Annotated in this window: 96 protein-coding genes, 2 tRNA genes and 1 pseudogene (1 of these 99 running past the window's edge); 51 read left to right on the top strand and 48 right to left on the bottom strand. The window is 38.6% G+C overall.

The window, feature by feature from the left end; all coding sequences use genetic code 11:
* On the bottom strand, positions 1–722 hold the 5' portion of the coding sequence (locus OOZ15_RS02695; protein ID WP_265954175.1) for a nucleoside permease. It extends 511 nt beyond the left edge of the window; the window shows 722 of its 1,233 coding nt (coding positions 1–722); its start codon is at positions 720–722; its stop codon lies off the left edge, out of view.
* Between the two features lie 42 nt (positions 723–764).
* Positions 765–1,769, bottom strand: coding sequence for a sugar phosphate isomerase/epimerase family protein (locus OOZ15_RS02690; RefSeq protein ID WP_265954174.1), 1,005 nt, complete (start codon positions 1,767–1,769; stop codon positions 765–767).
* A gap of 143 nt (positions 1,770–1,912) precedes the next feature.
* Here OOZ15_RS02690 and OOZ15_RS02685 point away from each other — a divergent pair, with 143 nt between their 5' ends.
* The 7 genes from OOZ15_RS02685 (at position 1,913) to OOZ15_RS02655 (ending at position 11,220) form a co-directional block, all read left to right on the top strand.
* Positions 1,913–3,628 (top strand): GMC oxidoreductase, encoded by a 1,716-nt coding sequence (locus OOZ15_RS02685; protein ID WP_265954173.1) that lies wholly within the window; start codon positions 1,913–1,915, stop codon positions 3,626–3,628.
* Between the two features lie 10 nt (positions 3,629–3,638).
* Entirely contained in the window at positions 3,639–4,286 is a 648-nt protein-coding gene (locus OOZ15_RS02680) for a gluconate 2-dehydrogenase subunit 3 family protein (RefSeq protein WP_265954172.1), read from the top strand.
* 245 nt (positions 4,287–4,531) lie between these two features.
* On the top strand, positions 4,532–5,392 hold the full coding sequence (locus OOZ15_RS02675) for a UbiA family prenyltransferase (RefSeq protein WP_265954171.1): 861 nt from the start codon (positions 4,532–4,534) through the stop codon (positions 5,390–5,392).
* Positions 5,393–5,583: 191 nt separating this feature from the next.
* On the top strand, positions 5,584–8,868 hold the full coding sequence (locus OOZ15_RS02670) for a leucine--tRNA ligase (protein ID WP_265954170.1): 3,285 nt from the start codon (positions 5,584–5,586) through the stop codon (positions 8,866–8,868).
* The gene (locus tag OOZ15_RS02665) at positions 8,868–9,149 is read left to right on the top strand and encodes a SemiSWEET family sugar transporter (protein ID WP_265954169.1); all 282 of its coding nucleotides are present in this window, start codon (positions 8,868–8,870) and stop codon (positions 9,147–9,149) included. Before OOZ15_RS02670 ends, OOZ15_RS02665 begins: the two co-directional genes overlap by 1 nt.
* 172 nt (positions 9,150–9,321) lie before the next feature.
* Entirely contained in the window at positions 9,322–10,422 is a 1,101-nt protein-coding gene (gene ald, locus OOZ15_RS02660) for an alanine dehydrogenase (protein ID WP_265954168.1), read from the top strand.
* Positions 10,423–10,527: 105 nt separating this feature from the next.
* Positions 10,528–11,220 (top strand): zinc metallopeptidase, encoded by a 693-nt coding sequence (locus tag OOZ15_RS02655; protein WP_265954167.1) that lies wholly within the window; start codon positions 10,528–10,530, stop codon positions 11,218–11,220.
* Between the two features lie 406 nt (positions 11,221–11,626).
* Here the strand turns inward: OOZ15_RS02655 and OOZ15_RS02650 are convergent, their stop codons facing one another.
* From OOZ15_RS02650 to OOZ15_RS02600, 11 genes and pseudogenes are all read right to left on the bottom strand, one after another.
* On the bottom strand, positions 11,627–12,145 hold the full coding sequence (locus tag OOZ15_RS02650) for a ferritin (protein WP_265954166.1): 519 nt from the start codon (positions 12,143–12,145) through the stop codon (positions 11,627–11,629).
* Between the two features lie 728 nt (positions 12,146–12,873).
* Positions 12,874–13,344 carry an Lrp/AsnC ligand binding domain-containing protein gene (locus OOZ15_RS02645; protein WP_265954165.1) on the bottom strand — a complete coding sequence of 157 codons (471 nt, stop codon included), beginning with the start codon at positions 13,342–13,344 and terminating at the stop codon, positions 12,874–12,876.
* A gap of 112 nt (positions 13,345–13,456) precedes the next feature.
* Positions 13,457–13,789: a helix-turn-helix domain-containing protein gene (locus OOZ15_RS02640; RefSeq protein ID WP_265954164.1), complete on the bottom strand. Its 333-nt coding sequence runs from the start codon at positions 13,787–13,789 to the stop codon at positions 13,457–13,459.
* A 10-nt stretch (positions 13,790–13,799) separates the two neighbouring features.
* Positions 13,800–14,131 (bottom strand): annotated as a pseudogene (locus tag OOZ15_RS02635) (type II toxin-antitoxin system RelE/ParE family toxin).
* 184 nt (positions 14,132–14,315) lie between these two features.
* The gene (locus tag OOZ15_RS02630) at positions 14,316–14,999 is read right to left on the bottom strand and encodes an HNH endonuclease (protein ID WP_265954163.1); all 684 of its coding nucleotides are present in this window, start codon (positions 14,997–14,999) and stop codon (positions 14,316–14,318) included.
* Positions 15,000–15,091: 92 nt separating this feature from the next.
* On the bottom strand, positions 15,092–15,604 hold the full coding sequence (locus OOZ15_RS02625) for a hypothetical protein (RefSeq protein WP_265954162.1): 513 nt from the start codon (positions 15,602–15,604) through the stop codon (positions 15,092–15,094).
* A 952-nt stretch (positions 15,605–16,556) separates the two neighbouring features.
* The gene (locus OOZ15_RS02620; protein WP_265954161.1) at positions 16,557–17,282 is read right to left on the bottom strand and encodes a transposase; all 726 of its coding nucleotides are present in this window, start codon (positions 17,280–17,282) and stop codon (positions 16,557–16,559) included.
* A 16-nt stretch (positions 17,283–17,298) separates the two neighbouring features.
* Complete coding sequence (locus OOZ15_RS02615; protein ID WP_265954160.1) at positions 17,299–17,661, bottom strand: hypothetical protein; 363 nt, start codon at positions 17,659–17,661, stop codon at positions 17,299–17,301.
* Between the two features lie 132 nt (positions 17,662–17,793).
* The gene (locus tag OOZ15_RS02610) at positions 17,794–18,456 is read right to left on the bottom strand and encodes a CPBP family intramembrane glutamic endopeptidase (protein WP_265954159.1); all 663 of its coding nucleotides are present in this window, start codon (positions 18,454–18,456) and stop codon (positions 17,794–17,796) included.
* Positions 18,457–18,581: 125 nt separating this feature from the next.
* The gene (locus OOZ15_RS02605; protein WP_265954158.1) at positions 18,582–19,418 is read right to left on the bottom strand and encodes a LytR/AlgR family response regulator transcription factor; all 837 of its coding nucleotides are present in this window, start codon (positions 19,416–19,418) and stop codon (positions 18,582–18,584) included.
* A 345-nt stretch (positions 19,419–19,763) separates the two neighbouring features.
* A complete protein-coding gene (locus OOZ15_RS02600) occupies positions 19,764–21,134 on the bottom strand; it encodes a saccharopine dehydrogenase family protein (protein WP_265954157.1) in 1,371 nt (456 codons plus the stop codon).
* A 68-nt stretch (positions 21,135–21,202) separates the two neighbouring features.
* Here OOZ15_RS02600 and OOZ15_RS02595 point away from each other — a divergent pair, with 68 nt between their 5' ends.
* Together OOZ15_RS02595 and pckA are read left to right on the top strand one after the other, a co-directional pair.
* Entirely contained in the window at positions 21,203–21,592 is a 390-nt protein-coding gene (locus tag OOZ15_RS02595) for a DUF423 domain-containing protein (RefSeq protein WP_265954156.1), read from the top strand.
* A gap of 124 nt (positions 21,593–21,716) precedes the next feature.
* A complete protein-coding gene (gene pckA, locus OOZ15_RS02590; RefSeq protein WP_265954155.1) occupies positions 21,717–23,324 on the top strand; it encodes a phosphoenolpyruvate carboxykinase (ATP) in 1,608 nt (535 codons plus the stop codon).
* A 259-nt stretch (positions 23,325–23,583) separates the two neighbouring features.
* On the opposite strand, the gene OOZ15_RS02585 is transcribed toward pckA, so the two are convergent.
* Genes OOZ15_RS02585 through OOZ15_RS02575 form a run of 3 tightly spaced genes read right to left on the bottom strand, consistent with a single transcriptional unit; the run spans position 23,584 to position 26,681 of the window.
* The gene (locus tag OOZ15_RS02585; protein ID WP_265954154.1) at positions 23,584–24,330 is read right to left on the bottom strand and encodes a uroporphyrinogen-III synthase; all 747 of its coding nucleotides are present in this window, start codon (positions 24,328–24,330) and stop codon (positions 23,584–23,586) included.
* Positions 24,331–24,339: 9 nt separating this feature from the next.
* Positions 24,340–25,002, bottom strand: coding sequence for a DUF4271 domain-containing protein (locus OOZ15_RS02580; RefSeq protein ID WP_265954153.1), 663 nt, complete (start codon positions 25,000–25,002; stop codon positions 24,340–24,342).
* A gap of 2 nt (positions 25,003–25,004) precedes the next feature.
* Positions 25,005–26,681 (bottom strand): ArnT family glycosyltransferase, encoded by a 1,677-nt coding sequence (locus OOZ15_RS02575; RefSeq protein WP_265954152.1) that lies wholly within the window; start codon positions 26,679–26,681, stop codon positions 25,005–25,007.
* Between the two features lie 133 nt (positions 26,682–26,814).
* Here OOZ15_RS02575 and OOZ15_RS02570 point away from each other — a divergent pair, with 133 nt between their 5' ends.
* The 3 genes from OOZ15_RS02570 to OOZ15_RS02560 are packed head-to-tail and all read left to right on the top strand — an operon-like array spanning position 26,815 to position 29,342.
* On the top strand, positions 26,815–27,552 hold the full coding sequence (locus OOZ15_RS02570) for a polyprenol monophosphomannose synthase (RefSeq protein WP_265954151.1): 738 nt from the start codon (positions 26,815–26,817) through the stop codon (positions 27,550–27,552).
* A 1-nt stretch (position 27,553) separates the two neighbouring features.
* Positions 27,554–28,891, top strand: coding sequence for a dihydroorotase (locus OOZ15_RS02565; protein WP_265954150.1), 1,338 nt, complete (start codon positions 27,554–27,556; stop codon positions 28,889–28,891).
* The gene (locus tag OOZ15_RS02560; protein ID WP_265954149.1) at positions 28,878–29,342 is read left to right on the top strand and encodes a DUF4296 domain-containing protein; all 465 of its coding nucleotides are present in this window, start codon (positions 28,878–28,880) and stop codon (positions 29,340–29,342) included. The genes OOZ15_RS02565 and OOZ15_RS02560 overlap by 14 nt, the downstream gene beginning before the upstream one ends.
* On the opposite strand, the gene OOZ15_RS02555 is transcribed toward OOZ15_RS02560, so the two are convergent.
* A complete protein-coding gene (locus tag OOZ15_RS02555; protein ID WP_265954148.1) occupies positions 29,329–30,336 on the bottom strand; it encodes an NAD-dependent epimerase/dehydratase family protein in 1,008 nt (335 codons plus the stop codon). The genes OOZ15_RS02560 and OOZ15_RS02555 overlap by 14 nt on opposite strands.
* A 117-nt stretch (positions 30,337–30,453) precedes the next feature.
* Between OOZ15_RS02555 and tyrS the strand changes: the two genes are divergently transcribed.
* Entirely contained in the window at positions 30,454–31,767 is a 1,314-nt protein-coding gene (tyrS, locus tag OOZ15_RS02550) for a tyrosine--tRNA ligase (protein ID WP_265954147.1), read from the top strand.
* Between the two features lie 77 nt (positions 31,768–31,844).
* On the opposite strand, the gene OOZ15_RS02545 is transcribed toward tyrS, so the two are convergent.
* A complete protein-coding gene (locus tag OOZ15_RS02545; RefSeq protein ID WP_265954146.1) occupies positions 31,845–32,735 on the bottom strand; it encodes a LysR family transcriptional regulator in 891 nt (296 codons plus the stop codon).
* A gap of 80 nt (positions 32,736–32,815) precedes the next feature.
* On the opposite strand from OOZ15_RS02545, the gene OOZ15_RS02540 reads away from it, so the two are divergent.
* The gene (locus OOZ15_RS02540; protein ID WP_265954145.1) at positions 32,816–33,436 is read left to right on the top strand and encodes an NAD(P)H-dependent oxidoreductase; all 621 of its coding nucleotides are present in this window, start codon (positions 32,816–32,818) and stop codon (positions 33,434–33,436) included.
* A gap of 81 nt (positions 33,437–33,517) precedes the next feature.
* Here OOZ15_RS02540 and OOZ15_RS02535 read toward each other — a convergent pair whose 3' ends face one another.
* The 10 genes from OOZ15_RS02535 to hemW form a co-directional block, all read right to left on the bottom strand.
* Positions 33,518–35,290 carry a MutS-related protein gene (locus OOZ15_RS02535; protein WP_265954144.1) on the bottom strand — a complete coding sequence of 591 codons (1,773 nt, stop codon included), beginning with the start codon at positions 35,288–35,290 and terminating at the stop codon, positions 33,518–33,520.
* A gap of 459 nt (positions 35,291–35,749) precedes the next feature.
* On the bottom strand, positions 35,750–35,944 hold the full coding sequence (gene rpsU, locus OOZ15_RS02530) for a 30S ribosomal protein S21 (RefSeq protein WP_265954143.1): 195 nt from the start codon (positions 35,942–35,944) through the stop codon (positions 35,750–35,752).
* Positions 35,945–36,471: 527 nt separating this feature from the next.
* Positions 36,472–37,722 (bottom strand): NAD(P)/FAD-dependent oxidoreductase, encoded by a 1,251-nt coding sequence (locus OOZ15_RS02525; RefSeq protein WP_265954534.1) that lies wholly within the window; start codon positions 37,720–37,722, stop codon positions 36,472–36,474.
* A gap of 238 nt (positions 37,723–37,960) precedes the next feature.
* A complete protein-coding gene (locus tag OOZ15_RS02520) occupies positions 37,961–39,706 on the bottom strand; it encodes a DUF885 domain-containing protein (RefSeq protein ID WP_265954142.1) in 1,746 nt (581 codons plus the stop codon).
* Positions 39,703–40,068 (bottom strand): MmcQ/YjbR family DNA-binding protein, encoded by a 366-nt coding sequence (locus tag OOZ15_RS02515; RefSeq protein WP_265954141.1) that lies wholly within the window; start codon positions 40,066–40,068, stop codon positions 39,703–39,705. The genes OOZ15_RS02520 and OOZ15_RS02515 overlap by 4 nt, the downstream gene beginning before the upstream one ends.
* Positions 40,065–40,709, bottom strand: coding sequence for a DUF4230 domain-containing protein (locus OOZ15_RS02510; RefSeq protein ID WP_265954140.1), 645 nt, complete (start codon positions 40,707–40,709; stop codon positions 40,065–40,067). The genes OOZ15_RS02515 and OOZ15_RS02510 overlap by 4 nt, the downstream gene beginning before the upstream one ends.
* Positions 40,702–41,061, bottom strand: coding sequence for a DUF4260 domain-containing protein (locus OOZ15_RS02505; RefSeq protein ID WP_265954139.1), 360 nt, complete (start codon positions 41,059–41,061; stop codon positions 40,702–40,704). Before OOZ15_RS02505 ends, OOZ15_RS02510 begins: the two co-directional genes overlap by 8 nt.
* Positions 41,062–41,216: 155 nt before the next feature.
* Positions 41,217–41,966 (bottom strand): cyclase family protein, encoded by a 750-nt coding sequence (locus OOZ15_RS02500; protein WP_265954138.1) that lies wholly within the window; start codon positions 41,964–41,966, stop codon positions 41,217–41,219.
* An 88-nt stretch (positions 41,967–42,054) separates the two neighbouring features.
* Positions 42,055–42,432, bottom strand: a complete 378-nt coding sequence (locus tag OOZ15_RS02495) for a GxxExxY protein (RefSeq protein ID WP_265954137.1) — start codon at positions 42,430–42,432, stop codon at positions 42,055–42,057.
* Between the two features lie 83 nt (positions 42,433–42,515).
* On the bottom strand, positions 42,516–43,646 hold the full coding sequence (hemW, locus tag OOZ15_RS02490; RefSeq protein WP_265954136.1) for a radical SAM family heme chaperone HemW: 1,131 nt from the start codon (positions 43,644–43,646) through the stop codon (positions 42,516–42,518).
* A 233-nt stretch (positions 43,647–43,879) separates the two neighbouring features.
* Between hemW and OOZ15_RS02485 the strand changes: the two genes are divergently transcribed.
* The 8 genes from OOZ15_RS02485 (at position 43,880) to OOZ15_RS02450 (ending at position 56,293) form a co-directional block, all read left to right on the top strand.
* Entirely contained in the window at positions 43,880–44,551 is a 672-nt protein-coding gene (locus tag OOZ15_RS02485) for a 30S ribosomal protein S16 (protein ID WP_265954135.1), read from the top strand.
* A 9-nt stretch (positions 44,552–44,560) separates the two neighbouring features.
* Positions 44,561–45,085: a ribosome maturation factor RimM gene (gene rimM / locus OOZ15_RS02480; RefSeq protein WP_265954134.1), complete on the top strand. Its 525-nt coding sequence runs from the start codon at positions 44,561–44,563 to the stop codon at positions 45,083–45,085.
* A 46-nt stretch (positions 45,086–45,131) separates the two neighbouring features.
* A complete protein-coding gene (locus OOZ15_RS02475; RefSeq protein ID WP_265954133.1) occupies positions 45,132–45,854 on the top strand; it encodes a tRNA1(Val) (adenine(37)-N6)-methyltransferase in 723 nt (240 codons plus the stop codon).
* An 886-nt stretch (positions 45,855–46,740) separates the two neighbouring features.
* Complete coding sequence (locus OOZ15_RS02470) at positions 46,741–49,689, top strand: SusC/RagA family TonB-linked outer membrane protein (protein WP_265954132.1); 2,949 nt, start codon at positions 46,741–46,743, stop codon at positions 49,687–49,689.
* Positions 49,690–49,702: 13 nt separating this feature from the next.
* Positions 49,703–51,331, top strand: coding sequence for a RagB/SusD family nutrient uptake outer membrane protein (locus OOZ15_RS02465; protein ID WP_265954131.1), 1,629 nt, complete (start codon positions 49,703–49,705; stop codon positions 51,329–51,331).
* Positions 51,332–51,446: 115 nt separating this feature from the next.
* Positions 51,447–53,735 (top strand): GH92 family glycosyl hydrolase, encoded by a 2,289-nt coding sequence (locus OOZ15_RS02460; protein WP_265954130.1) that lies wholly within the window; start codon positions 51,447–51,449, stop codon positions 53,733–53,735.
* An 83-nt stretch (positions 53,736–53,818) separates the two neighbouring features.
* Positions 53,819–55,561: a GMC family oxidoreductase gene (locus tag OOZ15_RS02455; protein ID WP_265954129.1), complete on the top strand. Its 1,743-nt coding sequence runs from the start codon at positions 53,819–53,821 to the stop codon at positions 55,559–55,561.
* Between the two features lie 12 nt (positions 55,562–55,573).
* Positions 55,574–56,293 carry a gluconate 2-dehydrogenase subunit 3 family protein gene (locus OOZ15_RS02450; protein WP_265954128.1) on the top strand — a complete coding sequence of 240 codons (720 nt, stop codon included), beginning with the start codon at positions 55,574–55,576 and terminating at the stop codon, positions 56,291–56,293.
* 280 nt (positions 56,294–56,573) lie between these two features.
* Here the strand turns inward: OOZ15_RS02450 and OOZ15_RS02445 are convergent, their stop codons facing one another.
* Positions 56,574–57,026, bottom strand: a complete 453-nt coding sequence (locus OOZ15_RS02445) for a lipocalin family protein (RefSeq protein ID WP_265954127.1) — start codon at positions 57,024–57,026, stop codon at positions 56,574–56,576.
* A gap of 363 nt (positions 57,027–57,389) precedes the next feature.
* Between OOZ15_RS02445 and OOZ15_RS02440 the strand changes: the two genes are divergently transcribed.
* The 3 genes from OOZ15_RS02440 (at position 57,390) to OOZ15_RS02430 (ending at position 60,963) form a co-directional block, all read left to right on the top strand.
* The gene (locus OOZ15_RS02440; RefSeq protein ID WP_265954126.1) at positions 57,390–58,568 is read left to right on the top strand and encodes an acyl-CoA dehydrogenase family protein; all 1,179 of its coding nucleotides are present in this window, start codon (positions 57,390–57,392) and stop codon (positions 58,566–58,568) included.
* Between the two features lie 689 nt (positions 58,569–59,257).
* Positions 59,258–60,520 (top strand): Y-family DNA polymerase, encoded by a 1,263-nt coding sequence (locus OOZ15_RS02435; protein WP_265954125.1) that lies wholly within the window; start codon positions 59,258–59,260, stop codon positions 60,518–60,520.
* A gap of 5 nt (positions 60,521–60,525) precedes the next feature.
* Positions 60,526–60,963 carry a LexA family protein gene (locus tag OOZ15_RS02430; RefSeq protein ID WP_323053763.1) on the top strand — a complete coding sequence of 146 codons (438 nt, stop codon included), beginning with the start codon at positions 60,526–60,528 and terminating at the stop codon, positions 60,961–60,963.
* Positions 60,964–61,074: 111 nt separating this feature from the next.
* Here the strand turns inward: OOZ15_RS02430 and OOZ15_RS02425 are convergent, their stop codons facing one another.
* A complete protein-coding gene (locus OOZ15_RS02425; protein ID WP_265954124.1) occupies positions 61,075–61,587 on the bottom strand; it encodes a DUF456 domain-containing protein in 513 nt (170 codons plus the stop codon).
* 267 nt (positions 61,588–61,854) lie between these two features.
* Here OOZ15_RS02425 and OOZ15_RS02420 point away from each other — a divergent pair, with 267 nt between their 5' ends.
* The 13 genes from OOZ15_RS02420 to odhB all read left to right on the top strand — a co-directional run bounded on the left by OOZ15_RS02420 (position 61,855) and on the right by odhB (position 80,100).
* Positions 61,855–62,217, top strand: coding sequence for a BlaI/MecI/CopY family transcriptional regulator (locus OOZ15_RS02420; protein WP_265954123.1), 363 nt, complete (start codon positions 61,855–61,857; stop codon positions 62,215–62,217).
* 69 nt (positions 62,218–62,286) lie between these two features.
* The gene (locus OOZ15_RS02415; RefSeq protein WP_265954122.1) at positions 62,287–63,990 is read left to right on the top strand and encodes a TonB family protein; all 1,704 of its coding nucleotides are present in this window, start codon (positions 62,287–62,289) and stop codon (positions 63,988–63,990) included.
* Positions 63,991–64,018: 28 nt separating this feature from the next.
* The gene (locus OOZ15_RS02410) at positions 64,019–65,164 is read left to right on the top strand and encodes a tetratricopeptide repeat protein (RefSeq protein ID WP_265954121.1); all 1,146 of its coding nucleotides are present in this window, start codon (positions 64,019–64,021) and stop codon (positions 65,162–65,164) included.
* A gap of 232 nt (positions 65,165–65,396) precedes the next feature.
* The gene (locus OOZ15_RS02405; RefSeq protein ID WP_265954120.1) at positions 65,397–66,677 is read left to right on the top strand and encodes a TlpA family protein disulfide reductase; all 1,281 of its coding nucleotides are present in this window, start codon (positions 65,397–65,399) and stop codon (positions 66,675–66,677) included.
* A gap of 187 nt (positions 66,678–66,864) precedes the next feature.
* Positions 66,865–67,335 (top strand): hypothetical protein, encoded by a 471-nt coding sequence (locus tag OOZ15_RS02400; protein WP_265954119.1) that lies wholly within the window; start codon positions 66,865–66,867, stop codon positions 67,333–67,335.
* A gap of 690 nt (positions 67,336–68,025) precedes the next feature.
* On the top strand, positions 68,026–70,194 hold the full coding sequence (locus OOZ15_RS02395) for a cation:proton antiporter (RefSeq protein WP_265954118.1): 2,169 nt from the start codon (positions 68,026–68,028) through the stop codon (positions 70,192–70,194).
* A 294-nt stretch (positions 70,195–70,488) separates the two neighbouring features.
* Positions 70,489–71,877: a TlpA family protein disulfide reductase gene (locus OOZ15_RS02390; protein ID WP_265954117.1), complete on the top strand. Its 1,389-nt coding sequence runs from the start codon at positions 70,489–70,491 to the stop codon at positions 71,875–71,877.
* Between the two features lie 49 nt (positions 71,878–71,926).
* A complete protein-coding gene (locus OOZ15_RS02385) occupies positions 71,927–73,021 on the top strand; it encodes a TlpA disulfide reductase family protein (protein ID WP_265954116.1) in 1,095 nt (364 codons plus the stop codon).
* Between the two features lie 484 nt (positions 73,022–73,505).
* On the top strand, positions 73,506–73,982 hold the full coding sequence (locus OOZ15_RS02380) for a hypothetical protein (RefSeq protein WP_265954115.1): 477 nt from the start codon (positions 73,506–73,508) through the stop codon (positions 73,980–73,982).
* 403 nt (positions 73,983–74,385) lie between these two features.
* The gene (gene ruvC / locus OOZ15_RS02375; protein WP_265954114.1) at positions 74,386–74,943 is read left to right on the top strand and encodes a crossover junction endodeoxyribonuclease RuvC; all 558 of its coding nucleotides are present in this window, start codon (positions 74,386–74,388) and stop codon (positions 74,941–74,943) included.
* A gap of 99 nt (positions 74,944–75,042) precedes the next feature.
* On the top strand, positions 75,043–75,393 hold the full coding sequence (locus tag OOZ15_RS02370; protein WP_265954113.1) for a hypothetical protein: 351 nt from the start codon (positions 75,043–75,045) through the stop codon (positions 75,391–75,393).
* Between the two features lie 606 nt (positions 75,394–75,999).
* Complete coding sequence (locus OOZ15_RS02365) at positions 76,000–78,813, top strand: 2-oxoglutarate dehydrogenase E1 component (RefSeq protein WP_265954112.1); 2,814 nt, start codon at positions 76,000–76,002, stop codon at positions 78,811–78,813.
* A gap of 66 nt (positions 78,814–78,879) precedes the next feature.
* On the top strand, positions 78,880–80,100 hold the full coding sequence (gene odhB / locus OOZ15_RS02360; protein WP_265954111.1) for a 2-oxoglutarate dehydrogenase complex dihydrolipoyllysine-residue succinyltransferase: 1,221 nt from the start codon (positions 78,880–78,882) through the stop codon (positions 80,098–80,100).
* A 593-nt stretch (positions 80,101–80,693) separates the two neighbouring features.
* On the opposite strand, the gene OOZ15_RS02355 is transcribed toward odhB, so the two are convergent.
* Entirely contained in the window at positions 80,694–81,137 is a 444-nt protein-coding gene (locus tag OOZ15_RS02355) for a retropepsin-like aspartic protease family protein (RefSeq protein WP_265954110.1), read from the bottom strand.
* Positions 81,138–81,189: 52 nt separating this feature from the next.
* Between OOZ15_RS02355 and OOZ15_RS02350 the strand changes: the two genes are divergently transcribed.
* From OOZ15_RS02350 to OOZ15_RS02310, 9 genes are all read left to right on the top strand, one after another.
* The gene (locus OOZ15_RS02350) at positions 81,190–81,957 is read left to right on the top strand and encodes a TatD family hydrolase (RefSeq protein ID WP_265954109.1); all 768 of its coding nucleotides are present in this window, start codon (positions 81,190–81,192) and stop codon (positions 81,955–81,957) included.
* A gap of 234 nt (positions 81,958–82,191) precedes the next feature.
* Positions 82,192–83,331, top strand: a complete 1,140-nt coding sequence (locus OOZ15_RS02345; protein ID WP_265954108.1) for a 1-acyl-sn-glycerol-3-phosphate acyltransferase — start codon at positions 82,192–82,194, stop codon at positions 83,329–83,331.
* Positions 83,332–83,365: 34 nt separating this feature from the next.
* Entirely contained in the window at positions 83,366–84,340 is a 975-nt protein-coding gene (locus OOZ15_RS02340; protein ID WP_416337308.1) for an asparaginase, read from the top strand.
* Between the two features lie 70 nt (positions 84,341–84,410).
* Positions 84,411–84,498 (top strand) — tRNA-Ser (locus OOZ15_RS02335).
* Between the two features lie 76 nt (positions 84,499–84,574).
* Positions 84,575–85,381, top strand: coding sequence for a MotA/TolQ/ExbB proton channel family protein (locus OOZ15_RS02330; RefSeq protein WP_265954106.1), 807 nt, complete (start codon positions 84,575–84,577; stop codon positions 85,379–85,381).
* Between the two features lie 32 nt (positions 85,382–85,413).
* The gene (locus tag OOZ15_RS02325; protein WP_265954105.1) at positions 85,414–85,842 is read left to right on the top strand and encodes a hypothetical protein; all 429 of its coding nucleotides are present in this window, start codon (positions 85,414–85,416) and stop codon (positions 85,840–85,842) included.
* A gap of 2 nt (positions 85,843–85,844) precedes the next feature.
* On the top strand, positions 85,845–86,465 hold the full coding sequence (locus tag OOZ15_RS02320) for an ExbD/TolR family protein (RefSeq protein WP_265954104.1): 621 nt from the start codon (positions 85,845–85,847) through the stop codon (positions 86,463–86,465).
* A gap of 7 nt (positions 86,466–86,472) precedes the next feature.
* Positions 86,473–86,955: an ExbD/TolR family protein gene (locus OOZ15_RS02315; RefSeq protein WP_265954103.1), complete on the top strand. Its 483-nt coding sequence runs from the start codon at positions 86,473–86,475 to the stop codon at positions 86,953–86,955.
* Positions 86,956–87,093: 138 nt separating this feature from the next.
* A complete protein-coding gene (locus OOZ15_RS02310) occupies positions 87,094–87,789 on the top strand; it encodes a porin family protein (RefSeq protein ID WP_265954102.1) in 696 nt (231 codons plus the stop codon).
* Here the strand turns inward: OOZ15_RS02310 and OOZ15_RS02305 are convergent.
* The 15 genes from OOZ15_RS02305 to OOZ15_RS02235 form a co-directional block, all read right to left on the bottom strand.
* Complete coding sequence (locus OOZ15_RS02305; RefSeq protein WP_265954101.1) at positions 87,784–88,398, bottom strand: hypothetical protein; 615 nt, start codon at positions 88,396–88,398, stop codon at positions 87,784–87,786. The genes OOZ15_RS02310 and OOZ15_RS02305 overlap by 6 nt on opposite strands.
* Positions 88,399–88,601: 203 nt before the next feature.
* Positions 88,602–90,065 (bottom strand): RNA polymerase factor sigma-54, encoded by a 1,464-nt coding sequence (gene rpoN, locus OOZ15_RS02300; RefSeq protein WP_265954100.1) that lies wholly within the window; start codon positions 90,063–90,065, stop codon positions 88,602–88,604.
* 126 nt (positions 90,066–90,191) lie between these two features.
* The gene (asnS, locus tag OOZ15_RS02295) at positions 90,192–91,625 is read right to left on the bottom strand and encodes an asparagine--tRNA ligase (RefSeq protein ID WP_265954099.1); all 1,434 of its coding nucleotides are present in this window, start codon (positions 91,623–91,625) and stop codon (positions 90,192–90,194) included.
* Positions 91,626–92,112: 487 nt separating this feature from the next.
* Positions 92,113–94,506, bottom strand: a complete 2,394-nt coding sequence (locus OOZ15_RS02290; RefSeq protein WP_265954098.1) for an efflux RND transporter permease subunit — start codon at positions 94,504–94,506, stop codon at positions 92,113–92,115.
* A 45-nt stretch (positions 94,507–94,551) separates the two neighbouring features.
* Positions 94,552–97,068 (bottom strand): DUF5686 and carboxypeptidase-like regulatory domain-containing protein, encoded by a 2,517-nt coding sequence (locus OOZ15_RS02285; RefSeq protein ID WP_265954097.1) that lies wholly within the window; start codon positions 97,066–97,068, stop codon positions 94,552–94,554.
* 231 nt (positions 97,069–97,299) lie between these two features.
* On the bottom strand, positions 97,300–97,854 hold the full coding sequence (gene frr, locus OOZ15_RS02280) for a ribosome recycling factor (protein WP_265954096.1): 555 nt from the start codon (positions 97,852–97,854) through the stop codon (positions 97,300–97,302).
* Positions 97,855–97,899: 45 nt separating this feature from the next.
* A complete protein-coding gene (pyrH, locus tag OOZ15_RS02275; protein ID WP_265954095.1) occupies positions 97,900–98,607 on the bottom strand; it encodes a UMP kinase in 708 nt (235 codons plus the stop codon).
* A gap of 162 nt (positions 98,608–98,769) precedes the next feature.
* Positions 98,770–99,588 (bottom strand): translation elongation factor Ts, encoded by an 819-nt coding sequence (gene tsf, locus OOZ15_RS02270; protein ID WP_265954094.1) that lies wholly within the window; start codon positions 99,586–99,588, stop codon positions 98,770–98,772.
* Between the two features lie 92 nt (positions 99,589–99,680).
* A complete protein-coding gene (rpsB, locus tag OOZ15_RS02265) occupies positions 99,681–100,505 on the bottom strand; it encodes a 30S ribosomal protein S2 (protein ID WP_265954093.1) in 825 nt (274 codons plus the stop codon).
* Positions 100,506–100,801: 296 nt separating this feature from the next.
* Positions 100,802–101,188 (bottom strand): 30S ribosomal protein S9, encoded by a 387-nt coding sequence (gene rpsI / locus OOZ15_RS02260; RefSeq protein WP_265954092.1) that lies wholly within the window; start codon positions 101,186–101,188, stop codon positions 100,802–100,804.
* On the bottom strand, positions 101,189–101,644 hold the full coding sequence (gene rplM / locus OOZ15_RS02255; RefSeq protein ID WP_265954091.1) for a 50S ribosomal protein L13: 456 nt from the start codon (positions 101,642–101,644) through the stop codon (positions 101,189–101,191). It abuts the gene before it with no gap.
* A gap of 173 nt (positions 101,645–101,817) precedes the next feature.
* Positions 101,818–104,643, bottom strand: coding sequence for a DNA polymerase I (gene polA / locus OOZ15_RS02250; RefSeq protein WP_265954090.1), 2,826 nt, complete (start codon positions 104,641–104,643; stop codon positions 101,818–101,820).
* A gap of 276 nt (positions 104,644–104,919) precedes the next feature.
* On the bottom strand, positions 104,920–106,011 hold the full coding sequence (locus tag OOZ15_RS02245) for a trypsin-like peptidase domain-containing protein (RefSeq protein WP_265954089.1): 1,092 nt from the start codon (positions 106,009–106,011) through the stop codon (positions 104,920–104,922).
* A 27-nt stretch (positions 106,012–106,038) separates the two neighbouring features.
* Positions 106,039–107,208, bottom strand: a complete 1,170-nt coding sequence (locus OOZ15_RS02240; protein WP_265954088.1) for a type III secretion system chaperone family protein — start codon at positions 107,206–107,208, stop codon at positions 106,039–106,041.
* A gap of 109 nt (positions 107,209–107,317) precedes the next feature.
* The gene (locus OOZ15_RS02235; protein ID WP_265954087.1) at positions 107,318–108,313 is read right to left on the bottom strand and encodes an isoaspartyl peptidase/L-asparaginase family protein; all 996 of its coding nucleotides are present in this window, start codon (positions 108,311–108,313) and stop codon (positions 107,318–107,320) included.
* Between the two features lie 44 nt (positions 108,314–108,357).
* Here OOZ15_RS02235 and OOZ15_RS02230 point away from each other — a divergent pair, with 44 nt between their 5' ends.
* From OOZ15_RS02230 to OOZ15_RS02220, 3 genes are all read left to right on the top strand, one after another.
* Entirely contained in the window at positions 108,358–109,080 is a 723-nt protein-coding gene (locus OOZ15_RS02230) for a copper homeostasis protein CutC (protein ID WP_265954086.1), read from the top strand.
* A gap of 78 nt (positions 109,081–109,158) precedes the next feature.
* On the top strand, positions 109,159–110,406 hold the full coding sequence (locus OOZ15_RS02225) for a metallophosphoesterase (protein ID WP_265954085.1): 1,248 nt from the start codon (positions 109,159–109,161) through the stop codon (positions 110,404–110,406).
* Positions 110,407–110,504: 98 nt separating this feature from the next.
* The gene (locus OOZ15_RS02220) at positions 110,505–110,801 is read left to right on the top strand and encodes a thioredoxin family protein (protein ID WP_265954084.1); all 297 of its coding nucleotides are present in this window, start codon (positions 110,505–110,507) and stop codon (positions 110,799–110,801) included.
* Here OOZ15_RS02220 and OOZ15_RS02215 read toward each other — a convergent pair.
* Both OOZ15_RS02215 and OOZ15_RS02210 read right to left on the bottom strand, forming a co-directional pair.
* On the bottom strand, positions 110,798–111,442 hold the full coding sequence (locus tag OOZ15_RS02215) for a polysaccharide deacetylase family protein (protein ID WP_265954083.1): 645 nt from the start codon (positions 111,440–111,442) through the stop codon (positions 110,798–110,800). The two genes, OOZ15_RS02220 and OOZ15_RS02215, sit on opposite strands and share 4 nt — an antisense overlap.
* Before the next feature lie 137 nt (positions 111,443–111,579).
* Positions 111,580–114,906: a glycosyltransferase family 117 protein gene (locus OOZ15_RS02210; RefSeq protein ID WP_265954082.1), complete on the bottom strand. Its 3,327-nt coding sequence runs from the start codon at positions 114,904–114,906 to the stop codon at positions 111,580–111,582.
* Between the two features lie 185 nt (positions 114,907–115,091).
* Between OOZ15_RS02210 and OOZ15_RS02205 the strand changes: the two genes are divergently transcribed.
* Positions 115,092–115,163: transfer RNA gene (locus OOZ15_RS02205), tRNA-Gln, on the top strand.
* Positions 115,164–115,343: the final 180 nt, after the last annotated feature.

Raw genomic sequence — 115,343 nt, 5'->3', positions numbered from 1 at the left:
AAATTGGTGTTTTGATAATAGAATGCCAAGGGGATGCATATTAATACTGAAGAAATAAAGAAGACCAAAAAGTTTTTGTTCTTCAATAGTTTTAAGGCTTCCAATCCAAGAATTTCAGATATTGATGGTTTTTCACCTGATGCTTTTGCCTTAGGAGGTGTTTTAGGAAGTGTAAAACTAAACAATCCTAAAATAGCAGAAGCTACTCCGGCCATTAAAAATGTGTTTCTTAACAGCCCGTCTTTAATACCTTGTTCACTATCCCATGCTAGATAGCTTATTAGGAGTCCTGCAACAATCCACCCGATGGTTCCAAATACCCGTATAAGAGGGAATTGTTTTCCAGGGTCTTTCAATTGATTAAAAGAAACTGAATTCACTAATGCAAGTGTTGGCATATAAAGGATCATATACCCCAAAACATACGGATAAAAAGAAGCAAAGTCAGTACTTTGATACATAAAGTACATTAATACGGCACCAATGAGGTGTAAAACACCCAAGATACGTTCAGCATTAAAATACCTATCGGCAATAAGTCCAATAATAAAAGGAGCGATGATAGCTCCCCATGATTGTGTTGAAAAGGCCATTGCTGTTTCACCTCCCGTAGCGTTTAAAATCTTAGGTAGAAAGGTAGATAGAGTAACGAACCAACCTCCCCAGATGAAGAATTCTAAAAACATCATAAAGGAAAGTTGAAATTGAATTTTTCTGTTCATGTTAGCTTGCTTTAAATAGTTATGGTTAATAGTTAGTATTCGTTATCGTTGTAATTTTTTTGCCACGTCTAGTAAAAGTGCTTTAGTGGCGAGGATCCCTTTTTCTTCGGAGAGTACGTCGCCTTCATATTCCACTCCAACATATCCGGTATAACCGGCATCTTTTACAATTTTCATCATTTTCAGAAAATCAATGGTGGTTTCATTCCCATTTTCGTCAAAGTTAAAAGATTTGGCACTAACTCCTTTCGCAAATGGCATCATTTCTTCAACACCTTTATACATATCGTATTCTTCGATACAAGGAGTCTCCCACATTTCGTTACCTTCCCTGCGGAGGCAAAAATTGCCAAAATCGGGTAAAGTACCACAATTTTCTTTGTTTACTTCTTTCATGACCTCTGCCAAAAGAGCGGCATTGGAAGAGAGATAACCGTGGTTCTCTACAATAACATTGACGTTGCGTTCTGCAGCATAATCTGATAATCTGGAAAGGGATTCCACAGAACTTCTTTTCCACTCATCAGCGTCTAAGGTGCCGAACAAGTTGAGGCGAATGGAATGACAACCTAATGTAGAAGTCGCATCGATCCATGTTTTGTGATTTTCGATACTTTTTTCGCGTATAGCTTTGTCAGCTGTAGATAAGATGCCTGTTTCGTCATGAAAATCGGTCATCATAATCTGGTTTTCCATGCCGAGGTCATCACTTCTCATCTTCAGTTCTTTCATAAGTTGCTGAATAGATTCAGGAGTGTTGCCTTTTTCTTCAAACCATTTATTGTAGAGTTGATTTACATATTCCAAACCGGTAAAACCCCATTTTTTTGCTTTTTTTGCAAAATCCAACGGATTGAAACCTTCTTCCCAAATCATTTTGTGAATGGACCACTGAGCTAGTGAAAGTTTAAAAAAGGGTTCAAAAGCAATAGCTTCTTCAAGGGCCTCTTTTCGTTTTTGACTTTTATCCTTACAAGCGTATATGCCTAAAAAAGAGATCGCTAAGCTCGCTTGACTTGTGTTTTTTATAAAATTGCGCCTCTTCATATTGTCAGTAAATTTTAATGAATATTATGAATTCAATAATGTTAATATATTTCTAATGCTTAATTGATAATTAAAATATTCGTCTAATGTAAAAAATTAATTTTTATATTTGAAAAACTACTATATAAACAAGCTGAAAAATAATGAGTACATTTTATTACAATTCTCCTCAAGAAGAGTACGATGCCATTGTTGTAGGTACCGGGGTTTCCGGGGGCTGGGCAGCAAAGGAACTTTGTGAAAACGGACTGAAGACTCTTGTTTTGGAAAGAGGACGCATGGTAAAACATGTGGAAGATTATCCAACGGCAAACTTGGATCCATGGGATATGCCTAACGGAGGCGCGGCTTCCAGGGAAGTAAAAGAAAGAAAATATAAACAAGCCAGAACCGGTTATACCGTTAGAGGTGATAGTGAGCATTTCTTTGTAGATGACATTAAACACCCTTATAATGAAGACAGACGTTTTGATTGGATGCGTGGTTATCATGTAGGAGGGCGTTCCCTGATGTGGGGAAGGCAAAGCTACAGAATGGGGGATGTCGATTTTGAAGCCAACCTTAAAGATGGTATTGCTGTTGATTGGCCTATTCGTTATGATGAAATCAAGCCTTGGTATGATAAGGTAGAAACTTTTATCGGTGTTAGCGGCGTGAATTTAGGTTTGCCCGTATTGCCTGATGGGAAATTTTTACCTCCTATGGATCTAAATTGTGTAGAAGATCATTTTAAAAGTACAATAGAAGGAAAATTTGACGACCGAACCATAACTATAGGTCGTGTAGCTCATATTACTCAAGGAACTAAAGAAGGACAAGGAAGAGGACCATGTCAATACCGAAACAGGTGTATTCGAGGTTGTCCTTTTGGAGCTTATTTTAGCAGTAACTCCTCTACATTACCTACCGCTGAAGCTACAGGGAATATGACCCTAAGGCCAAATTCGATTGTACACGAAGTGATATATGATGCAGAATCTGGGAAAGCTACCGGAGTTCGTGTGATCGATGCAGAAACTAAAGAAACGATAGAGTTCAAGGCAAAAGTGATTTTCCTTTGTGCTTCTGCAATTGCATCGGCTTCAATTTTATTACAATCAAAATCTGAACGCTTCCCTGACGGAATGGGGAATGATAGTGGTGAACTAGGGCATAACCTGATGGATCACCACTTTAGAGTTGGTGCCAGCGGGAAATTTGACGGTTTCCACGACAAATATTATAAAGGAAGAAGACCAAACGGTGTTTATATTCCTCGTTTTAGAAACCTTGGAGGCGATACCGACCAAAAAGACTTTATCAGAGGATATGGATATCAGGGTGGTGCCAGCAGAGGTGACTGGTCAGAATCTATTCGCGAACTGTCCTATGGGAAAGAACTAAAAGAAGCCATCCTTAAACCGGGCGACTGGTCTATGGGAATGACTGCCTTCGGAGAAACTTTGCCGGATCACAGTAACCGCATGTATCTTGATTATGATAAGAAAGATGAGTGGGGATTACCTACGGTAACTTTTGATGCCGATTTTGGTGAAAACGAAATGGCAATGCGTAAAGACATGAAAGAGCAAGCTGCTGAAATGCTTGAGGCTGCCGGATTTAAAGATATTTCTACCTATGATAGTATCGGAGGTATGGGACTTGGAATTCACGAAATGGGAACTGCACGTATGGGTAGGGATCCCAAAACTTCGGTATTGAACAAGTATAACCAAATCCACACTGTACCGAATGTGTATGTTACCGATGGAGCGTTTATGACTTCATCTGCATGTCATAATCCATCTTTAGGTTATATGGCGTTTACTGCCAGAGCAGCCAATCATGCAGCAGAGGAACTTAAAAAAATGAACCTGTAAAAAAACAGATATGATGAACAGAAGAAAAGCACTTAGAAATATTGGTTTAACTACCGGATTTGTAGTGGCAACACCTACGCTGGTGAGCATGTTGCAAAGCTGTACTGCCGATAAGGCTACTTGGGTTCCTGAGTTTTTTACAGCCGAAGAAGGAATCGCACTGACAAATATTGTGGATGTGATTATTCCGAAAACAGACACCCCGTCTGCTTCAGAAGTCAATGTGCCACAATTCTTGGATAAATATGTCAAAGAAGTGGAAAGCGATGAAACCCAAGCGGAGTATCGCAAAAAAATGGCGGGCTTGGTAAAACAGTTGAAAGCTGATTATAACGAAAATCTGGCCGAGATCACTCCTGAAGAATATGAGGATATCGTAGTCAAGAATTTGAAAGCTGAACGCAAAGAAGGAACGAATCGAGTGATTATCGAGGGCAAGGAAGTGGATATGGATATGGGGAGCGAATCAGGTGCCGCTGAAAATAACCAAGCCCTTGCTTATAGTATGGTCAACGACCTTCGATGGTCAACAATAAACGCTTATAAAAACAGCCAGAAAATAGGAGAAGAAGTATTGGCTTACGATCCTGTTCCCGGTGTTTATACAGGTTGTATGCCTGTTGAAGAAGCTACTCAAGGCAAAGCATGGTCTTTATAGCATAAAAAGGATTTACTTAGATTTTGCGTTTTTGGAAACCTCTTCTTTTAATCGCTTGACTGAAAGATTAACTCATATTTGAGTTTAAAATTTCGGTGAGGTTTGATAAAGATGAAGAGGTTTTCTTTTTTCTTCACCATACAAGTTTTCAAGAACCGATACACACGATTAAATATGTCAACCCCAACAAATGAATTCATTTATTGTTGCTTTCTTCCGTTGGAAAAAAAGGCCAGAAAAAAGCAATGAAGCATTATTTAAAAATTTCACGCCCCGGTTTATGGTTTCCCACTATATGGATTTATCTGATTCCCTTTACTTTTGAAACAGGATTTTGGAAGGATCCCATTTTTTGGATTGGTTTTTTGTTTGTTACCTTCCCACTTAATTTTCTGGTATATGGTTTAAATGATTACAATGATTATAAAGCTGATATGGAAAATGACAGAAAAGGAAATTATTTGTTTGGCGCAAAGTCTTCAAAAGAGCAATTAGCCAAACTCCCTATAAAAATATCATGGGTAATGGCTCCTTTCATACTATTTTTCTCCTTTTATTCAGGCATAATAATGCTTCTCTTGCTGGCATTTATGATAATAGTTAACATTCTGTATAATTTTAAACCTTTTAGAATTAAAGAACGACCTCCTTTTGAGATTTTCATTCAAGTGGGATATGTGTTTACTGCTTTTTTTAGTGTTGTGCTCAATGATTTAGAGATGTTACCCTGGGAAACAGTTATATATTTGTCATTATTTGCTTTTCAGGCTCATATTGCAGGAGAAATTATGGATATCGATCCCGATAAAAAAGCAGGTAAAAAAACAACTGCTGTAATTATAGGTCGCAAAAAAGCGAAATTGCTAATGCTTGTTTTGCTGATTACGGAAATGTATATCCTATTTTTCTGGTTCGATGATTACTTTTTAGCAGGGTTTTTGGCTGTTTTTTCTGCTTGGCTTTTTTTGGACATCTTTATATTTTTTAAAAATAAACCGTATAGTTTATCTCAAATGAAACTATTTGGTTACGCTATGAATTTTTCGGCCTTAGCCTCCATGATATGGATATTGTATTCAGGGAAGTTACTGCATCCTGTTTTTTAAGAAAGCCTTCATCTCGTTCAAATTATCTTTTCACTTTCAGTCAATAACCGTATTTTTGCGGTTTGATATAGCTGTTTTAACAAATTATCTCGGGATAATCCCATGAGATATTATCAAAAACCTAAAGAATATTTCGGCGTAAGCGTCAGATGATATCAAATCTCACTTAGTGAGTAATTAAATAATGAAGAATGAAGTACAATTTCAATGAAATTGAAGCCAAGTGGCAAAAATTTTGGGCAGAAAACCAAACTTTTAAAGCAGATAACACATCCGATAAACCTAAATATTATGTGCTCGACATGTTTCCTTATCCATCAGGAGCAGGACTGCATGTAGGTCATCCGTTAGGATATATCGCCAGTGATATCTATGCGCGCTACAAACGCCATAAAGGCTTTAACGTACTTCATCCTATGGGGTATGATAGCTTTGGTTTGCCGGCAGAGCAGTATGCTATTCAAACCGGACAACATCCGGATAAAACTACCAAAGAGAACATTGCCCGTTATCGGGAACAGCTTGACAAAATCGGTTTTTCATTTGATTGGAGCCGTGAGGTGCGCACTTCCAATCCGGAGTACTACAAATGGACACAGTGGATTTTTATTCAACTGTTCAATTCATGGTATAACAAAGACACCGACAAAGCAGAAAACATATCAACTTTGGTGTCGAAATTTAAAACTGAAGGAAACACAACGGTAAATGCCGTATGTGACGATGATGTTGTAGCTTTTTCAGCAATTGAGTGGAATGCCTTTTCAGAAGAAGAACAACAAAAAATACTTTTACAATACAGACTCACCTATTTGGCGGAAACCGAAGTAAACTGGTGTCCGCAATTGGGAACCGTTTTGGCAAACGACGAGATTGTCAATGGCGTTTCAGAACGCGGGGGCTACCCGGTGGTGAGAAAGAAAATGAAGCAATGGAGCATGCGTATTTCAGCTTATGCAGAGCGTTTACTTCAGGGCTTGGAAAAAATAGATTGGCCCGAACCCCTAAAAGAAATCCAACGGAATTGGATTGGGAAATCGGTGGGGGCGACTGTAAGGTTCAAGGTTCAAGGTTTAAAGTCTAAGGAAGAAAACGATTCAACGTTGAACGTTAAACCTGAAACCTTGAACAGTAAAAACTTTATAGAAGTTTTTACAACAAGACCCGACACTATCTTCGGAGTGTCATTTATGACCTTGGCTCCGGAACACGAGTTGGTGGAAAAGATCACCACTCCGGAACAAAAATCTGAGGTGGAGGCCTATGTTGAAGCCACTTCAAAACGAAGTGAACGCGAGCGTATGGCTGATGTAAAGACCATTAGCGGAGTGTTTACGGGGGCTTATGCCGAGCATCCGTTTACCAAAGAACCTATCCCGATCTGGATTGGCGATTATGTTCTGACAGGCTACGGAACAGGAGCCGTGATGGCAGTACCTTGTGGCGACCAACGGGATTTTGATTTTGCCAAGCATTTCAATATTCCAATACCCAATATATTTGAAAGTACAACCACTCCTCCTTTGGAAGGGCTGGGGGAGGATTCTGCTTTTGCCGAAAAAGAAGGTTTTGTCCTTAAAAATTCCGATTTTTTAAATGGTTTAAACTACAAACAAGCTACCAAAAAAGTCATCGACGAATTGGAAAAAATCGGACAAGGGAACGGGAAAATCAACTATCGTTTGCGTGATGCTGTATTCTCCAGACAGCGGTATTGGGGAGAGCCTTTTCCGGTGTACTACGTAAACGGATTGCCGCAAATGATCGACACAGAACATTTGCCGATACGATTGCCGGAAGTAGAAAAATACCTGCCTACCGAAACCGGAGAGCCGCCTCTTGGAAATGCTACCGAATGGGCTTGGGATACAGTTAATAACAAAATAGTTTCAAACAGCCTTTGTCATGCTGAGCCTGTCGAAGCATCTCACAAAGGGATTTATCCGCTGGAATTGAACACCATGCCCGGTTGGGCGGGAAGTTCGTGGTATTTCAACCGCTATATGGATGCCGGGAATACTTCGGAATTTGCTTCGCAAAAGGCCTTGAACTACTGGAAAGATGTCGATTTGTACATAGGCGGTAGCGAACACGCCACAGGTCACTTGTTGTATGCCCGTTTCTGGCAAAAATTCCTGTTTGACCAGGGATTACTTCCTGTGGATGAGTTTGCTAAAAAATTGATCAACCAAGGGATGATTTTGGGGGAGAGTGCTTTTATCCATAGGGTACTTTGTAAGTATTCTCAACATAATAAATTAGAGCGTAAGGTAAATGAAGCACCAATACCTTGTTTGGTTTCGTCCAATTTAGTTAAGGAAATTAATAAGTTAATTAATTCTTTATCTAATGACAATAAGCTATCTCAAGAGATTAAGCAGAATATAGCGGTGGGAAGTGGATACGTATCCGGATTGGTTTATGTTCATGATTATTTAAAAAATGATGACAACCAGTTTGAGAATGATTTTACGATATTAAAATCAATCCTGTCCGAAGATGATATTGAAATCATTAATATCAATTATAAGATATATGAAAGAGTTAAAGAAAGATTATTAAAATCAAATCAAGGGTTAGCTTTAATAATAAATAGTATCGGTTTTTATAATATTCATGTAGATGTTTCTTTAGTGGATATTTCAAATAATTTGGATATTGAAAAATTCAGAAAACACCCATTATATGAAGAATATAGTGATGCTGAGTTTGTTTTAGACAACGGAGAAATAAGCTCTGTCTCCTCCCCTTCGGGGAGGCTGGGAGGGGCTTACATCGTAGGTCGCGAAGTCGAAAAAATGTCCAAGTCCAAATACAACGTGGTCAATCCCGATGATATCTGTACCGATTATGGAGCGGATACCTTGCGTATGTACGAAATGTTCCTCGGTCCGCTCGAACAGGCAAAACCGTGGAATACCGCCGGAATTACCGGGGTGCATAACTTCTTGAAGAAATTGTGGAAATTGTATGTTGATGACAACGGGCTTAAGGTAACCGACGCCGAACCTTCCAAAGACAATTTGAAGTCGCTTCACAAAACCATCAAAAAAGCAGAAGAGGATATCGAGAATTTCTCTTTCAACACCACGGTTTCCACCTTTATGATCTGCGTGAACGAATTGACCGCTCAAAAATGTATCAGCAGAGCCATTTTAGAGCCTTTGGCGGTCTTGATTTCGCCTTATGCGCCACATATTGCTGAAGAACTTTGGCATCAGTTAGGGAATAAAGAATCGATAGCTACAGCTCTCTTTCCGGTATTTGATGAAAAACATTTGGTAGAAAGCACTAAAACCTACCCGATTTCCTTTAACGGGAAAATGCGTTTTAAACTCGATTTGCCGTTGGATATGAGCAAAGATGAAATTGAAAAAGTAGTCATGGCCCATGAAAAAACACAACAACAGTTGGATGGGCGCACTCCTAAAAAAATCATTGTCGTTCCCGGTAAGATCGTAAACATTGTAGGATAATGATGGAAATAGACCTTATTGAAATATTGGGTTTGATAGCTGCTTTTTTAACTACATCGGCATTTGTGCCTCAGGTTTATAAAGCCTGGAAATGGAAAAATGTAGAGGGCTTGTCGTTGGGCATGTACCTGGCATTTCTTACCGGAGTGCTCTTGTGGCTCGTCTACGGATTTTTGATTCAAAGCTTGGCAATCATAGTAGCCAACATAGTGACGGCGATTTTGGTAATGACAGTCTTGATTTTGATTGTAAAACACAAAAAAACAAATGATACCCCTTAAAAAACATCTTTAATATTTAAAATTAATTAATATTTTACACAATACCCCTTAATTTTAAAGGGTATATATTATAAATATCATACAATTTATCGACATACCCCTGTTTTTTGTCAACTTTTCTTGAATTTTTCAAAACATAGTCAGATATTGCATCAAACAGAAAAAATAAGAGATGCGAATCGGGGTGCCAAAAGAGATCAAAAACAATGAAAATCGTGTAGGGATGGCTCCTGCAGGGGTTTTCGAACTGACAAAGAACAAACATACAGTGTATGTGCAATCAACCGCGGGCGAAGGCAGCGGTTTTTTTGATGTTGATTATATCAATGTAGGGGCCACCATAGTAGATACTATCGGGGAAGTCTATGCTAAAAGTGATATGATCGTAAAGGTTAAAGAGCCTATTCAGCAAGAATATGAACTTGTCAGGGAAGGACAGGTGGTTTTTACCTATTTTCATTTTGCTTCCAGTGAAGCACTTACCATGGCAATGGTCAATAGCAAAGCGATTTGTATTGCTTATGAAACCGTTGAGGATGAAGACGGGACATTGCCTTTGCTTACCCCCATGTCTGAAGTAGCTGGAAGAATGGCTATTCAGCAGGGAGCAAAATATTTGGAAAAACCGATCAAAGGAAGAGGGGTTTTGCTCGGAGGCGTTCCCGGTGTACCTCCCGGAAAAGTGTTAATTCTCGGAGCGGGAACTGTTGGCATACAAGCAGCAAAAATGGCTGCCGGACTTGGAGCTCATGTGACGATTTTGGATATTAACATGAAGCGCTTGCGCCATGTAAACGATATCATGCCCAGTCATGTAGTTACTGAATTTTCGAATGAGTATAACATCAGAAAACATATAAAAACACACGACCTTATCGTTGGAGGCGTATTGATCCCAGGTGCCAAAGCGCCGAGTTTGATTACTCGCGATATGTTGAAAGACATGCATCCGGGGACCGTTATTGTCGACGTTGCCGTAGACCAAGGAGGTTGTATTGAAACCACATGCGCTACCACACATGAAGACCCAACTTACATTATTGATGATGTGGTGCATTATTGTGTGGCGAATATGCCCGGTGCGGTGCCCTATACATCTACCGTGGCACTGACAAACGTGACACTTCCCTATGTCTTGAAGTTGGCCAACATGGGATGGGAAAAAGCCTGTGAGACTGACAAAACATTAGGAAAAGGACTTAATATTATCAATGGAGACATTGTATATGAAGGTATAGCTGAAGCATTCGGTTGGGAAGTCAGTTATTCATAATCTAAATTGAAAGTGTGCCATTTAGGCAAAAAGTTAAAACCTCGTCAAATTGGCGAGGTTTTTGCGTTTTATGTTGTAAATTTAAGTAGTAAAAAAAACAAAAAAATGGGAATAGGATATTGGATTATTATAGGTGGAATCGGACTTATAAGTATGTTAGTGAGTTCGAAGCTGAAAAGTAAATTCAAGCATTATTCAAAAGTTCATTTAAGAAACGGAATGAGCGGTGCAGAGATTGCGCGTAAAATGCTTCAGGATAACGGGATCAATGATGTAGAGGTGATTTCTACGCCCGGGATGCTGACCGATCATTACAATCCTGCAAAAAAAACGGTAAACCTGAGTGAAGGAGTTTATAATCAGCGTAATGCGGCTGCGGCAGCTGTGGCTGCTCACGAATGTGGACATGCCGTTCAACATGCAAAAGGTTATGAATGGTTGCAAATGCGTTCAAAGCTGGTTCCGGTAGTGAGCGTAGCATCAGGAATGTCTGTTTGGGTGATTTTTGGGGGTTTGGTTTTAGGGGCTGCTTCCGGATTGGGGTATACCGTTGCCGTTATCGGATTGATCATGTTTGCGATGGGAACCTTGTTCAGTTTTGTAACACTTCCCGTAGAATACGATGCGAGTAACAGGGCTTTAGCTTGGTTGAAAAACAGAAATATGTTGTCTCAGGAAGAATATTCCGGAGCCGAAGATTCTTTAAAATGGGCTGCCAGAACCTATGTGGTAGCTGCTATAGGCTCGTTGGCAACATTACTGTATTTTGCCTTGCGGGTTTTTGGCGGAAGGAATTAAGAAATAGGTTAATAGTGCCCAAAACGTTTTTATTAAATTTTTAAATATACTGAATTTGCTGAGGTTTTGATAGAATTTCAATGTTTGTGGTTTGGTTCTGGCCTACGATAAAAATATTGAAAATCAAGGAAGCAGTGGGGGTTAAAGATAAAAATCTGTTTGAGTTCCGCCCTAAGGCGGAATGAGTTATTTTTATCTGTGGCTGGGGATTCCGTAGTATTTTCTTATGTTTTTATCGTCAGCCTAGATTTTTTTGGTTCGTTTTTTCATCAATGGAAAAAATGAACAGATAAAATTTATTTAGGAAGGAATTAAGAAATAAAATTCGTTTAAACGAGTTCATAAAAAATCCTGCTTTACAACAAAGCAGGATTTTTTATTTTTCTTCTGATTGGATTGATTATTACTATTCTTTGATACTCGGAATACGCTCGTCAATGAGTTTGATGGAGATTCCGTTGTTACCCATCAAATCAAAAAGGTCTAAGGCTTTTCTGATCACCTGTTCCTCTTCCATTTGTTCTTCCACAAACCATTGTATAAAGTGTTCCGTGGCAAAGTCGTTTACCTTTCGACATTTGATCACGATGTTGTGAATGGACTTGGTAATGGCAATTTCTTGTTCCAAAGCACTTTCGAAGATTTCTTCCAGAGAGTTGTAGTCATGTGGAATATTCTTCACTTCAGGAGAATAAGCGGTACCACCATTGTCGTTGATGAATTTAAAAATTTTCATCATATGCTCTCGTTCCTCTTCAGCTTGTTTGTAGAAAAAATGAGCGCTATTGTCCAAGGCGTTATGATCACACCAAGAAGCCATAGCGAGATATATGGAAGATGAATGTGCCTCTTTCGCAATTTGCTTGTTCAACAGGTCCATTACATCAACATTGATACTTAATCGTTCTCTAACTAAATCTTTCATATGTTTTTTACTTTTCTTTCTTTAGGGCCAAATAATATTCGGCGTTTCTATCAAAGATAAGGAAAATAAAACCTAAATCCTTAACATACAGTAATTTGTATTCGGTCTTAGACTAAATATAAATAAAGGGAAAGTTGTTGTTGTTCTAAGCTGAGACTAAGGTACTTGCTGAAGACTTTTCGAAGATACCGTGGATGAATACTTTTAGGTCGATAACCTCTTTGGTATCCAAAATGAAAATGTGTTCCCTGTTACAAAGCACAAGGATCTCTGTTCCGCTGTGGTTCAGGTCTGAGTAGAAATGAGCGTCCAAATTAATCGCGCTTACTTTTTGTCGAAAAGCAAGTAGCTGGCAGAATGACATTCTGATTATTCGCCCTTGTATTTCCACAAAAAAACAACGCCCCTTTTCAGGTTGATACGCTGTGTAATATTTGGATTTGAACAAAACTCTTTCCATTTCAGGGCGCAAAGTAATTATTATTTAGAATAAATACAAATAGAAATTTTATTTTTAACAAAAGATGTAAGAAGCTCGGATAAATTCCACAAAATATTCAAGTGAATTTATCTTGGCTCATTTCGATATAGAGGATTAGTGAATCAAAGACCTAAAAAGATTGTTTACTGTCAGTTCGAGCGCAGTCGAGAACTAAGCAACTATTGAAAGTCAATAGGTTTCGACTGCGCTCAACCTGACAAATCCAGCATTGATACCTTTTTAGACCTCATATCTGTATTTGTCTATCGATCTGTTGATTCAGTGAGATAAAGGTTTCTGAGCGCGAAACCCCTTCAATAGATTGAATTTTATGGTTGAGTACATTCATCAAATGTTCGTTGTCACGGCATAATATTTTGATGAGTATCGACCAGTTCCCGGTGGTGTAATGACATTCCAACACTTCTGGAATTTTCTTGAGTTGCTTTACCGCCTCCGGATTCCGCATGGCCTTGTCCAAATAAATCCCGATAAAAGCCATGGTGGTGTAGCCCAATAACCTCGGATTGATAACAAACTTAGAGCCTGAGATAAGTCCGGAACTCTCCATTTTCCTCAATCGCTGGTGAATGGCCGCACCGGAAATCCCTATTTTCCGCGCAATTTCGAGTATGGGTTTCCGCGCATCCTCCATCAAATGCCTTAGAATCTCCTTATCGATACCATCAATCTCTATTTTTTTATCAGATATTTTCACGTTTTAAGTTCTAATTTAGAAGTTAAAGGTAGCTAAATTATATCAAAACATCTGATTTTGACTTGTTTTAGTTAAAGAATGTAAGTTTTACTCAGCGATGATAGTAGTGCTTTTATGCTATATTAAATTCCGATTCGTTCATTTCAATGCTGAATTTCACATTCGCTTTCAAGGCCCGAAATACTTTCAATATTGTTTCGATAGTTACATTTTTAGTATTTCGTTCCAGTTTTGAAATCTGTGATTTTTGAACGCCAATCAATTCACCAAGCTGCTCTTGAGTCAGTTTACGTTCTTTTCGAACAGATTTAATCATATCGCCAAGGACTTCCATCTGAAGGTCAAATTCGTATTTGTCACGTTCCGGAGTTCCAGTTTTTCCGATGTCCTTATCCTTCATTTGGTCAAGTGTCATCATTCTCATTTTTTTCTTTTTTCTTTCCATGATCTTGCGTTTATAAGTCAAAATATTCAGCTCTGATTTTCAATGCTTTCTCAATTTCTGCTTTTGGCACTTTACTTACTTTTTAACGATTCCGTGTGTTGATAGCACAAGCGTTTCAGATTTGTCAGTTTTGTCCCAAAAGGCAAATAGGCGGTATTGAATTCCCTGATAAAGTGTTCTGAATTCCCAAATTTCATCAGTTAGTTTTTTAAACAATTTCGGGTCGTTTTTAAGTTTGGCTTTATCCAAGTTGTAGTAGATTTTCTTTTTTGTTTTGTCGTCGAGCTTTGACATAAAGTCAATTGCTTGTTCAAGAAAAACTACTTCAAATTTTGGTTTTATTCAGCTTATTTGTCGATTTACTTTAGCAAAGATAACAAAGAAGTTGAATTATATGGAAACTTTTTGTGGTTTTACATATCATTGCCTAGTTGCCACACTCCCGAAACTAGGTATTTGTACTGTAATAAAAGATTAGAAAAGTTAAGAAACCACGTGAGGTGACTCGCTCGACAGCGAAGCACAGTTATTTTATTTTTCTAAGTTTAGTTATTTTATCTGTTAAACCTTTCCAGTCGTTAATAATTGGGGGGCGGTTAAAAGGGTCTTCGATTCCTAATTGTTCAATAGTACATCCGTCCTTTCCGTAATTGCAAGTAGCACAAGACGATACCAGGTTTGTCAAGTCAGTTCGTCCACCTTGCTTCCATGGCTTTACATGATCAGCTACTGGCCATGTTAAATGAATAATGCCATGTTTGGTTAAGTTTGTGTTGCCTTTTTTGAAAACGTCAGAGTCAAGCTTTTTTATAAATAGTCGGATGAAGTCCTGCGATATTAATTTATTGCCGCAATAACGACATCTGTAACCGTCTCTTTCGAAAACTTCATTTTGAACTTTTTTAGGTGATCGAATTGGGTCTCGTAACTCTTCGTCGATGTTTGCTGGAGGGGGTGCTTTCAGGACAAGTTTTCGGTGTCTGCCGGACATTTGCCCATGTTCTATATACCATTGGGTAATTTCATCACTTCTTATTTGTGTTATTCTATTAATGCAGGAATTCCTGTTACCTGCAATAAAATCGTTTGCGGCAGATTCGAAAATATCAATCTGTTCTGCCATCCAATTAGGGGTCGGCAATGGAGAATGAACATCCCAATTATTTGGATTTGTTCCTAACTCACTGCAAATATTTTTACCTCTACACATTTAATTTTAAATAGTCTGCAACTGTTGCTTGTTTTATACACTTTTTATTTTTCCATATTTACACTCAATTGGATTCAGCTTTAATAGTGAGCCTAAACTGATTCGTTTCTGTTTTTTTTTAGCTTGTTTAAAATATGAGTTTGTAATACGTAAAATGTCCATTGCTCCAGTTTGGTTGGGTCAACTGTACTTTTGTCTTTATGATGTAAAAGGCAGAAAACATAATAATCAGATTGCCTTTTGGTTTCAGTTGAATATTCATTTGTTTCGGCGTTCCACCCTTTTGTTGGCGCTATGTTAAATGAGATTTGGGATAAATTATTTTGTTTCCAACTTTGGAGATATGCAGCAGATTTAATTTCAATCTTAATTCCGTTTTTGGTTTCTAAATCATAAGCGTCCCATTCAGTTCTTGTAGATTTTTTTATCCCTAAATCCTGACGAACAATATATTCAGCAAGAACTCCTCTCAAAGTGTTATTCAAAAGGTCAGATTGGGACCATGACCAAAAGTCAGTTAGGTTGAAGTTCAATTCATGACTTTGAAACGAAAACGATTCGTTTCCCCTTTTTGCTTCAATATTTATTGCTTTTAAATTTGCCATTGAGTTTCTCCATTGTGCCAAACCCGTTATGACACACAAAAAAATATATTATTAAACCTATGGGATAAAACAGCATAACTGTTTACCCCTTTCAAATATAACCTTTTTCCTTTAGGCGTTTTCAAACTGTTTTACCCCAGAAGAAGCCCTGTTTAGGTAAAAACATATCCGGTTTAGGCTCAGTCATATTCTTTTTAGCGAAAAAGGTGAAGCTTTTGGGCTTTTTTCACGAAGTTTTTATAAGAAAACTGTGGCCACGGATACAGAAATACCTTTTAAAAAACTACTATTCGTGTATCCGTGGCAAAATGAATTTTCAGTTTGTTGTAAGCTTACCCCGCCACATTATCCGGGTTATAGCCCTGATAAGCAACTTCCTTTTCAATGAATTTGATGCCTTGTTTTTCCAATTCCTTGAGTACGGGTGTATTTTTCTTGTTTTGGTTGAGGAATGTAAGTTTTAGGGCAATTTTGCCCCAGCTACTGCACACACGATATCGCGGAAATGTTTTTCGTGCTAAGAATTATTTATGCACGGATTGCAACCTTAAATCCGCAAGTCTATGATTAGGTAGGTCAATTTGGGCCATCAAAAGAGTTTGTTTCATGTTTTTTTGATGAGATGCCTTGTTTTTCATCTGATGGTCGGCGGACTGTTCGGCTTTTGTCAAGCCTTGGGCATATGATTCCGGCCCGATTGTGTTCAGGAGCTCATTTTTCCACTAAGTTTTTTGAGGCTTCTTTTCTATAATAGCGGGCAGCTATGTTTTAAAATGGATGTTGCCATAGACCCTAAGTTTGTATTGCCCCGAGCTCCTGACCCATTTTGCGGGGACGGTGATGAACCGGAAAATGAACTTTTTGATCCTGAACTTCAGGTTTAAATGTTTGAACTTTTTGGAGAATAATGTGATTATATAATGATACAGGTTCCTGCACATTGCCGTGAATATCAGGAACACGGTATTTTGCTCCAACTTTGAGAAGGGGGGGGGCTGTCCCAGCCAAAATCATTTTTCAGGACATCAAATTCCCTTTCGATCGCCCCTCTTTGATTATAAAACCGTGCCACTTCATTTTTGTCCTTCTCGTAGTCGTTTGTCAGGACGGCGGAATACAAACAAGCTTCATTTGTGAATATGTTAACCTGTTTGTCGTCCCTTTCGACCTTAGTGACCACCAGGCGGTATGTCTTTAACCTGTCAAGCTGTTTGGCCCTCTTCAATGTCCTGATGAACGGGGTGAACTCAATTTCCCCCCTAAACCCTGTTTCGTTGCCCAAGTCCACTTCTTCCCAATTGTCGATATTGGCAATTGTTTTTGCCAAAGCCCCGCTCATGCAGGCCCTAAGGTAAAATTTATCGGCATTCCGGCTCACAAGGTCCACGACCTCAAGTTGGTAAGAAGCCCCATCGGCCCTAAAAGAACCGATCTTGATATTTTGCTCCTTGAGCAATGTGAACATCCTGCCCAAGGTCTCATGTTGCAGCGTTTTTGCATCGCTGTTCCCATTCCGGTTTTCAACAAAGACAACTTGGTTGCCTATGATACCGACCCCGGGGCAATACCCATTCCTTTTTTTATAGCTTTTAGTACTGTCCGACTTATTGGTAAAGATCAAGGTATTGTCATAATCCAATGTATGCTTTTGGGCTTTGGGCAGCCCTATCGCTTTCAATATGTGGATGTTTAATTCATTTAGCGGTTTGTTCAGGCTCAATTGATGGGTACCGGTGCCCCTTGACGGTTAAAATGTCTTTTGGCAGGGACAGCCCCTTAAAACGCCCCAAAACCCTGTCCGGGCTGGGAACCCTCAATAACCGGTTGCCTTTTAAATGGTGGTGGAAATTACCGCCCAGGTCTTCGATACAACTCCCCCCGCAGAAATAGACCGACCAGAAAGAAAACAAGATGTCTTTCCAGTTATAACGGGATTGCTTTGCCAAGCCCGGCAGGTGATCCTGTAAAATATCGCCCAGTTTTAGCCGTTCAAATTCATCAAGGACAAAATTTAAGCCTCCGAAAGGGCTTATGTGAGAAGAATTTAATATTTTCATGGTCAGTGTTTATCGCAACACCAATTTAGGTGAAAATACTGACAACCGCAAACTGTTTGTTTTCAAATATTTGCGGTTGATTTTTCTTGTAGACTTGCGGATTTAAGGAATATTTCCGCGCTATCGGGATCGTTACGCCAAACCAAAGTAAATGCAAATTAAAGCAATGGTGTCAAAAAAACCGTGTACAGCAATAACAAACCACAAATCGTATTTACGCAAGTAGAATATAAGGGCTAAGAGCGCTCCAACAAACCCTGCAACAAGTTGCCCTGTCATTCCTTGATAACTATGCATAAAGCCAAAAAAGCAAGCAAGTAGAACTATATTAAGCACAATACTGACTTTGCTTTCTCCAAAGAATTTTACAAATTGTCGCATAAAATAACCGCGAAAGATAATTTCTTCTCCAAATCCCGCAGTAGCCCACACCACCAATAAAGCAATTAAACAAGCTTGAAGATTTCCTTCTAGTTGATCAAAGCTTGAATAATCTATGGGAACGCCTGTGACTTTTGTAATTCCAGGAACCAATGCAAAAACATAAAATACAAAGAGTCCTAATGCAACTAATGGAGCAAGTACGATGATGTTTTTGAATGTGAATTTTTCACGTTGAAATCCAAGTGCTGAAAATGGTTTTCCTTTATATTCTATATAATTCGCTATAATGATTAATATAGAAATTATGATGTTTTCTATGTAACTTATACGGATTGGTCCAAACCATAAAAAGCAGATGATTGCAATGGTAATTAATGGAATTACTATTTGTCGTAAAGTGATTTTGTTCATTGTTCTTTGATTTTAATTTCTAAGCGAAAGAATGAACAAAATCTCTGAAAGTCCCTTTAAATACTTATGTTTTTACTGAATGGTCTCGAATTTATAACTGAATAGTCGGTAGTTTTTGGTATCTTTTATTGAAACCAATCCATAAATGCTTTTCGCTTGTAACGACTGATATTGATTTCAGCAATCGCATCGTTTTCAATGGAAGTTTTTAACCGAATTTGCAACTTGCCATTTTCAATCTTTTCAATTTGGTCTACAGCATCTTTGTGAATGATAATTTGCCGATTGGCTCTAAAAAACAATTGATCGTTTATTTTTTCTTCGAGCTCATTCAATGTAAAATCGGTGTTAATTGTTGTGCCATCATTTTGAACCGTATATACAATTTTGTTTTCGCTGTAAAAGCACGCAATATTTTCATAGGTAAGTTTCGTCATTTTCGCGCCACTTTTAATAGTAATTTCAGCATCTTTTATAGATAAATTATATAAATTGTGTATGTCTTGCGCATACAATAAACCTACGAGAATAAAGCTCAATAATAAGGTAATGAGCAAACCAATTAATAAATAATAGAATTCTGTCTGTCCACCCGCTACTATATTTAAAATAATATTTACAGGAATATACATAATTGTTATATATCCTAGAGTAGAAGCCATAAACCATGTGATAGTGACAATTTCTACCTTTTTAGAGAAATGCTTTTTCTTGTAAAATTTAAAATTAAGATCCGCTATGATTCCAATGAGAATACATAAAGTAATAGATGCCAGAAAACCTTCTATGGGGAATCTATACGATTCACTATCTGGAAAACTATCGTGCGTTGCCAAGTGATTTACCACTAAAGAGAAAATCGTCAATACAATTGCTTTCTGAAACCAACGCCATGCAGAACTACTGATAAATGTATGCCATACAGTTTTTACTGTATTCTTTGTTGGTTGTGTAGTACTCATAAATTAGAAGCTCATTTTTAGTCAACCTATTTCAGGACGATGTTTTTTTTGCCATTGTAGCTAACTTGTTTATATACCCAATATAATACCGCATATCCCATCCAGCTCGGATGGATATGGACAAGGGTATTTATTACTCCTTCCAAATATAATCCTTTTTCCCTTTAGGTATAATCAAACTGTTTTTAGCCCTAAAGATGTTGTCCCTTTTAGCAAAAAAGATGATGCTATTGAGCTTTTTCACGAAGTTTTATATGAAAACTGTGGCCACGGATACAGAAATATCTTTTAAAAAACTACTATTCGTGTATCCGTGGCAAAATGAATTTTCAGTTTGTTGTAAGCTTACCCCGCCACATTATCCGGGTTATAGCCCTGATAAGCAACTTCTTTTTCAATGAATTTGATGCCTTGTTTTTCCAATTCCTTGAGTACGGGTTCGTAGATATCCTTTAAAATAGGAATCACAACCCCGGTAGCGGTGATTTCCTTGTTCAGGATTTTTAAAGCAGCAATTCCCAAGGGCAAACCAACGGTTTTGGACATGGCGGTATAGGTTTTGTCTTGTCCGAGGGCAACCATACTCGAATCGATCTGCCTTTCTTCTCCGTTTAAAATGTAACCGAACTTGTGGTACATCACAATCATGTCTTTTTCGTCTTCTTTGAGTAGCCACTGGTCTTCCAGTATTTTTTGCAGGGCTTGTGCCGGGGTGGCGTTTTTGATGCCCAATTTTTTATAAAGATTAAACAAATCGAGTTCAGTCAGTTTTTCCCACATGATATCGTCTTGATCGATCTTTAAATAATGCCGCAGTTTCAATTCGACCGAATCTGTTGGGGAATAGGGAAGGAAAGCGTTTACAAAATCGCGATAACTCATGTTTTCAGAATCTTCCAACACATAGGTGTCGTCTGTCATTCCCAGTTGCACAAACATATTCCAGGCTTTGGAAAAACCAAGACGCCTGATGGTGCCGCGATAGAGGGTAAGGACATCATCCAGGCCATAAGCACTTCGGTATTTTAACGAATCCCGGTTGGCATAGGCTTCAAACTTTCCGTAGCCTTCTATTTCGAGAAATTCTGTCCGTCTGAACAATTTGTGATAAGGAATGTATTTGTACTTCCCTTCCTGAATAAATTTGGCAGTTCCGCCTTGTCCGGCCACGACCACATTCCTCGGATTCCACGTAAATTTATAATTCCAAAGATTAGTGTCGTTTTCCGGGGCGACGAGACCACCACAAAAGGATTCAAACAGGACCATTTTTCCGCCTTGTTCCCGTATCTGGTCAATGACTTTCATGGCACTCATATGATCTACACCCGGGTCAACTCCTATTTCGTTCAGAAAAATGAGGTTCTTCTTTTTTACTTCATCGTTCAAGGCTTCCATTTGCGGACTCACATATGAAGCAGTGACCATATTTTTGTCAAATTTCAAACAGTCTTTGGCTACTTCAATATGAAATCTTGCGGGAAGCATGGAAATAACGAGGTCGGCTTTTTTTATGGCGTTTTGCCTTTCTTCCTCATTAAAAATATCTAATTTTATTGCGGTGCTTTGTGGATGATCCTTCAGAAGTTTTTGGGCATGGCTGGGGTCGATATCCCCAACGGTGATATGCAATTTTTCGACTTCGGTTTTTTCCATCAGGAATTGTAATAAATGTGAAGTGGATTTTCCAGCTCCGATAATTAGAATATTTCTCATAAAGTATTAAAATTTAACACTAAAGTATTAAAATGTTATAAAACCAACAATTTTAAATCAAATTTATTATGAACAAAATAGTATTGACAGCTGGAGCAATTTTAGGATTTTTGGCTGTGGTGTTAGGAGCCTTTGGGGCACACGCACTAAAAAATTCCATAGATGCCGAAGCGATAAAGACTTTTGAAACGGGAGTGAAGTATCAAATGTATCACGCTTTGTTGCTCTTGTTTGTCGGAAGCACTTCTTTATTGAACAACACCACCAAAACTACCTTGCTTTATTTAATCGTCATCGGGGTCATTCTTTTTTCCGGATCGATCTACGGATTGGCGACCAATTCCTTGAGTTCGTTCGATTTTAAAAAGATTGGATTTGTAACTCCTATTGGCGGGACATTGCTTATCATTTCCTGGGGAATACTGATTTTCCAATTCATCACAATGAAACAATCATAAATTGATAATCAGTAGTTTGTCTAAGGATTGAGTCATAAATCGTAAAAAATGTCAACTCAAACGTTGTAGTTATATATTTTTTATACATTTGCACTAGCTGCTAACATCAATAACTTATAAAATAATGATAAGCAAAGCATTTGCTACGAAAACGATTTCGTTAAAAAAATATGGAATCACTAATGCGAAGGTTAATTATCAATTAAGTCCGGAAGATTTACATGAAATTACATTAAAAAATGAGACGGGGGCGGAAGCTTCATCAGGAACTTTGGCCGTCAATACAGGTGAATTTACCGGGCGATCTCCCAAAGATAGATTTATCGTAAAAGATGAAATCACCAAAGACAAAGTTTGGTGGGGAGACATCAATATTCCTTTTGATGCCGATAAGTTTGACACTTTGTATAAAAAGGTAACAGATTATCTTTCAGGAAAAGAACTGTATGTACGCGATTGTTATGCGTGTGCAGATAAACAATATCAATTAAACATTCGTGCAATTAATGAGTACGCGTGGAGTAATTTGTTTGTTTACAATATGTTTTTGCGCCCCGGAGAGGATGCTCTGGAAGATTTTAAGGAGGACTGGACGATCATTAATGCTCCCGGATTTAAAGCGAATCCGAAAGAAGACGGAACAAGGCAACATAATTTTGCCATTCTGAATTTTAAAAGAAAGATTGTCCTCATTGGTGGAACCGGTTATACCGGGGAGATCAAAAAAGGAATTTTCTCGGCATTAAATTTCTTACTCCCCGTTTATGGTGACACATTGCCGATGCACTGTAGTGCCAATGTTGGGAAGAAAGGAGACACATCGATATTCTTCGGTTTGTCGGGTACCGGAAAAACAACACTTTCTGCCGATCCCGATCGAAAACTGATCGGTGATGACGAACACGGATGGACGGCTGAAAACACGGTTTTCAATTTTGAAGGCGGGTGTTATGCCAAGGTGATTGACTTATCGGCCGAAAAAGAACCGGAGATTTACGGGGCAATAAAAAAAGGAGCCTTGTTGGAAAATGTAGTGATGGACAAAAAGGGTGTGGTCGATTTCTCCGATACTTCTATTACGCAAAATACGCGGGTAAGTTACCCGATTTATCATATAAAGCACATTCAGCAACCTTCGATAGGATATATGCCTAAAAACATATTTTTCCTCACCGCTGATGCATTTGGGGTGTTACCTCCTATCGCCAAATTGACTCCCGGACAGGCCGCCTATCATTTTATTTCAGGCTATACGGCCAAAGTCGCAGGGACCGAGGAAGGTGTAGACGAACCGGTGCCTTCATTTTCAGCTTGTTTTGGAGCGCCTTTTATGCCCTTACATCCAACGTCCTATGCAGAAATGCTTAGTAAAAAAATGAAAGAAGCCAATGTTAATGTTTGGCTGGTAAATACTGGTTGGACAGGTGGCCCCTACGGAATAGGGAAACGAATGGAGTTGAAATATACCCGGGCTATAATTAAAGCTGCTATGAACGGTGACTTAGAAGACGTGAATCATAAGACGTATCATGTTCATTCCGTGTTTGGGGTGGCACAACCCCGAACTTGTCCCAATGTACCGGATGAAGTGTTGTATCCGAGATTAACTTGGAATGATGATAAAGCGTATTATAAAAAAGCACATCAATTGGCTAACGCATTTAAAGAAAACTTTAAAAAGTTTGAAGCCAACGCCAATAAAGAAACGAAGGACGGAGGTCCTTTGGTATAATCAACTGCTTCGGGGTAAGCCATGAGGTAGTCAAATGAGAAAAACATAGCTCATTTCGATATCTGAGCATGAGAAATAAAACCCACTTAGTGGGATTAATTTTCAGGGAGTGAAATTCTCCCGAGCTTGCCAAATAGTTAGTAGAAAAGCCTCTTGAGAAAGAGGCTTTTCATTTTTTCTACACCCTAAAAAAGACAGGAGTTATAATATTTTTGAGAAAATCAGTTGTCTTAGGAATAAGACCACCCACTTAGTGGGTTTATTTCTTGTTGACCTGGGCGATATATTTTTCCAGCGCCATGGTCATGGAAGGCGTTTCCGGTGTCGGAGCTTCGATATCGATTCGTAACCCGGCTTCTGTAGCAGCTTTTACCGTGGTGTTCCCAAATACGGCAATTCGCGTGTTGTTTTGCTCAAAATCAGGGAAGTTCTTCATCAAAGACTCGATTCCTGATGGACTGAAAAACACTAAAATATCATAGTAGACATCTCTTAAATCAGAGAGGTCACTGATAACAGTTTTATACAGAATAGCCCTTTTCCAGTCGATCTTCAATTCGTTTAAAATTTCAGGAACCAAAGGTTTTAACACATTAGAAGATGGTAATAGAAATTTTTCATCTTTGTACTTCTTAATGATAGGTGCTAATTCGTGGAAGGTTCGTTTCCCTACGTAAATTTTACGTTTTCTATACACTACATATTTCTGCAAATAATAAGCTACAGCCTCAGATTGGCAAAAATATTTCATAGAATCAGGAACTTTGAAACGCATTTCTTCAGCGATCCTAAAAAAGTGATCAACAGAGTTCCTACTGGTGAGAATGATTGCAGTAAACTGCGTTAAGTCAATCTTTTGCTGTCTTACATCTCTTGCATTAACTCCTTCGACATGAATAAATGGCCTAAAATCCACTTTAATCTTTTGCTTTTCCACCAACCTCAAATATGGAGAATTTTCCACTTTGGGTTCAGGCTGTGAAACCAGAATTGTCTTGACTTTCATAAATATCCGTTAGTTTGAAGCCTTATCAATAAAATAAAATTTTATTAGTATCAAATAAGGGGCTATTTCTAGCGCGCAAAGATACAAAATAAAATAAAATAAATATTTTCCTATTTCTTTTTGATGATTTCTTAATGTTAGGATAATAGTTATGATATTAATGGAGAGAAAGACAAATAATATTACATATAATACAATTTTAGGAGCTAAATCGCTGTAAATGAATAAAGTAATAAGCGGTAAAAGTATCAACGAAGAAAAATTTCTGTAAGTTACCTTGTGAAAATGAAAACTTTCTGCAAAGGTATTGATGTCAAAAATAGTAGCAATCATCTTTTCCAAATAAAATTTAAACAGAATAAACAGCAGTAAAAATGGAAGGATGATATAGACAGGTATTTTTGATGAAAGGTCAAAAAATTCGATAGTGATCCATACCACCAACGAAAAAGTAATCAGTTGAGGGATAAACAAAAAGATATTAAAATTACTTGTTGTCAGTTTGTTTTCCCTGTTGAATATGTTGAAGTAGTTGTGGTTAACAAACAACATGGTAAACGATTGAAACTTATGCTCGTCGATCAGTTTTGCAACGGTCAGACTCAGCAAAGCTGCAAAAAGCAATATGGTTTCCGTAGTGTGGCTGTCGATATGTCTTAAAACCTCGTTCAAAATTATTCGATATTAATCTTTTCTCCCTGAAAACCGGCACCCAGGCCTTGTTCGGTAATTCCTACCCGGAAAAATACCGTTTCAGGCATGGCCACCGTATCCGGTATTTTGGCGTTGACGATCAAAGTGTCTTTAGAGCGAATTTGAGTTTCATCAGTGTTGATGATCAACGGAAAACTTTTTTCGATCCTGTTGTGGAAGTTGTATGAAACTCCCTCAAAAGGCAAGTCTTTTACAGCAATATTTTCATTGTAAGGATTGTACACGGCAATTTGAAATGATTGTGGAATTGCTCCTTTAAATTCTTCGGAATCGATAAAACATTTCATTTTTCGATAGCTTACATAATCATCGATGAATTTACCTTTTATGGTATGATGCCTGAATTCCCTCGTATATTTTATAACCGAATCAAATTCGACTCTTTTAGTTCCTGTTAAAAAAGCTACTTTTTGATGCCTCACTTTATACTCAGAACTGTCGAAGTCGTATTGACTCTGCCTGGCATTAACATCAGCAGAAGAAAAAACGGTAGCCCCCGTATAAAAAGCATACATGGAAGCATCTCGGTATGAATTGTGAAAAACAGCGGGGATATCCCCTATCTGATTTTTTAAATTGGCGGTCCATTCTTTGTTTCCGTAGGCTTCATAATTGATGGGTGAAATAGGTTGATATATGAGAGCAATCCTTAAATAAAGGATCAAAACCACAGCAAAGGCACTTAATCCGAACAGCCATTTTCTGTACTTAGTGTGATTGAATGCATAGCGCAAGGAGAAAAGGATAAGCGGAATGACGATCAATATTACCCATTGGGCTTGTGTTCTTCTCGAAAAGCTGGAGAATAGGAAAAATATAAAAACGCCGTATCCTAAAAATTTTAGTGCCCTATCAAATTTATCTTTAGATTTTGTTTTGTAAAAAGCCCAATACATCAATGGGAATGCAATTCCGGCAACGGCAATACAGTTGAGCAAATAATGTGTTGTAAAATCAATTTTGTATGCGCTGTTGGCACGTTCTACCAAATGATATTGAATCGGAGCAAAATCTACTTCGTAGAGCCAATATAAATGTGGCACATATAAAATCAGCGAGATAATTGTAGCCAACCAAAATTTAGAACTCTTCAGAAGGGATAAATTGGAAAGCAATACAAACCCGATGAGCAAGATACCGTGATATTTACAATACATCACAGCGGCCATGCTAAAACCTAAAACGAGAGTGGAAATAAGATCGTTTTTGGTTAAAAAACGCTTGTATGCCCACAAGAACATTAAACTGAAAAATAAAAGTGGTGTATCGGGCAGGATCATAAATCCGTAAGCCACAAAGAGTCCGATACTGCTCGTAAAAACCACAAACAACCAAGTGTATTTGTGTTTTTTTTCATCGTCGATCAATAGCCAGAGCAGTAAAACATTACCGGCATAAAGAAAAGGAGCTGCCAGTCGAACACCGAGTTCCCCATTGGAAAAAAAGCTTCCTATTTTTACCATAAGGGCCACCATTGGGGGGTGGTCAAAATATCCCCAACTTAGGTTCTGGGAAAAATACCAGTAATAAGATTCATCAAAAATGAGTTCTGTGAAAGCACTTTGAATAAGATTGATAATGGTAATGACAATTAAAAAGCCGAATATAATTTTGTTTGAAAGTGCTTTGTCGATCATAGTTAATTACTGAATATTTGGTAAAAATACATAAATATTACCATGCAAAATTCCTTAAAATCAGCTTAAAAAACCAAAAGATATCGTAATACTTTTTATTAAATGCTATTTTTGTGGCATCAAGTGAGACAGAATGCATTCAGATAGTTTAGTTATTATACCCACATACAACGAGATAGAAAATGTGGAAGATATAATCATAGCTGTATTTCAACTTAAAAAGCCTTTTCATGTACTTATCGTAGATGATAATTCGCCGGATGGAACAGCTCAAAAAGTAAGGGAGCTGCAAAAGGAGCATCCGGAACAGTTGCACCTGGAGGTGCGAAAAGAAAAATCGGGCTTGGGGACAGCTTATATTCACGGGTTTAAGTGGGCTATAAAACACGACTACGAATACATTTTTGAGATGGATGCCGACTTCTCCCACAACCCTCGGGATCTGGTACGTTTGTATAATGTTTGTGTCAATCAGCAGGCAGATGTAACCATAGGCTCCCGTTATGTAAAAGGGGTAAATGTGGTCAATTGGCCTTTACAAAGGGTGTTGTTGTCATACGGGGCTTCGATCTATGTAAAATTGATCACCGGAATGAAAATAGACGATCCTACAGCCGGTTTTGTGTGTTACCGAAGAAAGGTGTTAGAAAGCATTAATCTCGATAATATCAAGTTTGTGGGTTATGCTTTCCAGATCGAAATGAAGTTTAAAGCACATCTGAGAAAATTCAAAATACTGGAAGTCCCTATTATTTTTCAAGATCGAACCAAGGGAAAGTCTAAAATGAACGGAAAGATCATTAACGAGGCTGTCTTTGGGGTACTGTCGCTAAAGTGGAAGAGTTTGTTTAACAAAGCTGAACTGTTATAAAATGAAAAAAACCCTTATAAAAAATGCTACCATCGTCAACGAATCTCAAATTTTTGAAGGGGATGTGTTGATCGCGGGCGAATTGATAGAAAAGATCGGAAAGGATCTTAGTGATGCCAATGCCGAATTGATTGATGCCCAAGGCAAATTATTGATGCCGGGAATCATTGACGATCAAGTGCATTTTAGGGAACCCGGACTCACACACAAGGGAAATATTGCTTCGGAAAGCCGGGCGGCCATTGCCGGAGGGGTGACTACTTTTATCGAGCAACCCAATACCAATCCGCAGACGGTGACGATTGAAAAATTGGAAGAGAAAATGGAGATCGGGAGGCAAACATCTTTTGCAAACTACTCTTTTATGTTTGGGGGCACCAATGATAATCTGGAGACTGTAAAACGGCTGGATAAAAATGCATGTGCTGGGGTGAAGTTATTTTTGGGATCTTCCACCGGAAATATGTTGGTAGATGATGAGGAAGTTATCGAAAAGATCTTTTCGAGTACAGATATGGTGATTTCTGCACATTGTGAAGACGAAACGACCATCAAAAACAATCTGGAGAAATACAAAGCCACTTATGGGGATAACATTCCGATTAAATTCCATCCAGAAATTCGAAGCGCCGAGGCTTGTTATATTTCATCTTCAAGAGCCATTGCTTTGGCTAAAAAAACAAACGCACGCCTGCATGTTTTTCATGTGTCAACCGCCAAGGAAACCGAGCTTTTCAGAAATGATATTCCAATAGAACAAAAAAGAATTACTGCCGAGGTATGTACACATCATTTGTGGTTCAGTGATGCTGATTATGATGAAAAACAGACTCTGATTAAATGGAATCCGGCTGTAAAAACAGCTACAGATAGGGACGCACTGTGGGAGGCATTACTCGACGATAGAATAGATGTGTTGGCAACAGACCATGCGCCACATACTTTAGCCGAAAAACAAAACGTTTATACCAAAGCACCATCAGGCGGACCTTTGGCACAACATACCCTGGCTGCTTTGATGGAAAAACAGAAAGCTGGAAAGATATCGCTGGAAAAATTGATTGAAAAAATGTGTCATAATCCGGCGAAGCTTTTTAATATTGAAAAAAGAGGTTTTGCAAGGGAAGGTTATTATGCCGATTTGGTTTTGGTGGATACCGACCATGATTGGACCGTTAAAAAAGAGAACATTTTGTATAAATGTGGTTGGTCCCCGTTTGAAGGTACTTCTTTTTCAACCAAAGTAACACATACCTTTGTGAACGGAAATCTGGCTTATAACAACGGAGGCTTTTCTGAAGAAAGAAATGTAAAAAGGCTTACTTTTGAGAGAGATTAAAAAATTAGTGGAGATGAAAAAGGCGATTTTAGTTTTATGGGTGTTTGTGTTGCTGGTAGCATGCGGAGAAGATATGGTGGAAAAACCGGATAATTTAATCTCCAAAGAAGTGATGAAAGACATTTATTATGATATCGCTATTCTGAATGCAGCAAAATCAACGGGACGCAATAAGTTGGAGGAAAAGAATATCAATCCGGATGAATATATCTACGAAAAATACAATATAGACAGTGTACAATTGTCAAAAAACAGTATTTATTACACTTCAAAACCAACAGTACAACTCGAAATTTTTACTGAAGTTGAAGAACGCCTCAATGCATTGAAGGATACTTTGGACGCAAAATTAGAATCGGAATCGAATCGGGAAAATAATGCCAAAACAAAGAAAAAAACGCCCACTAAAAAAGACACTGTTCCTTCAAAACAACCTCCTAAGAAGCAATAAACCGCTTTGAGATTCTCCCAATGGTTTGTTCGATGGGAGTAAAATCAATCGCTAATGCTTTTTTAATCTTTTCGTTTTTATAAACGGTTTTTGAAGATAGCGATTTTGCAGTTTTTCGGGTAAGCTTTCTTTTTCTTCCCGGAACCGGAAAGAGGGATAAAAACCAATCGATACGCCACAACAAGTTGATTTGCCAAGGTTTTAGTTCCTTTTTTGGTGGTGTTTTCTGAAGTGCTTTAGCAATGTGCTCTACAATGGTTTTATAACTGATGTTGCTTCCTACAGTGACAAACCTTTTGTTTTTGATTTCTGAATCCATGCTTTTTACCAAGGCTTGTACTACATCTTTAACATCGACAAAACCACTTGATCCGGAGGTGTAATAAGACAACCCCTCATTTACTTTTTTGAAAATTTGGCTACTCGGACTGTCCCAAAAGCCTTCTCCCAAAACTACCCCGGGATTTAGGATAATGGCCGGAACACCCTCTTGTGTGCCTCGCCATACTTCCATCTCCGCACCGTATTTTGTGATGGCATAAATGCTGTTATCTGTTTCGGGATCCCAATGTGTTTCTTCGTCAACAGTTTTTTCACCGGTTTTGTCGCCCAAAGTGGCAATGGAACTCAGGTAGCAGAGTTTTTCGATCTTGTGGGCAATACAGAGGTTGACAATGTTAGCAGTTCCTTCGATGTTGATATTGCGAAGCGATTTGTAATCAAAGGGGTCAAAAGAGATAAATCCGGCACAATGAAATACTTTGGAAATATCTTCAAAAGCTTTTTCCAGTGAAGTGACATTGGTGATATCAGCTTCCATCCATTCAATTTGATTAAAAAGCGTATCGCCATTTTCTTCAGCAGAAAAAAAACGCTTTACGTCAGCTATTTTATTCGCATTGCGATAGATCGCCCGAATGGTTTTTTCTTTCTGGGAAAGTTGTAAAAGTAAATGCGCCCCGATAAGTCCTGTTCCGCCGGTAACTAAAATCATGGAACTAAAATACAACTCTTCCGTGGAAATCTAATGGTTTTCATTTCAATCAAAAAAGTTTATATGAGTTCTAAATCAATTATTCTATCTTTGCGGCGATCAAAAAAAGCGAAAAGAATGACCGTAAATTTGGTAGAAGAATTACGTTGGAGAGGCATGGTACACGACATGATGCCCGGTACAGAAGAACAGCTTAACAAGGAAATGACAACGGCCTATATCGGTTTTGATCCTACGTCGGATTCGTTGCATATCGGTAGTTTGGTGCCTATCATTTTATTGGTTCATCTCTATAAAGCCGGTCACAGACCTATTGCCCTTGTGGGCGGTGCTACGGGAATGATCGGGGATCCTTCAGGAAAATCAGATGAGCGCAATCTGTTGGATGAAGCAGCATTGGCAAAAAATGTGGCAGGGATCAAAGGTGTGCTTTCCAGATATCTCGATTTTGATTCTGATGCTGAAAATGCTCCTATGCTGGTCAATAATTATGACTGGATGAAGGACTTTACGTTTATCGAATTTGCCAGGGACGTAGGAAAACGTATCACGGTCAACTATATGATGGCGAAGGATTCTGTAAAGAAACGTTTCAGTGCCGATTCTGGTGTGGGAATGTCTTTTACGGAATTCACCTACCAATTGATCCAGGGCTACGATTTTTATCATTTGCACAAAGAATACGGTTGTATGTTGCAAATGGGCGGAAGTGATCAATGGGGGAATATCACAACGGGAACAGAATTGGTGAGACGGATGAACACCGGAAGAGACGGTGAAGAACCCGCAAAGGCTTACGCACTTACGTGTCCGTTGATCACCAAAGCAGATGGTTCTAAATTCGGAAAGTCTGAAGGTGGAAATATTTGGCTGGATGCTGAGAAAACCTCGCCCTATAGATTTTACCAGTTTTGGTTGAACACCTCGGATGAGGACGCTGAAAAATATATTAAGATCTTTACGTTTTTAGACAAAGCCACCGTGGAGAAATTGATTGAAGAGCACAAAGAAGCACCACATATGCGTTTGTTGCAAAAGCGTTTGGCCGAAGAAGTAACAGTTTTTGTACATTCACGGGAAGACTATGAAAATGCCGTAAAAGCATCTAATATTCTGTTTGGCGGATCTGCAGATGATCTAAAACAACTCAATGAAAAAACCTTTTTGGAAGTTTTTGAAGGCGTTCCGCAAGCTGAGGTAGAGCGAAGCGAGATCGAAAACGGAATGGATGCCATCGCTGCTTTGGCTGCCAAGACCAATTTCCTGAAATCAAACGGAGAAGCCCGAAGGGCACTGAAAGAGAATTCCATTTCGGTGAACAAGGAAAAGATAAAAGAAGATTATAAGATCAGTACTTCAGATTTGATCAATGATAAGTTTGTGTTGTTACAACGCGGAAAGAAAAAATATTTTGTGATTAGAGTGGTTTAATCCTGCTAGGAGATTTTTATTCGTTTGAACACTCAGTCCCGATAACTACAGAGATGTCCTGAGGCAGTTGATTTTTTTTACGGTGTTAGCATTGATTTTTTCATTTCTTCCATAAATAGATTTATTTCTTTCAAGTTGCTATTCTTAAGCTTATAGGAATAAAATAATTTTTGCTCTACTTTTTTAGAAAATTTAATTGGTGCCTTAATCGAATTATTTTTTAATTCTTTTTCACACAAATGTTTAGGAACTATACTGAACCCACAATTGTTTTTTAAAGCTTCTATTGTATCTATATATGATGGTAAAATATATCTTGGGATTATTTTGAAATTTGTGTTGAAATTTGTTTCCCAAAACTTTTTTATATCCCCTTGGTCGTTGTTGTAAGCAAACCAAGTTTGCCTTTGCAACCATTTTTTAAGCTGATCCTCATTTTGTTTTATGTTTTTAGGGATATCAATATTATTGGAACTAATCAATACCAATTCTTCATCCTTTATATATTGAAATTGATGATCGTAAGTGGAGTGTTTTTTTATTCCGACTGATAATTGAATTTTATCCATTTCAAGAGCCTCAATTAAATCTTTTTCATTTCCAAAATGCGTTACGATATACATGTCAAAAGAATAAATTTTATGTATTAATTCGGCCTTGAAAAAATCCGAAGTACAGCCAATTGTAATTGCAGAACGCTTTTTTTTGGTCCTTTGACTTGAATAGTACTCTACCTTTTTTAATTCTTGTAATGGGTTGTTAATTTGTGTGTATAAAAATTTCCCGTATTCAGTAGGTGTTAATTTTCGAGTAGTCCTTTCAAATAGTTTTTTGCCAATGTGACTCTCGAGGGCAGATAAATGTTTGCTAACTCCCGGTTGAGTCATATTTAGTTTTTTTGATGCTTCTGTGATGTTGTTGCATTCATAAATAGCGCTAAAAGTTCTCAACCATTCCAAATTAATCATAACATATGTTATTAATTTACAAACAAAAATAATTAAAATTATTAATAGGTCGGACTTATATTTGTTGAAAAATATAAATTATGACAAAAACATTAGTAATAAACTATACGCCTCGAAATGGCTCTTATACAAAAGTCTTATTTGATGAATTTGTAGAATTAGCAAAGGGAAAAACGGAAATTAAACATCTGGATTTGGTAGAAACCCCACCTGATTTATTATTATCTCAAAATTTAAATTTAATAATGGAATGGAATATGGGGAAAAGGGATTTTTCAAAAACAGAGCAATTGATTCTATCTAATCATCATCAACTTATTGAAGATGTTCTTGAAACCGATAATATTGTTTTGGCTTTTCCGATTTATAATTTTACAATGCCGGCAACGGTTAAGGCTTGGGTAGATGCTGTTGTTGTTAGTGATAAAACATTTTCATTTAACCCGGAAACTGGTTTTAGTGGTCTTTGTAATGATAAAAAAGCTTTATCAATTATAGTCAGTGGTTTTGATTATAATAACTCAGGCGGTATTAATGAATATGCCTCATCAACTATAAAACAAAATTATGATTTTATGGGAATAGCTTCAGAACAAATTTCAGCTTTTGGTGTTGATCAAAATAGAGACCAATTACATTTAATATTAGACAATGCAAAATTGAAAATTAAAAAGTTAGTTGATAGATGGTACCCAAATTAATGCCGCCTAGGCATAATAATACATCGACCCCCGATGCGTCGGGGCAATATAACGACAGTTTTATAGTTTACAGCCACTTTTCTATTCCACAATCCCCATATTTTTCAATAGAAAAGAAGCATTCATGTTTTGGCAAACTCCTTCTTTGAATTTGTAGTCGAAGGAGAGCTCTTTTCCGTTGATAAAGGCTTCAAAGAAATAATTTTCAACCTTATCGTTTTCTTTGGCGACTTCACACAGGCTGAGGTCGTGGGTGGCTATAATTCCGGTGGATTTGGAAGCGGAGAGTTTCTCGATGAATTTTCGCGAACCAATGGCTTTGTCTTTGCTGTTGGTTCCTTTGAGGATCTCGTCCAAAACCACAAAATAGGTGTCGGTTTTAATTTTTTCTACGATCAGTTTTAAACGTTTTAATTCCGCGTAAAAATAGGAAGCATCATCGGTGAGCGAATCAGCCGTTCGCATGCTTGTGATCAGTTTTATGGGGGTGTATTTGCTTTCCGAAGCACAAACGGGCAAACCGCAATTGGCCATCATAATATGGAGGGAAACCGTTCGTAAAAAAGTACTTTTCCCCGCCATATTGGCTCCGGTGATCACATAAAAGGATTCTTTCTCGATATGAAAATCGTTGTGGATTAATTTTTCTTCATCGATAAGCGGATGTCCCAATTGTGTTGCTTGGATAACGGTTGAGGATTTTTCGATCTCCGGAAAAGCATATGAAGGGTGATTGAAAGCGAAATTCCCAAGCGAATTGTAAGCGTCAAAAAAAGCAATGACGGCAAACCATTTTTCTACTTCATTTTGGTGGATTTCGATCCATTTTTCAATAAGGCGAACATTGATCATGTCAATCAGTAGAAAAGCATTTGCCGGAATTGAAAACAGCAGATTGTTGCGCTGCTCCAAAGTATCGAGAGCCTTTGAAAAGCGTTTGAGGATTTTGGAAGTTGGCGATCCGTTTCTGAGGATGGTTTTTTGTTTCTCTTTTAGCAATTCTGATTGAAATTCGGCTTTTTCAATCTTTTCGATGAGTTGATAATATTGCTGAAAAGTATCCTGAACCTTGCTTGTATTTTCGGCAAGAACATTTACTTTTTTTACATAGCGTCCGCTAATCCCCAAGCCGATAAAAAACCAATAAACAACAAGTGAACTCGGAATCAGGTCCAACAGCACAGCGGTGAAAATCAGCATCGAACAAGCTGAAAAAACATAGGGCAACCAGCTTATTTTTTTGCCAATAAAGGGTTTGTAATGCCAAAGCCACGCGGAAACTTCCCTGATTGATGTTCCAACTTTTACCAAAGAAGCTGTGGCACTAAAATCCTGCCGCCAATCTGCTAAAGAGGTGAGTTCTTGGACGGCTTTTTGTTTTTCGGGGATGTTTTCCGTAGTATTTTCAGTAAGCAATCCGGCCAAAAGCTCTTTTCCGGCCTGCGTGGCCGTTCGGTTACAGTATTGAAAAAAACTGCCTTTGCCAAAGAGGTCGATGTCGTGACTGAAATCGTGCGCGTAGTTTGTAAATTCCTTTCCGTCGTCCAGCGTATGAAAATCCCGTTTTAGGACTTTTAATTCTGTTTGGTTTAGGTCAATGAGTTGAAGGATTTTGTTCTTTTTATATTTGACATCAGTATATTTTGAAATCAGATAAATAAATAGCGAAATTCCGATGATGACTAAGGGAACTAATACGGTTACATTTCCCCAGAACCAATAGACGCCAAAGCAGACAGATAAAAAAACAAGCAGCCTAAAAACACTCAATATGCCGAGTTGTTTTTTGACTGCTTTTAATTCTTGACTGAAAAGAGTCGTCCTTCCAGTATAATATGTCTTCGGATTTTTCATTAACGCTTTCTTGAAGCGGTAAAACTAAAGAAATATTCTTAGATATTCGCTTTAGCCCGAATAAGACAAATATTGATTTTTAGTTATATATATTTATCTGTTTAGTTGATTTAAAACCGAACTTTTAATAAGAACCTGGTAATTTTGCTATGCGTATAAGTGATTCAACAAAATAAACAGATGGATATTAGGTTTTTAATACCTAAAGATTGAAAAGAACCATTAAGTTGCTTAATGAAATATCTTAATTCCCTTAACTCCTTAATGGTTTACATTTTTTTACAATACTTGATATAAAAGATTGAAAAGTAAAATAGTATAAATCGAGAAATTCAGTTCAAGATAGAGTTATAATGTATGTTCCTGTAAATATTTATAGACTAACATTATGATGTGAGATTGCAAACCCCGTAGGGGTGACATATTAATCCCCGGAAAAGGGCTTACCCTCAAGATAATTTATTCTTCCAGACTTCTTAGGTATTTTTCTTTATAAGCTGCTTTTTGTTTTGTTTGGCGTCTTTCTTCTGAAGGTTTTGTGTATTGCTGTCTTTCCCTAAGTTCTTGTAATACTTTGGTTTTTTTGTACTTTCTTTTGAACCGTTTAAGGGCTCTTTCAATACTTTCTCCTTCTTTAACTATCGTTTTTAACATATATTGATTTTAAAATTATACTTGTACATAATATAATAAAAATCTTTGAAATCTATAATGGAGGAAGGATTTTCAGCTTAAAACCAATAATGTCCAAAATATTTTTTTGACGTAGGACTTAAGACTTATGATCTTCAACATCTAACACGTTGATATAATAATAAATAGAAATCGTACGTCATACGTCTTGAAGTCATATGTCAGCGGTCTAAAAATTAAACCCATGCCATCTTGATATGCTGGAAGTATTTATAAAATATGGGGTTGAGTGGTTTTTTCCAAAAGCGTTTAGGACGTTATTGGTGTAAAACCCCTACTGCAGTTTGCGTGGGCACATTGTAAGGTTGCAAAGCCTTCCTGCAGGCTGCAGGAACATTTTGTAGAAGAATAATACCTCCCTGCAAGCTGCACGAACTTTTTGTAAGCAAACAATGACATCTTGTATTGTGGTCATGCAGCAGTACTTTATCACAAAACCCAAATGAAAGGCCACATCGTCAAAACAATTGACGCTCTGAGGGGTTGACTCAAAACTTCCTGTCCGGATGAAACGGACTAATATCCATAGAGGTCTTTTTACCATCAATAACTTCTGAAACCAGTTTTCCGGTGGCGGGACCGAGGCTCCACCCCATCATGGCATGTCCGGTGGCAAAAGTCACATTTTTACAGTGTTTTGATTTTCCGATATAGGGCAATCCGTCCGGAGAAACAGGACGTAAACCACTTTTGGCATTTTGTTTTTCTTCTTCCGTGATTTCTATTTCGGGATAATAGGCTTTGGCTGCCCGGGCTATGGCTTCAACCCTTTCTTTACGGATGATCGTATTGATACCCGAAAATTCCATAGTTCCGGCAAAACGGGTGAATCCGTTCATCGGGGTCATGGCAGCCTTAGCTTCCATCAAGATAGCGGGAAGTGTAATCCCTGTTGGCCTTTCAATATTGATGCGATATCCCTTTCCGGCTTGTACAGGCAAGTTAATCCCTATTTTTTTTGCCACTTTTTGGCTCCATGAACCTGCGGCGATAACCACTTCATCGGGAGTGTATGTAGCCTTATTGGTTTTTATTTGGCTTACTTTTCCACGATTCAGTTTGATATCTTCTACTTCTTCCCCGGTGTTGATGACAACGCCTTGGCTTTTTAGATAGGTAACCATTTTAGGCATAAATTCGGTCGGGGTGCTGTGGCCATCACATTCATAATAAATGGCACCTTTGGCGTCGATAGTGACATTGGGCTCGAGTTTTTTGAGTTCGTTTTGATCGACATATCTTGCTTCTAAACCTTCATACTGTGCTTTTTTGGCAACTTCCATTTCGTGGGCTCCGGCTTTGTCGGTTTTGTGAAGCATGAGTAATCCTTTGCGTTCATAATGAAAGGAACCAAGTTCACCTGATGCCAGAAGATCTTCATATAACCCACGACTTAAAATATTGATGTCTTTGATCACCGGAATGGCTTTGGCTACTTTTTCCTTGGTGGATGATTTGTAAAAACTCCAGGCCCATTTAAAAAAATCAACATCCCATCGGAGTTTCATATAAAAAGGGCTGGACGAATTGAACATCCATTTGATTCCTTTGGCAATCATGCCGGGTGCTGCCAAGGGAATAATATGACTAGGTGTAATAAATCCCGCATTTACAAACGAAGCCCCTTCTTTGATATCAAATTTATCAAGAACAGTAACCTGATGCCCTTCTTTCTGTAAAAAATATGCTGATGAAAGCCCTGCAATGCCTCCTCCTATGATAACAACTTTCACACGAATAAATTTAAATTAAACACTTGGTTTTAGCCAATTACCTTGACCATACTGAGGTTATCTAAAAAGCTACAAATTCAGATGTCATGCTGAGTATAATGTCACCCTGAGCCTGTCGAAGGGCTGTCGAAGCATAATCCCATAAAAACCAACATGTCTTCGACAAGCCTGCCTGTCGGCAGACAGGCTCAGACTGACAAATTAAGTTCACTCCAGACTTTTTAGACAACCTCTTTTCCATATTTTATTCCGAACTATTCTCCTTTTTCTCGATATACTGATTGACCCTGCGTTCCAAAATAGGCAAGGTGACAGTACCTTGTCCCAAGATGACCTCATGAAATTCCCGGATATCGAATTCGGTTCCCAATGCTGCCTTTGCTTTTTTGCGTAGCTCACGGATTTTTAGTTCTCCTATTTTATAAGAAATGGCTTGTCCGGGCCATGCGATATATCGGTCGGTTTCGGTATTGATCTCGTGTTCAGACAATGCGGTGTTTTGCTTCATAAAATCGACTGCTTGTTTTCGTGTCCATCCCTTGGCATGTATTCCGGTATCAACAACTAAACGGCAGGCACGCCACATCTCATAAGTGAGTTTCCCGAATTCTTCATAAGGTGTGGTGTAGATGCCCATTTCATCAGCGAGAAATTCTGAATATAAGCCCCATCCTTCACCATAGGCAGAGAGGTATAATTGTTGCCGGAATTTTGGGATGCTGTCTCCCAATTCGCTGTTTAAAGAACCTTGCAGATGATGTCCCGGAACCGCTTCATGTGCGGTTAAAGCCGGAAGGGCATACAAAGGCCTACTGTCCAATTTATAGGTATTCACCAGATAATGCCCTGCTTGTCTGCTGTTTCGGCTTCCCGAATATCTTCCGGCGGTATATTTGGGAGCGATAGCATCCGGAACTTTAATCACTCCATAAGGTTTCCGTGGCAGGGTGATAAAATATTTTGGGAGTTCGTTGTCTATCTTTTTGGCAATATTCCTGGCTTCTTTCAGCAACTCTTCTCCTGTGGTGGCATAAAACTGTTTGTCTGTTCTCAGGAATTTCAAAAAATCTTCAAAACTACCTTCATAATCTATTTCTTCAATAATGGTCTCCATCTGACTTTTGATGCGTTTCACTTCTTTCAAGCCCAATTGATGAATGTCTTCAGCAGTATAATCTTTTGTTGTGGTGTAAAAATTGATCCTGTTTTGGTAAAATTCCCTTCCGCCGGGTGTTTCAGATACGCCAATGGCCTCACGGGTATTGGGAATGTATTCCTCCTCAAAAAAGGTTTTAATCTTTTTAAAAGCCGGTACAACACTATCTTTTATTGCTTTTATGGCTGCTTTGAGTATAGAATCTTTTTGTGTTTCCGTCAGTGATTCCGGGAGTTTCTTTAAAGGGGAGTAGAAATGACTTTCTGTTGGGTCGTCCACAATATGGTCGTTGTAAGTGGATTCATAGCCGTTAAAGATTATTTTTGGTTGTGAGATTCCTTTGTCAATTCCTTCGCGGATAAGCACTAAATTTTGAGACACAAAATGCGGAATGTCATTTAACATGTTCAGGTATTTTTTTGCATCTTCATGATCAAAAAAGGGTTTTATCCTGTAGTTTAAATTAAGATGAAAGCCTTGATCGGCCTGAATCGGATTGAGATACATTTCATAGGTATATTCATCAATTCTGTTTTGAAGTTTGAATTTTAAAAGTTCCAAAGAGATCTTTTCGGTTTCAGATAAATTGAGAGGATCGATCTTGTCTAATTTGTTCAATTGCTCTTCAGCAAAATCAGCATCTTTTTTATACAATTCCTTTTCAAATCTACCTAACGGATGCTTGTCCCCATCATAAAGCTCAAAATCTTCAACGGTTTGAATCACGTCTTCCAATTGGCTAGATGACAAGTTTTTTTCTGAACACGATATAAAAAGGAACAGGATTATATAGAGGGGAAAAACGAATGAGGAGAGAAGGTTATTTTTGTTCATGATAAGATTGAATTTTGTTTGCTCTTCGGAAGCCCTTTTACAACAAGTTCATAAGAATGGTCGATCAATTCTTTTAAAAATTCGGGAGAGATTTCCGAAGGGTTTATCGAGACGGTATTCCAGTGTTTTTTGTTCATATGATATCCGGGCTTGATGGATTGAAATTCTGCTCTGAGTTCAACCGCCCAATCGGGATCACATTTTAGGTTGATGCTTTTCTCTCCGGCTTCCCATTTGTCGAGTCCGCAGAGCGCGAACATTTTTCCAGCTACTTTAAAAACCAGGGTATGTGGCCCAAAAGGAAATTCCTCAGTAACAGCCTTTTTAGAAATGCAATATGTTCGCAATGCTTCTATATTCATTTTGCTTTTTCAGTTTCTTCGATTGAAAATGTTATTTCGTTTTTTTGATTTATTTCCAAGGCTGTGTAATCGAGTTTCCAGCCAATTGCCTCTACCATGTTTTCGATCATATGAACAGCGTCCAAAGCTTCTTTTTTAGCAGATTCCAAGAGTCCGCTATCGGGTATTTTTTTCAGGATATGTTCTTTAGCTTCGTTGTTAATGGCCGAAAGGTCTTCCGTTTTAAACCAATTGAAAAGGCCTTCTTTGATGTCGTAATATTTTACCTCAGGTTCGATACTCAACACCTCAGGCTGTGGAAAAGCGGTAAGGAAAACCTTTTTGGCATTGGAATCAGCACGCATTTCAATTTTTTTAAGGTCAAAACCGATATTTACCTTGGCGTTGATGATCAGTAGCGCTTTCTTTTTACTGCTGATAAGCTTCAGGAAGTGCTCCTTTACATTTTCATATTGATAAATCTCGGCGAATTCGCCTTCCACCGTAATAAGTTTATATACATTCCTGATCTTTTCCAGAAGAATTACCGATTGCTTTTCTGTGCTTTCGGTTGATTTCCTTTTTCTGAAAAAGGAGAAGAGCCAATACATTCCCATGGCTCCCAGTAGTAATCCGATTAGAATTTGAACAAGATCATTCATCGTTTTTTCCTATTTTGTCTATGTGTGTGTTTGAAAAACTGTCGCTGTATTTAAGTCCGTAGCCCAGGACCCTGTCGAACGAGGCATGGGCAAAAAGCAAGATTCCCGTAAATTGAAGATACTCATTTTCGAGTCCAATACCAATAAAGTAAATAAGGAGCGCAATCCCTTTATGATGAAAAAGGTTGTAAGTAAATGCTCCGATTTTTGTGTTGAAGATATAGCCCAACATGCCAATATCCGGAGCAAGGAACAAGCCGATGAACCACCACCAACTGAGCGAAAGCTTACTGAACATAAAAACAGCTAATGCGAGCATTAAAAGTTCTTCAATTTTTAAAACGTATTTCATTTCTTAAAATTTCAAATTCCAAGCACCAAATTCCAAAGCTTTTGACTTCCGTCTTCAGACCTCTTATAACTCACCCACACCACAACTCCGTAACTTCATAACAAGATAGCTCCGTAACATTAGTCATTTGTCCCCGGTCATCGGTCACCCGTCTTTCAACTTAAAACTTCATACAACACAGGTTTGCTTGGGGAAGCATCATTTTCAAAAGGAGCTATTTGCAGGTTCAGTAAATAAGTACCGTCTTCAACCTGATCGGGAACAAAAATAAATTCTGTTATGGTGGCTTCTTTTCTGATTTTGCCATTCACATCCCAAAAAGTTTTATGAGCCAACAATTTCCCTTCGTCTTTTTCCTTATCTACTGAGGGAAGGTCGATCAACAAATGTTCGATTCCTTTTTCACGTATAAAAATAGCAGTTTCTTCCAAAAGATAAGGCGGATTCGTATGTGAATATTGTTTTGACAATTTGTTTTCCGTATTCGGAAGTGTCCTGATAACCAAAGCTTCGGGATGTTGGTCTTTTAAGGCTGTTTCCAATTGTTTTTTACTGATGACAAGATCGTCTCCCATTTTTTCAGGAGTAACTGAAATCAATTCCGCCAGAAAAAAGAATTGTTTCAGGGTCTTGTTGATGCTATGAAACACTTTGGTGATATGTCCCACACATTCGGTATGAGTGCCATGTGCATGCGGATTGAAAAAAATGTTGTTGAAATTGGTTGAAGCCCCTGCAGAAACACTGCCCGTAAAACCCCCGTCAACTACAGGTTCTATCTTTGGTGGGTCGAGATACCAAGCATTTGGATTGTCCTTATCACCGCGTAGCGGAATTGAAATATCGATAGGCTTCGATAAATCGACATTGTGTTTTTTTGAGTTGATCTGTATGGTTGAAAGCATATATTTTTAGCCGATTTTTATTTAACCGCAAGGCACGCAAGGGTTTTCCTGCCTTTGCAGGCAGGTAAGCGCAAAGGTTGCAAAGGGCTTATAAATTGTTAGCGACTCTTTTAATTCCATTTTTAATTAAGGCTACATTAAAGTTAATCAACAATCCCAACTTACAATCTGTTAATTTTAAATATGTTAAAACTTGTGCAAGATGGACATCGTTTAGCGCTTCAACTGCTTTTATTTCAAGAATGAGCTTGTTCTCAACCAAAATATCAAGTCTGTAACCTACTTCTAATTTTACATCTTCATAAACCAAGGGCAATGGTTTTTGCTTTTCAACCTTTAATCCTGCTTTCTTTAACTCGTAAAATAAACATTCTTCGTAAGCACTTTCTAAAAGTCCGGGGCCTAAAGTTTTATGCACTTTCAAAGCACAGTCAAATACTATTTTAGACAATTCATTTTCTGTCATAACAAAGTGTAGGCTTTATCTTTAGTTCACAATTCCTTGCGCCCATTGCGTATAACCATAGCGCTCTTAGCGGTTAAATTTTTTCACTCTAAATTTAAAATAAAAAGATCAGAAGCAATACCGTCTGTCAGAAATTTTCCTTTGGGCGTGGTTTTAAGGGTTTTGGTTGAAATGCTCAGGAAGTCTTGGTCGATGAACTTTTGGGCTGAGGTCAATAACTTATCGGTGTATGCACAGCCAAAATCACTTTCAATTTTGTCAAGGGATACTCCCCAAATGGTACGTAGTCCGGTCATGATATATTCGTTATAGCGATCTTTTGCAGATAAGGTTTCTGTTTCCCGGGGAAGGCTTTCTTGTTCGATAGATTTCATATAGCGGGTATTGTTGGCAATATTCCAGCTTCGTGTTTTTCCGTCATAACTATGAGCAGAAGGTCCTATGCCGAGGTATTTTTTCCCTAACCAATAGGCGGAATTGTTCCTGCTGAAAAAACCTTCTTTTCCAAAATTGGAAAGTTCGTAATGGATAAAGTCATTTTTCCCCAGTTCGCTCACCAATATATTGAAGTGTTCCTGAGCCAGCGCATCATCCACCGGATCAACAACTCCTTTTTCAATGAATTTTGCCAAGGCGGTTTTGGGTTCTACGGTAAGGGCGTAGCTTGAAATATGCGGAATATTGAAAGCCAAAGCAGTCTCGATATTTTTAAACCAACGTTTTGAACTCATATGTTGTATTCCGTAGATAAGGTCTATGGAAATATTGTCAAAATGACGGGTTGCCTCTTCAAGACAGTGAAGCGCCTCTTTTGCGTTGTGTGCCCTGTTCATTAGCTGGAGGTCTTCTTCAAAAAAGGATTGAATGCCAATGCTCAAGCGGTTTACAGGGGTTTGGGAAATTTTGAGAACTTGCTCTTTGTCCAAATCATCAGGATTGGCTTCGAGGGTGATTTCCGGAGCATCGACGACCTCAAAATTATCATAAACACTATCGATAAGGAATTGCAATTCGTTTACCGATAACAAGCTCGGCGTACCACCGCCAAAATAGATGGTTTCCACAGTTTCGTCCACTTCGTTTTTACGAAGGACGATTTCTTTTGCCAAGGCATTAACGAGTTCCGTTTTCTTTTTCAGGGAAGTGGAAAAATGAAAATCGCAGTAGTGACAAGCTTGTTTGCAAAAGGGAATATGGATGTAAATTCCGGCCATGGAGCAAAAGTACAGCTTTGAAATCGAATTTTAAGTCCGTGGAAAAATCAAATAAACGATAAGTCTTTAAAAGTTAGTTTTTTGTAATAAAAATTGATGGTTTTTTGTTAGGTAACATAAAGAAATAACGTATATTTGCACCCGCCTACCGACAGGCAGGCTCGCTTAAGCCTAAAGGCGAGCGAATTTTAGAATTAATAACAGGGGTCGAGTACCCCGCTAATTAATGGATTATGCCAGTAAAAATCAGATTACAAAGACACGGTAAAAAAGGAAAACCTTTTTATTGGGTAGTAGCGGCTGACGCTCGCGCAAAAAGAGATGGTAAGTTTCTTGAAAAATTGGGGATTTATAACCCAAACACCAACCCCGCTCAAATCGAGTTGGACATTGATAGTTCTGTAAAATGGCTTCAAAATGGTGCACAACCAACTGATACAGCCAGAAGAATTTTGTCATACAAAGGGGTTTTGTTGAAACACCACCTATTGGGAGGTGTTGCTAAAGGCGCTTTGACTGAAGAAGAAGCTCAGAAGAAATTTGAAGCTTGGGTTGAAGAAAAAGAAGGTAAGGTAGACGCTAAGAAAGAAGACGTAGCAAAAGCCGAAGCTGAAGCTAAAGCAAAAGCGTTGGAAGCTGAAAAAGAAATCAACGAAAAACGTAAAGCCGAAGTTGCAGAAGCAGAAGCTCCTGCTGAAGAAGAAGTAGCTGAAGAAGCTGCTCCGGAGGCCGAAGCTGAAGCAAAAACTGAAGAACCTGCTGCTGAAGCGGAAACCAAAGAAGAAGAAAAAGTAGAAGCTAAGGAAGAGGAAAAGGCTGAAGCGAAAGCTGAAGAGCCTGCCGCTGAAGACAAGAAAGAAAACAAAGCGGAAGCTAAGGAAGAAGAAAAGAAAGCAGACGCTTAATATATTTTCATGAGAAAAGAAGATTGCTTCTATCTCGGTAAGATTGTTAAAAAGTACGGCTTTAAGGGTGAGGTATTAGCAAAGTTGGATACCGATGAACCCGAACTCTACAAAAATTTGGAATCAGTATTTATTGCTTTAGGCAATGATCTGGTTCCTTTTTTTATTGAAAAATCTTCGTTGCACAAGTCACAACTCCTCCGGATGCGATTGGAAGATGTGAATACAGAAGCCGAAGCAGAATCTATTTTGAGGAGCGAGCTCTACCTTCCTCTGGAATTTTTACCCAAACTGAGTGGTGACCAATTTTATTTCCATGAGATCATTGGTTTTAAGATGAAAGATGTGGCCTATGGCGATGTTGGGGTGATCACTGCGGTAAACGACAGTACCGCACAAGCCTTGTTTGAAGTAGACCACGACGGAAAACAGGTGTTGATTCCCTTAAACGATGAATTCATCGAAAAAGTGGATCGTGACAAAAAAGAGATCGTGATGAAAACCCCGGAAGGTTTGATCGAACTTTACCTTTAAAAACACCTTCAACCACTACATTTCTTCAGAAAAAACAGGAATAGCAATGTCCAATAAACCGTTCCGATTCAAACAATTCACCATTCATCAAGATCGTTGTGCGATGAAGGTGGGGACAGATGGCGTACTTTTGGGTGCTTGGGTTTCATTGGAAAATCGTCCTTTTTCTATTTTGGACATAGGTGCCGGCACTGGATTGATTGCCTTGATGATGGCACAGCGAAGCGATGCAGAGTTGATCGATGCCATTGAGGTGGACGATGATGCTTACGAACAATGTGTGGAGAATTTTGAAGCTTCAGATTGGGGTGACCGTCTGTTTTGCTACCATGCCGGCTTTGATGAATTCACCGATGAGATCGACGACACCTACGACCTTATCATTTCCAATCCTCCATTCCATTCTGAAGTAATGTCTTCGGGGAATGAACAAAGGGATGTAGCCCGTTCCAATTTTTCACTACCGTTTGAAGAATTGCTTGAAGGCGTGGCAAAATTACTTTCCACAAATGGAACCTTCAATGTGGTTATTCCGTATAAAGAAGAGGAGCGATTTTTGGAAATAGCCTCAAAAAATAAACTTTTCCCCAACCGGATTACCCATGTGAAAGGAAATCCTGCTTCAGAAATAAAAAGAAGTCTTATCGCATTTTCATTCAGAAAAACAGCTACCGAATATTCAGAATTGATTATTGAAAACCAAAGGCATCAATATACCGAAGATTATATAAAACTTACCAAGGATTTTTATCTGAAGATGTCCCACTAAGGGGGTATTTCCCGCTATTTTGTATTGAAGTAATTTCTTAAGTGCTTTATGGGCTTGCCCCGAGACAGTTGATTGGAGCACTGCCTTATGCGTAAAGACTAATGGGACTTCAAAAGCCCCTTTTGTTTTCAAAAAAACCGGGAAACGTATAGCACTCTTATTTTCACAACTGCGCCAGATCTTTTAAAGGCTTTAAAACAAGAGGTTTTCGGGAAACAACTGCACTTACTTCAATTCCCTGATAAATTTACTTTCAACAGAAAGATCGGCATGGTAAAGGACGGGTCAGAATCATATATATAACATAATTATAGTGTATTTATAGCGTATATATAGCGTGTTTATGACGTATATATAGCGTATTTAATATACAAGAAGCACATACTATAGCTTCATACCCGTCAAAGAAGTGGTTTTTCATAATATAATAAAGGAATCCCAATCGGGTTTGTGCCAATACCTGTCGTCGATACCTGTGCCGACTGTAGCATCGGCAAGAACCTGATGAAGTACCGGGAGTAAATATTTGTACATTAAAACCTGATTTCCGGTACTTTTTCTTTCAGGAAAAAATATCAAAATGCGCAATGGGTGACTTTTATTATAATTCTATTCTTTTGTGGCAAAATCAGAATATGTTAAAACTTGCCCTTTTATTTTGAGGAATTATATTTTTTTGTAATATAGCAATGAATATATTAAAATGTTTATATAATTATTGATGTAGTAGTCTTGTCTGACTACTTTTTTTCGAGATCTTAGCTAAATCGTTTTAGCAATTAACTTTTAAAATAAAAACACAGTTTTGAAAAGAGAAGCTCGTAAAGCTAACATCAATTTAATAAAACGTTTTAGTAATAATTAACGTTTTTAACTAGCTACACTTATGAAAACAAATCTATTCAAACGGTTTGTGTTACCCATTGCATTCTTATGTTTTGGCTATACACAAGCACAACAGACAGTCTCAGGGACTGTATCAGACGAAAATGGTCCACTACCGGGCGCAAATGTGTTGGTAAAAGGAACCACCAACGGAACTCAAACAGATTTTGATGGAAATTATCAATTGACCGATGTGTCAGATGATGCGGTCTTGGTTGTTACCTATATTGGGTTTGCGGCTCAAGAGATTTCTGTAAATGGACGATCAACAGTTAATGTTGTTCTCCAAGAAGACGCACAAGCCCTTGACGAGGTGGTTGTGGTAGGGTATGGTACTCAGAAGAAGAAAGAGATTACTTCTGCCGTTGCCTCAGTAAAAGCTGAAGACTTTAACCAGGGAGGGGTGCGATCCCCAATGGATCTTGTACAAGGTAAAGTTGCCGGATTGAACATTACCCGTACACAAGGGAATAACCCGAATTCCGGGGCGTCATTACAGCTTCGTGGAGTTTCATCAGTTTCCGGAGATATTTCTCCATTAATAGTTATTGATGGTATTCCCGGAGGAAATCTGGATCTGTTACAACAGGACGATATAGAGTCTATCGACGTTTTAAAAGATGGTTCCGCAGCTGCAATTTATGGTACCAGAGGTAATGCCGGGGTAATCCTTATTACAACTAAAAAAGGAAGAAGCGGAGTAACCAAGACAGAATACAACACCTACATTCAAAGGGAGTTTGTAGATAAAAAACCAAATTACCTGTCAGCTTCAGAGTTTAGGGATTTAATCGCTCAGGGGGTTATATCTGAAGATCAGGATTTCGGATATACTACCGATTTATATGATGAATTATTAAATAAGAGTAACCTGAGTCAGTATCATAATTTCTCCATATCGGGAGGAAGTGATAAAACGAATTACAGAGCATCTGCATATTATAATGATGCAGAAGGTTTGCCGAAAGAGAACGGACGTGAACAATTTGGAGGGCGTTTTAGCATCAATCATAAAGGTTTGCAGGATTTGTTAACTGTACAATCTAATATTGCTGCCAACTTTAACAAGGCTAATTTTTTAGGTGGAGGCACAGGAGATTTTGAGCAAGCAATTCAACGTAACCCTACAGCACCTTTATACAATCCTGATGGAAGTTTTTATGAAACTCAGGCCTATAACAACTACAATCCTTTATCCCGATTGGCTAATCGTATTAATGAAAGAAATCAGGAGACTTTTTCCGGGGATTTGCGGTTGAGCTTACAATTGGCTGAAGGATTAACAGCCAGCGTTTTTGGTTCGTACGTAAGAAATACCTATAACGACAGGCAGTATAGATCCATGAATGATTGGGATCAAAGACCTACTTCACAGTATCAAGGTACGGCCTATGCCAGAAAGTTAAACAATCTGGATTGGTCCAAAACATTGGAGGCTACCCTCGAGTATAAAACCACCATTGCTAAGGATCATAATATAGGAGTTATAGGAGGTTATAGTCATCAGTATAGTACCAGAGAGGAGTTTTGGGTAGATAACAGTGGTTTTACCACCGATGGATTCCTGGACTGGAATTTAGGTGCAGGTTCTGCTATACAAAACACACAACTTCCAAGACCGGGACTTGATAGTTTTAAAGAAGATAATACGCTTATTGGTGTTTTCGGGAGGCTTAATTATGCGTATAAGGAAAAATACTTCGCTCAATTTATCATCCGTAGGGAGGGTTCTTCAAGATTTGGTGATAACCACAAATGGGGGAATTTCCCTGCAGCATCTGTAGGTTGGACTATTAGTGAAGAAAGCTTTATGCAAGGGATTGATGCAATTAATCAGTTGAAAATAAGATTTGGTTATGGGGTAACCGGTAATCAGGGAATAGGTAATTATCAATCCTTAGTTACGCTGGGAACAGGAGGTGTATATCCACAGGACGGGGTGTATTATCAAACCTATGGAGCGGCAAGAAACCCGAACCCAGACCTAAAATGGGAGGAAAAACATGAGATGAATTTAGGGATCGACTTTGGATTTCTTAACAATCGTTTAAGCGGGGCGATAGATCTATACAAAAGAAACACAAAAGATTTATTGTTTAACTATAAGGCACAACAGCCTCCATTTGTTAGAGATTTGATTTTCACAAATGTGGGAGAATTGGAAAATAAAGGTATTGAAGTCTTGATTTCAGGCCTTCCTGTTCAAGGTGAGGACTTTCAGTGGAATGTTGATTTTACGGGAAGTTATCAGGATAATAAATTGAAAGTGCTTTCCAATGAAAATTTCCAAGCCAACTGGCTTAATTTTGGAGGTTTGCCTTCTCCGGGGAACCTTGGAGATGCTATTCGTTTGGAAGAAGGCGGTGCTGTAGGGAATTTCTACGGAAAACGATTTGCCGGACTTACCGATGACGGAAAATGGTTGTTTTACAAGGAAGACGGAACAACCGGTTTAGCCAGTGAAATGAATGAAAACGACCTCACTGTTATTGGTAATGGGGTGCCAAAATATCAAGCCTCATTAAGCAATAGCCTTAAGTATAAGAATTTTGATCTGACCATATTCTTTAGAGGGAAATTTGGGTTTGATATCCTGAATACCAAGGACATGTATTTCGGAAACAAGAAATGGTTGCCAAATAACTTGTTGAAGAGTGCGATTACCAAACATAATGATATAGATGACGATCCTCAATATTCTGATTATTATATTGAGAAGGGAGATTTTGTAAAATTGGACAATATTACCTTGGGTTATAATGTTCCGTTAGATTCAAAATACATCCAGTCATTACGAATGTATATATCCGGACGTAACCTGGCTACTTTTACAGGATATAGCGGAATTGATCCGGAACTTCAAGATACTGGTTTTACAACAGGTATAGACGGCAGGGATTTTTATCCAAGGACTAAATCTTGGACTTTCGGACTAAATTTTGGATTCTAAAAACAAGAAAATCATGAAACAATATATAAAACATATTAAAAATGTTTTCATCTTGGGAGCTGCCCTCGTTGCAGGGAGTTGTTCCGATCTGGATGAAAATGTATATAGCGAACTGAATTCTGATAACTTTTATAAAAATAAAACAGAAGTTTTACAGGGAGCTTTAAGACCCTTTACCCATATGCAGGCATGGTTGGCTCCAACCGGGCAGAGTGCGTATTATTATCACAGTGAATTATCATCAGACCAATTGGCATGGCCCCAAAAAGGACGTCATGGTTATGATGGAGGTGATCACTTTAGACAACATTACCATACCTGGACCAGTAATGAGGGAAGAATGCGAAGTGCATGGGTGCTCATGTGGTCTGGTGTAGGATATATAAATGCGGCTATTGAAGATATTTCTGCTATTTCTAATCCCGAAGCTATTGACATGACTGCAGCTGAAATAGAATCAATTTTGGCAGAACTATATGTGCTTAGGGCCTATCACTATATGAAAATTATGGATCTGTGGGGGAATGTACCCATAGTGACTAAAGTGGGTGAACCATTAAACCCTCCTACGGCACCGAGAAGTGAAGTTTTTGAGTTTGTAAAGACTGAACTGGAGACCTATGTTCCGCAATTGCCTAAATATTCTACTGAGCTTATAGGTCGTACTACCCAAACAGCAGGTTATGCCATGCTTTCAGAATTGTATTTAAACGCTGAAGAATGGAGCGGGACTCCAATGTGGGATGAGTGTATAGCAGCCAGTGACAAGATTATAAACGGAGATGCCGGAGGTATTGGAGGTGCGCCTCAATTAGCCGATGATCTTCTTGAGAACTATAGTAATACCAACAGAACCGCTTCTGAAAGCCTGTATCAAATTGCCTACAGTAGAAAAGGTGGTTTCAGCTTTGGTTGGGGAGGTTTCTTCTTAGGATATGGAAATATCTCCGAGGCACTGAATATTGGATTTAGCGGCTGGAATGCTTTTGTAGTGGTGCCTTCGGCTTTTGATGCTTATGATGAAACTGATCTTAGAAAAGAAGAATGGTTTTTATTCGGCCCTCAATATAAATACGGTACAACCGAGCCTGTATTGGGTACAGAAGAGTATAGCGGTGAACCTTTGGTATATGTAAACAGTATCCGAAGGGAAAGCGAAGGCGATACTTCCAGCGAAGGAAGCATGGCAGAAGGTGAAGAAAATAGCGGCGCACGCTTTAACAAATATCAAGCAGGAACACTGGATGATGAAAACTATTGGGAAAACCACTATATCATTTACCGTCTTACCGAGATCTACTTCAATAAAGCAGAAGCTTTGATGAGAAAGAATGGAGGTACTGCTACTCAGGAAGCGGTGGATTTGATCAATGCGTCTAAGAGAAGAGCTTTTAGTGATGCGGATTGGCCAAATCACCAATATACAACAGCAACCCTTACCATGGATGAATTGTTAGCCGAAAGAGGTAGGGAATTTATCTTTGAAGGAAAGCGCCGTACAGATCTGATTCGATTTGGGAAGTATACCACAGGATCATGGTGGGATCATGAACCAACAGGAGATCCTAATAAAAAGCTATTTGCAATTCCGGCAGACCAAATGGCGAATAACCCGAATCTGGAACAAAACCCAGGATACTAAATATGTTGTTCTTTATTAGTTAGTTTGGATCCTCCCGCTCTTTTTTTGGTGCGGGAGGATTATTTTAAAAAAGCATATATTATTGTGCTCAAAAACAGTTTTTATGATCAAAACAATGCGATTAACAAGTTACGCTGCACTCCTTTTATTGTTTGTTTGCCGTTTATCCTTCGGTCAACAACAAATTGGAGCCGTTGAAAATCCGATCGATTATGTAAATCCGTTGATGGGAACAGACTCCAAACCGAGTTTGTCCAACGGAAATGTTTATCCTGCCATAGCTATGCCTTGGGGGATGAACTTTTGGACACCTCAAACCGGAAAAATGGGCAGCGGTTGGGCCTATGAATACGATGCCGATAAAATAAGAGGCTTTAAACAGACACACCAACCTTCACCATGGATGAACGATTACGGACAATTTGCCATTATGCCCGTTACCGGAAAACTGCGTTTTAATGAAGATGAACGTGCCAGTTGGGTTTCTCATAAATCGGAAGTTGTAAAACCTCATTATTACAGTGTGTATCTGGCAGATCACAATGTAACTACCGAGATTACTCCCACGGAAAGAGCAGCACGTTTTAGATTTACCTTTCCGGAAACGGATAGTGCTTATGTAGTGATTGATGCTTTAGATAAAGGGTCATACATAAAAATTCTTCCGAAGGAAAACAAAATCATAGGCTACACCACCAAAAATAGTGGCGGGGTTCCGGAGAACTTTAAAAATTACTTTGTTATCGAGTTCGATAAAGCCTTTGCCAATACACATACTTTTAACGGAAATCAATTGAATGAAGCTTCGGAAGTACAGGCCGATCATGTAGGGGCTGTTGTTGGTTTTGAAACTGAAAAAGGAGAGGTGGTAAACGCAAAAGTGGCTTCTTCCTTTATTAGCCATGAACAAGCGACGTTAAACCTTAATGAAATTGGAACAAAAGATTTTGATGGATTAAAAACCGAGGGACGAAATATATGGAATAAAGAACTGAATAGAATTAAAGTCGATGGAGGTTCAATAGACCAGTTTCGCACTTTTTATTCATGCTTGTACCGCTCTCTGTTGTTCCCAAGGAAGTTTTTTGAATATGATAAAGATGGAAATGTAGTACATTACAGTCCGTACAACGGAAAAGTACTTCCCGGATATATGTTTACCGATACCGGTTTTTGGGATACCTTCCGTTCCTTATTCCCATTTCTGAATATGATGTATCCGGAGTTAAACGAACAAATGCAGGAAGGTTTGGCCAATGCCTACAAAGAAAGTGGATGGCTACCGGAATGGGCAAGCCCCGGACTTAGAAATATCATGGTGGGGAACAACTCTGCTTCTGTGGTTGCAGACGCTTACCTTAAAATCCAAGATGCCGATTATGATATAGAAACCTTGTACGAAGCGGTAATTCACGGAGCTAATAATGAAGGCCCGATGACTGCCGTTGGCCGTGCCGGGGTGGAATATTACAACGACCTTGGATATGTTCCTTATGATGTCGGGATCAATGAAAATGCGGCGCGAACATTAGAATATGCCTACGACGATTTTGCGATCTATCAATTGGCAAAAAAACTGGGTAGACCAAAAAAAGAAATTGAGCTTTACAAAAAGCGAAGCTTAAATTATAAAAATTTATACGATAAGGAGACCAAACTTATGCGTGGAAAAAATAAGGATGGTGAATTTATGGCACCTTTCAATCCGTTTAAATGGGGCGATGCTTTCACCGAAGGAAATAGCTGGCATTATACCTGGTCAGTTTTCCACGATGTTCAAGGCTTGATGGATCTTATGGGTGGTAAGGATGCGTTTGCAACACAATTGGATGAGGTGTTCTCGCTCTCCCCTGTTTTTGATGAAAGTTATTATGGAGGGGTTATTCATGAAATTCGTGAAATGCAGATTGCCAATATGGGGCAGTATGCTCACGGGAATCAACCTATTCAGCATATGATCTATTTATACAATTTTGCATCACAACCATGGAAAGCACAGTATTGGGTCCGTGAAACAATGGATAGAATGTATCAACCCACCCCGGATGGCTATTGTGGCGATGAAGACAACGGACAAACCTCTGCCTGGTATGTGTTTTCGGCTATGGGCTTCTACCCTGTTTGTCCTGCTACAGATGAATACGTGATCGGAACGCCTTTGTTCAAAAAGATGACCTTGTCACTTCAAAATGGAAATGAAGTCACGATTAATGCACCAAAGAATGATCATGAAAACAAATACATTCAGAACATGACTTTCAACGGTAAAGAATACTCGAAAAACTATGTAAGCCATAAAGCTCTAATGAAGGGGGCAACGATAAATTTTGAAATGGGAAGTACTCCGAATAAAAATAGGGGAATTGCCAAAGAAGATGTACCTTATTCACTATCAAATGAATAATAAAAATTAATGTTATATTTTTATCACAACACGTGAAGCAAATGAGTTCAACAAATAAAACAATTAACTAAATAAAAACACGAATGTCTTTTCAAATTAAAAAAACTTCTAAAGTCTACGATGTACTGATAGTAGGATCGGGAGCAGGGGGAGGAATGGCGACAAAAGTGCTTTCTGAAGCTGGTTTCAATATTGCAGTTTTAGAAGCCGGACCAAATTTTGATCCTGCCAACCCCGAACAACAAACACAATTTAAGTGGCCTTATGAATCGCCTCGAAGAGGTGCGGGTACAACAAGAGCCTTTGGTGATTACGATATGGCCTACGGTGGATGGGAGCTTGAAGGAGAACCCTATACACACAAAAACGGAACGAAATTCGACTGGTTTCGCTCCAGAATGCTGGGAGGAAGAACAAACCACTGGGGGCGTATTTCGCTTCGTTTCGGACCTTTGGATTTTAAAAGAAAAGATTTTGACGGCAAAGGTGATAACTGGCCTATCGGTTATGAGGATGTAAAACCATACTATGATAAAGTAGATAAATTAATAGGAGTCTTCGGGACCAAAGAAAACCTCCCGAACGAACCTGATGGTTATTTTTTACCACCTCCAAAACCGCGTTTGCACGAGTTGTATTTAAAAGAAGCCGGAAAAAAAGCGGGTGTGCCTGTCATTCCTTCCCGACTTTCAATTCTTACAAAACGGGTAGATAACAGACGAGGGGCTTGTTTCTATTGCAGCCAATGTTCGCGCTCGTGTAGTATCTACGGAGATTTTTCGTCTTCTTCGGTCTTGGTAAAACCTGCACTGGAATATGACAATGTCGATCTGTATGTTAATGCTATGGTACGTGAGGTACTTACAGATGATGATGGAAAAGCAATCGGGGTTTCTTATATCAACAAAAGAGACATGCAAGAATATACGGTAAAAGCTAAAGTGGTCATTTTGGCGGCCAGTGCTTGTGGTTCTGCCCGTATATTGCTGAATTCAAAATCGTCCAGATTCCCTAACGGAATTGCCAATTCGAGTGGGGTTGTAGGGAAATACCTTCACGATTCGACAGGAGCTTCGAGGTCAGCTATTATTCCGAAATTGATGGATAGAAAACGATACAACGAAGACGGTGTTGGTGGAATGCACCTATATGTGCCATGGTGGCTGAATGACAAAAAAGACCTCGGTTTCTCCAGAGGATATCACATCGAGTTTTGGGGCGGTATGGGAATGCCATCCTACGGAACCGGAATGGGTATAGAAAATCTCAACGGGAAATTTCCCGGAAAAGGAGAGAAAAAGAAGAAGGCCGGAGGCTATGGCGTCGGACTGAAAAAAGATGTCTATAAATACTACGGAGCCATGGTTGGTATGGCTGGTAGAGGGGAAAGTATTCCGCAGAAAGATAATTACTGTGAGATCGATCCGAATGTAGTGGATAAATACGGAATTCCGGTATTGCGTTTTAATTATAATTGGACAGACGACGAACGCAAGCAAGCCAAACACATGCACGATACTTTTGAAGAACTCTACCACAATATGGGAGCAATTCCGTTAGGGGATAGACCCGGAAAAGAAAATGACTACGGTTTAGAAGCTCCGGGAAGGATCATTCACGAAGTAGGAACCACCCGAATGGGAGATGATGCTAAAACTTCGGTGGTGAATAAATACAATCAAACACATGATGTTCCTAACTTGTTTGTGATGGACGGAGGACCATTTGTATCGCAAGCCGATAAAAACCCGACTTGGACCATCCTCGCATTGGCGTGGAGAGCATCAGAGTATTTGACAGAAGAAATGAAAAAAATGAATATTTAAAACATAAAGGTCATGGATAGAAGAAAAAGTTTAAAGGCCATGGTGGCCGGGACAGTAACATCCGGATTTATGTTTTCGGGATGTTTAACCGATACTGAAGAAAAAACCGGTGCCGCAACCGATGTGGCACAAAATGAAGGCGATAACAACTATGACACCACACGTACGGTTGAAGAGTTGGAATATGAAAAGAAACTCCGGGAACAAGATGATTATTTCAATGAACACGAAATGGCGACCATTATCGTGTTGGCAGACATTATTATTCCTGCTGAAGGAGAATACAGTGCTGCGAGTGAAGTTGGAGTACCCGAATTCATCGAATATATCGTCAAGGATATGCCGCATTACCAATTGCCCTTACGAGGCGGATTGATGTGGTTGGACCATGAGAGTAACAAACGTTATGACAAGGTGTTTAAAGATGCTTCAGAAGAAGAACAAATAGCAATTATTGAAGATATTGCTTATCCGGAGGATGTAAAACCGGAGTTCGTTCAAGGGGAACGCTTCTTTTCTACCCTGCGTAACTTGGTAGCTACCGGATATTTTACCAGTAAAGAGGGAATTGAATATCTGGGCTATGTTGGGAATACCCCAAATGTATGGGATGGTGTCCCTGATGAGGTCTTAGCACAATATAATATGAAGTACGATCAGCGTACATTAGATGTTTGTATCAAACCCGAAGAGCGAAATGAAATCGCTAATTGGGATAATTACGAGGTTTAAACGAGTTCTTATTGTAATGTGAGTTAGGGATGAAAATCACGTCAGTTCGAGTTTTTTTTGCGATAGCAAAAAAGTATCGAGAACAAGTGATTTTTGGTTAAAACCTTAATTTCGATCACGGTTTATAAAATTATATAGAGACGGCTGTTGGAAAGATTTTCAATGGCTGTTTTTTATTAGTCTCAGTTATGGGTTTAAAACCTTCCCCCTGATAATTACTGGGAAGGGGAAAAAAAACATTTGTGAATTCGTGGCAACCAGACTTTTAGTCCAGAGGAGTTTAGTTCTTAACAAAAACACGCTTACTTATATGCCTGTAGACATCATCAACATCTTTGCGTTCATAGTCGTTGTGGGTTGTAAGTTCGTCGTCGGTAATGGTGAAAGTTAAGATTACGGTATTTTCACCTTCGGGCGCACCACTGTATGTTAATGTGATTTTATCATTTTCAACAGAATAAGTCCCTTTACGGCTGATTTTTTCCGCAACATCATTTTCAGTTCGTTCTCCTTGGACAAAAGTGCCGTTTTTTTTGAAAATGATGTAAAAAGTACGCCCCTCGTTATATGAAAAATGATCCCCATCATTTAGTTTTCCGTTCTCATACGTTTTCTCGGTATAAGAAACAGCCTGCCACTTACCGATAAGTGGCGAATTGCTGTACTCTTGATCCGATAAATCAATATGGAGCGTAGATGCAATTTTTGATATAAAGGAAGTAAGCTTTTTCATAAGGAAAGTGTAATAGCATACACACTACAATCTTACTCAAAAAATAGACGGGAAACAATTATTTTGTTGATTACTATGAAATCAACTACCTCTAAAAGGAGTTTAGTATAAATGAAATAAAAAGAAATGGAGTGAATTTTAGTATATAACAATTAGTCTTTGCTTTGTTATATTTTTATATTTGATGATTATAAAATTTTAAACGTGTGAAATGCCCATTAACGAATTTATCAAATCAACCGAAACCGAAATTTCACGAACACCGATTTGAATAACATAAGTGAAGTGAGTAAATGATAAGTTGGGTATTCCACCTGCCGGCATAGGCAGGTCTGACCTTTGAAAAACAATAAATATTAGCAGATGAAACCAGACCTTTTTGAAGCTCCGGATTATTATAACATCGATGATCTTCTTTCCGACGAACATAAATTAGTGCGCGATGCTGCACGCAGTTGGGTAAAACGGGAAGTGTCTCCCATTATTGAAGATTATGCCCAAAAGGCTGCTTTTCCGAAGCAATTGATAAACGGTTTGGCCGAAATAGGGGCTTTTGGACCTTATATCCCTGAGGAATATGGAGGAGCAGGGCTGGATCAGATCAGTTACGGCTTGATTATGCAGGAAATCGAAAGAGGGGATAGTGGAGTACGTTCTACAGCTTCGGTACAATCCTCTTTGGTGATGTTTCCAATATGGAGATACGGAACAGAAGAACAACGGAAAAAATTTCTTCCAAAACTGGCTTCCGGGGAATTTATGGGTTGTTTTGGACTCACAGAACCCAACCATGGCTCCAATCCGGGTGGAATGGAAACCAAATTTAAAGATGCAGGTGATCATTATTTGTTGAATGGAGCTAAATTGTGGATTTCCAATGCGCCTTTTGCCGATGTTGCCATAGTCTGGGCAAAAAACGAGGAAGGTAGGATACACGGACTTATCGCAGAACGGGGTATGGAAGGTTTTTCGACACCGGAAACCCATAACAAATGGTCGTTAAGGGCATCGGCGACGGGAGAATTGATTTTTGATAATGTAAAAGTGCCTAAAGAGAACCTCCTGCCCGGGAAAAGTGGACTCGGCGCACCTTTAGGCTGTTTGGATTCGGCCAGATATGGAATCGCCTGGGGGGCTATTGGAGCTGCGATGGATTGTTATGACACCGCCTTGCGATATGCCAAAGAGCGAATACAATTTGACAAACCGATAGCCGCCACACAACTTCAGCAAAAAAAACTGGCGGAAATGATAACTGAAATCACCAAGGCCCAATTACTCGCCTTGCGTTTGGGGCAGTTGAAAAACGAAGGCAAGGCCACCACAGCCCAAATATCCATGGCAAAACGAAACAATGTCGATATGGCTTTGAAGATTGCCAGAGAAGCACGCCAGATATTGGGAGCGATGGGAATTACCGGAGAATACAGCATTATGCGTCATATGATGAATTTGGAAAGTGTGATTACCTACGAAGGCACCCACGACATTCATTTATTGATCACCGGAGCCGACATTACCGGAGAACAGGCGTTTAAATGATTTTTTAGTACAAAGTATTAAGTATAGCGTATTAGGAAGTGAGGTTTGTCATTTCTTTTCATAACGTGACTTTCTCACGTTTTCAACTTCTTTTGTAATATCTTCAAGACTGATTTCCTCAGTAGATTTTGATCTTAATTTAGTAAGAAGTGTGGAAAAGTCCATTTTTCTTTTTTGTAAAACTAAGCATAATTTTTTAGGATAGTAATTAATCGGCTCCCTTCTTCAGACGAAGAGGGGTGGCTCAGCTCAGGAACTGAGGTGAGACGGGGTGTTTTGATAGCCCGAGCTTTTGGCTTTATCAGCAAATGTTTGTTTTTCACACCTGTGGCTTGGGATTTCAAAACCCTCCGTCTTATCCGCTTAGGGCGGATAATCCACCTCCCTTCGTCTGAAGGGAGGAGCTTGCTTTTTACTCCTTATACTAATATCAATCAGGATTATACATTTAAATTCTGTTGAGACATAGCGAACCTTGCGTATTCCTTTGCGCTCCTAGCGGTTAAGTTTTACCGTTCTTATAAGGTAATCTGCCTAAGCTTGCCCGCATGCCACCTGGCCCTATATTCCTGCGCGGCAAGCCGGCCCCTTCGTTAAAAATGCCCACTGGGCATTTTCTTTACACTCGGTCCTGCTAAAAAGGTACACTGTACCTTTTCTTAACGCTCGGTCCTACCTATCTTTGCAATATGTATGCCTTAGTTGATTGTAATAATTTTTATGCATCTTGTGAGCGGGTTTTTCAGCCTCAGCTCAATAATTGTCCTATTGCCATACTTTCCAACAACGACGGTTGCGTGATTTCCCGTAGTGACGAAGCAAAACGTCTGGGGCTACCCATGGGAGCACCGACGTTTAAATACAAGGAGTTTTTCAAAAAGAATAAAATTCATGTCTTCTCTTCAAACTATCCTTTGTATGGTGATATGAGTACGCGGGTCATGAATATTCTGAAGCAATTCACGCCTTTGGTTGAGCATTACAGTATCGATGAGGCCTTTCTAAAGTTTGAAATGTACAATCCGGATAACTTTGATGATTTAGGAAAAGCAATTAAAAACAGGGTGTTGCAATGGACAGGGATGCCCATCAGTATAGGGATAGCTTCGACAAAAGCTTTGACCAAAGTAGCCAATAAAATTGCCAAGAAATATAAAGACAGAACAGACGGTGTGTATGTGATCGATTCCGAAGAAAAACGGATCAAAGCCTTGCGGTGGACAAAGATTGAGTCGGTTTGGGGGATAGGAAGAGGCAATACCAAACGCTTGGAAGTACGCGGCGTTAAAACAGCGCTGGATTTTGTGATGTTGGATGACGGCTGGGTGCGTTCCCATCTTGGCGTTCCCGGATTGCGGTTGAAAAAAGACCTGGAAGGTCAACCCACTTTGGACTTGGAGAACGATGTGACCGCTCCTAAAAAGGCCATTGCCACCACACGTAGTTTTGAATATACCTTTTCCGATCTGGGGAATTTAAAAGAACGAGTTTCCACTTTTGCGGGAAGTTGTGCCGAAAAACTAAGAAAACAACACAGCAGTTGCAATTTCATGTACGTTTTTTTGCGTAGCGACAGGCATAAAAAAGATGAAAATCAACATAGGGTGGGGTTGTTGGTCACTTTGCCCTACCCCACGGATTCTACATTGACCTTGGTAAATTATGCCGTAAAAGCAGTAGGGAATATCTATCGAACCGGGATAAAATACAAAAGAGCTGGGGTGGTGGTTTCAGGTTTGGTGCCCACCAATGCAAAACAATTGGATCTGTTTCAGGAGGAAAACCCCAAACACAAACAGTTGATGAAAACCATCGATTGGGTGAATGAAAAATATGGGGATTATAAAATAAAAATTGCTAATCAGGATCTGGAACACACTTGGAGGATGAGACAAGAGTATCTCTCGCCGCGATATACTACCAATATCAATGAGATTCTAAAGGTTAAATGAGTTCAATGGATAAAAAAGGGAACAAACTACATTTTATCAAAGCTGATTTTGAGCTTCCGTTGGAATTGGACATGGCAGAAGGCGGAATAGCAGCAGGATTCCCTTCCCCTGCGGAAGATTTTAAAGAAACCCGTATCGACCTGAACAAGGAGTTGATCAAAAATAAAGAGGCTACTTTTTATGCGAGGGTGAGCGGACAATCGATGGAAGACGCGGGTTTGGATGATGGTGACCTGCTTGTTATTGATAAAAGTCTGGAACCGGAAAATGGAAAGATTGCTGTCTGTTTTATTGACGGAGAGTTTACCGTAAAACGCTTAAAAGTGGATAAAAAAGGACTTTTTCTGATGCCCGAAAACAAAAAATACAACCCCATAAAAGTATCAGAAGAAAACAAACTTATTGTGTGGGGAATTGTTACCTATGTGATTAAAAAGATGTAGGTATTGTGTAGGAATTGTCAGGTCGAGCGCAGTCGAGACCTCATCATCCAAAGTCACCAAAGTCCAAAACCTCTCGACTGCGCTCGAGGTGACATATGTTGTTTTCTGAATTCAATTAAAATCAAACAACACCCCTTTATATTCCCAAATCTTTTTAAAGAAAAAGCCCGCATAAATAATAGCGATAAGAAACTTCATAAAAGTTCCGGTTAAAAAACCAAGAAACGAACCAAAGGCAGCTTTGGTAGCCGTTTTGTTATCAGCTTTATTCAGTAATTCACCAATAAGTGCGCCGGCAAAAGGCCAGATGATAATGCCAAAAGGGCCCAGAACCGGGAAAAAGATGGCGATCAATAATCCTACTGTAGTTCCGATCATACCATATTTGGTGCCTCCAAACTTTTTTGTTCCCACGACCGGAATGATATAATCCAACACTAAAATGAGTATAGCTACGGCCAGGGTGATGCCTAAAAATGTCCAATTTTGGGGTACGGCTTTTGTAAGATGAATAAAAAGCAGTCCCAACCAACTCATTGGTGGTCCGGGGAGTATGGGCAAAAAACTTCCTAAAATGCCTAAGATGATAAAGACCAGACCTAAAAAGACTAAAAGTATATCCATAGTTTAATTTTTCTATAGGACTAAAGTAGTGAAAGTTTGTTACAAAATATTTTTAACTAAAAAATTAGTTTAAACTAAAAATTTAGTTATATTTGTGTCTGAAAAAGAAATAGTAACCATAAAAATAAGGAAACTGTCTAAAAAGCCTTGAGTGAACTTGGTTTGTCAGTCTGAGCTTGTCGAAGACATATTGGTCTTCAAGAAATTATGCTTCGACAGGCTCAGCATGACATCTAAATTTGCAGCTTTTTAGACAGCCTCATACACATGAAACAACTCACAAAAGCAGAAGAAGAAGTAATGCAGATCCTATGGCAATTGGAGCGAGCCAATGTGGCGGCTATCATTGAGCAATTGCCTGAGCCCAAACCGGCCTACAATACGGTGTCGACCATTGTACGGATTCTGGAAACCAAGGGTTTTGTAGATCATCAGCGGGAAGGAAAAGGACATTTGTATTTTCCATTAGTCAAAAAATCAGAATACAGCAACCAGTCCATTAACAAGTTGGTGGACGGCTATTTTCAAGGTTCATTTAAGAGTATGGTGTCCTTTTTTGTAAAGAAAAACGATATCAGCCTAAAAGAAATGGAAGCGATAATGAAAGAAATAGATAATAATAAAAAGTAAACCCAATCCTAATAATGTAACCAAACTCCCCTCCTTTGGAGGGGTTGGGGGAGGATAAAACTGGAATTTATGCTAAATTATATCATACAAACCCTAGCGTTTCAACTGCTGTTTCTGGTGATCTATGATTTCTTTTTAAAGAAAGAAACCTTTTTCAACTGGAACAGGGCCTACCTGTTGCTTACCCCGGTACTTTCGCTGGCACTTCCCTTTATCAAATTGGAAAGCCTGAAGACCACCGTGTCCGAAAACTATATTTTTTTGTTGCCCGAAGTAGTCGTGGGCAGCGGAGCGGAGACAGTGACGAAAACCGCAACGTCCTGGCTACCAGACTGGACTGCCTGGGAATGGACGCTCTTTTCGGGAGGGGTGTTAAGCGCACTCTGGTTTGGCTATAAGTTGATACAGATCATTCAACTAAAAAGAAGCGGAAAAATACATTATTTCAAAGACTACACCCGGGTTGAGGTGCCCAAAGAAGACACGGCTTTTTCCTTTTTTCAAAATATTTTTCTGGGCAAAAAGCTGATGGAAAAAGAACACACCCACATCATAGATCACGAATTGGTTCATGTGAAGGAAAAACATACTTGGGACCTGTTGTTTTTTGAATTGCTTCGGATTGTCTTCTGGTTCAACCCGCTGGTCTATATTTATCAAAACAGAATAACCGAATTGCATGAGTTCATCGCCGATGCCAAAACGGTTAAAAACAATAAAAAGGAGCACTGTAAACTGTTGTTGCAAGAAGCTTTTCAAACGGAAAACATCTCCTTTGTCAATCAATTTTTTAATCATTCATTAATCAAAAAACGAATCGTTATGATACAAAAATCAAAATCAAAAAAAGTATGGCAACTTAAATACCTCATGTTAGTACCCCTGGTTGCGGGAATGTTGTTTTATACGTCCTGTGAAAAAGAAACCCCAGTTGCTGAGGAAAAAAACATAAGCTTGGAAGACCGTATTCAGGAGTTGGAAACTTTGCTTAAGGATAATGAAATTGAGCTTACAGCTGAAGAGAAAGCAAGGATTTTGTCATTGCCATCTTTGGTAGAGAAGCCCGAAGCAGGGATACTAGAAGTATTAGAAGGGAAAGAAGTGAAACCCGGAACAGACATCCCTTTTGCCGTTATTGAAGACAAACCGATGTTTGAAAAATGTAAAGGGATTCCAAATGAACAACAATTCGCCTGCTTTAAAGAAAACTTGGATCAGCATGTAATAAGAACCTTTATATATCCAGAAGAAGCACAAGAACAGGGAGAACAAGGACGCGTATATGTCAATTTCAGAATTAATACTGATGGAACAGTGACCATATTGAATACCCGTGCTCCGTCTGAGTCGTTGGATGCCGAAGCCAGACGTATCATCAATACCTTGCCTACGCTTAATCCGGGACGGGATAAAAATGGAACCCCTCAACCAGTAACCTTTGCCTACCCTATTGTGTTTAAGTTGAGTGATGATTCCCAAGCATCCCGCAATGAATTTAAAACTAAAGATAACCCGGCTAAAAGAAAGGTTGTGGCAAGTGTAAGTCAAACCCTTCCTTCCGGATATATTCAAGGGAATATTTCCAATAATGAAATTGGATTGCCGGGGGCACATATTTTTGTTAATGGAACTAAAATGGGGGCTATAACTAATTTCGATGGGGACTTTAAAATCCAAGCCCAAAAGGGGGACAAAGTTGTTCTTCAATTTAAGGATTTACCTCAAACAGGTTTTAGTGTAAGGGAAGAAAATAGCTATAAAGTAATCATGTAATGAGGTTTACGCTTAATTGAATTAGTCAATGATGATATCAAGATTGTTGTTTTGTATTTTCTTGATGGGTTTATGCAAAGCCGAAGCACAGTCTTCGGCTTTTGCTGTGGCAGACAGCCTGTATAAAACAGGGAATTACCTTCGGGCGATCAATGCATATGCAAAACAGAATTCATCGAAAGCGCAATTGCAAATTGCCCGTTCCTACAATGCTTTGGGGAACTATGAAAAAGCCATCCGTCAATACCTTTCTGTGGTTAAAAAAGACAGTTCGCTATTGGTCGCCAAAAACGAGTTGGGGAAGCTGTATTACAAAAAATCTTTTTTTGATGATGCCCGGACTGTTTATAGCGAATTGATTGAAAAAGACGATAAAAACCCCTTCTATTACTATCAATTGGGAATGATTGAAGACAAAACCAAGAACGAAAAAACGGCCATAGCCCATTTTAAGCGTTCATATACATTGGACAGCACAAACATTAAAAACCTCTATGAGATAGGGAAACACCATTTGCGGCACAGGGAATTTGATTCCGTACATAAATATGCCGATGTAGGTTTGAGGATAGCACCCAATTCCGTCGAGATAAACAACCTGAAAGCTCTGACATACTACAATTTTGATGAAAAAGAAGAAGCTATTCCTTATTTTGAAAAACTTCTAGAACTGGGACAGCACGAAATATATATTTATAAAAATCTGGCAGAGTGCTACAAATTTGTTTGGGAATACGACAAAGCCTTTGCCTGTTACAAAACGATTTTGGTATTTGACAATGCAAATCCTGAGGCTTATAGGGGCTTGGGGTATTTGTATTTGAGAGAAAAACAGTACGACAGTGCCAAAGTCAGTTTTCAAACGGCTATCGAAGTGCAAAAAGTGAGTTTCAAAAAAGAGTATTTGGCATTGGCACGTATTGCATTAGATGAAAAAGATGTAAAAACAGCAATAGACTATTACAAAAAAGTCTATGCCGAAGATAAAAGGGATTACCGCGCGCTGTATCAGGTGTGTTTCTATTCAGATAAATACTATAAAGACCCTGCATTGAAACTGCGTTTGTATGAGGATTTCCTAGAGCGCTTCCCCAAAAAAAATTACTATAGCAAATATGCAACCAATAGGGTTTCAGAATTAAAAACTGAGATTCATATGTCGTTGGGGGATTAAAACTTTCTAACCTTCAAATTTCAAAAACCTTGAAGGTTTTGCTTTTTACAGCAGGTGATTTAAAACAAGTAAAAACAATAGTAGCTAGGACTAATTATTAAAAAAATATTAACTTTAGAAAATTCCATTCCTCAAATAATAGACATACAAAGGCTACAAGTTTATATATTTAAGTATTAATGAAATTGCACAAAGGATTCTTTGGGCAAATTGTTTGTAAAATCCATAATCTATGTTTAAATCCCTTTTATGTACCCTGATTATCCTCTTTACTTCATGTTCAGTAAAAAACAACGAAGAACCTATTACCGTTGAGTTGGAAAGCAAATCTCTAATCAAAAACGTCCCCTTCCCTCCATTGATTACGTCCTTTTCATATTCGAATACAATCCCACAAGATATTAAAGGAGCTCCTGAAGCGGACAGCTCTGCCATATTGCGTTACAGAATTTATAAAGCCCCCGATCAAAAATCGGTTGAAAATGAAAAGAATTACATTTATGCCTCAACCGGGTTTACCGATGATAAGCAATTTTACATTATAGATAGGAACGGTAACAAAGATTTTAGCGATGATGAAAAGGTAACTTTTCCCAAAAATATTGGTCTTAAAACCCACGCGAACAAATCCTTGATAGATTCGTTCCCAAGGATTAAATTAAAGGTAAATAAGTACATAAACAGTACTTTATTGGAAAGTGAAATGCATCTCACCGTATATCCGCAACAATATTATTTAGCTCGGGACGAAAATAAAAAGATAATTGCCAAGAAGCAAAAAACCTCTTTTCTTGGAGCCAGAATAGAGGACTATTTGCATGGGACTTTTAGTATTGAAGACAAAAAATATAAAATGGCAATTAATATAAATAGCTGGAGACCTTCAGTACTTGTGGAAGAGTTTGACAAAGAATTTTATAAACCCGGTGATACCCGAAGGGAAGAGTATAAATTTTTAGATACTATCAATATCGGAGGTTCATATTACAGGATAGGTAAAATAAAAAACGACCCCATTCGGTTGAACCTTACGAAACTGTCCATTGAAGAAAATGTTTATGGATTTAGAAAAGGACAGATCATTGAGGACTATGCCATTGAAGATGTACAAGGCGGAAAACAAAACATTAAAGCCCTTTTTAACGGCAGAAAATTTCTGTTGATAGACTTTTGGGGCACCTGGTGCGGTCCTTGTAAGAAAATGACTCCGGAGATCGTTGCATTCAATGAGAAGTACAAAGATAAGGTGACTATGGCCAGCTTCGCCTTTCAACAAGACGCTCAACCCGTAATTGAATATGCAGCAAAAAACAATATGGATTGGTTCAATGGAATCATAAAAGGAGTTCCAAAAAGTAGTAGTAAAACCCACCCCAAGATATTAAAGGACCTAAGAATAATTGCATTCCCTACTTTTATATTGCTGGATGAAAACCTAAAGATTATCTACAGAGGGGCAGGCAACACCAATAACATAGAGGAGATTGAGCTTATTTTAAAGGATAGACAGTAGCAGGTAATTTTGAAAATATTAAAACAATACTTACTGAACATTATAACCCTGATAATACACCACTGCTGACTTCTTACTACCTAATGAATAGAAAAACACTTTCCGTTAATCGATTATTTTAGATATTTTTTGTTTACAAATAGTTTATTTTATATGTTTGAGCTTATTAATTATAAAAATCAAGTTAATGAGAAATGTTATCCAATCAAAACTGACCCAACAAGACCAAACCAAAATTGACAAAGCGATCGACAATCTGGAAGCCGTAATCAAGGGGAAACTCCCTGCACTTACAGAAGAAGAACGCCTAAAGTACGGTTCGATCAACGAGATGAACAAGCTTTTTGTAAACAAGGTCTATGACTACCGTAAAAGAAATGAAGAATTAAGTGCTTCTGAAGTGGATTGGAGTGATTTCGAAAAAGATTATCACGCCAGGTACTTTCTTGAAAATCGATTAGAGCGCTTTATGAGTATTGCTTTCCAGATGGAAAGCACCAAGATACTCCACGATTATGACAACTATCACGATGCGTTGACAGACTATGCTTATTCTCAGTATAAAAAAGGAGCAGGTTCAAACGGGTTTACCGAAAAGGTAGCGGAATTAAAACAGTTTTTCCCGCGTACCCGTAAAACCGATATTTCTGAAAATTAACAGTTGTTAAACACGATGAGGCTGTCTAAAAAGCTACAAATTCAGATGTCATGCTGAGCTTGTCGAAGCATAATTTGCTAAAGATTAACATGTCTTCGACAAGCTCAGACTGGCAAATCAAGTTCATCTAGGGCTTTTTAGACAGTTTTTTTTTGATTAAACTGCCCTATTTAGGTAAAAACATGATGCCTTTAGGTCAAATGCAGCATTTTTTAGCTCCCGGACCTAAAACTTTAGGGTCGATACCTAAAACTTTGGACATAAAAACCAATCGTTTAGAATGCCTACCCAAAGTTTTAGCGTCAAACTCCATACGTTTAGGTTATTTCATGAAATGTTTCATCAAAATCATATCCTATTTAGCCTCAACACCTAAAAATTTGGGAGTAATACCTAAAGTTTTGGGCATTTTGGTTAAAAGTTTGGCTTTTCCCCTTAAAAATTTCATGATAAGACCTAAAAGTTTCACCTTTTTCGCTAAAAGGAACATGATTGAACCTAAACGGAACACCTTTTTACCTAAATGGAACACCTTTTGAGCTAAAAACAACTTGATTATACCTAAAAGAAAAAAGGATTATATTTGAAAGGAATATATGCCATTATGTATATCTGACCGGTTGGGGGATATGCGGTATTATATTGAGGTTATAAATAAGTTGTGCGCAAGGCTGAAAATCCGACAGGACAATGACAATCATAAGACAAGGAATGATATTATTAAACATATTTGAGACAGCCTTACCACTGACAAATCCGGTATTAAAATTCCTTTTGATACTCGTAATTATTTTGTTCGCTCCCATTATTCTGAACAAAATTAAAATTCCTCATCTCTTAGGACTTATTATAGCAGGTGCGGTAATCGGGCCAAACGGTTTTCACCTGATGAATCGTGACAGCAGCATTATACTGTCAGGAACTGCAGGACTTTTATACATTATGTTCCTTGCAGGTCTGGAAATAAATTTAGCCGACTTCAAAAAGAACAGTCAAAAGAGTCTGGTATTTGGACTTTACACTTTCCTGATGCCAATGACTTTGGGGACTTTAACCGGAATTTACGTTTTAGAATTTTCAATCCCCACATCCATTTTGCTGGCAAGTATGTTTGCCTCACACACTTTAATCGCCTATCCTTTAATCAGCAAATTGGGCATTGCCAAAAACAAGGCGGTAAACATAACCGTAGGCGGAACAATGATAACCGACACTTTAGCTTTATTGGTACTTGCCGTTATTGTGGGTATGACCACAGGTGAAGTAAATACAGAATTTTGGGTAAGGCTGTCTGTTTCCATTGTCGTTTTCGGACTTATTGTGATGTTGCTTTTTCCAATTATCGGCAGATGGTTTTTCAAGCGGTTTGACGATAATGTTTCCCAATACATATTCGTTCTGGTAATGGTATTTCTTGGTGCTGTTCTTGCTGAAGCGGCTGGAATAGAAGCAATCCTTGGAGCTTTTTTAGCAGGATTGGCTTTAAACCGACTTATCCCGCAAACATCGCCCTTAATGAACAGGATTGAATTTGTTGGAAACGCCATTTTTATTCCGTTTTTCCTCATAGGAGTGGGTATGCTCATTGATTACAGGGCTTTCTTTGAGGATTTGGAAACCATGAAAGTGGCAGCCGTAATGATAATTATTGCTACTTCCGCAAAATTCATCGCTGCATGGCTCACTCAAAAAACCTTTAAATTTTCCGGTGATGAAAGAAGATTGATTTTTGGATTGAGTAACGCGCAGGCAGCAGCCACATTAGCGGCCGTGTTAGTCGGTTATAATATCATAGTTGGCGAAACCGAAACGGGCGAACCTGTCCGCTTGTTAAATGAGAGCGTCCTGAATGGAACTATTCTAATGATTTTATTTACCTGCACTATTGCTTCATTCGTTGCGCAAAAAGGAGCCAAAAATATCGCCCTTGCAGAGGCAAGTGACACAGCAAGCGATGAATCAGAAGCCTGTGAAAGAATTTTAATCCCAATCAACAACCCGGAAACAACAGATGAACTCATCAATTTAGGCATCACCATAAAATCAAAGAAAAACAGAGACGGCTTGTATGCCTTAAGCATTATCGACAACAATACGACAGACGATTCAGCAGACAAAAAAGCAAAGAAGATATTGAATAGAGCAGCCGTAACCGCTTCTGCAACCGACAATTTTTTGCATGAACTTCTTCGATATGATCTCAATATTGTAAACGGAATTACTAGTGTGGTGAAGGAACATAAAATAAGTGATTTAATATTAGGGCTTCACATGAAGAAAGGAATTTCCGATTCATTCTTGGGCAACCTGACCGAAGGCATATTAACAAAATGCAACGCGACAATTTTAATCTATAAACCTGCCCAACCATTTGGGACATTAAAAAGGCATATCATCATCGTTCCGAACGAAGCAGAAAAGGAAATCGGCTTTCCCTTTTGGCTCATTAAGGTTTGGAATATCGCAAGAAATACAGGAGCAAAACTTGTGTTTTATGCAACAGGAAAAACGCTTAAATTCATTAAAGAAATACATTCAAAGCATCCTGTGGAATCTGAATTTACAGAATTTAGCGATTGGGATGACTTCCTTATTTTATCAAGGGACTTTCAGAAAGACGACAACCTGATTATTATACTAAGCCGAAAGGATAAGCCTTCCTACCACAGCAATATGGAAAGGATACCGTCTTACCTCAATAAGTATTTTCAGGACAACAGCTTTATCCTGATTTATCCTATGCAGATTGGGGTTACAGACACATCAAAAATTGACTTGAAAGACCCGACCATATTAGAACCGATTGAAAAATTTGACGAAATTGGAAAAACGATTGCGAAAATATTCAGAAGAAAATAAAGCCCAGACGCCCAACAGCACCTAAACACAAGCAGGGTTTTCGTGCTTCAAGATAAGACCTAAAAGTTTCACCTTTTTCGCTAAACGGAACATGATTGAACCTAAACGGAACACCTTTTTACCTAAATGGGATAGCTTTTGGGCTAAAAACAGCTTGATTATACCTAAAAGGAAAAGGGTTATATTTGAAAGGAATATATGTGATATTGTGTATATCTGGTCAATTTTTTTGGTAAATGGTTATTTATATTAAGGTTGTTAATAAGTTGTGTGCAATGTAAAAAAACTGTCCCAATGAGAGGATTTAAGATATTTGTCATTTTTATAATTTTTCTTTTTAGTTGTAAAAGAGAAGGGGGTTCAGAATTTGTAGAATTGAATTTCGTAAAAGAATTTCCTCAGCAAGTTATAATTACAAGGTTTTCCGAAAATTTTGTCGATTATAATGATACAATCCTCATCAATAATCCTGATGAACGAAAAATTACTTTGTCAATTGATAGACCTCAATATCTCTATCTTCAATTACAGGGAAAAGTGCTTCAACTATATGTCCAACCCTCGGAGCATTTAAAAATATCTAAAGAAAATGATATATACGTTTATGAAGGAACTTCTGAACGTGAAAACGAATTTATGCAAGAGGTCTTATCAAATGCAGATTTAAAAAGTAAAGAATGGAACTACAAAAATTCATTTAATGATTTCAAAAATCAGGTGGATGAATATTTTAGGGCTAAAGACAAATTATTGACCGACTACATCTCTGAAAAAGAAAATAAGCATTTTTATAACTTACAATTAATAGAAAGCAAAGCCCTCAAGAATACAGTATATCTAGATTATATAAACAGGAATGGCAATTCTAAGAAGGATAGTCTGTTTTTTCAATATCTTGACAAAGATTTAATCAATTTTCAAACAATAGAACCTTATTTAGAGTCTTCATTTTTAAAATCATTTTACAGAAAAATGGGGGTTGAATATTTCTTAAAGAAAAAATATCGTGAAAAATTGAATGAGGTAAGAAAAGAGCAAGAACTCTACATTTTAAGAGAGAATATCATTTCAGAGTATTTTCCACAGCCTATAAAATCTATGCTAATTTATAATGATCTAAAATATTATCCACTGGAGTTTGACCATTTTCCAGATTCATTGAATTTGACACCACCCAAGGAAATGTTTAATCAATATAAATCAGCTTTAAATGAGGAGGCTTATAATAAACTGATAAAAATATATGACCTGGCTGAAAATAAAAAGAAATCTTATGAAAGAGGAGCCGATGTGCCAGAATTCACTTTTAAAGATCACTTATCAAATGACTTTAATTTAGAAGTGAATAAGTTAGATAAAATGATTCTTTTAGACATTTGGGCAAGTTGGTGTAAGCCTTGTATCGTTAAATTTCCGGAAGTAAAATCCCTAGAAAACAAATATAAAGACCAATTGACAGTTGTTTCTCTATCAATCGATGAAGACATAACAAACTTCAAAGAAAGTATTGAAAAATTGGATGTCCCTGGAAGCTTAAAGCTATATGTCCCAAATGGGTTTCAAAGCTCTTTTGCGGAACATTTCCAAATTAAAGCCATACCTAGATACATATTAATAGACCAAAATGGAAAGATATTGAATGCAAATGTAATTATCTCGGATTTAAGTAAATATTTAGAATAAGAAACACTGTACATAACTATGGTTGCATAAGCCATTAGATAACTATCAAATGAAAGATATAGGAATTATTATAATTTTATTGACAACATTAATTTCTTGTCAAAATAAATCAGAAACAAAGGGATATACGATCAACGGAATTGCAAAAAATGTGCCCGACAGCACTACGGTTTTAATGTACCTTTATCCAAAAGCGTTTGTAGTTGCTGATTCAACAGTTGTTATCAATGAAAAGTTCCAATTTGAGGGAAGCCTAAAACGTCCAAGATTAGCACATTTGAGAATTATAAGCAGTAAGGATGACAGGACGTTTTGGTTGGAGAACCGTAAAATAGATTTCATAGGCAAGAAAGGCAATTTTTCCGAGAGCCAAATAATTGGTTCTAAGACACAAAAGGAGTCGGAAATACTTTTAAAAAGAAAAGATTCCATTTTTAAGGAAATGAAAAAACTTGAAGCTATGGTAACAGATAGCAACCGTGATTCCCTTTTTGTGATTTATCAAAAAATGGAGAGTGTGGTTGTAGACATTAACAAGAGGTTTGTTAAAGATTATCCTGACTCCTATGAAAGTCTTACTCAATTAAATTGGTCAAAAGAACGATTGGGGAGTGATGAAACGGCCAAGGTGTTTTCTTTATTGAATGAAAAATTACAATCAACAGAAGAAGGAAAATCAATAAGCGAATTCATAACCAAAAACAAAGACTTACAAGTTGGGGATATCTTCATTGATTTTGAACAACCCAATATAGATGGGCAAATGATTAAACTCTCTGAAATAAAGGGGAAATATACTTTAATAGAATTTTGGGCTTCCTGGTGTGGTCCTTGTAGAAGTTTCAATTCCGAACTTGTCGAACAATATGAATTATATAAAAACAAAGGATTTGAAATTCTGGGTGTATCATTGGATACCAATAAAGAAAAGTGGAAAAAAGCAATTGAAAAAGATGGGCTGACCTGGCCAAATATCAGTGACCTAAAAGGTAATGATAATGAAGCAGCAATGATTTATGGGGTTCGGGATATTCCTGACAATTTTCTGATTGATGAAAAGGGGGTAATCATTGCCAGGTTTATACGAGGGGAAAAATTAAAAAAGAAACTTAAAGAACTATTTGATAATAATACCGGCTTATAACAAAGACTACAAGCCATGGCTTGCCCACACCTATTCGAAATTCCAAAGCGCAAGGAAAACCTGTCAGGTCTTTTAAATACAAGCAAAATGGAAAAATATGTTTTAAACTAATAGCGTACAAAACGTTTTTATTAAATTTTTTAACATACTAAATTTGCTGAGGTTTAGATGAAATTTCAACATATGTAGTTTGGTTTCGGCCTACGATAAAAATATTGAAAATCAGGGAAGCAGCGGTGGTATAGAGATAAAAATCTGTTTGAGTTCCGCCCCAAAGGCGGAATGAGTTATTTTTATCTGTGGCTGGGGATTCCGTAGTATTTTCTTATGTTTTTATCGTCAGCCTAGATTTTTTTGGTTCGTTTTTTCATCAATGGAAAAAATGAACAGGTATAAATTTATTTAGGACAGAATTGGTTTTAAACCCCTGTTTTTGTTCCTAATTGCTCCAAAAAATTGTAATTTTCAGTTTTAAAATGAATTCATGCAAAAGTTTGGGGCTTTTCTTTTTTGCTTACTGTTTATTTCTTGTGAGTTTTTCACTTCCCCGAAGGAGGCCAAAGAACAAATTTTGAAGAGGGAACGGCAAAGTATCAATTGGAATGATGTCGATCAATATCCGCTTTTTGAAACTTGTGACGAAACGGCCGAAAGGGAAGTGCAATACCAATGCTTTCAGGAAACTTTTACAGCGCATTTTTATAAGACCTTGGCCCAAGAACAATTGGTGGTACACAAAACCTTGAACGACACTATAAAAGTACAATTGCTTATCGGGAAAGAGGGGCATGTGAGCATTCTTCAGATCAAAAAGAATAAAAAAGTGGCCAAGGAAATCCCGCAAATAGATACTTTGATTGCCCATAGCGTTAAGACCATGCCTAAAGTATATCCGGCCTTGAAACGGAATATTCCCGTGAACATGAAGATACAATTGCCAATTATTTTAACGGTGGAATAAAGTTTTTTTCAGCATAAACTCCATAAGTATTTTATAGCTTTGTAACCAATAGCGGCCAAAATATTTATGCATAATTTTCGAAATTAATTGAATTTGCTGGGGCTCAGGCTAAATTTCAAGGTTTTGGGATTTGGTTCGGGCCTACGATAAAAATATTGAAAATCAAGGAAGCAGCGGTGGGTTAAAGATAAAAATCTGTTTGAGTTCCGCTCGAAGGCGGAATGAGTTATTTTTATCCCTGCCTGCCGGCAGGCAGGTGTGGCTGGGGATTCCGTAGTATTTTCTTATGTTTTTATCGTCAGCCTAGACTTTTTTGGTTCTTTTTTGGGCGATGCAAAAAAGAACAGATGAAAATTTATTTAGGACGGAATTGCTTTGTAAACTATTCAGAAAAACAAAAAGTTTGTCTAAAAAGGAGAAAATCATATTAGGAATAGACCCCGGAACCACGATTATGGGGTTCGGACTTATTGTCTGTAACGGGAAAAAAATGGAATTACTTCAGATAGATGAACTCATCCTAAAAAAATATAAAGATCACTACCTGAAACTTCAGAAGATATTTGAACATACCATCGGACTCATAGAGAGTTATCATCCGGACGAGATAGCCATTGAAGCCCCTTTTTTCGGGAAAAACGTACAATCCATGCTCAAATTGGGAAGGGCACAGGGAGTGGCGATGGCGGCAGGACTATCGAGACAGATCCCAATCACGGAATATTCGCCCAAGAAGATCAAGATGGCGATCACCGGAAACGGAAATGCAAGTAAGGAACAAGTAGCCAGAATGTTGCAAAGTTTGGTAAACCTGAAAACCCTACCCGATAACCTCGACGCTACCGACGGATTGGCGGCAGCGGTTTGTCATTTTTACAACAGCGGAAAAGTAAAAACAGGGAAAAGTTATACGGGTTGGGATGCCTTTGTAAAACAAAACGAATCCAGAATAAAAAAATGAAACCGACATGTTTAAAATAATCATTAAACACACAGCGGAATGATTATTTTAAACGTCAAAGGTTACATGTGACCATTAAAAAGCAATAAAAATAAACACATGAAACTTTCTTTTGTAAATAGTGACGAGTTGTTGGGCATGGCTTCCGAAATGGAACTCTATAAAAAATTGATTGCCCAGCTGAACAAGGATCTGAAACTCGCCAATCTGGATGAAGAATTCAGTCCTGATGTTTCTGCTGGAAAGCTTAAAAGGGACTTACACGAAGTGATCTTCCTGCTGATCAACGAAAAGTTTTCCGACTATCTTAACCTGCTTTATATCGTAGATGTTTCCGAGGCGCAAGTCAAAACCCTGGACGGCACCGATGTGGTCAAACTAGCTGAAGAAGTGGCTTTTTTGATCTTGAAAAGGGAATGGCAAAAGGTTTGGTTTAGGGCCAAGCACTAGGATGGTGTACGTCCCTGATATAGATTGACCATAGAATTTGCAATTTTGATTTCATTCAAGTAATAAATAATAAAAGCAAAAAATGGCTCCTCCCTTTAGACAAAGGGAGGTGGATTCAGTTTTGCGATAGCAGAACTGAAGACGGAGGGTTCTGAAATCCCATACCATTAGTATAGAACAAATACTTGGTGATTTAACCATAAAGCTTGGGCTTTCAAAACTCCCCTTTCTCCGCCGTTGGCGGATTCATTCCCCTCTTCGTCTGAAGAGGGGAGCCGTTTGATAACTAATGAAAGAATATTATAGATTCAAAAACGGTCAACTAGATAGCGCGGATTTGCAATCCGTGCATGAACAAAGCTTTGCACGGAAAACATTCCCGCACCATCAATACAATATTATTGAAAGTATTTTGAACCTGAACCAAAGCAAAATACGTTATTCCTAACACAAATAGCGTAAATATGTATTTTTTAAAACAGCCAATGTTATAAATGTTCATATTACTAATATATATCTTATAAATATATTAAAACCGCGTATCAATTTTCGTAATTATTGTACTTTTGTATAAACTTTGTCTAATAGAGACAGTGAAAAGATAACATGGATAAATATTCCTTTTTAAATGCGGCGCATACCGCTTTTTTTGCGGATTTATACGATCAATATTTAATTAATCCCGACAGTGTAGAACCAAGTTGGAGAGCATTTTGTCAAGGATTTGACTTTGGATTGGAAAATGCATCTTCGGGAGATATGGCAGCAATGTCAGAAAACGGGACCGTTACTTTTGAAGTTCCTGCAACGGGAGAAAAAGTAGAGATATCCCAAGATGTTATTAAAGAATTTCAAGTAATACGCCTTATCGACGGCTATAGAAGCCGGGGTCACTTGTTTACTAAAACAAACCCGGTTCGGGAAAGAAGGCAATACGCCCCTACATTGGCGATAGAGAACTTTGGTTTGGAAAAATCAGACTTGCAAACGGTTTTTAATGCTGGTGATATTCTCAGTCTTGGTCCAACTACTTTACAAGATATTATCAATCACCTTGAATCGATTTATTGCGATTCCATCGGAACTGAATATATGTATATCAGGAATCCGGAACGTGTACAGTGGATTCAGGACTGGTTGAATGTCAATGATAACCATCCAAAATTTACGGCTGAAGAGAAGAAAGATATCCTTCGTAAATTGAATGAGGCGATTTCTTTTGAAAACTTCTTGAACACCAAATACGTCGGACAAAAAAGATTCTCTTTGGAAGGGAACGAATCCTTGATTCCGGCTTTGGATACTGTTGTAGAAAAAGCGGTCAATATGGGTGTGGAGCAATTCGTTATGGGAATGGCACACCGTGGACGTTTGAATGTGCTGACCAATATTTTCGGGAAATCGGCTAAGGATATCTTTAGTGAATTTGACGGAAAAGATTATGAACTCGATATTTTTGACGGGGATGTAAAATATCACTTGGGATGGACGAGCGATCGCAAAACCAACAGCGGTAAGAAAATCAATATGAACATTGCCCCCAACCCATCTCATCTGGAAACGGTAGGTGCTGTTGTAGAAGGAATCACAAGGGCAAAACAAGACAGGCATTGTAAAGATGATATTTCCAAAGTATTGCCGATCGTTGTTCATGGAGATGCCGCAATCGCAGGACAGGGAATTGCCTACGAAGTGGTGCAAATGGCACTTTTGGACGGTTATAAAACCGGAGGGACTATCCACATAATAGTAAACAACCAGATTGGGTTTACCACCAACTATTTAGACGGAAGGTCTTCTACCTATTGTACCGATGTTGGAAAAGCAACCTTGTCGCCTGTGTTGCACGTTAATGCAGACGATGCCGAAGCTGTGGTTCATGCGGCTACCTTTGCTTTGGATTACCGTATGAAATTCGGAAGGGATGTGTTTATAGATCTCTTGGGGTATAGAAAATACGGACATAACGAAGGGGATGAGCCTCGTTTTACACAACCGAAATTATACAAAGCGATCGCTAAACATAAGAGTCCGCGTGATATCTATGCAGAACGCCTGAAAAATGAAGGCGTTATAGACGATTCGTATGTGAAAGAACTGGAAAACGATTATAAAGCTTCGCTTGAAGAAAAACTGGAAGATTCCAGAAAAGAAGATAAAACTACCATCACACCGTTCATGCAAGATGAATGGAGCGGATTCAAACCTGCCCTTGAAAAGAAAATGATGGAACCGGTGGATACCAGCTATCCGAAAGAAAAACTTACGGAAATAGCGGAGGCGATTACCAATCTTCCGGAAGACAAAAAGTTCTTGCGAAAAACACAAAGACTTATCGGTCAACGAAATAAAATGTTCTTTGAAACTGATGAGCTGGATTGGGCCATGGGCGAATTATTGGCCTACGGTTCTTTGCTGGAAGAAGGTTATGCCGTGAGAATGTCGGGTCAGGATGTGGAACGTGGGACTTTTTCACACCGTCATGCCGTGATTAAAGTAGAAGATTCTGAAGAAGAAATCGTGTTGCTCAACGAGTTGAAGGAAAACCAAAATGCACATTTTGATGTGTACAACTCCTTATTATCTGAATATGGAGTGGTTGGGTTTGACTACGGATACGCCATGGCGAGTCCGAAAACCTTGACCATTTGGGAGGCGCAGTTTGGAGATTTCAGTAACGGTGCACAGATCATGATCGATCAGTATATTTCTGCTGCAGAAGATAAGTGGAAGTTACAAAACGGATTGGTGATGTTGTTACCTCACGGTTATGAGGGGCAAGGAGCAGAACACTCCTCGGCAAGAATGGAGCGTTATCTACAATTGTGTGCCAAAGACAATATGTTTGTGGCCGATTGTACAACGCCGTCTAATTTGTTTCACCTATTGAGAAGACAAATGAAAGCCGAATACAGAAAACCACTTGTTGTTTTTACCCCAAAAAGTTTGTTGAGACATCCTAAGGTGGTATCATCGGTAGATGAGTTGGTGAATGGAAGTTTCCAAACCGTGATCGATGATTCGGAAGCTCAGGTCAAAAAAACAAAAACATTGGTGTTCTGTACCGGGAAGTTCTATTACGACCTTCTTGCTGCTAAGGAAGAAAAAAGCCGTGACGATGTGGCTTTGGTTCGAATCGAACAGTTATTTCCATTGCCTGCAGCCCGCATCAGGGAAATCATTGCCAAGTACAAAAATGCTGAAGAAGTGGTTTGGGCACAAGAAGAACCGAGAAACATGGGGGCGTGGAGTCATTTGTTGTTGCACCTAGAAGAAGCGAGAAGTTTTAGAGTGGCTTCAAGACGTTTTTATGCAGCACCGGCTGCCGGTAGTGCAACGCGTTCTAAACGTAGGCACGAGCAGGTGATCGAGTATGTTTTTGATAAAACCAAAGACAACATGCAACAAAACAACAATTAAGAGTATATTTATAATTATATATCTGAAATAAGACATCAAAACATTAAAACTAAATAAAACAGAACAATGGTTTTAGAAATGAAAGTTCCCTCTCCCGGGGAATCTATTACAGAGGTAGAAATAGCAGAGTGGTTGGTCGAAGATGGTGATTATGTTGAAAAAGACCAAGCCATTGCCGAAGTAGATTCTGATAAAGCTACCTTAGAATTACCGGCGGAAGCCAGCGGAACAATTACCTTAAAAGCTGAAGAAGGAGACGCTGTAGCTGTAGGCGAAGTAGTGTGTTTAATAGATACTTCAGCTGAAAAACCAGCAGGAGGAGAAGAAGCAGCTCCAAAAGCTGAAAAAGCGGAAAGCAAACCGGCAGAAGCAGCAAAAGAGAGTGTGCCTTCAGCAACAAAAGAAACCTATGCTACCGGAACAACGAGCCCGGCAGCTAAAAAAGTATTGGCTGAAAAAGGCATAGATGCCAATGATGTAAAAGGAACCGGAAAAGACGGACGTATCATCAAAGATGATGCGGTAAAAGCAACGCCGTCCATGGGAACTCCGGGTGCCGGAAGCAGAGGAAGCGAGCGCAAAAAACTCTCCATGCTTCGTCGTAAAGTAGCAGAGCGTTTGGTTTCGGCTAAGAACGAAACGGCGATGCTTACTACCTTCAACGAGGTGAATATGAGTCCGATTTTTGCATTACGAAGTCAATATAAAGAAGAGTTCAAAGCAAAACACGGTGTGAGCCTTGGTTTTATGAGCTTCTTTACCAAAGCCGTTGTAAGAGCACTTCAGTTATATCCTGATGTAAACTCGATGATCGATGGGGATTATAAAGTGACCTATGATTTCTGCGATATTTCCGTAGCGGTATCCGGACCAAAAGGTTTGATGGTACCCGTAGTGAGAAATGCAGAAAACCTGAGTTTTAGGGGAATCGAAGCCGAAATTAAAAACTTGGCAATAAAAGCCAGGGATGGAAAAATTACTGTAGATGAAATGACCGGAGGTACTTTTACCATTTCAAATGGTGGTGTTTTCGGATCGATGTTGTCAACACCAATTATCAATCCACCGCAAAGTGGTATTTTAGGGATGCATAATATCATCGAACGTCCTATTGCTGTCGACGGAAAAGTGGAAATACACCCTATGATGTATGTGGCCTTGTCTTATGACCATAGAATTATCGACGGAAAAGAGTCGGTTGGATTCTTGGTGGCCATAAAAGAAGCCTTGGAAAGTCCGGAAGAATTGTTGATGGACAATAATGTGAAAAAGGCTTTGGAATTATAAAAATAATAGCGTCCGAAACGTTTTTATCGTCAGCCTAGATTTTTTTGGCTTGGTTTATCCTGAGCGTAGCCGAAGGGTTTTTTCATCAATGAATTGCGCAGCAATCATGAACACCTATAAAACAATAAAAAGAGGTGAATAAAAAAATGAACAGGTAAAAATTTATTTAGGACAGAATTGTTATAAAAACTTAAAATGAGTTCTATATATAAAAAAACGCCCTACCGGAACCGGTAAGGGCGTTTTTAGCTTAAGTTGGCTAACTAAAAGGAAGGAAATGTTAAATCGAAAAAACTAAATAAATATTTAGAAGAAATGTGATTAACGATAAGCCGACTATCGTAATAGTCAAAGCGATGTCGTTTGATCTTCCTTGTAAATGGTCGGTGGTTGGTGTTTCCATAAATTACTTGTTTTTTGAATGCTGATGTAAATGTCTAATAAGTTTAGACATATATCAACAGGGAAAATCCCCTTTTTTATACAAGTAAATTCCTGACCGGGATTAAGAAAAACTCCCTTTTTGTCCCCTCCTAGCCTCCCGCCCGAGGCGGGGAGGGCTTTCAAGCTGATATATTTTCTTATGCAGAATTTTACTTCACTTTAAGAAAAAGAGTTTTCTTGTTATAATCAATAACAGCTTTGGCCTTTTTCAAGATATCGGCGCCAATAATTCCGTGGACGGGGAGTGCATCGTGTATGGTAAGGGCTGAGTTGACATGGGTGAGGTCAAAAAGCACGATTTTCACCTTCTTTTTTGACCATGATTCAATTTCCAATTTATTCTTTTTGGATACCTGTGTTAGCATATTGGTTGCTCCTGCTCCGGCAGCTTTTACTTCAGAAGATTCCGTTTCCAATCCGAAATGTTCAATACAATCAAACCCAATACAGGTGTTGGATGCCCCCGTGTCTAGGATAAATCGGCCAGTGATTCCATTGATCTTGGCGACTACTTCAAAATGATTGGTTTTGGTTAAAGTAAGTGGGGCTTTTACATATCCTTTTTCAGCAAGGAATTTTTTCAGACTTTGCATTATCTCTCTAATTTTATGCAAAGATAGCCGTTTAAACTATTATTTTTGTGCCATGGTTTTAACAGATACGCATACACATTTATACAGTGAGGCTTTTGATGAAGATAGGGATGAAATGATAGGTCGGGCTATGGAAGCCGGAATCAAACGGTTTTTTATCCCCGCCATTGATTCTACCTACACCAAAGCTATGTTTCAATTGGAAGCAAAATATCCGGAACATGTTTTTTTAATGACGGGCTTACATCCCACACATGTGAAGGAAAATTATGAAGAAGAACTGCGACATGTGGAAGCTTTGCTTTCCGAAAGGAAATTTTATGCGGTAGGCGAGATCGGGATCGATCTGTATTGGGACAAGACTTTTTTAAAGGAACAACAGCAGGCTTTCAAATATCAAATACAACTCGCAAAAAAAAATAAACTCCCCATAGTGATCCATTGCAGGGAAGCCTTTGATGAGATCTTTGAAGTACTGGAAGAAGAAAAAGACGATTCCCTTTTTGGGATTTTCCATTGTTTTACCGGAACTTTAGAACAGGCCAAACAAACCATTTCATACAACATGAAACTGGGCATTGGAGGTGTGGTCACCTTCAAGAATGGAAAAATCGACAAATTTTTAAACGAAATAAATCTTTCTCATATTGTTTTGGAAACGGATGCCCCTTATTTGGCGCCAACACCCTATCGAGGAAAGCGGAATGAAAGTTCGTATATAACCAAAGTAGCTGATAAGTTGGCTGAAGTTTACAAGCTACCTTTGGAGAAGATCGTAGAAGTAACAACTCAAAATTCAGTTGATGTATTTGGGGTTTAACAAGCATTTAAAGAGAAAGTAAACCCAAAGTAAACTAATTTTTGTTTTTTTGTCATTGAACTCATTTAAGCTTTTTTGATTGAAGCGAAAATTAATTATTTTGAGCCTGATTGAAGGCTTTTTTGAGTTGCATAGCTGGGCTACGGAAGGAAAAAAAGCCAAAGAGCAGGCTCAAAAGAGTAATTTTTTAGCCAATTAGAAAAAGTTTAAACGAGTTCATTAAATAATACGGAAGTGATAACAATAGACGATATAAGACCTTATCATGATTCAGAGGTAAACGAGGCGCTTCAGAAATACATGGAACACCCCATGATTCGGGAGTTACTTCAATTTACCTTTGCGGATAAGGATATAGATGCAATTGGAGAAATTGTCAAAAGCTGTCATTCCATCAGGGATTTTCAAACCAAGGTGATATACAATAGTGTAAGAATGGTGCTCGAAAAAAGTTCCGATGGCTTTTCCACTTCCGGTTTTGATGCGTTAACTCCAGGGGAGTCGTATATGTTTGTCTCCAACCATCGCGATATCATTTTAGATACTTCTTTGCTAAATGTGGCTTTGTATGAACACGATTTGGTAATGACGGCTTCTGCAATCGGTGATAATTTGGTTAAAAAACCATTTCTGATGGCATTGTCGCGCCTCACTCGGAATTTTTTGATAAAAAGAGACCTTTCGCCTAGGGAAATGCTGAAAAGTTCGCGCTTGGTTTCGAGCTATATAAAACAAAAACTCCAAGAAGAAAAAAGATCAGTTTGGATCGCCCAGCGGGAAGGAAGGACTAAAGATGGCAACGATCAAACCCAACAAGGGGTACTTAAAATGCTGGCTTTGGCCGGAGATGAAGATGAAGTGATGGACTATTTTAGAAAGCTGAAAATTGTTCCCGTTTCCATTTCCTATGAATACGATCCTACCGATGTGCTGAAAATGCCCGAGTTGATGGCAAAACATAAGGAGATAGAATATGTGAAATCAAACAATGAAGATTTCAACAGTATATTAAAAGGAGTAACCGGAAAGAAAAAACGGATCCATATGGCATCCGGAGGTGTTTTGGATGAGGAATTGGATGCTATCAAATCAGGAGGCGAACCTGCCAATAAACAATTTCAAATGCTGGCCGAGCTCATCGATGAGCAAATTCATAAAAACTACAAATTATGGCCTTCCAACTACCTGGCCTATGATATGCTGAAAGGTGAAAAGCGATTTGAGAAAAAATATACCGAAAAAGAAAAAAGACAATTTGAACGTCGCATAAAAAGACGTGTGGAAAAAGGAAACGAAGTGGAATTGGAAAACTTTTTACGGATGTATGCAAATCCGGTTTTCAATCAATTAAAAGCTAAAGTCAGTGCGGGCTAAAATACTGCTTATTTATACTGGAGGAACCATCGGGATGGTCAAGGATTTTGAAACCGGGGCTCTGCGTGCTTTCGATTTTGACAAACTGCTGAAAAGAATTCCCGAACTCTCGCATTTGGATTGTGATATTGACACTGTTTCCTTTGAAAAACCTATCGATTCTTCCAATATGAATCCAGAGTACTGGGTTAAAATCGTTGAAATCATTGAAGAGGGTTATGATAATTATGATGGGTTTGTGATTTTGCACGGAAGTGATACTATGAGTTACACAGCATCGGCTTTGAGTTTTATGCTCGAGAATTTATCCAAGCCGGTCATCTTCACCGGATCGCAACTTCCCATTGGCGATTTGCGTACCGATGCCAAGGAGAATTTGATTACTTCCATTCAGATTGCCTCGCTTCAGTATCGCAGCAGACCAGCAATTAGGGAAGTATGTCTGTATTTTGAATACAAATTGTACCGGGCCAATAGAACTACTAAAATAAACGCTGAGCATTTTGAGGCCTTTGCATCTTTGAATTATCCGCCATTGGCAGAAAGTGGGGTTCATTTAAAAATAAATCACGACTACTTGTTAAAACCCACAAGAAAAAAATTGAAAGTGCACAAAACCATGGATGCTGATATTGCACTGATTAAACTCTTTCCGGGAGTCAATAAAAAATCTTTAGAGATCGTATTAACAAATCCGGAAGTAAAAGCTGTGATTCTGGAAACCTACGGCGCCGGAAACGCACCTACCCAAGCCTGGTTTTCAAAACTGATAAAAGAAGCCATAAAACAGGGTAAGATCATAATTAATGTCACCCAATGTTCAGGAGGAAGTGTCATTATGGGTCAATATGAAACCAGCACACACCTTAAAAAATTAGGGCTCATTAGCGGAAAAGACATCACAACAGAGGCAGCAATAGCAAAATTGATGTACCTCTTGGGGAATAAAATTCAGCCTAAAGTGTTCAAAACCATCTTCGAAACCGCTCTCAGAGGTGAAATGAGTTAAAAATAGCTGCATAAATTTTAAGAACTAAAAAAAAATTCGTTATTTGGCGCTCTAAAGCTATATGTTAAAAAGAGAGGTGGCCGAGTGGTCGAAGGCGCACGCCTGGAAAGTGTGTATACGTCAAAAGCGTATCGAGGGTTCGAATCCCTTCCTCTCTGCTGTAGTTTTTAATGTTTAATAACATTTTTTTTTTATCTTTAACCCTATTAACGAACAAATTTAAGTTTAGAAGAAATGAAAAGACTATTCTCTATTCTGGCAATTGCCGGATTATTGGCTTTTAATGCAACAAACGCCAACGCAAAGGAAACAACTCCTGCTGTATCTGATCAAATCTCAGAAATTGTTGCTATCGATGATGCTGCATCAGCATTGGTACAAGACGAGGCTCCCGCAGCCGAAGAAGAATCCAAAGGCTTTCACCAAGTATTGAAAGAAAGATTTATCGAAGGTGGTGCCGGATTTATGGGTATTGTACTATTGTGTCTTATTTTAGGACTTGCAGTAGCTATTGAAAGAATTATTTTCTTGAACATGGCCACTACAAACACTAAGAAACTGGCACAACAAGTAGAAGATGCATTGGCATCTGGAGGTGTTGAAGCAGCAAAAGAAGTTTGCAGAAATACAAAAGGGCCTGTAGCATCAATTTATTATCAAGGATTAGACAGAGTTGACGAAGGTGTTGAAGCTGCTGAAAAAGCTGTTGTAGCTTACGGTGGTGTGCAAATGGGTCAATTAGAGAAAAATGTTTCTTGGTTGTCATTATTCATCGCGATTGCTCCGATGTTAGGATTCATGGGTACAGTAATCGGTATGATTCGTGCATTCGATAAAATTAGTGCCGCTGGTGGATTGGACGCTTCCCTAATTGCAGGTGATATTAAAGTAGCGTTATTGACAACAGTATTTGGTCTTATCGTGGCTATTATCCTTCAGATTTTCTACAACTACATCATCGCCAAAATCGACAGTATCGTAAACAATATGGAAGATGCATCGATCACTTTGGTTGATTTGTTGGTAGAACACAAAAAATAATAGTTTAAGGACTTAATAAACAGGAAATTATTATGTATAAAATAGCTAAAATATTAGCAATCATACTTGGTATCGTTGGATTAGTGCTATGGGTTGTAATAGCAAATTCTAATGACAACGAGGGTATGATCAGCTTAATGATAAATGTAGGAAAGTGGATGACTATTATCACGGCTGTAGTTACAGTGCTGTTTGCCATTGTACAGTTGTTATCCCATCCTGACAAATTGAAAAAATCGTTAATTTCCATTGTTGCCTTTGGTTTGGTATTACTTATCAGCTACTTTGTGTTGTCTTCAGGAACGGATGTAGACTTGCAAGCAATGGCAGACAAAGGAATTGACGTGACAGAGGGAACTTCTAAAACAGTAGGTGCCGGTTTATGGGCATTCTATCTGTTAGCGATCATAGCTATATTGGCGATGGTTGTTTCGGGAGTGAAAAAAATATTAACTAGATAATTATGGCTAGAAGAGGAGGAGCACCAGAGGTTAATGCAGGCTCAATGGCAGATATTGCCTTCCTACTCTTGATCTTTTTCTTGGTAACCACTACCATTGAAACAGATGCAGGATTGGATCGTAAGTTGCCGCCAATTGAACCGCCTGAAAACCCGCCAATCATTAAACAAAAGAATATCTTTACCGTGGTTGTAAACAAAAACAACCAACTTTTGGTAGAAGATGAATTGATGCAACTCGAGGACTTGAAGGCAGCTGCTGTTGAGTTTTTAGATAATGGTGGAGGAACTGGAGAAAAAGGAGAACCTTGCGATTACTGTAAGGGTGCAAAGAATCCTGAATCTTCAGATCACCCTAGCAAAGCTATTATCTCTTTGCAGAATGACAGGTTAACTGAGTACGGGACATATATTGCAGTACAAAACGAATTGGTAGGTGCATATAACGAACTTAGGAATAGGGAGGCGCAAAGAATTTTCGGAACGGATTTTACAGCGATGAATAATCTTTATTTGGATCCAAAGACTTCAGACGACGTGAAAGACGAATTAAAGCCGAAAATTGAGCGCATACAGAAAATGTATCCTCAAAAATTATCTGAGGCAGAACCAAAAACAAACTAAAGCTATTATGGCAAAATTTACAAAGAAAAAAGATGGGGATTTACCTGCGGTTTCGACTGCTTCATTGCCGGATATCGTTTTTATGTTGTTGTTTTTCTTCATGACGGTAACCGTAATGAAAGACAGCTCTTTGATGATTAAGAATGAATTGCCCTATGCAGACCAGACTCAAAAACTGGATAAGAAAGACAGGGTAATTTATATCTATGCAGGAAAGCCTAGTCCGCGCTATCAGGGAAAATTCGGAACAGCAGCTAAAATTCAGCTGAACGACAAGTTTGCCGATGTTTCTGAAGTAGCCAACTATGTGCTTGCCGAAAGAGCATCAAAGCGTGAGGAATTGCAGAACGTACTTACCACCGCTTTGAAAGTTGACAACGAGACCAATATGGGACTTGTGTCGGATATTAAGCAGGAATTGAGAAAAGTGAATGCACTTAAAATAAATTATACCACTAGATCTGGTAAAGCTTCTCAAAACTTGCAATAATCCATTTCGATTAAACTTATACTTATATATAAAAACGCTTTGATTTCGGTCAAAGCGTTTTTTATTTTTATGGAAATCCCTAATTTTTCAATTACCTTTACTTATAATATCTTTTAAGTCAGCAAAAACATCTCAACATTGAAAAATAGCATCATTTTTTTACTGTTTTTTTGGGTTTCTTTGTCTTGGTCACAACAAGATTCTCTCGTGGTTGTAGAGGCCGATACCAAGTATTTTGATGATCAATTCTATGTTGGGGTCAACTACAATATCCTTACGAATTCCCCGTCCGGAGTTAGGCAAAACGGATTTTCTTATGGTATTATGACAGGATATATCAAAGACCTTCCCATCAATAAAAGGCGTAATGTTGGTTTTGGTTTGGGCGCTGGATTGTCTTTTAATGCTGTTTATCATGATTTATTGGCGACCAAAAACAGCGATGGATATATTGTTTATGAAAAAATCTCCGGGGACGTTTCATATAAAAGAAACAAAATGGCGATGAGTTTCCTGGAATTCCCTATTGAATTCCGTTGGCGTTCGTCACGTGCTGAAGATTATCGTTTTTGGCGTGTTTACAGTGGGGTGAGACTGTCTTATTTGATTACAGGGACATCCAAGTTTGTTTCCAGTGATGAGACTATTAAATTCTCAAATCCTGATATCCGGGACTTTCAATACGGGATCTATTTCAGTTTTGGTTATAATACCTGGAATTTCTACGCGCAATACAACCCAAAAAATATGTTTGAGGATGAAAAATATTTGATCGATGGGACACCTCTGGAATCACAATCCCTAAAAATTGGGTTGATCTTCTACATTCTATAACCAATACCCAAAAGTGATAAATTGGCTCAAAACCCCTATAAAAATACCTAAAACAATTTCAGTTCTATTGTGTATTTGTAAATAAAGTCGTGCCGTGGCTATGGCTCCCATAGCCAGAATAAGAATGGCCAAGCCGAAGGTGATATTGATCTCGTAGTGGAATGATAAGCCAAGCACGAAGGTTGTTAACGCACTAATCCCCGTCATATGCAGACTGGCTTTAAAACGAAAATAGGCCATGATAAGGCAGGCTATTGAAGCCCCTAACAGGCCTACAAAATAAAAATAAAGTTCGGTAGAATAGGAAGCCGGTGTTATTTTAATCAGTGTAATGTATATCAATATAATACAAATATAGAGTGGAATGCGGCGCTCTTTTACATTGTTCATGTCACTGTTGGTGATCCACCCGAGGTTTTTCAAAAGAAAGTAGAATATGATCGGGATGACAACGGTAACGATCAACATCGCTGTCAAAATAAGTTTTTTTGTTTCCGGTGGATTGAATTTCGGAGACACAAAAAAATAGATAATGGTGCCTGCGATGGGAATCAATATGGGATTGAACAAGTAGCTTATCAGTTTTGAGAATACACGCATAGAACTCATTTAAATTTTTTTGATTGAAGCGAAAAATAGGGATTTTTGCTCCAGATGAAGGCTTTTTTGCACTGCATTAGCTATGGGGTAAGAAAAAGCTAGGACAGAGCGTGAAGAAACAGTCCAGAGGACTGTTTTAGCGAATGGGCCGGGATGCGCATGGGCAAAAAAGACCATTTTGGAGCTAATTGGAAAAAGTTTAAACGAGTTCATCATATTTCTTTTCTTAGACGCGCTACGGGAATGTGTAATTGCTCTCTGTATTTGGCTACAGTTCTACGGGCAATAGGATATCCTTTTTCTTTTAAAATGGCAGCAAGTTTATCGTCGGTTAATGGTTTTCTTTTGTTTTCTTCGTTGACCACCGTTTCCAGAATCTTTTTAATCTCTCTCGTGGAAACGTCTTCGCCTTCGTCATTTTTCATGGATTCAGAGAAGAATTCTTTGATTAGGATGGTGCCGTAGGGTGTGTCTACATATTTGCTGTTTGCCACACGTGAAACAGTAGAAACATCCATCCCGATGGTGTCGGCAATGTCTTTTAAGATCATGGGTTTTAACTTTCGCTCATCACCCGTTAAAAAATATTCTTTCTGATAGTGCATGATACAATTCATGGTCACATACAGGGTTTCCTGACGTTGTTTGATAGCATCAATAAACCATTTAGCGGCGTCCAACTTTTGTTTGATGAACATAACTGCATCCTTTTGGGATTTTGATTTCTTCTTGCTGTTTTTATAGCCTTTTAGCATGTTGTTATACTCGCGGGACACGTGTAGGTCAGGAGCGTTTCTTCCGTTGAGTGAAAGCTCTAGAATTCCATCTGTGATCCTGATGGTAAAATCCGGAACAATGTGTTCAACAATACGGTTGTTTCCTGAATAAGCCCCCCCCGGTTTCGGGTTCAAACGTTCTATTTCATGGATGGCATCCCGTAGTTGTCCCTCATCGATATCGTGTTTTTGTATGAGTTTTTTGTAGTGTTTTTTGGTAAACTGTTCAAAAGACTTCTGTAGGATTTCCATCGCCAGTGTGATCTCGGTGGTAGGTTCTTTTCTGTCTAATTGAAGGAGCAAACACTCTTGAAGACTTCTTGCACAGACTCCGGCAGGATCTAGTTTTTGGACTTTTTTGAGTACTTTTTCAACCTGAGGCTCATCGGTATAAACATTTTGCGTAAAGGCAAGGTCATCTACAATATCGGGAATAGACCTGCGGATGTATCCGCTCTCATCAACACTACCTACCAAAAATTCAGCAATGTCCCTTTCGTCATCACTGAGTCTAAATGTATTGAGTTGATTTAATAAATACTGATGAAATGAAGTGCCGGCGGCATAAGGAACCGTTTTCTCATCATCATCACTACTATAGTTATTGGCTTGTAATCGGTATTCGGGGATTTCATCATCACTCAAGTATTCGTCAACATTGATGTCTTCGGCGTCGATGGTTTCGTTATCAAATTCATCGTCTTGCACAGACTGATCCATCTCATCTTCATATTCTTTAGCGCTATCGTCTTTTCCGCTTTCGAGCGCAGGATTCTCTTCAAGCTCTTGTTTTAAACGTTGTTCAAAAGCTTGTGTAGGCAACTGTATCAATTTCATCAATTGAATTTGTTGCGGCGATAGTTTTTGCGATAACTTAAACTGTAATTGCTGTTTTAGCATATACGATCTTATCCTTTATATAAAAATATGAAAAAACCAGCTATATGTAATGTGATCATAGGCTGGTTTTCTAGTTATTTTAGTGTTAATTCCACTAAATGGGGTATAATTTTTGATGTATGCCTTCTAAAACTCTGCATTTTGAGGTGACCTTGGGAATGGAATCACATCTCTGATATTGGTCATGCCTGTTGCAAATTGCACCAATCGTTCAAATCCCAATCCAAATCCACTATGTGTTGCCGTTCCAAATTTTCTCAGTTCGAGATACCACCAAAGTTCTTTTTCATCAATGCCCATGGCGTCTATCTTCTCTTTGAGAACATCAAAACGTTCTTCACGTTGTGATCCACCAACAATTTCCCCAATTCCGGGGAAAAGGATGTCCATCGCCCTTACAGTTTTTCCGTCTTCGTTGAGGCGCATGTAAAAAGCTTTGATCTTGGCCGGATAATCAAATAAAATCACCGGTGCTTTAAAGTGTTTTTCAACCAAATAGCGCTCGTGTTCACTTTGAAGATCAGCTCCCCATTCTTCAATAATATAGTTGAATTTTTTCTTTTTGTTAGGTTTCGAATTCTTTAAAATATCGATGGCTTCCGTATAAGTCACCCTTTTAAAGTTGTTATCGAGTACAAAATGAAGCTTTTCAGTAAGCGTCATCTCACTTCTTTGGGCTTGTGGTTTGCTCTTTTCTTCTTGAGCCAATCGTTGTTCAAGGAAGGCCAAGTCGTCCTGACAGTTATCCAGTACGTATTTAATAATATATTTAATGAAGTCTTCAGCAAGATCCATATTGCCATCCAGGTCGAGAAAAGCCACTTCGGGTTCTATCATCCAGAACTCAGCAAGGTGTCTTGAAGTGTTAGAGTTTTCAGCCCTAAAGGTCGGTCCGAAAGTATACACTTTACCAAGTCCCATAGCATAAGTTTCGGCTTCCAATTGGCCGGAAACGGTCAGGTTGGTTTCTTTACCGAAAAAATCTTCTTTATAATCAATCTCCTTGTCATTTGTCAAGGGTGGATTTTTGGGATCTAAGGTCGATACCCTAAACATTTCTCCGGCGCCTTCAGCATCAGACCCTGTAATGATAGGGGTGTTTACATAGTAAAAATCGTTTTTCTGAAAATACTGATGTACGGCAAAAGATAAAGCCGAACGCACTCGCATTACAGCGCTGAACGTATTGGTGCGAATTCTCAAGTGTGCTTTTTCCCTTAAGAATTCCAAGGAATGCTTTTTAGGCTGAATAGGGTATTCTTCAGGATCTGCCTTTCCCAGAATTTTTATTTCTGAAACCTGAATCTCTACATTTTGCCCTCTACCCTGACTTTCAACTATGGCTCCGGTAATGGAAACTGCCGCTCCGGTAGTTAATTGCTTTAAGGTGTCTTCAGGAGTTTTTTCAAAATCTACAACACATTGAATATTATTGATGGTTGAACCGTCGTTTAATGCAATAAAACGATTACTTCTGAATGTTCTTATCCAACCTTTAACTTTTACTTCCTGTAGGAGTTTATCCCCTGCCAGCAGTTCTTTTACACTGTGTAACTTCATCTTTATTCACTTCAGTAATTGGGAGCAAAGATAAAATTTTTAATGTGAGTATTAAATTTTAATATGGCTATAAAATCTAAAAAATAATTGAGCAATTATTCGTTATTTTTAAATTTGTTAATTTAGTGTTAAAAGTAAGATTTTACCTACTCCAATTTTGTTTTTACGAATATTTACAATATCTTTTGTTTCGTTAAAATCGTTTCTATAAATCTAAAATAGAGAAAAACACCAGTGAAAATTTGAAATAAAAGAAGTAAATTTGATATATATTATTGAAGTCACTGATTTTCAGTAATTAATGATATTTAAAATTGTAGGTTTGGGGGAACCTTAAAGTCTGCTCGAAATTCGTTTCGGCAGACTTTTTTGTTTTTATATAAAAGAAAAAGAAAATTTATAACTTATTTATCTTTAGAAAAATTGATTCTTGCTCTTGTTTTTTACTCGTGATTCGATAGAGAGATAGGACTCCATTATGATCAATTTAGAGATCTTCTTCTTTTCCGTTTTTGGGAAGTACATCGATATTTGGCTTTTTCAATACTTTCTTGTTGGCGATATTCCGTTCTAAGGCAAGTAAGAGTGCCGGAAGCAAAATCAAGTTGGCCAACATGGCGACAAGTAAGGTAAACGAAACCAAACCACCCAATGCCTTGGTGCCGCCAAAACTGCTGAGCATAAAGACAGAGAATCCAAAGAACAACACTATGGAAGTGTAGAACATACTCACTCCGGTCTCTTTTAGGGCGTTGTACACCGATTTTTTGATCTGCCATCTGTTTTTGGTAAGTTCTTGCCTGTATTTAGCCAAGAAATGGATAGTGTCATCTACGGAAATACCAAAGGCCACACTAAATACCAAAATAGTTGAAGGTTTTATGGGAATCCCTAAAAATCCCATCATACCGGCAGTGATGATAAGGGGCAATATGTTTGGGATCAAGGATATGATAATCATTTTAAACGACCGGAACATATAGGCCATAAATAAGGAAATAAGAAAAATGGCCAGAGTCAGGGACATGACCAGATTTTTAACCAGATATTTTGTTCCCTTCATAAAAACAAGAGCTTTTCCCGTTAGGGTAACGTCGTATCGATCTTCCGGTAAAACCTTGTTGATCTTCTTCCAAAGGTCGGCTTCGATACCTTCTATTTTGTCGGTTCCTATATCTTGCATAAAAGTGGTGATCCTCGCTGTTTGTCCGGTAGAATCGACAAAGCTTTTCAGTAAACCGGAACTGTTGGAAGATTTTCTCGCATACGAAAGTATAAAGGTGTTTTCTTGATTATTGGGTAATTGATAATAATTAGGATTGCCATTGTAGTATGCCTGTTTGGAATATTTTACGAGACTGGTGATAGAAATCGGGTCTGAAAGCTCGGGAATCTCTTTGATGAGTTCTTCGAGGTCTTCCATCCGGCGAAGTGTGGAGAGCTTCATCACTCCGTTTCTCCTTTTGGTGTCCACCATGATTTCTACCGGCAACACACCATCAAATTCCTTTTCAAAAAAGCGGATATCATCAAAGAAAGCGGCACTTTTAGGCATGTCTTCAATCAGGCTTCCTGAAATCCGTATTTGATAGATGCCAATAATACTCCCGATAAGAGCGATAAGTGAGATAATAAAAATTGCTATCCTGTGTTCTTTTACCGTGTTTTCCATCCAACCTACAAACATGCTTATCCATGTTTTGTTCAGGTGTTTCAGGTGCTTGGTTTTAGGCAATGGCATAAAACTGTATATCACAGGAATAATAAGCAGAGACAGTATGAAAATGGCAATTATATTAAGGGAAGCGACAATACCAAATTCTTTCAGCAGTTTACTTTCAGTAATAATAAAAGTAGCAAAACCAGCAGCAGTGGTCATATTGGTCATCAAGGTGGCATTTCCTATGTTGGAGATTACCCGTTGTAATGATTTTGCCTGGTTTCCGTGTTTTTGGACTTCTTGTTGGTATTTGTTAATAAGGAAAATACAATTTGGAATCCCAATAACGATAATCAAAGGCGGGATAAGTGCTGTTAACACCGTAATTTCATAATGCAGCAGACCGAGAATCCCGAAGGCCCACATTACACCAATGATCACCACGATCATGGAAATAAAAGTAGCTCTGAACGACCTGAAAAAGAAAAAGAAAATAAGTGAGGTGATTCCAAGGGCAGCCCCTATGAACATGCTTATTTCGTCTATGATATTTTGCGAATTTAATGTCCTGATATAAGGCATCCCCGACACTTTAACGTCCAGTCCGGTGTTCTTTTCAAAATCCTGGATTAGGGGTTCAAAGTCGTTAAAAATAAAATCCCTCCTAACCGATGTGTTCACGATCTCCTTATCGAGATACACCACAGTTCTTATGGTTTGTGTTTCCTTATTGTACAATAAACTTTGATAGAATGGCAATTTTAGGAAAATCTCTTCCTTTATGCTATCCATTTCTACTTGGTCTTGTATTTTGTTCTGAATTAAAGGTTGAAGCTCAAATTGTTTTTTGTCGGTATTTTTGACCAGTTTTTGCAGATTATCGGTCGAAACGACGAGTGATATTTCGGGTTCTGCTTGCAATTGTTTGCTCAGTTTGTTCCACTCGTTAAAATTTTCAGGAGTGAAAAGACTACTGTCTTTAATGGCAATTACGATCAGATTTCCTTCTTCGCCAAAAGTATCAAGAAATTTGTTGTATTCCAGATTGATGGGGTGATGATCGGGCAAAAGGTTGGCTTCAGTAAAGGTAAATCGCATGTTTTTCCATTGCATGGCAAGAAAAACGGTGATTCCAAGAACCAATATTAATATAATTATGCGATTGCGAAGAATAATCCTCGCTGTAGTCTTCCAAAAGCCTTTAGTGATCTTGTTTATCATCCGAAAAAAATTCCGAGCAAAGGTAGAAAACCTATGTGTTTCTGCCTAAAATCCCAAACTAAAATAATACGTGAATTTGAAGGAAATATTGTCGTCAAAATGGGGTAAATGATAAGCGCCGTACCTGTACATAAAATGAAGCCCAAAACCTTTGAAGATCTTGTTCAGCTCTAAACCGCTTTCCATATAGCCATTTTCGAGAGAATTGAATTCAATCCCCGTATGGTTTTCCCTGTTGGAAACATCTCCAATGGCAAATCTGGAGATAATAACAAGTTCCGGACGTATTTTTTTAGTAATACCAAACCGCTTGAAATAATGTTTGGCCTGAAGTACAGCATACCTATCTGAAAAAAACTCATTAAAATACATGGTTTCAAAACTATCCCTGCCACCGACAGAAAAACGTCTTAAAATAACCTCTCCGTCGGGTTGGTTGGGCGAAGCATTATATAATTCTGTAATAGGCAAGTCGCCAAAATTGATGCCTCCAAGAAAGAGTAGACTTGTTTTTCCTTTGTTCAATGGTTGTATTTCGTGTCTCATCCGCAAAGCAAACTTTGAAAAATTAAGATCACTATCAGTTATATTCTCAAAACCCTGGGTGGCTTGAAAAGTAAATTGCGGGAATTTATTATCGATCACCACCTTTCCTTCACTGGTTTGCATGTATGTGTTGAACGGATTCCACTGGAAAGAAGCGGTAATCGTACTTGTTTGAAAGGTTTCATATGTCGTAATACCATCTTTGATGTAGGTGTAGTTGAATGTAGGTGTTACATTTTGATGGGAGAATTGTAATCTTGTATTAATCTTAGGCGTAAATTCATGGGTGAGGTAAGCGCTAAGGTCTTTTGTTTTGTGAAACTGACTGATGTTGAACAAACGCGGCTCAAAAAGATAAAAAGCCCTTCCGTCTGTAATAAAAGTTAAACTTCCGGTCTCCGTGAGGTCATCTTTATAATTGATGCCAATACGGGTGTCATCATATTTGTCCAGTCTGCTTTCTGCTCCAAAACCGTATTTAAAGTCTTTGTCTTTTGTTCCATAAGCCCCATAAGCATGTAGTCTGTATTTTTTGGAGAAGGTGTTGTTGGTAATAGCGCTCATCCCGAGCCTGAAACCTTCATAGCGGTTAAATTTGATCAGGGACTTGGAATCAAAATCGATATATTTTGTAGTGATATAGCCGACCATGAATTTCCGCACAAAGGAAATCTTCTTTTCATAATTTCTGGCCTCTACAAGACTGTCGACAGCTGCATAGGTTTCCAGTTCCCTTTGCGTGATGCTGTCTGTTCGGTATTCTTGCCAAAAATCTTCATCTCTTTTTGTAGCGACATCCATGAGTTCAATAGCAACACCGCTGCGTTCAATGATGACTTCTTTGTTCAATTGGACATTAAAATGATTTGTTTTGGCTTTCAGGAATATCTTTTGGGTGACATCATTGGGGTTGGTGTTAACCGTAATCGAATCAGTTTTTTGTTCGTTTGAAACGATCCTGAGTTTACCAAAAAGGTTGACTACCTTATTGTTTTCGCCTTTTCCTACGATAATTTCATTGTGGCTTGGGAACCAAATGTCTTCCTCCGGAAAATAGATGAAGTTTTGAGTAGCTTTTACGTCTATGGCAGCATTCAGTTGCGAAATCCCTTTTTGTAGGGCATAACTTTCAGTATCGATATATAAAACCCCTTCCAAGCCTATTTGTTCTCTGCCTTTTTTTGGGAAATAGTAGATCATATAACCCTTTCGGCCTTGTTGTTGTATGGTGTCTAAAATTCTGAAACGGTAGGTTTTTAATGCTTTTTGACCAAGCGGACTTATAAACTCCGTGCCAAAAACCTTGTAACGCTTTTGATAGAATGAAAATGACTGAAGCTCCAAAGCCATGACTTCATAAATTGGGTTTTTAAACCCGGCCATATGTGTTCCCAATACAGTTTCCCGTTTTCCTTTTTCTTGTGTAAAAGAAATATTGGAAGCCTTTTCGGTGATGTAGAGGTGGGATTTTTCGAGTTGTTTTTTTAGCTGATAATTGGTTGAATCGACTTCCTTGAATTTAAGGACACCCCTTTTTGTTTTATAAATGGAATCGATGGCTCCGTTGATAGAATCTGGATTGGCAGTAATCAATAATTTGCTGTAGGCGGTATAGCTAAACGATTTTAAAATGTCTTCAGGATTGTTCTTTTCTTTTCTCTCAATGACCTGTTGTATGATTTTTGTTGCTGAATTCTCATTTTCTTTGAGAACAACTTCACTTAAGGGGTCCACTTTTTTCTTCAGCTTGACTGTTATATTTGCTGAAGTGATCTTAACTTCTTGGGGGGCATAACCAATATAACTGATGAATAGTGTTTGTGTTAGGCTGTCTTTGGCAATTTCAAACTTCCCTTCAAGATCTGAAATAGTGTTTTTCCCTGTGTTGATGTTAATGGTGGCAAATGGAAGGGGATGTGCTTTCTCTTTGTCGACAACAGTCCCATAAATGATATCCTGAGCGAAATTCACGTTAACGATAAATAATAGAAAAAAGAGGGATATCAAGTGTTTCATTCGGAATGTGACTGTTATACATACGTAACGTAATGTTACAAAAAATAAAAGCGACTTTTTATAGCCGCTTTATAATTTTAGTGAAAGTTTAACTCACTAAGTGAGATTTGATATGTTCCAACGCCTGCCTTTGTCGGCAGACAGACCTGCGTTAAAACGTTTTTAGGTTTTCTTCTTAATGTCTCGTGGGCTTTCCTTAAGGTAATTTAACTCATATAATAGATAGGTAAGTTAAACAGTCATGATTTCTTTTTCTTTTACAGCCAGGATATCGTCTACTTTTTGGATATGACTGTCGGTTAATTCCTGAACATCAACTTCGGCATTTGCCATAAGATCTTCAGAAGCATCGAGTTTTCTTATCTCCTTGTTAGCATCCTGTCTTGCATTTCTGATGGAAACCTTGGCGTCTTCAGCTTCAGCTTTAGCTTGTTTTACGAGGGTTTTTCTTCTTTCCTCGGTCAAAGGCGGTACGTTGATAATTACCATTTCCCCATTGTTCATAGGATTAAAACCGAGATTGGCCATCATTATTCCCTTTTCGATCTCTTGGAGCATCGCTTTCTCCCAAGGTTGAATAGAAATAGTCCTTGCGTCAGGAGTATTTACATTGGCTACTTGATTCAAAGGTGTTTGGGAACCGTAGTAGTCAACCATCACACTTGATAGCATGGAAGGGCTAGCCTTTCCGGCGCGTATGTTTGCCAATTCTTTTTCAAGGTGCTTCAAAGAACCATCCATCGATTCTTTGGTAGTGTCCAGTATAAATTTAATTTCGTCGTTCATAACTATGTAATTTTTTAAATAGTTCGGCTATTTAAACCAAACCAGTTAAAGATTCACTTTAGTACCAATATTTTCCCCCAATACCACTTTTAGGAGATTTCCGGGTTTGTTCATATCAAAAACAATAATGGGCAACTCATTTTCTTGACTTAATGTAAAAGCAGTGGTGTCCATTACTTTTAATCCTTTTTTGATGACATCTTCAAACGAGATGAAATCGAACTTGGTTGCGTCTTTGTTTTTTTCAGGATCTGAGGTATAGATGCCATCTACCCTTGTTCCTTTTAAAATCACGTTGGCATCAATTTCAATAGCACGTAAAACCGCGGCCGAATCGGTTGTAAAATAAGGATTTCCCGTTCCGCCACCAAAAATGACCACACGGCCTTTTTCAAGGTGCCTTACAGCACGCCTTCTGATAAAAGGCTCGGCCACTTCGTTGATTTTAATAGCCGATTGCAAGCGGGTTTCGATGCCTTCGTCTTCGAGAGCGCTTTGCAGTGCCAAACCGTTGATTACCGTTGCGAGCATTCCCATATGGTCAGCTTGTACACGGTCCATTCCACTACTGGCACCGGCCAAACCTCTAAAAATATTTCCTCCACCAATCACAATAGCAACTTCTACACCTTTTTCGATAACCGAACCGATCTCTTCCGCATATTCTTTCAGCCTTTTTGGGTCTATTCCATATTGTTTTTCTCCCATAAGGGCTTCTCCACTTAGTTTTAGAAGTATTCTTTTGTATTGCATATTTATCTGGATGGATTTTTGTTCCTGAAAATTTTCCAAGCAAAAATAAGCAAAATAATTAAGCGATGGATTGTAGATTTAGCGAACATAAAAAAACCGCTTTTGAAATAGATTCAAAAGCGGCTTGATTTTTCTCCCCAAAAGAGGGATGATATTTATTTGTTACCCTAAAGCAACCCTTTCAAAAGCAGTGATGGTAAGTTCGCCGTTTACAGATTTTACGTAATCAGCAACGCTTTGTTTACTGTCTTTGATGAATGCTTGGTTTATCAAAGTGTTGTCTTTAAAGAAACGCTTCAATTTACCTTTTGCGATATTGTCAAGCATAGCTTCAGGTTTACCTTCGGCTCTAAGGGTGTCTTTGGCGATTTCAATCTCTTTATCGATCACTTCCTGATCAACTCCGCTTTCATCCAATGCAACAGGATTCATAGCGGCTGCTTGCATAGCTACATCTTTAGCGGCAACATCTGCTCCTTCGACATCTGCAGAAAGACCAATCAAGGTAGCAATTTTGTTACCAGCATGGATGTATGAACCTACGAAAGGAGCTTCCAAAGTCCTGAAATCCCCGATCTCGATTTTTTCACCGATAACCCCAGTTTGCTCAGTCAATTTTTCTGAAACTTTGATACCTTCATAGTCAGCATCAAGTAGGGCTTCTTTTGAATCGCAATTCAAAGCCAATTCAGCCAAATTGGTGGCAAGGGTAACGAATGATTCGTTTTTGGCAACGAAATCAGTTTCACAGTTAAGGGAAACAATAACTCCTTTACTTCCATTTACTTTTGCGATCACAGCACCTTCAGAAGACTCTCTGTCGGCTCTTTTTGCTGCAACTTTTTGTCCTTTTTTACGAAGGATCTCTACTGCTTTGTCAAAATCACCATCAGCTTCTACCAAGGCGTTTTTGCAATCCATCATACCGGCACCGGTAGACTTTCTTAGTTTATTTACTTCAGCGGCTGTAATTTTTGCCATTTCTTTTTCAGTTTTAATAGTTTAAAGTCGTTACCTATTCTGTTTCATTACAAAAGTATGAAAGCTGTGTGGGTAACGACTTTACGAAATTATTATTTCTTTTCGTTTTCTTCAGTTTCTACTGTTTCAGCTTTTTTGTCTTTAGCCTCTTGTTCTGCTTTTGCTTTTTTCTCCTCTTTCTCCTTTTTCTCTTCAGCTTTCTTTTCTTCAGCAGCAGTTTTGTCAGCTTTTCTTTCAGCTAGTCCTTCTGCTACAGCACCTGTAACGTGGGCAAGGACTTTTTCAATAGATTTTGAAGCATCGTCGTTTGATGGGATCACATACTCAACCTCTCTTGGGTCTGAGTTTGTATCTACCATCGCAAAGATTGGAATGTTTAATTTTTGTGCTTCTTTTACAGCGATGTGTTCACGCATGGTGTCTACAACAAACAATGCTCCCGGCAAACGGGTCATATCTGCAATTGAACCTAAGTTTTTGTCCAACTTGGCTCTTAAACGATCTACTTGTAGTTTTTCTTTCTTTGAAAGTGTATCAAAAGTACCGTCTTTTTTCATTCTGTCGATAGCAGCCATTTTTTTAACGGCTTTTCTTATCGTAACAAAATTGGTAAGCATACCACCGGGCCATCTTTCTGTGATGTATGGCATGTTTACAGCTCCTGCTTTATCAGCAACGATATCTTTTGCTTGTTTTTTGGTAGCTACAAATAGGATTTTTCTACCTGATGCCGCGATTTTTTTAAGGGCTTCGTTGGCCTCTTCGATCTTAGCGGCTGTTTTGTATAAATTGATTACGTGAATCCCGTTACGCTCCATGTAGATATAAGGAGCCATGTTTGGATTCCATTTTCTGGTCAAGTGTCCAAAGTGTACACCTGCTTCCAGTAAGTCTTTTACTTCTATGTTATTTGCCATTTTTGTAATAGTTTACGTTCCGTTGCCCACTGTGTGGGTTTGGTGCCCGATTGTTGTCAGGCTTGTTTATTTAGCAATGTTAAAGTGGTCACGTTTTACCGATCGCCTCTAGCATTTGGATGCTAAACTAACCTCCTTTTCCTTGCGGAAAACGGAGCAACGACATGTTTTAATAATTTATGCTGAATTTATTTCAGCATCTTTTTCAATATTTCACTGAGTTTAATTCTGGTTCAGTATGCCAAGAAATCTTTAAACAAATCCTGAAACTCCCGAATCCTCGGGACAGGATACAATTAACGTTTAGAGAACTGGAATTTCTTACGTGCTTTCTTCTGACCGAATTTCTTACGCTCTACCATTCTCGGATCTCTTGTCAACAATCCTTCTGGTTTAAGGGTTCTTCTGTTTTCTACATCTACTTCACAAAGTGCTCTGGAAATAGCCAAGCGGATAGCTTCTGCTTGTCCGGTAACACCTCCACCAAAAACATTTACTTTAACGTCAAAGTTATCAGCGTTCTCTGTCAAAGACAATGGCTGTTTTACTTTGTACTGTAATGTTGGTGTTGGGAAGTATTGCGTAAATTCTTTTTTGTTGATAGTGATGTTTCCTTTACCTTCAGAAACGTACACACGTGCAACTGCAGTTTTTCTTCTGCCGATTTTGTGAATTACTTCCATTTATTTAAGATCGTTTAAGTTAATTGCAGTTGGTTTTTGAGCTTCTTGTTTGTGCTCTGGACCAACATACACTTTCAAATTACGGAATAGCTCTGCACCCAATTTGTTTTTAGGAAGCATTCCTTTAATAGATTTTTCCAACAAACGCGTAGGGTCTTTTTTGAAAAGCTCTGTCGCGGTTGTGATTCTTTGTCCGCCCGGATATCCTGTGTAACGCACATATTCTTTAGCGTCCCATTTTTTCCCGGTTAAATTGATTTTCTCTGCGTTGATAATAACAACATTATCTCCACAATCAACATGCGGCGTGTAATTAGGCTTGTGCTTACCTCTAAGTAGCTTGGCTACCTTGGAAGAAAGACGGCCCAACGTCTGACCTTCAGCATCCACCAAAACCCACTGTTTGTCTACAGTAGCTTTGTTGGCTGAGATTGTTTTGTAGCTTAATGTATCCACACTAACTTTTTTAAAAATTAAACATTCCATTCCCTTACCCCTGAATGTCAACTCGGGATAATGGGGGTGCAAAAGTACAACTATTTCTATTAAAAGCAAATAGCGGCTTGTGAATTATTTGAATAATTAAATGGGGTGGTTTGTAGGAGGTAGTGAAATGGTTTTTAATATGCTTAATGCGCCTCTAACCAATCATCACCATGACCCATTTCTACATCTAGGGGAACGCTGAGTTTGTAGGCGTTTTCCATTTCGGTTTTGATCAATGGTTTTATCTCTTCCAATTCTTCTTTATAGGCGTCAAAAACCAATTCATCATGTACCTGCAACAACATTTTTGTTTTAAAATTGCCTTCTTTCAGTTTTTTATGGATGTTGATCATGGCGATTTTGATGATATCGGCAGCACTTCCCTGTATGGGAGCATTCACGGCATTTCGCTCTGCTCCACTACGCACTACGTGGTTGCGGGAATTGATGTTTTTTAAATACCGTCGGCGGCCTAAAACCGTTTCTACATAACCGTTGTCCTGAGCAAAATGTACTTGTTTGCTTATGTATGCTTTTAACTTCGGATAGGTTTCATAATAGGTGTCTATTAGTTCTTTTGCCTCACTTCGGTTAAGGGAAGTTTGATTGCTGAGTCCGAATGCAGAAACCCCATAAATGATGCCGAAGTTGACCGTTTTTGCATTGCTTCGTTGTTCGCGGGTGACTTTGTCCAGATCTACTTTAAAAACCTGTGCGGCGGTAGAGGCGTGAATATCTTCGCCATTTTTAAAGGCTTTGATCATGTTTTCTTCCTGACTTAAGGCGGCTATAATCCGCAATTCAATTTGAGAGTAGTCGGCTGCGAGTAGTGTATATTCTTTATTTCTCGGCACAAATGCTTTTCTTACCTGTCGGCCTCTTTCTGTGCGGATCGGGATGTTCTGTAAATTCGGATTGTTGGAACTGAGTCGCCCAGTGGCTGCTACCGCCTGACTATAAACGGTGTGGATCCTATGGGTTTTTTTGTTGACCTCGTTGGGTAGTGCATCGACATAGGTACTTTTTAGTTTGTTCAACTGTCGCCATTCCAGAATGTCGGCCACGATCTGATGGTCTTTTGCCAAATAGGAAAGCACATCTTCTGCGGTGGAGTATTGTCCGGTTTTGGTCTTTTTTGGTTTGTCAACCAATTTCAACTTGTCGAATAAAATAGGGCCCAATTGTTTTGGCGATGCTAAGTTGAAAGTCTCTCCGGCTTGTTTGTATATGCCTTTCTCCAGTCTTGAAATATCGCTGTTCAGATCTTTTGTCAACGAATGGAGGTATTTTTCATTCAAATTGATGCCTTCAATTTCCATATCGGCCAAGACCTGAACCAGAGGGGCTTCGATCTCCTCAAATAATTTTTGAGCGTTACGGTTGGGTAATTCCTGTTCGAAAATATTTTTCAGCTGAAGGGTGATATCAGCATCTTCTACGGCATATTCGGTTTGTTGTTCTACGGGGACCGTTCGCATAGAACGTTGATTCTTCCCTTTTTTACCGATCAGGGTTACGATGGGAACCGGCGAATATTTCAAATAGGTTTCTGATAACACATCCATATTGTGGCGCATATCCGGATTGATGAGATAATGTGCGATCATGGTGTCGAAAATAGGTCCTCGAACAGGCATGTCGTAGTTGGAGAGTACTTTGATATCGTACTTTAAATTTTGTCCTACTTTTTGAATGTTCTCATCTTCAAAGAAGGGACGGAATTCTTCCAAAATGACTTTTGTTTTTTCCTGGTCTTCCGGAAAGGAAACGTAAAATCCGGTGCCGGGTTCCCATGAAAAGGCACAGCCAACCAATTCAGCTTCCAAGGATTTAATACTGGTGGTCTCCGTGTCGAAACAAACGCTTTTTTGTTGGAGTAATTTTGATAAAAGCAATTTTCTGGCTAGTGGCGTATTCGCATGTTGGTAAAAATGCGGTACTTGTTCGATGGTTTTGTATCCCGATGCAGGTGTTTCCGGTGTTTCTTCATCAGCATCACTTCCAAAAAGATCGTATTGCACATCGAGTTTATCGTTTACCTTTGCTTTTTTCTCAGGTGCTTTATCCGTTGCAGAAGCAGGTTCTTGATTGAAAGTTTTCAAAAGGTTTTCCGTAAGCCTTCTAAATTCCAATTCCTGAAAAATTTCTTTTACTTTAGGAATGTCCGGTGTGTTCAATTCATAATCTTCTTCGTGAAATTCAACTGGAACATCCAGCATGATACGCGCCAGTTTTTTTGAAAGGATGCCTTGTTCGGCATTGGTCTCCACTTTTTCCTTCATTTTCCCTTTAAGCTGATTGGTATTGGCCAAAAGACCTTCCAAACTCCCGAATTGTTTGATGAATTTCTTGGCGGTTTTATCACCAACACCGGGAAGTCCGGGAATATTATCAACCGCATCACCCATCATCCCGAGATAATCGATCACCTGTTCGGGAACTTCAACTTCAAATTTTTTCTGTATTTCGGGGATGCCCCATATCTCAATACCATTACCCATTCTCGCCGGGCGGTACATAAAAATATTTTCAGAAACCAGCTGGGCAAAATCTTTATCGGGTGTTACCATGTAGACTTTGTAGTTGGCCTTTTCGGCTTGTTTAGACAGTGTTCCTATAATATCATCGGCTTCATATCCCTCCTTTTCAATACAGGGAATGTGCATAGCCTTTAAAATATCCTTAATAATAGGTACGGCTATCCGAATGGCTTCGGGTGTTTCGTCACGATTGGCTTTGTATTCTTCAAACATTTCAACGCGGTCTTTGCTCCCGCCTTTGTCAAAAGCAACTGCAAGATGATCAGGATTTTCTCTTTTGATGACATCTAATACGGAATTCATGAATCCCATAATGGCCGAAGTGTCCATTCCTTTGGAATTGATCCTCGGGTTTTTGATAAAGGCATAATAACCTCTAAAGATTAGAGCATATGCATCTAAAAGAAACAGCCTTTTTTGATCTGACATTTTTCTATGGTGTTTGAAGTTGAAAGTTGTAAAGTTAACAAGTTTAAAGAGTATAGTGAAATGAAAAGTAACTAAAAGATATAGGGAAATGCTAAAGCAGTCATCAATTTTTAGGCATAGCTGATCCCTTAACTGTTTCAGCAGAAGAATTAGTAATAAATAGAACTGAAAAGACGTGCAGCTATTCAGAAAAAACCATAAACACACCTTGCCCTATTGTCGATAACAGGGCAAGGGAATTAGGATTGGACGCTCCTTCAATTGAGGGAGTACGATTTACAACTGCTTCTCTACAATTTTAGAAAATGAAGTCATTTTGCAATTGTAATTATCCACAAAAAAGTCATCCAAATCATCAGCCTTTTGAAGCATTTGTGTGATATTGTTTTTTATTTCGTTGGCTTTTGGTGAAAACAGATCGGCTATGGCTACGCGATATGAAATAAAGATGGTGTCTTTGTGAACTCCCAATTTGTAGGGTTTTACATTATCTTGTAGTATATACTCGAGTAAAGAACCTAAATTACCTTTTGGTAATTCGTTCAATGGCGATGTGATATAGAGGTAATTATTCTTGAAAATAAAAATCCTTATCAGGGAACTACCGTGATGAAATTCCCATACATTGGCACCACTTCTTGCTAAAACCGGGTTGGTTCCTGCCTGTGTCAATGCATCTTCCACGAATACAGCTATTTTGCTCAATTGATTGGTTTCAAAGGCAAAAACTTTGGTGTCGACGTTGTTTCCGCAGCTAGTACAATATTCAATCCTTTCAGAAATGAGTGTTCCGCAGGAATCACATTTTAAAGAATAGGTAGAGTAATCGGTTATAGATGACAAAGTATCCAGTTCTTCTATAACGGTATTTAGTGGAATACCAAAACCTACATTGTCGGCATGGTTGAATTTTGAAGTCGTAACAGCTACCAATTCATTATTGTTATTAAGCATTGGACCTCCACTGTTTCCGGGGTTTACTGCAGCATCCGTTTGAACAAAATGTCTTCCATCCATCAATTGATCAGGTGAAGAAATAATACCTTGGGTAACGGTGTAGGGCATTCCGAAAGGGAACCCATGTACAAAAACCTGATCCCTTCCGGCAGGAATAGTTTCTTTGTTGATCTTGACTCCTGCAGCATTAAAACTGTCGCTACATTTCAGAAAGGCAAGATCTGTAACAGGATTTACCATAACAACATTGGCTAGATAACGATCCTTTGTAGTGTTCTCGACAGCGACTTCCCTGTTCCCATTAACGACGTGATAATTGGTTATTATGATATCGTGTTCTTTAATATAAAATCCTGAACCACTTCCTGATGCAGTGTTTATTTTGAAAATTGAATCTGAAACATTGTTCATAACCGAATGATTGTTTTAAAATTGGGGTTAGTTGTTAAATAATCTTGCGAAAAATCCTTTTTTACCTGATTTGAAAGAAACCGCTGATAAGTTGCCGGTCATTATATTATCTATGGCTTTAAAAAGTATTTTGCCCGATTCTTCCCAAGGTTTTCCTCCTACTTTCTTTAGTGCGTTATATATTACATTGGAATATTTGTCCTCGACAGTGTTATAATAGAGCAAGTAATAAAAGATATATTGAACAGACAGGCTACAAGCCAAATAATCTTTCTTGTCGAATTCTTTTTTGGCCCTTTCATAGATGTTTTTGATAATTCCCTTAACGGCTTCGTCATTAGCACTTCTTTTTGGGGATACAAAATTCTCAATATCATACAGATCGTTCTTGAATTTTTCGGCATCCCAATCTTGTAATTTCTTCAAAAACTCTTTGGCGTAATTAATTCGTTGGGGAATTGGATCCTGGGAAGTCATTTGATAACTGATTTCTTTTTCCAGTTCAGTTCTTAAAAACCCTTGTGGAAAACAATAATTGTCGATCTTAAAAAGGGTAATCGCGATAATATCCCAGGTGAAATACTCCCAGCGCTTTTGTTCAAAATGACTGATGTACTGAAGGGCTTCATCCACTATTGTCATGACATTATCGTAGAGTTCCGTCAGTTTTTCCGGAGGGTGATTCTTGACAATAGGTTCGTTGATTCGTTCCGCGTTAAATTGTTCTATGAATTTATCGTCATAATTATCTGCATAAATACAAATGTCATATAGAACATCCCAGATTTTATAAGGCTCACAGGTCTCTATAGGACATTCATATTCAAAAGACAATTGCTCTCCTTTTAAAAGGATGTTTGTCAGATTTAAAGGTGAAAAATTGAGTTGAGCAACTTGCCTGTAAAGAGGAATAGGATTTTCTCTTGGGATGATCAAAAAAGGTGCGCTTACTTTAAACGTTTCATCGGTAACCCTTATATTGATCACCACCGATCCATGCGGGATATTGAATTCAGTTTTATCGGCATTGCCAAATTTTTCAAACAGTGTCGGATTTGCATATCGAATCACTCCAATTGCTGTTTCTTTGTATTGTTTGGCGTCGTAAAAATCCATTACACGATCCCAATAGGTAAAATCAACTTGACTGCTGTTACTTTTCAGGATGGAAGGGAAATATTTCGGAGATGTATTCATTATTTATTTTTTGTAAAAAAACAATTTTATTCATAAAAAAACAAAGTCAGCGAGGTGATATTTATGTTAAAGATGTCCTTTGTTAGTTGTAATCGTTTTATATATGGGATCATTCTTTCACAAAGGCCCCTGAAGGATTATTGCTTTGTCCGGTACTATCATATTTACTATAACTAAATCCGGGGTGAATGCAATAGGCGCCGGTTTCTCCGTTTTTGTCAATGGCAAGAAAACCTATCTGAAAATCTTTATGCTTCTCTTTGTTTTTTGCAATGATACGATTAACAGCTTCTTCACAAGCTTCTTGTGGTGATTTGCCCTGTCGCATTAATTCGACGATCAAAAAAGACCCTACAGTTTTTATTACTTCTTCCCCAACACCCGTTGCAGTAGCGCCACCTACTTCGTTGTCGATAAAAAGCCCCGCTCCGATAATGGGGGAATCCCCTACGCGTCCACCTACTTTGTATGCCATACCACTGGTAGTACATGCTCCGGAAAGATCTCCGTTTTCATCAATGGCAAGCATTCCGATGGTGTCGTGGTTTTCTATGTTGATAATGGTTTCATATTTGGATTCCTTTTTCCATTCCAACCATTCTTGTTTCGATTTTTCGGTAAGCAAATCTTCTTTTTGGAATCCTTTTTCATATGCAAACTGTTCTGCGCCTTTTCCTGCAAGGATCACATGTGGAGTGTTTTCCATAACCTTTCGGGCTACTGAAACCGGATGGGTGATGTTTTGTAGATAGACCACCGAACCACAATTTCCGTCTTTGTCCATAATACAGGCATCCAAAGTTACATTGCCATCCCTGTCGGGGCGACCACCTTTTCCGACGGTTTGGTTGTTTACATTGGCTTCTTCGATCATCACGCCTTGTTCAACGGCGTCAAGGGAATTCCCTCCACCACTTAAAACCTCCCAGGCTTTTGTTGTGGCGTTGTGAAAATTCCAAGTACAGACCACCACCGGTCGGATAGGTTTTTTGATGGTTTTCGGATCAATTTTACTGTTCGGTTTACTCCATGAAGACAAAAATGGAATTGAAATCAATCCGGCTGAGCCTAATCCGGTCTTTTTTAAAAAATTTCTTCGTTGCATAAAAAAGGGTTCTTTATATTTAATGACGCTAAAGATAATAAAATATGATCATAGAAGTTTGCGCCAATTCCGTTGAATCTGCACTAAACGCCCAAAAAGGAGGAGCGGATAGAATTGAGTTATGTGGCGAATTGGAAGTGGGAGGTGTAACACCTTCTTATGGTGTAATTGCCTTGGTTCGGGAACAACTTTCCATTCCTGTGCATGTGCTGATTCGTCCGCGGAGCGGAAATTTCACCTATACTGAAACGGAGTTTGAAGTGATGAAGCGGGATATCCAATTTTGTAAAGAAATAGGGTGCGACGGAATCGTTTCGGGGGTGTTGAATGCCGATAACACATTGGATGTGGAACGTACCAAAGCATTGGTGGAGCTTTCAGGGTCGTTATCGTTTACCTTTCATCGGGCATTCGATTGGTTGCCAAATCCTGATGAGGCTATTGAACAATTGATTGCCATGGGTTGCAATCGGATCTTGACGAGCGGACAAAAACCCAAAGCTGAAGCGGGACTGGGTGATCTCGTAAAATGGAATGAAAAATATGGAAATCAAATACAATTGATGCCGGGAAGCGGAGTGAACGCAGCAAACATTCAAACTTTTAAAGAAAAAGGGTTTAAAGAGATCCATTTTTCGGCAAGCAAACTGAAAAAAAACCTGACTACAACGCCGAAAATTTCGTTCAACAATCATGTTTTTGATGAAAGTTATCTGAGAAACACCGACTTACAAACAGTACAGACGTTGGTTAACTTAGTTAAATAAACTCTAAAATAACTGTAAGTCTCTCCATATAAGATATTTTTGTTTAAATGAGTTCATTATAAACCGAGAAAGAATAATATGTCGCGCTTTTTTATTGTTTTGGTCATTCTATATTTGATTACCGCCTTCTACGGTTTTCAAGCTTTTAGAACACTTGTTAAAAACCCGTATTTGCAGATAGCCTACGGACTTTGCTTTATAGGTGTTTTGGTCAATCTGTATTTTCAGTTTAATTATTTTGATCGTTCTCAGGGCTTAACTTCTGCCATGAGTTTAGCCATAGGATTGTTTTTGGCCTTTTTACTCTTTGCTCTTTTTTCGGGGATCTTTATGCTGGTGGAAGATGTAGTCCGGTTTTTCAGTTGGGCCTTCGGGAAGGTTTTTCAGTTGGGATCAGGGGGTGAAAACACAATGGTTTTTCCTTCCCGAAGGAAGTTTGTAAGTAGTTTGGCGTTGGGCGTGGCAGCCGTTCCGTTTTTATCCATTTTTTATGGCATGTACAAAGGGAAATATGATTATCAAGTGCTGAAATACACATTGGAGTTTGACGATCTCCCCGATGCTTTCGATGGGTATACGATCACTCAGATATCCGATATTCACAGTGGAAGTTTTGACAATAAAGAGAAGGTGAAATATGTTGTGGATTTGATCAATGAACAGGCTTCCGATGTTTTGTTGTTTACCGGAGACATGGTAAATAATCTTGCTCGTGAAATGCATCCGTGGAAAGAGATTTTTGCAAATCTGAAAGCAAAAGACGGGAAATTCTCAATCCTTGGAAATCACGATTATGGGGATTATGCCGAGTGGGAAAGTGAAGCTGCTAAAGCTGAAAACCTTGAAGAGTTGAAACAGATCCAAAAAGAGATGGATTTTGATTTGCTGTTGAACGAAAGCCGATTTTTGGAAAAGAACGGTCAGCGTATAGCACTTATCGGTGTGGAGAATTGGGGTCAAGGCGGATTTAAAAAAGCAGGTGACTTGAACAAAGCCATTGAAAATATTGATGCGAATGACTTTAAGATCCTGATGAGTCACGATCCATCGCATTGGGAATATGAAGTGATCGATCATCCATATCATTATCATTTAACGTTGAGCGGACATACACACGGAATGCAATTCGGTGTTGAAATCCCCGGCTGGTTTAAGTGGAGTCCGGTAAAATGGCGTTATAAATATTGGGCAGGAATCTATAAAGAAATGGGACAATACATCAACGTAAACCGCGGGTTAGGATTCATAGGTTATTCCGGAAGAGTAGGGATATGGCCCGAAGTATCAGTAATAGAATTAAAGAGAAAAACTAAAGGAACAGTTTAGATTTTAGCATTAAAAGTATTCTAAAACAGTCTGTTTAAGGTATTTTATCGTTTTTTTTAATATTTTTGATTTGAACAAGTTGTTAAAATAGAATATATATGTCAAAGTTTGGCGAGTTAATTGACGGAAATATCCCTGTGCTACTGGACTTTTATACAGATTGGAATGAATCTTCCACATCAATGCATCCCGTGTTGCGAGATGTGGCTGCCGCTCTTGGTGATAAAGCAAGGGTGATCAAAATAGATATTGATAAAAATCAGGAGTTGGCCGATGCATTACGTGTAAAAGGCCTGCCTACACTGATGATCTACAAAAGTGGTGAAATGGTGTGGCGCCAAAGTGGCGAGCAGGACGCAAACACATTAATTGGTTTGTTGCAGGAATACGTTTAGTTCCTTAAAACCTTGCAGTTGTATTCTTTTTCGTGAAGTGTTTTCAGCACTTTTGGTAAGATGACTTTCAGTTTTTCAAATGCTTTCACACTGTCGTGAAAAACGACGATGCTTCCGGGGCGTATGTTGTTTAAAACATATTTGAGACATTGCTCGGGGCTGTTGTCAACATCAAAATCGGCACTCAACACATCCCACATCACAATTTTATACCCTTTTTTTCTGATGGCTTTCGTGGCTTTTCTTGAAATCCTTCCGTAAGGAGGCCTGAATAGTTTTTCCATTTTCTTCGGGTGATAATTTTCAATGGTTTTTTCAGCCCAATCAATATTTTCCAAGTAATCCTTTAGTAAATGATGTTTTACATTATAGTGATTATGGGTATGGTTGCCTATGGCATGGCCTGCCACTACAATCTTGTTAAAGATATCAGGGTGTTGATCAACATTCTTACCGATGCAAAAGAAAGTAGCTTTGGCGTTGTATTTTTCCAATTCCTTTAAAACAAAAGGAGTGACCTCGGGAGTGGGACCGTCGTCGAAGGTCAAAAAAATATCCTTTTGGTTGGTTTTTATATCCCAACATAGTTTTGGGAAAATCCATTTGATAAGCGCCGGGGTTTTGACCAAATAGGGTTTCACTGTAAAAGTTTTAAGACCTCACAGGTTTCGCTTGTCTCGACATGTCACCCTTGTCACCCTGAGCTTGTCGAAGGGTTGTCGAAGGGTATTCGTCGAGAAAACCTGTGCTGTGAGGTCTGAATAAAATCAAATAATTATTATTCCTCAACCGTTACCGTATCCATTTCTACCGGAATTTCCGTTTCACCCTCCAAATCGGGACTCTCTTGCGGAATCATTTGTTGTTGCGATGGTTGCTGACTTCTGTAAAAATGATTGAAACGCTCCAGATACTCGTTAAAAGTTTTGGTCTCCGGTAATCCGAATTCTTCACTGTCGTTTTCAACAACAATGTCGAGCAAGGCTCTATAACGTTCAATATTACTCACAATATCTGATGCGTAATTGTATTGTGTGTCAATATCCATACTGCTATAAAAGTCGAGTTGTTCCTGATATTTTTTAGCAATGTCTTTGTAAAGCTTGCGGGCTTTTTCCGTTTCTTCTACCAGATAATAGCCTTCAACATAGGGTTCTAAAAAGACGTAATACCCAAAATAACCAAACGGCATTTTTTCCATCGCAAGGTCCAAAATATCTTTTGCTTTGTCTTTTTTATCCGTTTTTATCAATTTTTCGGTCAATCGGGCAAGGTTTCCACGGTATGAGATGCTGTTCTTTCGGGTTTCAGGGTCGTGATAAATATCCGGCGATTCTGAATTTCCCCAATCCCATTTTTTCACAATATCATACATCAGGTCTTCGTCTATCCTTCCCATTTCGTATGGGTTGTTCGGGGCTATCGGCGTTTTGATAGGAACGAGCTTGTATACCAATCCGTCGAGTTGTAAATAGTCTTTCATCCACATATATTCGGCCTTGTCAAAACTTCCTCCGGTAAAATAGATAGGGCGTTCCCAATCGTTATTTGCCAAAATATCGAGCATTAACAATCTGTTTTTGGTCAACGCACTTGGAAGGTTAATATCAATATAATCCACAACATCGGCAGAATCCTTTGCTTTTACCAAACCGTTTTCAAGCACTTTGGCCTTATTGACAGGTACCCGTATCTTGTTGGTAGGGTAAAAATGAATATTGAGGTAGTTCTCCGGATACTGACTCGTATCACCACCTTGTTTTTTGATGAGATTGCGAATGGTATTTTGGTCATTGCCCACCCAGTCCATAAATTTTTTGATGTCCCATCGTTCATCGGTCAACTGTTGGAGGTAAACAGCATCCCTGATTCCGAAAGCGTATTTATCGTGTGTAAGCTGCGAAGGTATCGGAGCACTTTCATAAGCAGCACGCTTCATCTGGTCGATATACCAATCCGTAGCAAACAAACTGGTGTTGATGGTCCTTACATCGGTACGGTAACCTTCAATTTCCTGGGCATACCATAAAGAGAAGGTGTCGTTATCCCCAATGGTAAACAACATGGCGCCTGCGTCTTCTTCAATAGAATCCAGATATGATTTTGCCATCGACTGTGCCGTATAGCGATTGGCTCTGTCGTGATCATCCCAGTTTTGATAAGCCATCACCGTTGGAACGGCAAACAGACAAACCAAAGTAATAGCCGGAGCCAAAATTTTTGGTTTGAGGTATTTTTTAAACTCTTCAAAAAGGGCATAAACACCCATACCAACCCACATGGAAAACACGAAAAACGATCCTACGAGGGCATAATCCCTCTCGCGGGGTTCAAAAGGCCTTTCGTTCAGATATATTTTCAGTGCCACCCCCATGAACAAAAACAAAGCGAATAACACCCAGAATTGTTGCTTGCTCGATTTTAAAAGAAAGATAAAACCGATCAGTCCGAGAATAAGTGGCAAGAAGAAATAAGTGTTTCGGCCTTTGTTGTCCAGCACATCCGATGGGAGGTTGTCCTGTGATCCTAAACGCCATTCATCTATAAATTTTATTCCGCTGAGCCAATTCCCGTGGTTATCCAATTTTCCTTGGACATCATCCTGACGGCCTACAAAATTCCACATAAAATAACGCCAGTACATATAACCCATTTGAAATTCAAACAGGTAGTGCATATTCTGCCAGAAACTCGGTTTTTCAACGGTGATATACTCCCCAAACTGCTTGATGAAATTGGTGTATTCTTCTTCATCAATAGTGCGGTTTTCCAAATCGCGTTTAAACTGGCTGATGGCGTCGGTGAGTTGTTTTTCACTTCGATATTGCGGTTTGGGTTTGATATTGAGCGGCCCGGTAATTTTCATGTAGTTAGCCGCGTGTTCGCTGCTCCACATTCTCGGCAGAAAACCTTCATGAGCACTATTGGGAGCAACCCTTGAATTTTTGTATTTGTTTACGATAACATATTTGCCGGTTTTATAATCCCTTTCGTATTTAGGTTTATCGTCCATGTAGGGGTTGTCCGGATCTTGCCCTGCAAAAGCATCAGAATACATAGGACCGTAGAACAAATGCGTTTCCGGGTATTGCTCCAGATTATAGTACGCCAAAAGCTGACGTGCATCCGTAGGGCTATTTTCGTTGATGACCGTTCCTGCATTGGCACGTATGGGAACCATCATCCACGTAGAAAAACCGATGAGGATGAATAGCACACTAAGTACTATGGTGTTGATCAGTTTATAATTTTTCTTGCGGGTATAAGATAGTGCATAATAAAAAATAGCGATGATAATGATACCGGCAATGATCGTCCCCGAATTGAAAGGCAATCCGATACTGTTTACAAAGAAGACCTCCAAATATCCGAATACTTTCATCACATTAGGAAGCAAAAGCTTAAAGATGAATAACAATATGGCTATGGAAATGATATTGGCTATAATAAAGGACTTGGCATTGTAGTTTTTATAATTTTTGAAATAATAGATCATCCCCAAAGAAGGAATAGTCAGCAATGCCATAAAATGAACTCCGAATGAAAGTCCGACCACCAATGCGATCAAAACCAACCAACGATGTCCCCGAGGCGTATGTATTTCGTCTGCCCATTTCAGTCCCAACCAAACCATGAGCGAGGTAAGGAGCATGGCCATGGCATAAACTTCGGCTTCTACAGCATTAAACCAAAAACTATCTGAAAAAGTAAAGGTTAGTGTCCCGACCAATCCACTTCCCAAAATGGCGATGTGTTTTGCCGGAGTAAGTTCCCCTGTTTTTAAGGCGAGCTTTCGGGTAATGTTGGTAATGGACCAAAACATAAAAAGGATTACAAAAGCACTGGAAAAAACCGACATGTGATTCACGGTCACCGCCACAGCTTCTGCATCTGAGGCAAACATGGCAAAAAAAGCACCGATCATTTGAAAGAAGGGAGCTCCCGGTGGGTGTCCTACTTGTAATTTGGCCGAAGTGGCAATATATTCCCCTGCATCCCAAAAGCTGGAAGTAGGTTCTACGGTCAGGTGATAGGTAATTAATGCGATTAAAAAAACTATCCAACCAAGAATAGTATCCCATTTTTTAAATTGAGTGGCAGACATATATATTTTCTTATAATGCAGGCGAATTTAAGAAATAATAAGCGAATGTTGCCTACTTTTGAAAAACGTTAACAGCAGAAACCTATTTTAAGCGAAAATTATTATTAAATTTATTTGTGCAAATGAAAGTTTGTTATAAATTTGCACCTGCTTTTACAGACCAGGTGTCCTAGGGCAAGGTTTAATGGCCTATGGTGTAATTGGCAACACAGCTGGTTTTGGTCCAGTCGTTCAAGGTTCGAGTCCTTGTAGGCCAACTGCCAAAACAAAAAACCCGACTCCCAATTGAGTTGGGTTTTTTGTTTTGAAAAACATGGCTGGTGAGGACGAGAAGTTTATCGGATCAAGCACAATTGTTGTGTTTATGCAAAAATTGTTGTTAATCTATACAGGAAGAACTCTACATTTTTCACTCCTCTAAACTGTGCTCTAAAGGC

This window comes from Galbibacter kalidii (assembly GCF_026241135.1).
Classification (GTDB): Bacteria; Bacteroidota; Bacteroidia; order Flavobacteriales; family Flavobacteriaceae; genus Galbibacter.
This window is presented reverse-complemented; position numbering and strand designations above follow the sequence as displayed.

What these genes read in the sequence shown, in the direction of transcription:
- OOZ15_RS02690 (WP_265954174.1), bottom strand. Translation starts at nt 1,769, where the DNA reads ATGAAGAGGCGCAATTTTATAAAAAACACAAGTCAAGCGAGCTTAGCG.
- OOZ15_RS02685 (WP_265954173.1), top strand. Translation starts at nt 1,913, where the DNA reads ATGAGTACATTTTATTACAATTCTCCTCAAGAAGAGTACGATGCCATT.
- OOZ15_RS02680 (WP_265954172.1), top strand. Translation starts at nt 3,639, where the DNA reads ATGATGAACAGAAGAAAAGCACTTAGAAATATTGGTTTAACTACCGGA.
- OOZ15_RS02675 (WP_265954171.1), top strand. Translation starts at nt 4,532, where the DNA reads ATGAAGCATTATTTAAAAATTTCACGCCCCGGTTTATGGTTTCCCACT.
- OOZ15_RS02670 (WP_265954170.1), top strand. Translation starts at nt 5,584, where the DNA reads ATGAAGTACAATTTCAATGAAATTGAAGCCAAGTGGCAAAAATTTTGG.
- OOZ15_RS02665 (WP_265954169.1), top strand. Translation starts at nt 8,868, where the DNA reads ATGATGGAAATAGACCTTATTGAAATATTGGGTTTGATAGCTGCTTTT.
- ald (WP_265954168.1), top strand. Translation starts at nt 9,322, where the DNA reads ATGCGAATCGGGGTGCCAAAAGAGATCAAAAACAATGAAAATCGTGTA.
- OOZ15_RS02655 (WP_265954167.1), top strand. Translation starts at nt 10,528, where the DNA reads ATGGGAATAGGATATTGGATTATTATAGGTGGAATCGGACTTATAAGT.
- OOZ15_RS02650 (WP_265954166.1), bottom strand. Translation starts at nt 12,145, where the DNA reads ATGAAAGATTTAGTTAGAGAACGATTAAGTATCAATGTTGATGTAATG.
- OOZ15_RS02640 (WP_265954164.1), bottom strand. Translation starts at nt 13,789, where the DNA reads ATGGAAAGAAAAAAGAAAAAAATGAGAATGATGACACTTGACCAAATG.
- OOZ15_RS02630 (WP_265954163.1), bottom strand. Translation starts at nt 14,999, where the DNA reads ATGTGTAGAGGTAAAAATATTTGCAGTGAGTTAGGAACAAATCCAAAT.
- OOZ15_RS02625 (WP_265954162.1), bottom strand. Translation starts at nt 15,604, where the DNA reads ATGGCAAATTTAAAAGCAATAAATATTGAAGCAAAAAGGGGAAACGAA.
- OOZ15_RS02615 (WP_265954160.1), bottom strand. Translation starts at nt 17,661, where the DNA reads ATGAAAATATTAAATTCTTCTCACATAAGCCCTTTCGGAGGCTTAAAT.
- OOZ15_RS02610 (WP_265954159.1), bottom strand. Translation starts at nt 18,456, where the DNA reads ATGAACAAAATCACTTTACGACAAATAGTAATTCCATTAATTACCATT.
- OOZ15_RS02605 (WP_265954158.1), bottom strand. Translation starts at nt 19,418, where the DNA reads ATGAGTACTACACAACCAACAAAGAATACAGTAAAAACTGTATGGCAT.
- OOZ15_RS02600 (WP_265954157.1), bottom strand. Translation starts at nt 21,134, where the DNA reads ATGAGAAATATTCTAATTATCGGAGCTGGAAAATCCACTTCACATTTA.
- OOZ15_RS02595 (WP_265954156.1), top strand. Translation starts at nt 21,203, where the DNA reads ATGAACAAAATAGTATTGACAGCTGGAGCAATTTTAGGATTTTTGGCT.
- pckA (WP_265954155.1), top strand. Translation starts at nt 21,717, where the DNA reads ATGATAAGCAAAGCATTTGCTACGAAAACGATTTCGTTAAAAAAATAT.
- OOZ15_RS02585 (WP_265954154.1), bottom strand. Translation starts at nt 24,330, where the DNA reads ATGAAAGTCAAGACAATTCTGGTTTCACAGCCTGAACCCAAAGTGGAA.
- OOZ15_RS02575 (WP_265954152.1), bottom strand. Translation starts at nt 26,681, where the DNA reads ATGATCGACAAAGCACTTTCAAACAAAATTATATTCGGCTTTTTAATT.
- OOZ15_RS02570 (WP_265954151.1), top strand. Translation starts at nt 26,815, where the DNA reads ATGCATTCAGATAGTTTAGTTATTATACCCACATACAACGAGATAGAA.
- OOZ15_RS02565 (WP_265954150.1), top strand. Translation starts at nt 27,554, where the DNA reads ATGAAAAAAACCCTTATAAAAAATGCTACCATCGTCAACGAATCTCAA.
- OOZ15_RS02555 (WP_265954148.1), bottom strand. Translation starts at nt 30,336, where the DNA reads ATGATTTTAGTTACCGGCGGAACAGGACTTATCGGGGCGCATTTACTT.
- tyrS (WP_265954147.1), top strand. Translation starts at nt 30,454, where the DNA reads ATGACCGTAAATTTGGTAGAAGAATTACGTTGGAGAGGCATGGTACAC.
- OOZ15_RS02545 (WP_265954146.1), bottom strand. Translation starts at nt 32,735, where the DNA reads ATGATTAATTTGGAATGGTTGAGAACTTTTAGCGCTATTTATGAATGC.
- OOZ15_RS02540 (WP_265954145.1), top strand. Translation starts at nt 32,816, where the DNA reads ATGACAAAAACATTAGTAATAAACTATACGCCTCGAAATGGCTCTTAT.
- OOZ15_RS02535 (WP_265954144.1), bottom strand. Translation starts at nt 35,290, where the DNA reads ATGAAAAATCCGAAGACATATTATACTGGAAGGACGACTCTTTTCAGT.
- rpsU (WP_265954143.1), bottom strand. Translation starts at nt 35,944, where the DNA reads ATGTTAAAAACGATAGTTAAAGAAGGAGAAAGTATTGAAAGAGCCCTT.
- OOZ15_RS02520 (WP_265954142.1), bottom strand. Translation starts at nt 39,706, where the DNA reads ATGAACAAAAATAACCTTCTCTCCTCATTCGTTTTTCCCCTCTATATA.
- OOZ15_RS02515 (WP_265954141.1), bottom strand. Translation starts at nt 40,068, where the DNA reads ATGAATATAGAAGCATTGCGAACATATTGCATTTCTAAAAAGGCTGTT.
- OOZ15_RS02510 (WP_265954140.1), bottom strand. Translation starts at nt 40,709, where the DNA reads ATGAATGATCTTGTTCAAATTCTAATCGGATTACTACTGGGAGCCATG.
- OOZ15_RS02505 (WP_265954139.1), bottom strand. Translation starts at nt 41,061, where the DNA reads ATGAAATACGTTTTAAAAATTGAAGAACTTTTAATGCTCGCATTAGCT.
- OOZ15_RS02500 (WP_265954138.1), bottom strand. Translation starts at nt 41,966, where the DNA reads ATGCTTTCAACCATACAGATCAACTCAAAAAAACACAATGTCGATTTA.
- OOZ15_RS02495 (WP_265954137.1), bottom strand. Translation starts at nt 42,432, where the DNA reads ATGACAGAAAATGAATTGTCTAAAATAGTATTTGACTGTGCTTTGAAA.
- hemW (WP_265954136.1), bottom strand. Translation starts at nt 43,646, where the DNA reads ATGGCCGGAATTTACATCCATATTCCCTTTTGCAAACAAGCTTGTCAC.
- OOZ15_RS02485 (WP_265954135.1), top strand. Translation starts at nt 43,880, where the DNA reads ATGCCAGTAAAAATCAGATTACAAAGACACGGTAAAAAAGGAAAACCT.
- rimM (WP_265954134.1), top strand. Translation starts at nt 44,561, where the DNA reads ATGAGAAAAGAAGATTGCTTCTATCTCGGTAAGATTGTTAAAAAGTAC.
- OOZ15_RS02475 (WP_265954133.1), top strand. Translation starts at nt 45,132, where the DNA reads ATGTCCAATAAACCGTTCCGATTCAAACAATTCACCATTCATCAAGAT.
- OOZ15_RS02470 (WP_265954132.1), top strand. Translation starts at nt 46,741, where the DNA reads ATGAAAACAAATCTATTCAAACGGTTTGTGTTACCCATTGCATTCTTA.
- OOZ15_RS02465 (WP_265954131.1), top strand. Translation starts at nt 49,703, where the DNA reads ATGAAACAATATATAAAACATATTAAAAATGTTTTCATCTTGGGAGCT.
- OOZ15_RS02460 (WP_265954130.1), top strand. Translation starts at nt 51,447, where the DNA reads ATGCGATTAACAAGTTACGCTGCACTCCTTTTATTGTTTGTTTGCCGT.
- OOZ15_RS02455 (WP_265954129.1), top strand. Translation starts at nt 53,819, where the DNA reads ATGTCTTTTCAAATTAAAAAAACTTCTAAAGTCTACGATGTACTGATA.
- OOZ15_RS02450 (WP_265954128.1), top strand. Translation starts at nt 55,574, where the DNA reads ATGGATAGAAGAAAAAGTTTAAAGGCCATGGTGGCCGGGACAGTAACA.
- OOZ15_RS02445 (WP_265954127.1), bottom strand. Translation starts at nt 57,026, where the DNA reads ATGAAAAAGCTTACTTCCTTTATATCAAAAATTGCATCTACGCTCCAT.
- OOZ15_RS02440 (WP_265954126.1), top strand. Translation starts at nt 57,390, where the DNA reads ATGAAACCAGACCTTTTTGAAGCTCCGGATTATTATAACATCGATGAT.
- OOZ15_RS02435 (WP_265954125.1), top strand. Translation starts at nt 59,258, where the DNA reads ATGTATGCCTTAGTTGATTGTAATAATTTTTATGCATCTTGTGAGCGG.
- OOZ15_RS02430 (WP_323053763.1), top strand. Translation starts at nt 60,526, where the DNA reads ATGGATAAAAAAGGGAACAAACTACATTTTATCAAAGCTGATTTTGAG.
- OOZ15_RS02425 (WP_265954124.1), bottom strand. Translation starts at nt 61,587, where the DNA reads ATGGATATACTTTTAGTCTTTTTAGGTCTGGTCTTTATCATCTTAGGC.
- OOZ15_RS02420 (WP_265954123.1), top strand. Translation starts at nt 61,855, where the DNA reads ATGAAACAACTCACAAAAGCAGAAGAAGAAGTAATGCAGATCCTATGG.
- OOZ15_RS02415 (WP_265954122.1), top strand. Translation starts at nt 62,287, where the DNA reads ATGCTAAATTATATCATACAAACCCTAGCGTTTCAACTGCTGTTTCTG.
- OOZ15_RS02410 (WP_265954121.1), top strand. Translation starts at nt 64,019, where the DNA reads ATGATGATATCAAGATTGTTGTTTTGTATTTTCTTGATGGGTTTATGC.
- OOZ15_RS02405 (WP_265954120.1), top strand. Translation starts at nt 65,397, where the DNA reads ATGTTTAAATCCCTTTTATGTACCCTGATTATCCTCTTTACTTCATGT.
- OOZ15_RS02400 (WP_265954119.1), top strand. Translation starts at nt 66,865, where the DNA reads ATGAGAAATGTTATCCAATCAAAACTGACCCAACAAGACCAAACCAAA.
- OOZ15_RS02395 (WP_265954118.1), top strand. Translation starts at nt 68,026, where the DNA reads ATGACAATCATAAGACAAGGAATGATATTATTAAACATATTTGAGACA.
- OOZ15_RS02390 (WP_265954117.1), top strand. Translation starts at nt 70,489, where the DNA reads ATGAGAGGATTTAAGATATTTGTCATTTTTATAATTTTTCTTTTTAGT.
- OOZ15_RS02385 (WP_265954116.1), top strand. Translation starts at nt 71,927, where the DNA reads ATGAAAGATATAGGAATTATTATAATTTTATTGACAACATTAATTTCT.
- OOZ15_RS02380 (WP_265954115.1), top strand. Translation starts at nt 73,506, where the DNA reads ATGCAAAAGTTTGGGGCTTTTCTTTTTTGCTTACTGTTTATTTCTTGT.
- OOZ15_RS02370 (WP_265954113.1), top strand. Translation starts at nt 75,043, where the DNA reads ATGAAACTTTCTTTTGTAAATAGTGACGAGTTGTTGGGCATGGCTTCC.
- OOZ15_RS02365 (WP_265954112.1), top strand. Translation starts at nt 76,000, where the DNA reads ATGGATAAATATTCCTTTTTAAATGCGGCGCATACCGCTTTTTTTGCG.
- odhB (WP_265954111.1), top strand. Translation starts at nt 78,880, where the DNA reads ATGGTTTTAGAAATGAAAGTTCCCTCTCCCGGGGAATCTATTACAGAG.
- OOZ15_RS02355 (WP_265954110.1), bottom strand. Translation starts at nt 81,137, where the DNA reads ATGCAAAGTCTGAAAAAATTCCTTGCTGAAAAAGGATATGTAAAAGCC.
- OOZ15_RS02350 (WP_265954109.1), top strand. Translation starts at nt 81,190, where the DNA reads ATGGTTTTAACAGATACGCATACACATTTATACAGTGAGGCTTTTGAT.
- OOZ15_RS02340 (WP_416337308.1), top strand. Translation starts at nt 83,366, where the DNA reads ATGGTCAAGGATTTTGAAACCGGGGCTCTGCGTGCTTTCGATTTTGAC.
- OOZ15_RS02330 (WP_265954106.1), top strand. Translation starts at nt 84,575, where the DNA reads ATGAAAAGACTATTCTCTATTCTGGCAATTGCCGGATTATTGGCTTTT.
- OOZ15_RS02325 (WP_265954105.1), top strand. Translation starts at nt 85,414, where the DNA reads ATGTATAAAATAGCTAAAATATTAGCAATCATACTTGGTATCGTTGGA.
- OOZ15_RS02320 (WP_265954104.1), top strand. Translation starts at nt 85,845, where the DNA reads ATGGCTAGAAGAGGAGGAGCACCAGAGGTTAATGCAGGCTCAATGGCA.
- OOZ15_RS02315 (WP_265954103.1), top strand. Translation starts at nt 86,473, where the DNA reads ATGGCAAAATTTACAAAGAAAAAAGATGGGGATTTACCTGCGGTTTCG.
- OOZ15_RS02305 (WP_265954101.1), bottom strand. Translation starts at nt 88,398, where the DNA reads ATGAGTTCTATGCGTGTATTCTCAAAACTGATAAGCTACTTGTTCAAT.
- rpoN (WP_265954100.1), bottom strand. Translation starts at nt 90,065, where the DNA reads ATGCTAAAACAGCAATTACAGTTTAAGTTATCGCAAAAACTATCGCCG.
- asnS (WP_265954099.1), bottom strand. Translation starts at nt 91,625, where the DNA reads ATGAAGTTACACAGTGTAAAAGAACTGCTGGCAGGGGATAAACTCCTA.
- OOZ15_RS02290 (WP_265954098.1), bottom strand. Translation starts at nt 94,506, where the DNA reads ATGATAAACAAGATCACTAAAGGCTTTTGGAAGACTACAGCGAGGATT.
- OOZ15_RS02285 (WP_265954097.1), bottom strand. Translation starts at nt 97,068, where the DNA reads ATGAAACACTTGATATCCCTCTTTTTTCTATTATTTATCGTTAACGTG.
- frr (WP_265954096.1), bottom strand. Translation starts at nt 97,854, where the DNA reads ATGAACGACGAAATTAAATTTATACTGGACACTACCAAAGAATCGATG.
- pyrH (WP_265954095.1), bottom strand. Translation starts at nt 98,607, where the DNA reads ATGCAATACAAAAGAATACTTCTAAAACTAAGTGGAGAAGCCCTTATG.
- tsf (WP_265954094.1), bottom strand. Translation starts at nt 99,588, where the DNA reads ATGGCAAAAATTACAGCCGCTGAAGTAAATAAACTAAGAAAGTCTACC.
- rpsB (WP_265954093.1), bottom strand. Translation starts at nt 100,505, where the DNA reads ATGGCAAATAACATAGAAGTAAAAGACTTACTGGAAGCAGGTGTACAC.
- rpsI (WP_265954092.1), bottom strand. Translation starts at nt 101,188, where the DNA reads ATGGAAGTAATTCACAAAATCGGCAGAAGAAAAACTGCAGTTGCACGT.
- polA (WP_265954090.1), bottom strand. Translation starts at nt 104,643, where the DNA reads ATGTCAGATCAAAAAAGGCTGTTTCTTTTAGATGCATATGCTCTAATC.
- OOZ15_RS02245 (WP_265954089.1), bottom strand. Translation starts at nt 106,011, where the DNA reads ATGAACAATGTTTCAGATTCAATTTTCAAAATAAACACTGCATCAGGA.
- OOZ15_RS02240 (WP_265954088.1), bottom strand. Translation starts at nt 107,208, where the DNA reads ATGAATACATCTCCGAAATATTTCCCTTCCATCCTGAAAAGTAACAGC.
- OOZ15_RS02235 (WP_265954087.1), bottom strand. Translation starts at nt 108,313, where the DNA reads ATGCAACGAAGAAATTTTTTAAAAAAGACCGGATTAGGCTCAGCCGGA.
- OOZ15_RS02230 (WP_265954086.1), top strand. Translation starts at nt 108,358, where the DNA reads ATGATCATAGAAGTTTGCGCCAATTCCGTTGAATCTGCACTAAACGCC.
- OOZ15_RS02225 (WP_265954085.1), top strand. Translation starts at nt 109,159, where the DNA reads ATGTCGCGCTTTTTTATTGTTTTGGTCATTCTATATTTGATTACCGCC.
- OOZ15_RS02220 (WP_265954084.1), top strand. Translation starts at nt 110,505, where the DNA reads ATGTCAAAGTTTGGCGAGTTAATTGACGGAAATATCCCTGTGCTACTG.
- OOZ15_RS02210 (WP_265954082.1), bottom strand. Translation starts at nt 114,906, where the DNA reads ATGTCTGCCACTCAATTTAAAAAATGGGATACTATTCTTGGTTGGATA.